We start from the raw sequence: 115343 nt of genomic DNA, 5'->3' as shown, positions 1-115343 counted from the left end.
TCTGGCCTTCCGTCATGGGTGCCTGCTGTATTGCTCGTCACTCTCTCGCTCGCACTGGGTTTTCTGGCGCGATTTACACTTTTAAGATTCATCCGCTACTGGCAAAATCGTGACAGAAAGCTTTTCAAATCACTTGAAAAACACCTTCGTGGATCAATGTTTCTTTTTATTCCCTTACTGTTAATAAGTATAGGCGTTAATCATGTAAATATTGAACCAGAATCTCTTAATTTTATTATATCAACCACGCATGTCTTTATTATATTATCATTTTGCTCAGTTCTGATTCGATTAATTAATGTTGCTCAGGACATGCTATTTATACGCTATGACATTAATCTTTCGAATAATCTTCGTGCCCGCAAAATTCGCACGCAGATAATGTATGTTAAAAAAGTCGCTATCGTCATACTTGTGACGTTCTGTCTTTCTCTGATTTTACTCAGTTTCCCTGGCGTGCGAAAATTCGGTACAACAATACTGGCAGGTGCTGGCGTTGCCGGAATAATAATTGGCTTTGCCCTACAGAAGTCGCTTGTTAACTTGTTTGCCGGAATTCAGATAGCCTTTACACAACCGATAAAAATTGATGACGCTGTGGTCGTTGAAAAAGAATGGGGCTGGATTGAAGAGATAAACCTGACCTATGTTGTGGTGCGTCTCTGGGACCTGCGCCGACTGGTATTGCCCATTACTTACTTTACAGAAAATCCGTTCCAAAACTGGACACGTAATAATGCACAAATTTTAGGCTCTGTCTTCCTTTACCTTGATTACTCCATGCCATTAGAACCTCTCCGCAAGCACTTTGAAAAAGTACTCAGTGAAACAAAACTCTGGGATCAGCAAACTCAGGTGCTTCAGGTTACCGACACGAATGACAAAACTATGACGATCAGGATGTTGATGACGGCGCAGAATTCCCCTACCGCCTGGGATTTACGCTGTCACGTGCGGGAAAAAATGATTGAGTTTATCCAGCAAAATTATCCGCAGAGTCTTCCTCATCTGAGGGCTACACTGACCGATTCCAGTGATTTATAGTCCGGGCGCTCAGTCACTGGGCGCACTCGTTTTTCAGGGCGGAACGTACAGAAGCTGTGCTTCCGCTCTTCGCTCATAGCGAACTTTGCCCTGCGCAAATGTCTGCTCTGTGCCATAAGCGGAAGTTGCCTATGAATCCAATCCTTCAGGCCGCCCCGCGTTTTCAGTCATGAGTTTCCTGTTCATCGCTTACCCATGTAGATGGTTTCACTAATGCAAATGCACACTTCGGCATCGGCCGAAGCAACATGCCTCCGTCATCATTAAACTTTCTGAAAATCATCGATGGAGTGGACCATGATTGCAGTACTTTTTGAGGCAGATGTTCTGCCAGAAGCTCAGGAAAGATATCTTCAGCTTGCTTCGGAGCTGAAGCCTCTTTTATCTCACACGCCCGGGTTTATTTCGATTGAGCGTTATCAGAGCCTGACTACACCAGGAAAGATTCTTTCTCTTTCCTGGTGGGAGGATGAGGAGTCTGTAGCCGGATGGAAGCAAAATGTGATGCATCAGGCCGCTCAGAAAGAAGGCAGGCAGTCTATTTTTTCATTCTACAGAATACGAGTAGCCAGCGTATTCCGTGATTACTCTTCTGATAAGGGAACAAATCAGCATGTATGACATTCACGTTATTCTGAAAAATAGCCCGGGTTCACTTGGTTTACTGGGTGGTGTACTGGGTGAAAACGGAGTGGGACTTGAAGGCGGTGGCGTATTTACAACACCTGAGGCAGGACATGCACACTTCCTGGTGGAAGACGGTGAAAAAGCTAGCAGGGTGCTGGCTGAGGCCGGTTTTGAAGTCTGCAACGTGTGTCGACCTCTGGTAAGAAAATTACCACAGGAACGACCCGGTGAACTGGGAGAAATAGCTGACACAATTGCCCGGAACGGAATCAACATTCTGGTACAGTACAGCGACCACAGCAACCGGCTCATTCTCATTACGGATGATGATATCAGGGCAGCTGAAGTCACCCAAAAATGGGCAATACCTTCTGAATGAACCCCTTTAGAACACAGTGCGACAATGAGCCGGATGATGTTCTTGAAACATCAATGGCAATGGTAGCTTCTGCTCTGTCTGACCCGTCAAGGGTCAGTATTCTATGCGCTCTGATGGACGGGCGCGCGTGGACTGCCACCGAACTCAGCGTAGTGGCTGACATAGCAGCCTCGACTGCCAGCGGGCATCTGAACCGGCTTCTCAGTAACGGTCTGGTCATTTGCCTGACGCAGGGGCGCCATCGGTATTACAGCCTTGCGGGCCATCATATCGCCGAACTGCTCGAGAACCTGATGGGCGTTTCCATGCGCACTCATAAGCATCCTGTCTCCAGTACGCCGGTCTCTCTTCGTTATGCACGCACCTGCTATGACCATCTGGCAGGCGAGCTAGCTGTCAATATTTATGAATTTTTGCTGCGGGAAAAATGGCTTGAAGCAGAGGGAACGAAGCTGACATCAGACGGAAAAATACATTTTGAGAAAATGGGCGTCATGCTTAATTCACGCACGCGCCGTAAGCCATGCTGCCCCTGTCTGGACTGGAGTGAGCGACGTTATCACCTTGGCGGTGACGCTGGCTCAGCCCTGTTTACGCTATTCCTGCAAAAAGAATGGGTAACGCGTATAGAGGGATATCGTGAAGTGAACGTGACCGATGCTGGGCGGATTGCAATCTATCGGCTGTTCAATCTGAAAATTACCTGATCTTGAGTCTTGTAACGATTGCTTTGATCAAGAGACTTAAGATGCTCTCGTTTTAAATACTCATTTAACGCAAAAGGTCCGTTTTTCGCTCAAAGCGCACTGACATGCCTCAACAGCTTACCACTGCTTTTACCAGGCTGGACGACGTTGCCTGAACTCGTTTCGAGTAACGTCGTCAGCAGGCAAGCCGCGCAGCAGTACGACAGCAGAATTTAATGGTTAAAATATACTAATGCGATTTAATAACAGGCGCAGGATTAGGCCGGCGAACCGGCCTGAGGCACTATCAGATGGCGCAATAAACGCGCGCTTCACGTGGCGTGTAGATACCAAACGTCACCACGCTCAGTAAGCCATTAACAAACGTCTGCTGCACTTCAACCCGACTGACTTTTTCCTGGCCGCCGCACACCTGCGCCGCATCAATGCTCTTACGCTGACCGATACCTGAAACAAAGAACGGCTGGCTGGTGGTTTTCGTCGCCGCGCCAACTTGATTCTGTTTCATTACGAAAGTCTGCTGCGCACAGCCGGTTAAACTCAGAGCCAACAACGCCGCAACACAAAGCTTGTTCATAAATATCCTTATCGCCTGAAATGAAAAAATAAATGCTGAGTGAAATCATCACTCAGCCAGCAATCATGTTATCGACAACGAAAGCGGAAACATGAGAAAGATTTTTAAGTACGCCTGACGGATACGTTTTGCTGAATAGTACAGCATTAAAAAAAGCCCCTGCACAGCAGGGGCTTTGTATGTTTACCGCAGCGTTTCCGCTTAGCGAGTCAAATCGTAGAAGAACTTTTTGACGCCATCGAGAAAGCTTTTTGAATGCGGACTGTTCTTCTCACCCGCCGCACCACCAAAGCTCTATTCCAGCTCACGCAGCAGCAACTTATGCTTCTCGCTCATAGCGGACCCTGGCCTGCCGTTAGTCCGCTTTGTGCCAGAAGCGGACGTTGTCGTTTTAGGTCATTTTGATGAATGTGCTTTATGAAGTTAAGTAGCTCAGACAACCGATCGATGCTGTAGCTCTCAAATCCGATGCTGTTCTGGCTGACTGCTTCCAGTGACGGCGCGGTTCCTTCCGTTTCGCTTGGCACGATAAAGCGCGTTATCCGCCAGCTCTTTGAGCCCTGCCGCTTCACCGGCATCGCCTCTGGCGGTTATCGTCCCACAACCAGCGCTGATGGTCACCGCTCCGCCAGGAACAGACGTTGCTTTATGCGCCAGACCGGCGTCCGACACGGTCTGCACCGCCCGCTGCGCTACTTTCAGGGCGTCAGTCGGACCGGTGTTCGGAAGAATGATAGCGAATTCCTCTCCCCCGTAGCGGGCCACAATATCGTCGCTGCGATGGATATTGCTCTTTAGGGCAATACCTACGTTTCTCAGGCACTGGTCCCCCGTCACATGCCCGTACGTATCGTTGTAACGCTTGAAGTAGTCAATATCCACCATAATCAGCGACAGCGGTTCGCCTGTCTTCGCTGATCGCTCCAGATTTTTCTCTAGCAGCGCGTCAAACTGCCTGCGGTTGGCAAGCCCCGTCAGGCCGTCTACCAGCGCCAGCGACTGAAGCGTATGGTTAATGCTGGTCAGCTCATCCCTGACCAGCGTCAGCTCCAGCTGATTTTTAACATTGACCCTTACCTGCCTCAGCATAAAGAAGCCCATCCCGGTAATGATAAACAACAGTGCGATGTTGAGCGCCAGGTCCACCAGGTTTTCAGATATCCACTCTGCGCGCGCCGCGTCCCGGTCATAGCCGGCCGTCACAATCAGCGGGTAGCGTTCAAGTCGGGCGTAGCCAAACACACGCTCTACACCGTCAAGCGCCGAGCGCCACGTTGCGCTGCCGCTGTCCGAGGCTTTAAGCGCCGTTTTGAACAGCGGGCTGGCAGAAAGGCTGCGATTGATAAATGACTCAGGCAGGGGGCGAATATACAGCACGGATGTGTCGGCAAGGATAAGTGCCAGCACGTCCTTTTCGCCCAGACTGTAGTAGCTGTAAAACTGCCTGAAATAGTCCACCTTCACAGTCGCAAGCGCTACGCCGGCAAAGTTGCCGGTTGCATCGTTCAGCCGGACTGATACCGGTATGACCAGGTCACCCGTCGAGCGGCTACGTATCACGCGGCTGATAAGAATGCCTGAATCGTCATGCGTGCGGTGCCAGATAAAATAGTCCCGGTCCGCGTTGCTGGCCTTTGCCGGCACATAGCTGCCCGAGGTCGCGACCCAGTTACCCCGGCTGTCATAGATAAACAGGCCGTGCAGCTGGGGAAGCTTTCCCTGCTGCGCACGGATTTGTGTTTTAAATGCTGACGTGGCGGCATACTCTGGCCCGTGCTGCATAAGCTGCCTGACTGCATCGGCGAGAGTGATGTCCACCTGCAGGAATGCATCTTCCGCCTGCCTGGCCAGCGACACAGAAAGGTTACGGGCTTCGTTCTCCCGCTGCGCCAGTTTGAGCTGCCAGTCATGCCAGAGTGACCAGGCGTTGATGCCCGCGACCGTCAATGCGATGACAAGCATAAATACCGCCAGGCTCCGGCCCAGCGATGTCCGCATAAGCGGTGAAGACAGGGTGTCTGATGTTTTTTTCAAGAAACCGCCGTTCCGGATACGCATAAGTTTTGATTAAGAATATAGCATCCATCAGGATTAGGCCTGATATCCCCGCCATCCTGGCAGGGCTATTATCAGATCCTGAATGTTTCCACCATACCCCTGAGCGAATGCACCTGCTCAGCCAGCGACTGCGAAGCCGTAGAGGACTCCTCCACTAACGCGGCGTTGCTCTGCGTTACGCCGTCCATCTGACCAACGGCCACGGTAACCTGAGAAATCCCCTGCATCTGTTCGTTTGAAGCTAATGCGATTTCATCCATGGCCCCTGCCAGTTCGCTGACTCGCGCATTAACGCTCATGATATTTTCTGCCGTACTGTCGGCAACCGAAACACCCTGCCTGACCAGCGCAGAGGCGTTTTCAATAAGGGCCTTGATATCCCGGGCGGCAGTGGCGCTGCGTTGCGCAAGATTGCGCACCTCACTTGCAACCACTGCAAAGCCACGTCCATGCTCGCCGGCGCGCGCAGCTTCAACCGCGGCGTTAAGGGCAAGAATATTGGTCTGGAAGGCAATACCTTCGATGGTGCCGGTGATCTCTCCGACCCTGGCCGCGCTGGTTGATATATCGGCCATGGTCTTCGTCATCGTGCGGACGTTGTCTTCACCACTCTTGACCAGGGCGACAGTCTCTCGCGCCGCCCCTGCCGTATGGGTTGCACCAGATGTGTTACTGCGCACCGTGGCGGTCAGCTGCTCCATGCTGGCCGCGGTTTCCTGTAGCGCCGCCGCCTGCTGCTCGGTCCGCGCGGAAAGCTCAGTGTTTCCGCGGGCAATTTCGTCAGACGCCAGCGCAACCGACGCGGAGGCATCTTTAATCTGTGAAACCATGTCGCTGAGGCCCTTCTGCATGCGGGCAAGCGATGCCAGCATGCTGGCGCTGTCGCCCTGACGAAGGGTAACCTGCGTGGTGAGATCGCCCCCGCTATGGCGGCCGCCAGTGCCTGCGCCTGCGCCGGTTCACCACCCAGCTGGCGCGTCAGCACCCGTACGGTCAGGTAACCGATAGCTGCGGCCAGCAGGAATGAAACGGCCAGGAGAATAAAGAGCGTTACCGATGCCTGCCGACTTTCCTCACTGCTGTCCGCCACGGCACCGCTGGCGTTCTGCATCTGAATATCAGTCATAGTGCCCAGCGCATCCAGCAGCGCGCGCTGCGCTGGCCGCGTCACGTTCATTAAATAAGGAACGACTTCAGCTTGCATATTCTGCAGCCCAAGCTGAGCAGCCTTATCAAACGCGGGCATAGCCACTTTCTCGCGCTCAATTATCAGCTTCATGACGTCGCGGCCGGCAGGGGTAGAATCAAGCTGCATAATGCGCACCAGCTCATCCCGGCTGCTGGCAAACTGCGCCTTTTGCTTCTGCACGCGCTCCCATTCAGGCTGCATCTCTTTAGGGTCTGTCAGCAGTGCCAGGTTACGCACCGCAATGGCCAGATCGCGAACATTACCGCGCATATCAAGCGCAAGCTTGTACTTCTTCATTTTGACGTTAACCACGTCATTCATACCTTCGCGGGCGTGGCCTAAGGCATTAATCGCAACGCCGGTACAGACGGCTAACAACAGCACCATCAGGCTGAAGCCGATGGCAATACGGACAGATACTTTCATAGCAATTTACCGGTGTGATTGAGATTCTCCGTTACTATCGGCGTTTTTAAAGTTTCATTTAGAATGCTTATATTGTTTTTTCCAGGAAAGTATTAAGCAGATGGCTTTAACAGGCAGGTGTGTCCGGCATCGCTACTGTTTGTTTACTGCCCGGCGCGCTCGCCCAGGCAAGCTGTATGAAAGGTATTTTCAGAGGAAACGGACGTGTTTCCCTTCGTTCACTGATGACGTCCTTTCAGTCATTGTCTGACCAAAGGGTAATTCTCAGGATGCCTGTTAGATACGGTTATATGGAAGAATAAGCCGGAAATTCAGACAATACGATCATACCGCTTCGCTTGCGCGACGGAGCGTTTATTCTCAAACTTTAAAGGTGACGGTTCCTGCTGGTTCCGGTCACAGTGAGGAGTTCTGAATCTTATCTCTGGTTCACCCCGCTGTAGATGGCGGGGTTTTTTGATTCTGAAAAGAACTGGCGGTTGCGGAATTGCCGTAGCTGTACTGTATAAAAAAATGCCGTACCGGCACTTTTTCCGGAAAAGTTACAGGCAGGCTCCGGATTTTTTTCTACACTTTCTTTTTGGCGGACGGAGCTGCCGGACCACTTACACTATAAAAACCTAAAATTTTATCTCCCCGCTGCTACGGCGATTTTTTGCCTTTTTTGCGGTCTGCCGCTTGCCTGCTCTTTTACCTTTTACCAGACTTAAATTTCTGACAGCGATGCCGGATAATGAAAACCATGGCAGTCTGGAACTCCTGAATTGTCTTACCCGCCCCTGGCGCGGTTTTTTTTAACCTGGTCGGGAATTATAAAAAATTCTCTCCACGCACTAAGACATTCCGGAACATGGCCGATAACTGTTATGCCCTGCACCAGGGGAACCTGATGAGATTATCGATTATTGATCTGAGGCATCCTTTCCGGATGCTTTTTTTTGCATGTGGTTCTGTTGGCAGTACGGGGAATCTTTGTCTCAGGCACAACTGGAGGCAAGACCAGAATCTGCGGTTTTGAAAGATGATAATTTTGTGGCGTATGGCTTTCTACAGTTCGTCGGCGGGATGTTATGTTTAATGTGGCATAACTACCCTATCGCCATGATTTTGACGTCCGCTTTTCGCTCATAGCTGTCCTTCTGCATCAGCACGCTTGCAGCTTCTCGTCAGAAGCTGACATTACAAAACTTACGCAGCATCATCGGTCATTCCGATAAGGTGTTTGTTGGTAGTAATAAGTAAATGTTTATGGCAGCGTCAGTTGATCTTTATATTCATCAAATACTGCAATTAAATGGTCGGCGATTGCTCTTACTCGCCGTGAACCCGCCAGGTCTGAATGCATCACCAGCCATAATGTCTGATCCACACCGATATCAGGATTAACGCAATGCAGGCCATTTTTCCTCGCCATAAAGTGCGGCAAAACCCCTAAACCCAGGCCTGCTGAAACTGCGGATACCTGAGCCACGAGTGTGTTTGCTTCCACCCGGCATGGCCTGCCGCGAAGCATTCGCGTTACCCATCTCGCAGCAGGCAGGTGTTGATGTGACTCCGGCCAGCCCACATACTGAGCGTTATTCAAAGATAAACCAGCGGGTTCACCAGCCAGTATTTTTAGATATGCATCATCACCGTATAATCCAAATCCTACTGTTCCGAGACGCTTTAACGTCAGATTCCCGCTGTCAGGCTTGACCATACGTATTGCTAAATCGGCGTCTCTGCGATGCAGATTGACTGATTGCACGCCGCTGAGCACTTCCACCCTCAGGTCGGGATATTTTTCAAGAAGCCCTTTCAGCGAAGGCAGAATAAAATGCGTAGCCAGATTGTCCGATGTTGCCAGCCGGACAAGCCCGGCAACATTACCTTGCAATTTCGCCGTCTCGCCGAAAGCGAGCCCTGCATATTCCAGCACCTCAGCCCGTTCCAGCAGGGCTTCACCATCGTCCGTCAGACGATATCCGCTCTGATGCCTGCTGAAAAGCGGCACTGCCAGAGACTGTTCAAGCCGGTCAAGCCTTCTTGAAATCGTAGCAATGCCCATTTCCATCGCTTCTGCTGCGCCACTCAGCGTACCTGCGCGGGCGATCGCCAGGAAAACCCGCGTATCGTCCCAGTTGAAATCTGCTTTCATGTTTTTTCCGGTTATGGAAAACGGCTCTCCGTTTTCAGGTCTGTTTTATCACTTTCAGCAGGATGATACTGCAGTCCTCACAAGGAGATAAACATGCAAAAACGTAATCTGACGTCATCCTTCAACGTATCCGCGATCGGCCTGGGCTGTATGGGTATGAGTGAATTCTATGGACCACGCGACGATGAAACATCAATGGCGGTGCTGGATAAGGCTTTAGCGCTGGGTATCAATTTCCTGGACACGTCTGATACCTACGGACCCTGGCACAATGAGGAATTACTGGGGAAATTCATTAAATCCCGTAAGCCCGCGCTAAAGCTGGCTACAAAATTTGGCATTGTGCGCCAGCCCGGCGAATACAGAAGAAGCCTCTGTAACACCCCGGACTATGCCCGCCAGAGTTGCGAAGCGTCTCTCAAACGCCTGGGCGTGGATCGTATTGATCTCTACTACGTACACCGCATTGATGCCAGTACTCCCATTGAAGATACGATGTCCGGACTCGCGAAGCTGGTTCAGGAAGGAAAGATCGGGCACATCGGTTTATGCGAGGTCGGCGCTGAAACGCTCAGACGCGCTCATGCGATCCATCCAGTGGCAGCAGTACAAACCGAATATTCCCTCTGGAGTCGTGAAGCAGAGGCGAGCGTACTCCCGCTGTGTAAGGCTCTGGGCATCGGGTTCGTGGCGTATTCGCCACTGGGACGTGGCTTTCTGACGGGCAGATTTCAGCATGAACCGATTCCGGCAAAGGAAGATTTCCGCAGCACGCTTCCCCGCTTCCAGCCGGAGAATCTTGCCATAAACCACTCCCTGGTTGATCTGATAAAAGCTCTGGCGGTGAGCAAGGGCTGTAAACCTTCACAGATAGCGCTGGCCTGGTTACTTGCCCAGGGCGAAAACATAGTGCCGATACCCGGCACATGCAATCTCAACCATCTGAGCGAAAACGCCGGTGCACTGGATGTTCAGCTCAGTTGCGCTGAGCTGAGAGGGCTGCGTGCCGCCGTATCCGCCATTCCCGTTGCCGGAGAACGATACACGCCAGAAGGAATGAAAGGTGTGGGTGTCTGAACCCGGCCGGTCCGAAAGCTCCTCCAAACTTCTCCCGGTATCTTTGAAGAGACTTTATTACATGAACGACACCGTTTTACATATAAGCCCGGTGCCTGCACGCATCTGGGTAGCAGTAACAGCACTCGGGATCAGTGCATTTTCGATTGTGACCAGCGAGCTTGCGCCGGTTGGCATGCTCAGCACGTTAGCAAAGGATCTGAATCAGACTGAATCGGGTGCAGGTCTTGTCGTGACCGCATACGGCTGGGTTGGCGCTCTGGCAGCTTTCTGTCCGGATTGATACCAGCGAGGATTTCACGTAAGTCTTTATTAGTTACTCTTATGCTGGTCCTTGCTCTGTCCGGTATAGCGGCGACACAGTCTCACTCGATGACTGCATTTATGAGTGCGCGTATGGCAGGAGCTTTGGCACATGGTGCTTTCTGGGCTTTGATTGGGGCAGTGGCTTCACAACTTGTTCCGGCTGAAAAACTTGGGCTGGCTACATCAGTCATTTTTGACGGATTGACTGTCAAAACGCGACGCCTGAATGGTACCTGGATTATATAAGGTAACCTGACCACTTTTAACATACGCGGTTTTCCCTGCCAGCCAGATTTCCTCCACCCCCGTCAGGTTTGCGCTGATGACATATTCATCATGAAGATGTTTCGGAAAGCCAGAATTACGAGCTATGACCCGGGAGCACTCCATGCCATTCCGGCTAAACCACTCTGCAGACTGTAGTGACCACGCATCTGACCTTATGCATAAATGGTGAATAATTATTCATGCGTTACAAAACCATTTGCTGAACACTTTTTCAACTGGTGGTTTTAGGGCTGCAGCGAATAAATTATCCTTCGGGCGCAGTCTGCCAGTAATCAGACATGCCCCTTCCTGACCAGACCGTGCCTTCGCGGCCTGGAAAATCTTGCTGGCTTTGTCGGTTAGCTCACCAGGACACATGGTCTGGCAATGCAGGAAAGGAATAGAAGGACGTTGTTCTTTGTGTCCGCATTGTGCCAGAAGCTTACATGCATTAAGTTCGATTTTGCTGATTTTATAAGCCAATACATTATTGTTTAGTAAACAACAGAAGCGACTCATACCTCTCATTTTGTGAGAGCCAGTTTTAATCATCAATAAGAGAGTCAGGAACATGGAACATCAATATACATCGCGCATATTCTGGACCGGAAATCTGGGCACTGGCACATCGGGCTATAAAGCATATGAAAGGACATGGGACATCGCTATAACCGGCAAAGAAATCATCCATTGTTCCAATGATCCGTTACTGGGTGGCGACTCCAGTAAAATGAATCCTGAAGACCTCTTGATATCATCTCTTTCTGCATGCCACATGCTCTGGTATCTGCATCTTGCCTCAGATGCCGGGATCACCGTTCTGGAATATGAAGATTCACCGATAGCCACGGGTGAAATTTTAAAAGGCGGCGCGGGTAGATTTATCTCGGCTACACTGAGACCTAAAATCACGGTAGCAAATGGTGCTAATCTTGACTCAGCAATGGCTATTCATCATGAAATTCATAAAGTCTGTTTTATAGCAAGATCGGTAAATTTCCCTGTTTTTTATGAGCCTGAATTTGTAATCAGTCACCTGTAAGAAATCAATCTGGCTTTTTTGCAATACTGGATTCAGAAGGGCCATCTGCGGCAATGTCCGCTTCTCGCTCATAGCGGACATCAGCCTGCGAGTCAGTCCGCGCTGTACCAGACGCCGTCACCGACCTTTTCATGATGGCTCGCCGGGATCATCCTTTGAAGCCTGAGTGCGTTTAACTACGATTTGGGCGCGTGGCGAAGAAGACCACTGCTGCACCGATAGCGACGATGAGCGTATCTTCGATCAGGCCACTCTTGGTCTGCCCCATCCCTGCCATGGCCTTTTTGCGTGCCGCAAGCGTGGCATAGGCAAGTGGCACAGCGGCAGAGATAGCGATCGCTGCCCCGGTTTTTTCTTCTCCGCTGGGTGCCAACGCGGCGCCCGCAATCCCTGCGCTGGCCACGCGTGCTGATAAGCCCAACAACACGGTGCGGTCTGGCGCGGATTTCATCTTGTCGCCAAATAGTTCACCTACACCTATCGCTAACGCGCCGTATTTGAATAGCGGACGGTCCAGCAGCAGAAGACTGCCCGATGTGTCGCGCCCGGCAATACGTGCTGCAGCGAGAGCCGCCATCGGCGTCATGGAACGGCAGCTGGCGACAAGTCCAATTAAGGCGGAACAGACAAATTCGGTTATTTTCATTAGTTATCTCCCGCATAAATAAAACTTTTTATTCTTTAGGCTTTATTGGGGTATAAACCAGGAACACTCTGTTTAATTAATGCATTTACACGGTCATGTCATTTAAACGCTTTTCCTTTACGCTGGGTTGCCTCTTGCAATGCCATAAGGATTTTTGCAGCCGGTACGCGTCTGACTGTGTCAGCAGAATGAAAATGTTGACTGCGGCGCGGCCTCCTATGCAAATGACCACGGAAAGAGTCAGTATAGATGAACGGCCTGAGACAGCAGAAATGACGGAAATGGGAGGCTGAAGAACGCGGACCGCACTTAATTGCCGGGCCAAACCTCAGCGATAATCATCTGGGAGTAGGGCCGACAAGACGAGCGGCTACCATGAATTGGCATTACTGTTCACCAGGCAGAACGCATGCCGAACGCCGTTTCCCGATCGACCAGCACCTGTCTGCTTTGTGCCAGAAGCGATCGTAGAGTAAAGGCCCTGGATATCCACGACTTCCGGAGATGGTGATCGTGCTGAATCATATTCTGAGGGAATATCATTGACGAACTGAGGTGCTTTACAGTCAGCAGCATTTCCGGTGCTGCAGCCCGTTATTTCACCGGTATTGTAGGTGTAACCGGTCATCTGGAATATCCGGAAACCGGCAGGTTCGAAGCCCAAATAGCTCAGCGGAACAAAGGTTCCAGGGAAATAGTTGGTCTGAGTTGCACCATTGGTATATTCGTTTTCACCAAAGTTAACGTTGCCCACCGGAAAGAGCCATGATCCGCCCACGCGCCGTTCGCTGGTATCGCTGTTGACACGTGCGTTAAGTTTTTTATCTGATCCAGTGCGACCAAGCCGGAGAAAGAAAGATTGCGGTCGTCCATGTCATAAGTGTCTGACCACGAAACGCTCGCCTTGGTCGTCACCTTTATCGGATCAGCATCAAGCTTGTCATTAATTTCAGTGCCAAAGGCCGCCTGACGGGATATCAGAAGCCCTACATACCTGATCCATGCATTCCCAACCTGTCGTAACATAGTCATTCTCCGGCCGGAGTGCATTCATCCGCGTGACAACATGTTTGCCCCCGGGTACTGGTAATTATTCTGGGCATTTGATCTGGCTCAGGGAGGTTTGATAAAGCTGCTGCATTTTCACGGCTGACAACACAGCAGCGTTATTATAAGTGCTGTCAAGAAAGCGCGTCCGTAACTGTTCATCAGTTACAGTTATGGGTATCTGGCATTTGTGTCGCAGGTCATGAGTAATCTTTTGCTGCCATTTTTAAACGCTGCATTAGCCAGTGAGGTCGTTTGTGGCAGCAGTAGCGCCAATACGATCGGTATCAGCTGTTTCATTTTGACCTCCCCGCTTCTTTTGGCCCTGTTGAGAAACCTGGATAAACCATTCACTTAACGCTTTGCTCAGCGGTGCATTGCGCAGGGTCAAAAACCGTTTTCCACTCTTTCTTCATGTCGACGATAACCCAACCCTTTTGGGGAGCCAGTTTGAGCCCGCTGATAAGCTTTCCACTTGCAGGTGGATGCGCGTCGTAAGCATATTCCCGTGCTCCGTCGGTGTGATGAATCAGTAAACCAAAGGCCTTATAAGCGGGATTGGCTGAGGTGTACTGGAGCATCGGCACATCACCATCGCTGTTACCAAAGGCGCCGACCGGGCGCCGTCCCATAAACAAATGAATGGCGACCGGCTTCATCGCTTCGTCATCGTAAAAGGCTCCGTTCATCGTTTTACGTAATTGCGTACCATTGTCTGTAAGAGAGAACTCGCTCAGCGAAAAGGAGCCGACAACCTGTTCGGGCGGAATGCCATACATTTTCTCGGCCAGTACGCGCATAAAATCGATGCCGCCTCCGGACACAATCCAGGTTTTGAAGCCGTTATCCCGCAGATAGCCCAGCAACTGACGCATCGGCTGATAGCCAAGCTGGTCATAACGGCAGCCGAAACGCGCATGCCTGTGACTATCGAGCCAGTTGCTGACGCGCTGGCTAAATTCTTCTGTATTCATGCCACTGTGCGTGAGAGTCATCAACTGCATCAGCCCCTTTTTGCCGGCCTGCGCCACCCCGCTCATATCGTTGTTGATTACCGCCTGTACTAACCCATCGTGATTCCATTCCGGGTGTTGTGGCGCGAGGCGTTTGATTTCATCAATCACAAACTGCAACTGAAACGTCAGCGGCGCTTCCGGCCATAACGTGCCATCATTATCAAACACCACATAACGCTGGCTGACAGGGATGAAATTTTTGCTGTTAGATGTTGTGGTGTCACTAACCCACGCCTCAATAGCCTGTTTCGAATGACCGTCATTCCAGGCACTGAGTGGATCGTCTGTTGCAAAAGCCGAACCGGGATGAGCCGTAATCAGAAACGCCAGAAGATGTTTTAATTTCATCATTTTTTCCTTTTGGGCGGAATAAGATCGGGTAGCGGGATGATCCGCCAGTATTCACGCGTGCGCTGTACCAGCCTTTTCATGCTCAGGCTAAGGGGTGCCGGAAAAAGAAGCCCAGAAGTAGCAGCGCCAGCACGATCGTCGTTCCCATCAGCAACGGCCTCCAGTCGGTCCGGGCGCGTGCTCTCAGCACCTGCTCACTGCCAGCCGGACGCGCTGCGGAAATGGTGTAATGTGCACCGGGTAATTCGGCCAGTTGCCACTGATGCTGACGTGTATCCCACCAACGTAAACGCAACGGTGGAATCACCAGTTCGCCGGACTGAGAAGGCAGATAACGCAGCCGCTCTTCACGCTGAGCGCCGACGATCTCATCCCGCCCTTGCGTCAGGTTGCTGTTTACCGGCGGCAAGCGTTGCGCACTGGAACCGGGAATGGCATACAGCAGTTGCGGAATTTGCACGGCAATGACATCGGTGGCGCGCAATGTCACGACGCGCTCAATGACGTCACCGACATGTAACTGCTTATCTTCAGTTGCGCGGTAAAGTTGCCATTGCTGCGAGAGTTCAAGACTGCTGGCTGGTAAGAAACGATCCGGCTGACGCACATCCGCGGGCCAGCTGACCGATTTCTGCAGCACTGGCAGTGACACCGTTTTTGGCGGCTGATTCGCGGAACGCATCACCACATCTGTAGCAGGAAAACGCAGTTCGCCCTGATCCCACGCCATCACCTGACGCGCCATGCGGATACCGCTCCAGCTGATACCGTTGCTATTACGTGTAACCAGCTGGTTGGGCAGCGGCGTGTTAAGCAGGTTACCGTTTTCAATCACCATTTCCGGCCATTGCGGCGGTGGATTGAACCAGCTGTCCGTCCAGAAGGTCACAGCAATCGTTACTGGCTGTCCCGGCACCAGTTGTTCGGGCGCAACCAGCTCACGCGTCATGGCCATTTCTGCCCGCACCGGCAGGCTAAGCACTAACAGCAGACAACCGAGAAGTCGCTTCATGGTGCCTCCGCTGGCGCTGAGCGGTAGAAATTTTCCAGCAAACCGCCGGGTGAAAGGGTGAGATTGCTGTACCACTGTTCAGCCGAGGGTACCGCGCCCGCGACGGGCTTCATATCCAGCTGGTTCACGCCCTGATCGGGTTTCAGGTCATGCTTAATGGCGTCAGGATCTTCATCTTTCTGCTTATGCTGATCGGCCTGACGGTCGCGTTCTTTTTGTCGTAGCTGCATGATGATATGTGCAATCTTTGCCCTGTTTTGCTGCGCCATTGCCCATTCAGGTCGTAAACTCAGCGCCTGATCGTAGCTGTTCAGCGCCTGCTGCCAGGATTTCTGTTGTGCATAGCAGTTGCCAATCCACAACAGGCTTTCCGGGGTAGCCGGAACCTGACGAAAAGCACCCAGCGCCGAGACGTAATCCTGCGCGTAATAAAAGGCGATACCCCGCCGCAATGGATCCTGAAAATGTTGAGCAGCGGCCTCATAGTGCCCCTGATTAAAGGCAAATTGTCCCTGCACATCGGGGCGTATCCAGGCGTCCAGAAGTGCTGCTGAACTGCCGGGAGACCAGATAAGTAAAGGCAGCATCACGACAGCAAGGCAGAGCAGTCGCTGTCGCCAGAGCAGCAAAAGCATCAGCACAGGGATAACCAACAGATAGCCGCTGTTCTTCCACTGCAGATCCTGTCGGCTGTTCTGCTGCGCCGTCACGCTCTGCTGGATATGACCGCTGACCGCGCGCAGGTCTTCATCTTCGGCAGAAACCAGCGTGACCGGAATTCCGCCCTCACGAATTTGCTCGAAACGCGCGACATTAAGACGGGTATCAATGCCCTGCGCCGCCTGCGCTTCCGGCAATCTGCCGCCGTTTGCCGTGCCCGCCACCCAGATCTGCAGCGGCAGATTTTGCTGCCGTAGCCAGTCAACATCCTGCTGCGCCACATTATCAGTGACCAGTATCAACGCACGTGAGGCTTCAGGCGAAGAGGGGAAATTTTTCAGTGCCAGTCCAATTGCCTGCCGCAGTCCGGAACCCTCTCCCTGCGGTACCAGTGTCGGCTGCTGGGCCGTCAGGAACAGACTATAAAAATCGGCATCGCTGGTCAGCGGCGTAGTAAGCCAGGCATTCGCGCTGTAAACCACTAAACCAAAGTGGCTGCCGGGCATTTGCGCCATCAGCGCGGCGATTTTCTGCTGCATGCGCTGATGGCGGTCAGGCGGGACATCCTGCGCCAGCATGCTGAGATCCTGCTGCATTATCACCATCACATTGTTTTCAGGTGTGAAGGCGGCGGGCAAGTCGCGCTGCCAGCTCGGACCGGCTAAAGCCAATACACCCAGACAAAAGAGCCACGGCAGTACCTGTCGCGCCCGCACGCGCTGTCCTTTAATCAACGCGTCCGCAAAAGGCTTGTCCATGACACGATGCCAGGCACTTCCTGAGCCCTGAGCCAAAAAATAGAGCAGCGGACAGAGCAGCAAACCCAGTAATCGCCAGGGATAGAGGAAGTGGAAATCGCTCATGCGTGTCGTCTCATCATTGTGTTGCTGATGGCAAACAGCAGTAACAGCAGTAGCGCAAGAGCTAACGGCCAGACAAACAGCGGACGATGCCAGGACAAACCCAGCGTTTTAACCTGTTCCGGCGTCTGGGCATCAATTTGCTGCCAGACTTGCGCCAGCGCATCGCGGTTGGCAGCGGCGCGCCAGGCGTTACCGCCGGTGATACTGGCAATGTTATCCAGCAGCGCCGTATCGACTTTATCCTCGCTGCTGCTGTTTACATCGCCAAAGGCAATGGTGTGCACCATAACATGATGCGCAGCAGCGAGCTGGGCGGCGAGCGTGGGTTGCAGTTGTGAGGCGGTGTCATTGCCATCTGTCAGCAGAATCGCCATTTTTGACGCATCGGCTTCGAGGCTGTGATCCAGCAGTTTCACCGCCACGCCCAGCGCATCCCCTACCGCAGTTTGCTGACCAATCATGCCCGGAGCGAGCTGGTTGATGCGCGATTGCAGCGCCTGTTTATCCTCGCTGATCGGCGCAAAAGGCCATGCCTGGCTGGCAAAAATGACGAGACCAATGCGATCATTTTTACGCTGGCTGATAAAGGTGCGCACTGTTTGCTGTACCGCCTGTAAACGCGTCTGACCCTTCTGGCCGTCGTTTTTCTCCATCGAGCCGGAAACATCCAGAATCAGCACAATATTGCGCATGGGTTTTATCACCGTTTTCGGCGGCATCAGATATTCTGGCCGGGCCAGCGCAGCAACCATTAAGATCCATACTGCCCAGAACAGCAGCCGATGGCGCCAGCTGGCTTGCGGTGCTGGCGCCGAGAGTTGCAGGGCGTCAGCCAGTTCAGGCAAAAAAGGCACCCGAACCTGTTCACTTACCGGCTGCTTTGCAGGGAGCAGATAGTGAGTAACCAGCGGTAAAAAAGCAGCACGCCCGCCCACGGCCAGGCGAAATCTATCCGCGAGAAAAACTCAGACATACGGCAGTGACTCCAGCCAGTGGCGTAACTGCTGCGCAATACGCCGGTTGATGCCGGGTTCAAGTTGATTGTCAGGCTGACAATAGCGACGGCACAACAGCGCGCGCAGCTCCTCGTCCAGCGATGTCTGCGCCAGAAGTTGTTCCGGCGCTTGCCACTGGCTGACCCGGGCGCGCGGGTGTTGTACCAGAAGCACCCGCTTAACCCATGCTACCCAGCCATCCACATGCTGTTGGGAAAGTTGCTTGCGCGCTTCGCGCCGCCAGCGATTGCGGCGAAAGCGCGCAAGCAATATCAGCAGAGCAATAATCATTGCCAGCATCAGCATCAAGCCGAGCACCGTCCAGCCTGGCGGTAGCGGGAACCATGAGGCGTCAGGTGGCAAAGCAGGATGCGCCAGTTCCGGCGTGCTAAAACCTTTTGCCAGCATGCGCATCCTCCTGCTGTAGCTGCGGCAGAATCGCCTCACCGGTCACGATGGTTTTTACTCTGATCCCGGTGCGCTGTAACCGGCGCTGCTGCTGCGACAGACGCTCGGTTACGCTTTGCTGAATGCGATCGCTGAGGTGCGATGAGAGATTGAGTGCGGTGCTTACGTCATGGTAATAAGCCGCCAGTTGGCCGCGCGGCGGCAGGCGGCGATGAAGATCATCAAGCGTGACATAAGCGGTAATTTCGCAGCGGCGGCGCAGGTGAGCCAGCACCGCATCGCAGCGAGTATCCAGATCGTGAAAATCACTGATGATCCCCAGCCAGCTACCGGAGGGCAGCAGCCGGACGATGCGTTGCAGCGCATCTGACAGGGAGATGTTTTGTCGATGGTTTTGCGCATAATGCGCGGGAAGCTGAGCATTCATACGCTGAACGTCAGTGATAATCGGCATCAGGTTGCGTTTCGGCGCACGGCAGGGATGCAGAGCCAGTTCATCATCGCCCAATATCCCGCAGCCCAGCCGATCACCGTCATGCCAGCTTCGCCATGCCAGCAATCCGGCAATGTTCCCAGCGGCTACCGATTTCATCTGCAGCCGGGTACCGAAGTACATGTCCAGCCTCTGATCCACAAGGATGAATACCGGGCGTTCGCGCTCCTCATTGTAGAGGCGGATCCATGGCGAGCGAAGGCGGGCTGTAGCTTTCCAGTCGATCAGCCTGACGTCATCACCCGGCTGATAGCGGCGTAGGCTATCGAAATTCAGGCCACGTCCCTGCTGGCGTGATACACGCTCACCGGTTAACGCACCGGGTGGGATTTGCCCCGGCGGATTATCGAGTCGCTGAGCATCACCAGCCAGCGCCATCAGGTCAGCCAGTTCAAGTGTCAGCGGCTGCGGCATCACGCCACCACTGCATCAAGAAGCATGGCGATCGCCTGATCGGGTGTGCAGTTATCGGCGTTTGCCTGATAGCTCAGCAGCAGGCGATGGCGCAGCACAGCCGGTGCAATGCGTTGAATATCTTCGGGCAACACCGCATCACGACCATCCAGCCACGCGCAGGCGCGACCACAGCGATCCAGGGCAAGCGTGCCGCGCGGGCTGATGCCGAGGCTGATATAACTCGCAAAGGCATCGCTGACCTGATCAGGATGACGAGTCATTTCCACCAGATTAACGATGTACTGCTCTACCGTTGGCGCCACATAAACTGCGGCAATTTCACGCCAGCAATCGGCGATTTCCTGTTGGCTTATGAGCAACGGGCCGGATTCTGAAGGGCGAGTTTCATGCTGCGCCGCCTGATATTTTGCCTGCTGTTCAGCGCGCACCAGTTGCATGACCAGCTGCTCATTTTCTTTCGACGGGTAATCGACAATCACCTTCATCAGAAAACGGTCAAGCTGGGCTTCAGGTAAAGGCCAGGTGCCTTCCTGATCGACCGGGTTTTGTGTCGCCAGCACCATGAATATCCCCGGCAGCGGCCATGTTTTACCCGCAACGGTAACGTGTCGCTCTTCCATGGCCTCCAGCAGCGCCGACTGCACGCGGGCTGAGGCGCGATTGATCTCATCGGCGAGGATAATGTTGCCGAACACCGGGCCGGGGCGGAAACGAAACTGATCCTCTTCCCGCGTGGCATTCTGCTGGTAAATTTCGCTGCCGGTGATGTCTGAGGGCAGCAGGTCAGGTGTGAACTGAATGCGGCGGAATTCGCCTTCGATATGGCGAGCCAGTTCGCGCACTGCGCGTGTTTTCGCCAGGCCTGGTAATCCTTCCAGCAGCACATGACCGTCACACAACAGGGCCACGATCAGCATTCGCACCAGCTCCTGCTGTCCAATCACCTGTTGATTCATACTGGCTTCCAGCGCCAGCACCTTTTCACGATTATTCATTATGCAGGTTCCACCGTCTGGCGTTCCAGCAACGTGGCGATGCCAACCAGGATCGGCTGGGCATAGTCAAAAAAGGCTTTGATACCGGGACAGAGATAATTCATTCCCAGCTCGCCTTCTTCGCTCCTGACGATGCGGTTTTTCGGGCATTCGCCATAACAGAGTTTCAGGTAAGGACAGCGTTTGCAGGCAGCTGGCAGCGTATCGCGCTTACCTAAACCAAAGGCTTTTTGTCGCCCGGAAAAGGCCATGTGCGCCAGTTTGGTGCTCTGTACGTTGCCTAATTTGTATTCGGGATAGACGTAGTGATCGCAGGAAAAGATGTCGCCATTTTTCTCAATTGCCAGACCTTTGCCGCAAAACTCTGAGGTGATGCATATCTGCGCGGGCATGCCCATGGTCTGCGCCACAGCGGTTTCAAACAGATTGACCTGCACCCGGCCTAAGTCGTTGTTCACCCACTCTTCGAACACTGCAATCAGAAAGCGCCCCCAGTCATCCGGATCGACAGACCAGTCGGTGACGATTGAGTCGAGGTCACCGGGACGGGCGCGGCGTGAGCCGGTAACCGGAATAGTATCGTCGTGCCAGAATTGTGGTGCAGTTTGCCTGAAATCAACCGGCTCAACGCAGGGATTAAACTGTATATAAGTGGCACCCAGTTCACGTGTCAGAAAACGGTAGACCTCCAGCGGGAAGCGCGCATTGGTGCGGTTGACGGTGACCAGGGCGTTAAAGGGAACATGATGACGTTGCAAAGCGGCAACACCCGCCATCACTTTTTCAAAAGTGGGTTTACCGCTGCGCGTCACGCGGTAGCGATCGTGCAATTCCGCCGGGCCATCGATTGAAATGCCGACAAGGAAATTGTGCTGACGCAGAAAGCGCGCCCAGTTGTCATTAATAAGAATGCCGTTAGTCTGCAGATCGTTTTCAATGCGCTGACCCGGTTTTTGATACTTCTTTTGCAGTACCACTATTTTTTCGAAGTAATCCAGTCCCATCAGCGTGGGTTCGCCGCCTTGCCAGGAGAAAACCACCTGCTCGCCATCCTGACTGTCGATGTATTGCCGAATGAAGGTTTCCAGCACCTCATCGCTCATACCGCTGTGTCTGTCCTGTTCCAGAAGCTGTTCTTTATGCAGGTAAAAGCAGTAGTTGCAGTCGATATTGCATCGAGACCCTGTCGGCTTTGCCATTACGTGAAAACGGCGTGTGTAAGCCGGTCCTGTGCCGCTGAATTTTTCCGCCGTAGGAAGAGGTTTAACCGGCAACGTTGTGCTGTATTTCATGAACGCCTCCTGAATACCGGGTGAAGTATTTCACCCGGTGTTGTGGTCAGAGCATCAGTTGGTAGCCGGACTGCCTTCCTCAATGAGTTTCGAAACATCAGAGACGGTGAATGAACCCGGTTTCTGACGCGGCGGGAACTCCTTGAAGCTTTGCAGCATTTCAGTGGCATATTTCTGCGCACCGCCCAGCAGGAACAAGCGGTCGTAGAACCAATGGTTGTAATCCATGCCATCGGTGCCTTTTTCCAGTGGGTCGATTTTCAGATCGAAAATTAGCGGTACACGTAGTTTGACGAAGGGGTATTTCCACACATCCATGCCTGAACGCTCCTGAATCATGAAGTGGGCTTTCCAGCGACCGTAGCGCATCGCCAGCAGATCACCGTCATCACTCCAGTAGAAGAATTCTTTACGCGGATCCTCCTGAGTTTTACCCGTGATGAAATCAAGTTGGTTATAACCATCGAGGTGCACTTTGTAGGTCATAGCACTGGTTTTATAGCCCTTCAGTAACTGCTGTTTAATGTCCGGGACCCCCGCTGCAGCAACCAGCGTAGGGAACCAGTCATTACTGCCGAAAATGTCGTTAATCAGGGTGCCCGGCTTAATATGACCCGGCCATTTGACCATCGCCGGCACACGGAACCCGCCTTCCCAGCCGGTGTTTTTCTCCCCACGGAACGGCGTGATACCTGCATCAGGCCAGGTGGCCGTCATCGGGCCGTTATCGGTGGTGTAAACAACAATCGTGTTATCTTCAATGCCGAGATCTTTGATTTTCTTTAGCACTTCACCGACGATTCTGTCGTGTTCCACCATGCCGTCAGCATAGTCACCCAGTCCGGTCACGCCTTTACTGGCCGGTTTAATATGGGTTTTGTTATGCATACGCGTGGTGTTGTACCAGGTGAAGAATGGCTTGTTGGCTTTGACCTGCCGCTCCATAAAGTCGTTGTTTGCCGCCAGCGTCTCTTCATCTACAGTTTCCATACGTTTGATGTTGAGTGGACCCGTATCTTCCACTCTGCCGTCAGCGGTGGATTTGATCACACCACGCGGGCCGAACTGTTTTTTGTATTCAGGATCTTGCGGATAATCCGGGTTCTCTGGTTCCTCTTCCGCATTCAGATGGTAAAGGTTGCCCATAAACTCATCGAAACCATGCGCGGTAGGCAGAAATTCGTTGCGATCGCCAAGGTGGTTCTTACCGAATTGGCCGGTAGCATATCCAAGCTGCTTGAGTATGCTGGCAATGGTAGGATCTTCTTTCTGCAGTCCTTGCGGTGCGCCGGGCATGCCAACCTTACTCATCCCGGTACGGAACGGCATCTGTCCGGTAATGAAGGATGAGCGGCCGGCGGTGGAGCTTTGCTCCGCATAGTAAGAGGTGAACTTGGCACCTTCAGCCGCAATGCTGTCGATATTGGGCGTTTGGTATCCCAGCATTCCCTGATTATAGGTACTGACGTTCCAGTACCCGATGTCATCACCGAATATCACTACAATGTTGGGCTTCTGATTGTTTTGCTCCGGCGCCGTCATGGTATTACTTGCCGGGGCTGCATAAGCACTGGTCGCACAGCTGGCGACAGACAACATCGAGGCGAGCAGCGTTTTGCAAAATGGCACTTTTGACATTTCTGTGCTCCAGATAAGTGGACTCTCGTAGGAAAGGCATAGGTTTCGCCCGCCCCGTCAAATCGTTCGACAGTAAATTATGTGATGCGCCTCCTGAGTTGGCCGGGTCAGAATGTCCGGCTGTAGTTGATGCCAAAGAAGTAGAGAACAGGGTTATCGTAGCGCCCTTCAACCAGCGGCGATGCGACCTGTGACGAGTCTATGTGCGCGTATTCGAAGGCGGCGCCGATGCTGCTGTCAGGATCGAGTTGGTAACGCGCGCCCACGCCCCAGCGCCAGGTATCGCCGGAGGGCATCGTCAGAGAGGTATCTTGTTGGTTGCGGTAAAAGCTGCTGTCAAAGGCAAGGCCGGTATTCAGCGTCCAGTCAGCTGAGAGTTTGAACTGAGTGCCGAGTGCGAGGTGCCAGGTATCACGCAGCCTTCCGTTGTCGCCTACCTGATTGCCTGCCACGGTTATTTCACTGTTGCTGTAATCGCTCCAGTCCTGCCATCCCACATCTCCCATAACAGCCCAGCGGTCGTTCAGCTGATGGAAGAGACTGAGCATGATCTGCTGAGGGGCATTGACGGTGGCCGCGATGGGCAATGTCCAGGACGGGGAATTATTCAGCTGGTCAAGCCGGAGAGTGTTGTTAACGTTGAAGTGATAATTTGTACGGCTGGTATAAGTTAATCCGGCACGCGTCTGCGGAGTAAACTGCCACAGCGCACCTATCTTGCCGTTGAGCGCCCAGTCATGATCGGATAGCTCATTGCCGCGGGCGCGCTTGATCTTCAGCAGGCCATAATTAATCCCGACCCCCGCACCCAGCGAAAAGGCATCATTGATTTGCCAGGCCAGAGCGGGCATCAGCGTTACCCCAGGAGCGTACTGTCCTTGATGAGGTTCTCCCCGGCCCAGTCGCCGAAATGCAGAGCGAGGCCGTAGTTACCGTAAAATCCCAATCCAGCACTGACGGTTTGAGTGATCCGCTGCGTATAAAAAACGCTGCCGCCGGGGAACCAGCCAATGACGTTGCCGGGGCTGTTACCGCTGAGTCGCGCATCATTGTCAAGATGATAAGGGGCATCGCCATACAGTGCCTGCCCACCCACCGTGAGCATTTTATAAGGCAACGTTGTCATGCCCGCAGGATTAGTGAACAGCGTTGAGGCGTCCTGCGCGCGTGCCGCCTGACCTGCACCAGCCAGACCTGTATCATCAGTGCCAATTTCATAAAGATACAGCCCGCTTGCCGAGGCTGAAAAAACAGGGAATAAAAATGCCAGAGTTATGATTTTAAACATGGGCCTCTCTCTTAAAACTTTTAAGAACAAGCGGTCACATTAAATTAATTCTTTTTAAATTATTCAGCGGTGAGTCTAAAGGCTATGATCCTCATCTGAGGAAGTCTAATTATCGCTGGCTTCAATAATAAAATATTGAAAGGAGGTAGATGTTAATTCAATAAAAGCATCAGACTGATTTTTTACTCTTTGACACCTAATTTAGCTGAATTTAACTTTTCGGCAAGGGAGAGGGCAAGGATAAAGTTAAAATTCAATGGGCATTTATGATTGCGGTCAAACTCACAAGACTGACAAGTATAAAAAGCAAGGTTATATACATGATAAATAATTAATTTAAAAAATGCTTAGCAAAGAAATTATATTAATCTGATTCGACTGTGTTTCATTCAAGGATTAGTGCACTTCATGAGTTTCATTCAGCAAACTGAGTTGGCAGGGTTAATACAGATATATTCAAATAATTGATTACCTGACATCTTGCTTGCGCTCAGGGCAGTTCAGGTCTATCTCTGGGCCGGGCTGCCCGGCTTTTGAAATGGGTACTTAGCATTCGCATGAAAATCCATCGACAGGGGCGGGAATATTTTCTCCCTGCAGAGGAAGCCCTTCATCAATCCAGCCGGTAAGACCGCCAATCATTTCTTTTACCAGGAAGCCCAGCCCCGCCAGACGGACGGCTGCACGATGTACACCGTTGCAGTGAGGGCCGGCACAGTAAACGACAAACAAAGTATTGATGGGATAATCAGCCATCCGCTCCTGAGTAATGGTGCGCGTCGGGATATTAATTGCCCCTGGAACATGCGCTTTTAAAAATGCTTCATCGCTCCTGACATCAACCAGCACATAGTCTACATTGCCGGTTTTCTGGCTCTGATGAACATCAGAGCAGTCAGTCTCAAAGGCTAAACGACGGCTAAAATGCTGCAAAGATTCGGAAGGTGTCGCTGGTGGAACTTCGCTGATTAAACCAGGCATAATTAGTATCTCTTGTCTGAATGTGAGTTGATTGTATAAAGCGGCATCAGACTGATAAAGTGGCGGTTCTGACAATAACCGGTAGTTTTCCGCCAATGTTGAGTAAAGCTGGTTTAGTGGCAATTCTGGCCTATGACGGACTTTGTACCTTTGAGTTTGGTATCGCTGTAGAGTTATTTGGGCTTCCCCGACCTGAATTTGATTTTCCCTGGTATCAACATCGTATCGTCTCCGTCGATCCTTCCCCAATAAAGGCATCAGAAGGGGTGCAGATTGTGTCCGGTTTTGGGCTGGAGTCGCTCAGCGAAGCTCAAACCATCATTATCCCCGGCTGGCGTAATTGCGACGAAAGGCCACCACAGGAATTACTGGACGCTTTATGCGATGCCCATCAGCGAGGCGCCCGCCTTCTGTCTATCTGTTCTGGCGTCTTTGTTATAGCTGCTGCTGGCTTACTGAGCGGAAAACGCGCTACAACTCACTGGCGTTATACCGATGAACTTGTAAACCGTTATCCTGATATTTCAGTTGACCCAAATGTGCTTTATGTTGATAGCGGACAAATCATTACATCAGCGGGGAGTGCTGCGGGTATAGATGCCTGTTTGTATCTGATTAATCAGGATTATGGAACGCATATCGCCAATACAGTGGCGAGACGTTTAGTCATGGCACCACAACGGTCTGGAGGGCAAATCCAGTTTATTCCCTCTCCTGTCGCGCAAAAGCCACGGAATGAAATTGCCCCCGTACTTGACTGGGCACTTCAAAATTTACACTGCAATTTATCTGTCGGGCAAATGGCACAGCAAGCGTTAATGTCAGAGCGGACTTTTTTGAGACGATTCAGAGAGGCTTTGGGGATGACGCCTAAGGCGTGGTTGCTTCAGGCAAGGATGAATCTTGCACGCGAGCTGCTGGAAAATAACTCCCTTACTAATGAACAAATAATGGGATCTTGTGGTTTCGGATCTATGGAGAGCTTTCGTACAGCATTTCGTAAGTCTGCTGGCATCTCACTCTCATCTTATCGTAAGACATTTGGGGGCTTAAGTAAGGAAGACCTGCCCGGCTAAACCACAAGAATGAATACGTTAACATCGCAGCCTGTTTAGCTCTGACCGCTCTGTGCCAGAGGCAGAGCTTAATATTCATATTGACCTCAATAGTGAGGTTTCAGTCAAGCACACAGTTTACCGAATTACCTGTAATGAGATTTAACCGCAGGCTTCTTCTTTGTCGGGACGCGTTCAGAAAAATGCCAGTCCGGCCGAAAAGATGGCAATGCAGGTTATCTCTGTAGTTGCTGAGTTTGAGCGTGGTCTGCTGCTTGAGCTTACTCATGCTGGTATTGCGCAGACTAAAGCACCTGGAAAGCGTTTTGTTCGTTTGCCCGCTCTTGATGAAGAACAAAAAAATGGTGTATCTGCATGTTAATGATGGAAAAAGCATCATCGCGTTTACCTGAGAATTTAACACTACCCGTCAGACCATTCTCAGAGTAAAAACGACAATGGAAGTCGCTGATGTTCGCGCGTGAGCTACTCTTTCAGGGCCTGGCCGCTTAGTGCCAGAAGCGGACGTGGAAACTGCAATTCTGATCGACAGCAATTGTCCCGTTTTACACAATGACTCTGCGATGTGAGTAATTCTAAGGATTTTAACATGACCACTTTTCATCAACTTACTGCCACCAGTCTGAGTGGCCAGATCATCCCTATGTCCGACTACGCTGGCAAGCTGGTTCTCGTGGTCAATACCGCCAGTCATTGTGGATTTACGCCACAATACGCAGGCCTTGAATCGCTCTACAAGAAGTACGCTGCCCAGGGTCTGGTGGTGCTTGGTTTTCCCTGCAACCAGTTCGGTAAGCAGGAACCCGGCGGTGCTGACGAAATCGCGCAGACCTGCCACATCAACTATGGTGTGAGCTTCCCGATGTTCGGGAAAGTGGAGGTCAACGGTGCCTTAACGCACCCGGTGTTTCGTTACCTGAAAGACGAATTGCCCGGCGTGCTGGGCGGGCGGATCAAATGGAATTTTACTAAGTTCCTGATCGGACGCGACGGCAAACCACTCAGGCGTTTTGCACCGATCTCCACCCCAGAGAAGATGGAAGCCGACATCGTTGCTGCACTTAAAATCTAATCGCTTCTGTCATTTTACCCATTCATCTTTAGCGCGTTTCTGACAAAGTGGTTATATCCGTGTGAAATTAACGCCTGCTTTTCGCTGTGAGTTCCACTGATGGATACAACAAACTGGTTAAACCGCTCTGCGAATGACTCATAACCCAGCGTTTTTCTGCGCTAAACCCGCCCAGCAAAGTAAGTTCTTTTACTCATCATTTTGCATTGGGGCAAACAAACCTGCCGCGCCAGTCAGTGACGCAGCAGAAAATTTACCCAGCCATTAGAAAGTTTGCAGATACCCTCATAAAGCGCGACGCTCTCGCCCGGTTGCAGATAAGGCGGTGGTGACACGTTCATCCTCTTCATTGCTTTCGTTCAGAGGAAAGGTGTATCCCGTAGCCGTGAGTTGGTGACGTAACCATTTAACAGCGCGCAGATGATCGGCTTCCTGCGTGCCTACGCGGAGCAGCGGCCCGAGCGCCATCGGCTGGGCCTGCTCTGCCAGTCGCCGTAGCTCCGGTAAATATTCCGCGCCTGGATGCCCCGGCATGCGTTGTGATAATCGGGACTGATAACGTGCCACCGCTTCGTCAGGGGTAATTTGCAGCCACAATTCCAGAACTTCACTGACGCCAGCCTGCTGCAACCCCTGCTCCAGCACGCTTTGCGGCTGAAAGCCAAACCAGGCATCGATCAGATAAATGCACTCTGCGGGTGCCTGACCGACGATTTTCCAAATCGCCTGATAGGCGGCACACCCGAGTTGACGATTGCGCTGGCGGTCCACTGGCGCAAAGCTCGCCATAAACGGCTCTTTAACGCTGTCGAGTGTCAGCACCGGAAAACCAAACTGCTGCGACAGCAGCCGGGTTAAGGTGCTTTTACCCGAAGCGGGAATGCCGTTAACCAGCACCACGCGTTTAAGGGAATTTTCTCGCATCATAAGATCTCAATGACCTCCGCGACGCTGCTGGCCTGACGTAAGCGAACCAGCGTATTTTCATCCTCGAGCAGCGAAACGATAGCGCGAATGCCCTCTTCGATGTGCGCGTTGCTGTCGCGCGCGCCAAACATGATGACAATATCCGCCTTGTCGCTGCCTTCAAATGAAATCGGCTCAGAGAGCAAAATCATGCTGAAACAGTCACGGATCACGCCGGTTTCAGGTCGCGCATGGGGAATCGCAATGCCCTCTTCAAAAACATAATAGGCACCATGCGTCAGGGTGTTAGCAATCACCGCTTCCGGATAGGAGGCTTTAACATAGCCGCCACTGACCAGCGGTTGCGCCGCCATGGCGATAACCTGACGCCAGTCCGTGGCATCAATTCCAACCTGAATCGCGTCTGCCTCTTGCAATAACTGTTTAATCGTCATTACGGCTCCTTAAATCGATTTGCGAACGACATTGCGCAATTCATCGATTTTGACAAACAGCGGATCGATTTCATTACGATAACGTCGGCTTTTTGCAAATACCGTTAACGCGCGATTATATTCCAGCATTAATTTTTTCTGCGTTTCGCCATCGCGTGGATTAATAGCCAGCTTGCTTTCTAATTCGGCTATTTTTTTACTGCTTAACTCCGCCAGGCGATCCTGTTCTTCCTCTTGCTGGCTGTTATTTGCCGCACTCTTTTTCATGAATCCAAACATAGCGTCTCCCGCCCCGAATGGTGCCAGGGCACCTCAGGTTAATGCATCATTAGGATTAAAAAATTAACGGAATAACTGCATTTTCTCGACTAACACATCGGTGACGGCATCGTTGGCCGGAACGAGAAAATTACGTACGCTGTCGTTCACTTTGCCCTTTTCGAATGTATTTTTGCACTGACTCACCCATTGCACATTCATTTCTGTGCCGACATTCACTTTTTCGATACCGCTGCGTACGGCTAAACGCATATCTTCATCACTGACGCCGGTACCGCCATGCAACACCAGCGGCGTGCGCGTCGCCTCGGTTATTTCGGCTAAACGCTGATGCTGAATATGCGCCTTGCCTGTATATAAGCCGTGTACCGTGCCGATGGAGATAGCCAACATATCCACACCCGTTTCATCCACAAAGCGTTTGGCATCATCGACAGTCGTAAACGCGATCTCTTCCATTGCGACCACTTTGCCATCTTCTGAACCGCCAATTGCGCCCAGTTCAGCTTCAACGGAAACATTTAACGGGCGCGCCATATCTATCACCCGACGGGTATTGGCAATATTCTCTTCGATAGGTAAATGCGAGCCGTCATACATCACAGAACTGAAGCCAGTATCAATCGCCAGTTTAATTGCCTCAAGGTCTGAACAGTGATCCAGATGCAAACAGGTTGGCACATTTTTACTTTCTGCCAGGGATTTAATCGCATCGACTAACAATCTGTGCCCGAGATATTTCGCGGTGCCGGTAGAGATCTGAATCATTAATGGACTATTAGTTTTTTCAGCGGCTTTAAAATAAGCCGGGAGCATCTCGAGACAGTGTAAATTAAAGGAACCAACAGCTTTAAATTCACGGTCTTTAGCAACCTGTAACAGCTCGGCGAAATTATAGAGTTTCATGGATTTTTTCCTCTTGTGGCTTAGTGGATTTTCCGTTAACAAACCAGGAAATAGCGGTAACAAAGGCAATAAACAGGGCCACGAACAGCCAGTTGTTTTGGAACGCATGTCCCAGAACCAAACCGGTGCTGATGACGTCGGAGTCGCTGAAGGTGACGCCGGTAAAACCGTAGCTTTCCAACATCGGTACCAGAATCGCGGGCAGAACGGTGATAAACAGGCCGTGAACGAAGCCGCCAATCATCGCTCCACGACGGCCGCCCAACGCATTACCAAACACCCCAGCGGTACCGCCTGCGAAGAAGTTAGTCAGCAGCCCAGGCAGGATCATCGCCAGTCCAAACATCGGGAAGACGATCATGCCCACAACCGAACCGAGCGTGGTGGCCAGGAAGCCGACAATCACAGCATTCGGGGCATACGGAAACATCACCGGACAATCAAGCGCAGGTTTGGCATCTGGTACCAGACGCATCGCGATACCGCGGAAGGCAGGTACCAGCTCGTTAAGTAGCAGACGCACACCGCTGTACAACACAAAGACCCCGGCAACGAACTGGACAGACTGCATAAAGGCATACATCAGGTAGTTCATGCCATTACTGTACTGAGCGATAAAGGCCGGGCCCGCCGCGAGCGCAGGGATTAGGTACATCGGCACCATCACCACCGCCATCGACAGATAAGTGTCTTGCAGGAACTTAAAGTTATCCGGTAATTTCAGATCTTCCGTAGATCGCGACCCCTTACCAACAACTTTCGCCACCGCCGCCGTCACCAGATAACCAATGGTGCAGAAATGGCCGAGCGCGACATCGTCTGAATCAGTGATGCGCCGCACCACCGGTTGCGCCAGTGCTGGCATCACCACCGCCATAATGCCGCCGAAAATACCGCCCGTAAGGATCAGAGTTAAGCCTGTCAGCCCCGCTTTATAACCGATGACCGCGCCAATAGTGGCCATCCACAACAACGCCTGACCGGTCAGGAAGATATATTTGAACGGGGTAATGCGCGCAATGATGATATTGACGATGAAAATCACCAGTAACGTCAACGCCACTTCAGAACCCAGTTCACGGTTCGCTAACCCTGCAATGGCAGCCACATCAGTTATATAACCCTGCATGCCAAAGCCGTGAGTAAATATGGTGTTCAGGAAGGTTAACGTGCCGACAATGATATTGATCCCGGCCATCATAATTAAGAAACCCAGCAGGGTTTTAAAGGTGCCTTCCACCACCTTCCCTGCTGATTTTTTTGTAGTAGCAGACCAATCAGAGCAATAAAGGCAATCAAAATAGATGCCTGCCCTAATAAGTCTTTTACCAGAAAGTCAATCACGCTATTCATGGCTGGGAACCTTCATGTTGTGTTGTTTTAAAAACGCGACAAGTTTCTCCTCAATTTCTGTTTTATCGGTGAGCTTATTGAGAATAATGACACGTTTAATCTGTTCCGGGCTGGCGTCAGCATTTAATACATCAGCAAAGGCTTTTTGCGTCAGGATAATGTCAGATTTAAAAGCATTAGCTTCAGATATTGTGGTGTGATCAATATCTGCTTCTATCTCCAGCTTCTTTAATACCGATTTGGCACTCATTTCAATAGCAAAACTGGATCCCAGACCGCAGCCACAGACACACAGAATTTTCAGCATGGTGTTCTCCTCACAAGATATTTAGTTGTTTAGCGAGTTTGTAATGATGCCCTTCAATATCAACCAGACGTTTTTTCATGCTTATTAAATCAATTGGAATGGGCTTATTGCTGCCGTTAATAATGACCGCTTTGTTTCGCATTCCAGATTGAATACACCGAACCACTTCAGTGGCCATAATGGTGCCCTGATAAATTTCTTCACAAGTTGGATCACCATTGCGCAGACCATATCCGATAATTGTTTTACGAATACGCACACCGATCATCGGTTCAAGCTGTTTAATCAGCGTGTCGATTGCCCCTTGAAAACCGGGAGAATATTCTCGGGTATACCCTTCTGAACAGAGGATTACCACGCTGTTTTGTTGCGCCAGTCGCTGGGTGATGCGCTCAGCCAGCAGCGGCGTGGGGATTTGGCATTCCGGGATCAACGCGAAATCGGCATTGGATTTAATTGCTGACTGCAACGTTAATTCTCCGCAATAGCCACCTAACAGTTCCACCATAAATACCCTACCGGTCAGCGCCCGGCCGGTATTACGCAATTTCACCACTTCTTTTAAAACCTGTTCGCAGGCCGTGGAAAACCCGATGGTGTAATCACTGCCGAACACGTCGTTATCAATAGTCATACCGACGCCGAAACAGTTAACGCCAAATTCACTCAGCGTGTGCAGAAATTGCAATGATCCGTCGCCTCCCGCCATTACTAATACATCAATACGCAGCGACTTAAGCTGTCGCGTAATTAATTCATATTCACTGCGCACTAGCTTTTTATCGGTCCTGCCCGATTGCATCACCGGAATAGATGCAATAGAAAAATCCGTTAATTCTCGTTGAGAAACTTCCTGATGGCGATTCGCTAACAAACCAGGAATGCCGCCGTTAAATAAAACCATTTCCGCCTGCGCCATCCGGCCCATCTGGAAAATAAAATTATTAATGCCGGTGACATCACCGCCGCTGATCACCATTCCAATTCTCATTGCGAAAACTCCCTTGGCTGTTTTGCGTCTGGGAAGCATTGTTGCGAGATAAAGGCTTTATATTTGCAATAAAGATCACATTTACGAGACTAATCTGTCAGGAGAGAGTATTGACACTGGGCTAATCAGGCTTATTTTTGTGATTAAAATCACAATGTAAACATCAAGTTAAATATTATAAATCCTATATTTATCAGTTAATTAACCTCACCCAGATTAATTATCCATTAACGTGTTATTGCCTCTGTTTTTCGCATTATTAGCACAGTTCAAATTTGTGATTTTCACCTCATTTTTGTCGGTTCTGACGCTTATTAATCAGGTTTAAGGTTGAATTCAATATTCGAAACTATCGACAGCTTATGATGTTTAAAAACTCATTCAGTGCCGATCAATGACTGAATTCCGTTACGTTCAATCTATCCGGTAAGGCAGTTTTGATTCTCTTCATAAGGGGAAGCAGCACCTTTCGTAGGAAATACTATGCAAAATGCATGATGGAATGGGTGCCAGGCAATTAATCCATCATCTGATATATCAACGAATATCGGGCGTGACGAAGCCTTTGCCACAGTGCTGTCGCAAACTTTCGGCAACGGTGGCAAACACTACAGGTGTGAGTTGCTCAAGATGTATTACCAGAGAGCCGGTGAACCATTCAACGCGACCGGGCTGTTCTGATTTTAAATGACTCGCCAGCGCATCCGAACGCTTGATCAGCCTCAGTCCTGAGATCTATGGGTGGGATAACACCCTGACCCTCGGCACAGGGTTCGCCTGCAGGCTATGCTGAATATCGCCGATAATTTTCTGGATCCCGTACGATAATACAGCGAGTGGGTCCTTTGAGCCTGCTTATATAACTTCGCGTTTCTTTCAGTTGCGCAGCGTGCATATGCGTTGGGCTATGAGAACATGCAACAGCTCATTCGCAGGTGACTGGCCCGTTCCAGGAAAGAACAAAACGGCGTTCAGGCGCATTAAGAATGCCGTCATTTCAGAGTCATCGAAGCATTGTTCCTAAAATTTCATCACCACGCTTTGGTGTTATATCTGCCGCCGGACAATCCTCATTTTTCCCAAATACTCTCCCCTGCTCTATTAAACCTTACGCTCAGAGAAACAAAGGGTGCAGAGGTCTGTTTACTGTGCGCCTGTAGTGACCAAATTCAGTGTGCAACTACATTTTGACCAGGTTAACAAACTCTCTTAAAAATCCTCTCTTAACCATCAGCATTAAGGAGAACCGCCATAATTAACAGGGATACACAAAGGTAAGAGGCAATCATGAACGAGTTAATAAAGGTACATATCGACGAGTTCAAAGCGCACTTCTCGGGGGCGGTAATTCTTCCTGGCGATTCAGATTATGACGAGGTACGCCAGATCTGGAATGCCATGATCGACCGCAAACCCATGCTGATCGTCCGCTGCTCGTCGCCTGAAGATGTCGTCCAGGCCATTAAATTTGGGCGCACGCAAAATCTTCTCATTTCGATTCGAGGAGGTGGACACAACATTGCAGGTAATGCTGTATGCGATAAGGGTCTGATGATCGATCTCTCGCTGATGAAAAATGTGCAAGTGGACCTGACCACATGCAGGGCCAGCGTCGAGCCAGGCTGCACCCTTGCCGAGTTTGATGAGGTTGTGCAGGCTCATGGTCTTGCTACGCCCCTGGGCATCAATTCAACCACAGGCGTGGCCGGCCTGACGCTCGGGGGCGGGTTCGGTTGGCTGAGCCGGAAATACGGTATGACCATAGACAATCTGCTCTCTGCAGAGGTCGTTACGGCAGAGGGTCGTCAGCTGCACGCCAGCGGATCAGAAAACGCAGATCTCTTTTGGGGACTTCGGGGTGGTGGTGGCAACTTCGGTGTTATTACTCGCTTCGAATTCCAGCTTCATCCCGTTGGGCCGGACGTGCTGAGTGGACTCATGGTCTTTCCGTTTGATCAGGCGAAGCACGTAATCTCACAGTTCGCCCGATTCACCGAGACAATGCCAGAAGAGCTCAATGTCTGGATGGTCACGCGTAAAGCGCCACCGCTGCCTTTTCTGCCCGGGGAGGCTCATGGCAAAGAGATGGTCGCGCTCGCTCTGTGCTATGCGGGAGACCCTTCAGAAGGAGAGAAGCTTATTGAACCGCTGCGCGGGTTCGGCACGGTGCTCGGCGAGCACATCGGCGTGCAGCCCTATATCGCCTGGCAGCAGGCCTTCGATCCGCTATTGGCAAAAGGGTCGCGCAACTACTGGAAATCACACAACTTCTCGCAAATCAGTGACGGCGTAATCGATACTATCATTGAATACGCGGCCAGATTACCGTCACCTCAGTGTGAGATCTTCATCGGGACGATTGGAGGCCAGACGGCCAGCATAGCCCCCGAGGCAATGGCCTACTCAAGCCGGGATGCCAATTACGTGATGAATGTGCATGGTCGCTGGGAAACAGCCGCTGAGGATGAACACTGCATCGCCTGGGCACGCGAATTCTTCGCTAAATCACAACCGTTTGCCAGCAGCGGTGCATACATCAACTTCCTTACCCAGGAGGAGACCGACCGCATTGCCTTCGCTTACGGCGCGACCTATGATCGACTGGTGCAACTCAAGAATAAGTACGACCCCACGAACCTTTTCCGGATGAATCAGAACATCAAGCCGGCATGAGGTCATATATTGCGCCTGACAACAGTATGTAGCCAGCACGCTGTGCAGACTACGGATGTTCAACGTCAGGCGCAGTGACCATGCACTGTTGTTGACCACACCTATTCCCGTCGGCACCGGTTTGGGCGCGAGGTGAATCCCGACTTCATCCTTATCCGGCACAGCAATCGCCGTTCCACACTATAGGTTTACAGCTTTGTACCCTGAGCGGGTTGTTCTGACCCTATTTTTTCTTATTGAGCATCGACTTTAAATCGGCAAAGGGATTATAGGTTGCTGCCTTAACATCTTTTTGCGCGTCCTCCCCTGCTACAACGGTTGTGCCGTACTGCTCAGCTTCAGTGTACTTCGCGTGTTCATGGTCATGACAATACAGACACAACAGCTCCCAGTTACTGCCGTCTTCCGGGTTATTGGTATGGTCGTGATCGATATGGTGAACGGTTAATTCGCGTAAGTTCGAGTAAACAAACTCGCGCGAGCAGCGTCCACATACCCACGGATAGATTTTTAATGCCTTCTCACGATAGCCACTTTCCAGTCGTGAGTAATTTTTTGGGATGAAAGCCATAGCCGGTGTTACCTGTTAAAAAGAGATATTTTTACCTGTGATTAAAGCAGATCAGCCTGCTTAACCGGGTACTTTATTTTGCATACTACGCCCGCTTCTCGTTCATGGCTGACTCAGGCCGTGGCGGTGAACGGAGATGTGCCCGAAGCAGAGGTTAAGTCTCTGAACTAAATTTCCGGTGACATCTGAGTCACCACACAAGATTTGGGATCGGCAATAGCGTTTAACTGCCCCGGTAGTTGTGACTGCATATTCAACAGGCCAGGAGCCATTAAAAAAGAGCTTTTTAGATCCTTTGCCTGCAGGTGTCTGTAAAATCGCTGTCGGCATAACGGGAAAGTTTGGCGCGGCTGTTGTCCTTTTACTTCACTAACGCTTTGTTCGCTGCGGTTCGATGTCCAGAAGCAGCCATTAACTTATTAAGATAACAGCATAATTTTTTATTAAAATATTAACTTATTATCTGAGACAGAGATGTTCAAAACCAGATACTGAAGCCGTTCCCGCGTAACAGGTTAATAAACCGCCAAGAGAGCGTTCTTTATAAAGCGCGATGCGGGCCGCTACTCGTTGCAACATAGCGCACACTGGTAATGATCATAAGATCATATGTTATTAAGTTAATATCATAATAGTTTATTATCTTTATCCCTGCGTGTGAAAAATGGCGATGTTCAGGGTAAGCCGTGCGAGCCGAATAGCTACATAAAACAGCTGTTCATACTGGCGCTGGCAGCTGACAGTTATTACAAAACTAACATCTGTATGGGATTTATCGCTCTTTTCACGCCGGTCATGAATCGTTTGCACTGGCCAAATTCCGCTTTGCTCCCTGCTGACTAAGCGCGGTCAGTAAGCCGCTTTGCTTCAATCCCTTCAAAAATGCCATATAAAATCACACGGCCAACCGAAAATATTAAGTTATTAAGATGTTATGTTAATAATGAATTATCTTGTTAGCATTGCCACAGGTGAGCAGTAGCATAACAGTGATGACTGATTGCCAGAGGCGAAATGTTAAGTTGCCGGGTTACTAAGATGGCAAGTTAGCAGGTTAACAAGCTAACAAGCTAACAAGCTAACAAGCTAACAAGCTAACAAGCTAACAAGTTAGTAATCCAAAGGGTTACTGAGCGGTAAACATGTTCCGGTAACTCGGGGGCAAATTATAGCGGCGAAACAGACATTGTTAAGTTAACAACTTAGATAAAGAGCAGCCTGCTTATTGTCAGTTCTGCAAGCAGGTTAGTAAGATAACAACTTAACAAAAAAATATCTTATCAAAGCTGATATATGCGGCATAAATTAAGCCCGTATTTTTTACATCCCCGCGACGCTGAGTGGCAACATAAGCGCCGGACAGACTCAGCAGGACACAGATTGATGTCGACAAACAGAGCATCACTTCGCGCGGGATTAGAGCTCGTAACACAACGCTAAATCTATCCGCGGGACGTTCAGGGAATACGAATACAACGAACCGGACGAACTCTGCAAAAAGCATAACCGTTCAAAGCTGAATATGATCCGCCATGCAGCTTAGCTATTGGCACAGCAAGGAAACAAAAGTAATACCCTGTGTAATTAAAAAGAACAGCGTCAACTTATTAACTTAACAACCTGTTAAGATAACATTTTATTAAGATAATAACTTAATTAGCCGCTTGATTGCCGGATAGTACGGTGTCTGCTTAAGTGGAAGTATCGTAAAATTTTCAATAACAAACACCGGGACTAAAGTAGTTACTCGATATGCGCTTATCTTTAAAACGGTTGCACTCGAAAAATCAGTTTAAGTAAGGTTATCTCAGTAATCCTTTGCCGTTTGCTAAAGACGCCTGAAGGGCTGAAGGGCTGAAGGGCTGAAGGGCTGAAGGGTGAATTAATCCAGAGTTGCTTTCAATCTCCGCGTCTTCTGTTTGTCTCTCTGCTATCTCGTTCTTATAAATGTTACCGCTTAAACCTTAAACCCTCCGCTGAAAACATCTACCTGTCCGTGATGAAATTACCGCTAACGGGCTAACGGAGTTGCTGTAACTTAACAGGTTATTAAGTTAATAACATAACAATAACATCGCTCCGTATTCATAAAACATAAAACCAGATTAAAAGTAATTAATTGATAAACATGGTTATTATCATGAAACTGTGGGTGCGCAAAAGTTGTTATGATAACATTGTGTTATCTTGTTAAGATGCTAAGATAGTCGCCTGATAGTGTACTGTTGAAGAGAGAAATGGATGATTATCGTTTTGGGAAGCCAGAAAGGTGGTGTCGGTAAAAGCACACTTGCTGTTTCAATTGCCTCATTCCTTATGAGCCTGAATAAAAGGGTTCTGATTGTGGATGCTGATGATCAAAAATCAGTTCTGACCTGGTATAACAACAGACCAGAGAGCCTTCCTCATATTCCAGTAACAGGTGCTTCAGGCAACATTAAAGCCATGTTGAAAGAGCACGCGTCATCTTATGATTATGTCATTGCTGATTGTGCCGGGCGTGACAGTGCGGAAATGCGAAGCGGATTAATGGCAGCAGATGTGTTCATTTCTCCCTTACGTCCGTCACAAATGGACCTGGATGTTGTTCCTCATACATGTTCTGTTTTCACCGCAGCAAAAGATTTCAATGAAGCGGTTCGTGGTTATCTTGTCCTCAACATGACGCCCACCAACATGTTCGTCAATGAAGGCAATGAAGCCGCTAAAGTACTGGAAGACTTTCCCGAGATGAATCTCGCACAGGCACGTATTTGTGACAGAAAAGCGCACAGAGATGCATGGGCAGAATCAATGACTATCTTTGAAACAGATAATGTCAAAGCGAAGGAAGAAGTGGAAAGGCTTGTAAGAGAGGTGATCTTATGAGGAACAGGGCAGGTATTGTTAAAGAAAGAGAAGATGCATTCATTAATGGTGGGTCTGCAGAACTCAAGCAGCCAATCTCAGAGCCGAAACCCGTGCCGGAATCTGCCAAAAAGGTGAAAGCCAGGCCTGTCAGTATCTCGTTTACAGACAGTAATCTGGAGGCGATCGATACGCATCTCAGAAATGAAATTATGTCAGGCAATGCCAGGGTTAATCGTTCGGACATCGTGCGGGCCGCTATTTTGTCACTGGAAAACCTCTCCAGCGATGAGATCTCTAAACTCATTGCAAGCGCCAAACTTCAGTAAAATCATTAATTAGCAACTTAACGGGATAATAACTTATTTTGTTATTAAATTATTATCTTGTTAAGTTGTTATTTCCTTTCGGCCCATACGTCTTGTTAAGTCTTTTGTTTTTTTGTACAGCTACCTCCTTTCTTCCACTCTTAAGTACTCAACCTAAGCAGAACGTCGATTCCTCACATTATCATCGGCAGGACATTCACGAAACGTCAGTAGAGTCGTTGCTCGTGTCTGACAGTACAAACGTGATTCGGCCTGCCAGAGACGCTTCTGGCCTCTCTGCTGTGCGCCTTGTCCTCCTGGGACAATGACGATCAGTTATGGGCTCTGATGATCATTTCCGGACTGGAAACTGAATTTTTAGGGTCTTCTGCAGAGACAACTTGAATATGTTTCTTCCTGTTTGAAAAGCGGTGTCGTTCAGTAAAATAAAACAGAGCTGAACTAACAGCTTCATCTTTAAAGGTTAGGCTGCAAAAGTGAAAAGTCCGGTTCGTCGTTGAGGTTTGGTATGTGTTTGGATGGCGAAGTTTTCTGACAATCAGGCGGTTCAAAAACCTCATGTGATCCTGTTACGCCTTGAAGATCATGGGTTCGTAATACCAAGAAAACGGTGGCGCTGTTTTGTTTGTTTCAGTGACTTATCCACTTATCCACCGTTCAGATCCCAATAATAATGATCCAATAGAGATCCCTATTAGATCCTAAAGAGATCCCCGATCGCTGTAGCCCGCGCCAGTACTGGGCTGAGCGGGGTATCACATAAGCTGTAGTGAGGCGTTTATAAGCTATAGTTAGTAATCCATAAGCTGCAGTCAGTAAAATATAAGCTGTAGTTAGGGAAGTACATAAGCTATAGTGAGTCATCTTCAAGAAATTCCTAAAGAGCGGTGAATAACTTTTAGCATCCGGTTCAATAAGATACGTGACCATGCTGTAAATCATCCCTCTGTTACTCACAATTCCGGCAACACTGATCAGTCGGCCAACTAAAGATTGGGAAGGCGTAGTGGACAGCGATAACATTGACTTAAATAAAATCTTTGAAGAAACAGACAAGTCTTCTGGAGACGTAGTCACGCTGACGCCGAACGCGAATAATACCGTTCAGCCTGTTGCACTTATGCGGCTCGGTGTATTTGTTCCCACCCTTAAGTCCCTGAAAAACGCTAAGAAAAATACTTTCTCTACAACAGACGCCACGGAAGAGCTTACCAGGCTAACGCTTGCTAAGGCAGAAGGCTTTGATAAGGTCGAAATCGTAGGGCCGCGTCTGGATATGGATAATGACTTTAAAACATGGGTCGGGATCATTCATTCTTTTGCTAAACACAAAGTCATTGGAGACAAGGTACAGCTGCCGTTCGTTGAGTTCGCGAAGCTTTGCGGTATACCCTCAAGTCGTTCATCTAAAAAGCTCAGAGAGAGAATTAGCCCTTCTCTGAAGCGTATTGCGGGTACGGTTATCTCCTTTACCAGCAATAACGGCGAAGACAGTAAAGAATACGTTACCCATCTCGTTCAGTCTGCTTATTATGATACGAAAAAAGACATAGTAATCATTCAGGCTGACCCAAAATTATATGAGCTGTATCAGTTTGATCGCAAAGTGCTTTTGCAGCTTAAGGCTATCAATGCGCTTAAACGTCGCGAGTCTGCGCAGGCGCTTTACACCTACATTGAGAGCTTACCCAAGAATCCTGCGCCAATCTCACTTGCCAGAATGAGAACCCGGCTTAACCTCAAATCGCCTGTTTTCTCTCAGAATCAGACGGTGCGCCGTGCAATGGAGCAGCTCAAGGAGATCGGTTACCTGGACTACACCGAAGTGCAGCGTGGGCGGGCGGTCTATTTTAACGTGCATTATCGCAGACCCAAGCTTAAAGCACCTAAGAACGAAAGCGATGAAGATCCTCAACTGACTACTATGCCAGCCGAAAAGCCTGATACCGAACTGCAGGAGAAGCTTAAGTTGCTGGATAAATTAGGCATAAGCATGGACGACCTTGAAAGGCTCTTCAAAAACAAATAACACCTTTTATAAGCTGTAGTGAGTACCAACTTCTTCCGCTTAGCCATATCTACTCACTACAGCTTATGTCATAAAGAGCAGTGTGTTTACTTACTCCCTATAGCTTATAGAAGAGGTCAGGATTGTACTGATGTACTCACTATAGCTTATCACTGCTTCTGTTAAGCGTACTTTTACTCACCATAGCTTATATGACAAAGTAACCCTCTCTCTGTTACTCACTACAGTTTATAGATAGGGTCTGTTCTTTAGTTTACTCACTACAGCTTATATAGGCTGAGAAGAGTAGCTGTTACTCACTACAGCTTATGTTATTGCCTCCCTGGTGAGTGCTAACCTGCCGGGGCTTATTCTATCTGTGTTTGTGAGTGCTAACTTTTGTTAGTTGTACGGCCTGAATGTCACAGTTACTCACCATAGCTTAGGTTTGCTTCCTATAGCTTATAAGCAACTTTGTTACTCCCTATAGCTTATTTATAAACTATAGGGAGTAAGCCTGTCTGCCGCCTGACCCGCCTCGTCGGCATGAGTCGGGACTGAAAGACCAGACACACAGGCGCGTCCAGATCGGGTCGATATGCTGTCCCGACACAATCAAACCCATCCTCTGTTTGCCATTCATTTTCATCACCTGCGATAAATCCGTTTACCCATTTACCCTCTGGCGTTGTGACAATCAGCGTTTTCCCAGGTGTTAGCATAGCGATCACCGTTATTGTCATGGGCAAAGAGAATCGGGAAACAATGATGGCTCGAGGAAAAGCGATGCTGAACCGGAGGGTAACACAGACAAAAAAGCCGAAAAATGGATCGCTGCTGTTCTGGATACGCCCGATGTAGCCAGACAGAAACGCTTGCAGAGTAAACGGGCGGAGTACGGAGAAAAACGGTAACCCCAGAATTCAGCAAGCAGCAAAATACTGAATTGACTATCGGCTTGCTGCGCCAGATCAATACAGTAGTTGTAGGTTACGATGTGAATCTGGGACGAAAAGAGCAGGGGCTGAAACAGCCCCTGTAAGCTTACCAGGAATTACGTTTAGACATTCTGCTCGTCACTATATGAGGCTTTGGACTTTCCTGATCCAGCGATGCTGCATCCTCAAGGTTGCGTGAAGCCGTTTCCGGTGCCAGGAACCAGGAGACCAGCAGGCCAAAGAAGGTAATACCTGCAGCAACATACATGGTTGAACCAATGCCGATAGTTTGCAGGGAGATCGGTACCAGGTAGGTACCTACCGCTGCGCCAATACGTGACATTGATGTGCCCATTCCCACCGCACCGGCGCGAATTTCGGTCGGGAAAATCTCGTTCGGATAGACCAACTGGAGCACCTGCGCACCGCCGATAAACAGGGCATAAGCACCAAATGCGATCAGGATAAGCATTGACGGTCCGTCACGCAGAAAGCCTAACAGCAACAACGCCAGACCTGACCATAAAAACTGTGCAGCAACAATTTACGGCGACCCAGAGAGTTAACCAGGCGCGTGGCAACGATGCAGCCGATCACAAACAGCAGGGTAATAGCGATTGAGCCATATGAAGCCCAGTTACCGCTGAGATGCAGTGCTTCTAACACCTTCGGTGCGAAAGCGTAAACGGCGAACACCGGGATCACTGAGCAGGTCCAGAAAATAGTGACAAATGCCATGCGCCTGCCGTAGCCAGAATGCAGGAGGCTTCCGAATGACAGGTTTTTGCAGTCAGCCTGTTCCGGCAGGTTCTTCAGGCTGAAGCCGGCACCGTATACGCGGCGAATAATGGCTTCAGCTTCCTGATGGCGTCCTTTGCTGATCAACCAGCGTGGTGATTCCGGCGTGCCGAGACGCACCAGGAAAAGCAATGCACCAATCACGGCGGTACTGGCCAGGGTAAACCGCCAGGCTTCCGGACCAGCAAAATTCAAAATAGCTTCCCCGGTCAGGTAAGCGGCAGCAGCACCAGCGAACCAGAGAATGGTGAGCGTTGCGAGACAGGGCCACGGTGCTTCTTCGGTAAAAATTCCACCAGAAAGGCTGTCGCCACCGGATATTCAATGCCGACAGCGACGCCATTAAGGAAGCGTAAAGCAAATAGCATCTCGCCGCTTTGTACCCAGTACTGCGCCAGTGAGCAGACAATAAACAGTACAGGACCGACAAAATAAAGTACCCGCCGGCCGAGCCGGTCAGTGAGGGCACCACCAATAAATCCACCGAAGAATATGCCAATCAACGCCGAAGCAGCGATGAGTCCTTCCCAAAAGGCGCTCAGTCCTAAAGCGGGTGACACCTTCGTCATAGCTATGCCAATAATGCTCAGCACATAACCATCAACGAAGGAGCCACCCCGGAACGTACCGTAAGCAGGCGGTGAAAACGGTTAAGCGGTACATCTTCAACAGAAATGTTATTTGACATCATATGCTCCTGTCTTTTCACCGACACGCTGAATAAAAGGCAGAACAGGCAGAATAAGCACTATAAGCGATGGATGCTTAAAACGGCCGAGGGCGCTCTGACACCTTATATTCGTAAGAATGGTGAAATTAATATAAGCCTGTAAAGATCATTAAAACGTTATCCGGAAGAGATAAAAAGATCTTGTCGGGAAAGTCAGTAAGTTTGTTTATATAAAGCGTTTCATAATAAGTACTCCTCCGGTGCAGGATGGTCGGATAAAATATTGGTTTGCTGTTTTTTTATTTTTTAATTTAAAGTCATGTCAGGGAGGAGAAATTCCCTCCCGGTAAAATTAATCAGAGACTTTTAGCGCCAGCTTTTTAGTCACTACGTTGCGGGTTGACCACCAGCACACCAGCGAACCGAGACTGACCATGGCAGTCCCTTGCCAGAACGATATCGTCAGTTGCGAATCCAGAATGAAAGCTGCTAAAACCGACGAAATGATCGGAATAAAGTATGATGCAGCCGCTAAAACGGTAACGTTGCCGTGCAGAATACCAACATTCCAGGCGGCATAGCCAAATCCCATCGCCATCGCGGCCAGCGCCAGACTGATCCACACTTGCGCAGATAATACGAAAGGGGGTTGGGGCGACCAGAGAAACTTAATCCATAACGTTAATGCCGTCAGAATAAAGAAAAGCGTGATGCCGTTACTGCCTCTGGCAATCTTCTTTGTCACTACGCAATATACAGACCATATGACCGCGCCGCTAAATGCCAGGCCATAACTGAGCGGATTATCCATGACGTTACGCGTTATTTCAGTTAATGAAAAACCGTGCTCACCGCCTAGAACGCGACAAATACCGGCGATCGCCAGAATAACGCCTGGAATAATAAACAGACTGGTTTTAAGCCGGTTAACAATTACCGCCAGAATAATGGTCATACTCGGCCACAGATAATTCACCATGCCTACTTCAATTGCCTGACGACTGTTATGGGTGAAACCAAGTGAAAGTGACAGGCAAAGCTCATAACAAACAAACAGCACGCTGCCAGCTATTAAATAACTGCGTGGAAATGTACGCAGACTGGGAAAACCGACCGTGAACAGCAGCAGTACCGTACTGCAGCTGTAAATCAACGCTGCACCGCCTACCGGGCCGAAGCCTTCACTGACGCTTTTGATTAATCCAACGATTGCACTCCATAACAGAATGGCAATCAAACCTGTGAGCGTCGCTTTCTTTGGGGACATAACCCGCTACCTCTGTCTGCTTAACGTTAACCCGTATCGCTGGCCAAGATCCTGTCTGTTAAATGCAGGTTAAAACCAGACTCAAAACTATGCCTCATGTACGCCGGTGTAAATACGTCAGAACAGGCAATAATGCGGTATTGTGATCGTTATCTGAATTTATTTAGAAAAATAATACTTTAATAAAATGCAATTAATTATATGATTTTAAATAATTTTTTATTTTTGTGTTGTAAAAATTTCCTGTTTTTTAGTATTTATTTTGTATTTTTTAAGTATACAAAAAACTTTGCCTGATTGACCTTGCTCACCTTGGTATGCAAATTGTTAACAAACGCAACCTTAGGCGGTTGCATTTGGTCCTGTATTCCACCCTGGAGGTCTCGTGTTTACATTTGAAGGTATTTATACCCCGGCAATTACCCCTTATGCGGCTGATGGCCGTATTGATTTTGCTGCCTTTGCCGATGTGCTGGAATCACTGACTGAAGCGCAGGTGCACGGCATCATCATCGGGGGTCAACCGGTGAGTATTATGCACAAAGCGTGGAAGAGCGTCTGGCGCTGGTGGAATATGCGCGCAAAGTAATTGATAACCGCCTGCCGCTGATTGTCGGCACCGGCGCGATCCGTACCGAAGATGCGGTTGCTTTTGCCACACATGCGCGTGACCACAAAGCCGATGCCATTCTGGTGACGTCACCACCCTATGCGCTGCCTACGGAGCTGGAAAATGCGCACCATGCGCTGACGATCGACAAGGCTGCTCAGTTACCGATCATGCTCTACAACTATCCGGGCCGCATGGGTATCTCCATGGGGGAATCCTACTTCCGCGAAGTTAGCCGCTCTTCCAACGTCATCGCCATCAAAGAAAGCTCAGGTGACTTCAACAATTTACATCTGCTGGCCTGCAAATTCCCTGATATCGCACTCTCCTGTGGCTGGGACGATCAGGCACTGGAATTCTTTGCCTGGGGCGCACGCAGCTGGGTATGCGCCGGTTCTAACTTCATTCCTCGTGAACACGTTGCGCTTTACAACGCCTGCGTTGTTGAAAAAGACTTCGATAAAGGCCGTAAAATCATGGCGGCAATGATGCCGCTGATGAACTTCCTTGATGGCGGTAAGTTTGTGCAGTCGATTAAATACGGTTCTGAACTGGCAGGTCTTAAAGCTGGCCCGGTGAGGGCACCGTTGCAGGCGCTGGATGAGGAAGAGAAAGCGCAGCTGCAGGCCGTAATTGAAGGCGTGCGACGCAACGTGGCTGCGATTGCAGTGCTGTAAGGAGCCGGTATGAAACAGATACACACACTGAGCGACGTTGCCTGCGTCGTTCAGGGACTGACGCTACCCAATAAAGCCTTTATAAACGGACGTTTTACCGCGGCGGCAACGGGGAAAACGCTGCCAGCCACTAATCCGGCGACGGGCGAGCACCTGACGGATATCGCCGCCTGTGACATAGCAGATGTCAACATGACCGTTGACAGCGCACGCGCAGCTTTTGAAGCGGGTAGCTGGAGCCAGCTGCATCCGGGCGAACGCAAAGCGGTGCTGCTGAAACTGGCTGAGCTGATGGAAAAAGAGGTGGTGTCACTGGCGGTGCTGGAAAGCCTCGACAGCGGTAAACCGGTCAGTGAATGTCTGGCTGTTGACGTGCCGGAAACCATTCATGTCCTGAAGTGGCACGCGGAAGCGATCGACAAGCTTTACGATCATAGCGCCCCGGTGGGGAATGGCGCGATGGCCCTGGTGGTACGAGAGCCGATCGGCGTGGTTGGCTGCGTGCTGCCATGGAATTTCCCTTTGCTGATGCTGGCGTGGAAAATCGCTCCGGCGCTGGCGTCCGGATGTTCAGTTATTGTGAAACCGGCAGAGCAAACATCGCTGACGGCGCTGCGCGTGGCAGAGCTGGCATATGAAGCGGGCGTACCGGCAGGTGTGCTGAATATTGTTACCGGCACGGGCAAAGAGGTTGGAGAGCCGATTGGCCTGCATGCTGATATCGATATGGTGAGCTTCACCGGCTCCACCGCGACCGGGCGTCGCTTTTTACACTATGCTGCCGAATCCAACCTTAAAAAGGTGGTACTGGAGTGCGGCGGCAAGAATCCGGCCATTGTTTTTGACGATGCAGATGATTTGCAAAGCGTTGCTGCCCATGTGCTGAACGGCGCATTCTGGAACATGGGTGAAAACTGTTCGGCCACTTCACGCCTGCTGGTGCAGGAGGGGATAAAAGATAAACTGCTGGGATTGATCGCAGAGCAGATTGGCGAATGGCGCATGGGCAATCCACTCGATCCCAAAAACCGTCTTGGCACGATGATCTCGGCCGATCATTTCAGTAAGGTAAGTCGTTATCTCGACATCGCGCGAAAAGAAGGGCTGCGCATTGTGCAAGGCGGCAATACCGAAGCGGGCATTTATGTGCAGCCGACGGTGATTGATGGCGTGACGCCAGAAAGTGCCCTGTTCCGTGAAGAAATTTTCGGGCCGGTTCTGTGTGTCACGGCGTTTAAAACCGAAGCGGAAGCCATCGCGCTGGCGAATGATACGGATTACGGTCTGGCGGCTTCGGTGTACAGCGGTAAGCTGAATCGCGCAATCCGGGTTTCACGCGCGGTGCGTGCCGGAACGGTAACGGTGAACTGTTTTGGTGAAGGCGATGCGACGACGCCATTCGGAGGTTACAAGCAGTCCGGTTTTGGCGGCCGTGATAAATCCGTGTTCGCGCTCGATCAATACACTGAACTGAAAACCATCTGGATTGATGTACCGGCGCAAGACGCCTGACTAATGTAAAACCATGCTGCCTGCCGTATGCGGTGGGCAGCGCAGAGTGATGTGAAAGATCATGCCAGCATTAAAAATGATATTTTTGCCGCGGTTAATCAGGGTTTTGATACCCGCGTTCACTTCTATTTTTGTATTCTGGTGGCGGTTGGCCTGTCAAAAAAGCAGGGGCGAATTACCTCTAACCGGCAGAAAAACGCCTTTATTATGAAGTGGCTGAAAAACGCCCGTCGTGTTGTGACATTCAACCCGGTCGCCAGCAGTGAGATTGACTGGCTGCGGGCGGAAATTTTACGTAATCCTCCCGATCGCGATCCCGAGCCGGTATTACAGCTGATTTATCAGACCGCCAGCGAAATGAAAGCGCAATAACCATACCGGGCGATCTTCTCCTTGAAGTTTGTCTGAGCAGTGTCATGTATAAACGCTCTGACTGACTGATATCACCTTTCTCATCATATAGCTGTGCTGTGCCTGATGATCTCGCAATTATTTTTGCTGTAAACCTGCTTTTTCTATAGGTTAACAACGTGATGCCATTCTTTTACGTCGTGGCATCCTGTCATCAGGCATTATTAAACAGGAGGCTACACATTGAGATCGGGTAAAGCTGCGCTTTATGAGGATTTAAAACGCCTTATCTTAACGATGGAACTGGATCCTGATGAAGTGCTGGATGAGGCGAGTCTGACGGCGCAGTATGGATTATCGCGTACGCCGGTACGTGAAGTTTTTCAGCGTCTGGCCGGTGAAGGTTATCTGGAAATCGTTGAAAAGCGCGGTGTGCGCGTGATCCCGATGAGCCATTCCACGTTGCGTAATTTCTTTCTCGTGGCGCCGATGATCTATGCCGCCATTGGCCGCCTTGCTGTGCAGCACTTCAGGCCCGCGCAACTCAAAGCATTAAAGGAGACGCAAAAGCGTTTTCGCAAAGCGGTGCAAAGCCGTGATGCTGACGCCATGGCTCTGGAAAACAACCGGTTCCATGAAATTATGGGTGAGATGGCAGCTAATCCTTATCTGCAACCCAGCCTTGGCCGCTTGCTAATTGATCATTGTCGTATCGGCCATACCTTTTACCGCCCGCAGAATGTGGACATGGAGCGGCGTTTACAACTGGCCTCAGACCATCACGATGCATTTATCGCCGCCATTGAAGCGCGCAACGAACAGGCCGTCGTCGATCTGGTTTCTGAACACTGGGAGCTGTCACGCGAAAACATGGAAATCTTCATTGCGCCGCAGGGCCTCAAAACCGATCATTTATCCCAGTCAACGCAAGGCAACAGGCTTTAATTCATTTTTCTGCTAAACCGGCTGATTTCTTCTGGCAGGTTGTCACCTTTTGTTTCATCAATGCCGGTGTTACCAGGCTCTCATCCTCACACGTCATAACTAGGCGCTGTGGTCATCGCGCACGCTTTGCGTTAATCCGTTTGTCAGTTAACTGAACCGTTCTCTCTGTATTGACCTGCCCAAATCGTCATTTTTTTGCGATCTCCAGCACACTCAACTGCGAAGAGCGTTGACAACATTTCGGCAGAATCCGTAATGTTTATACATGACGTATACAATAAGTATACATTTTTGAGGCTGTTATTACTGCTTTTTACGCGGCCTGATGGCTGGGCCGCAGCGCGTTAGCCGGACAACAGCAGGCAACCACCCATTCATAATAAATCAGGTGCCCGCGCCGTCTGAAAACCAGCTATGACGTACCGACGCCCTGTAAATGACATATATTTTTGCCGCGCCGTTACGCAGATACATCTCAATAACTGTACAGGTTCATTCGCACCGGCTGAACGAGCCTGTCAGGGAAAACTGTTCATCAGTTGATTATTAACAACTGAATAAACCTTACAGCGCCATTGCCTGGTGATGGCGATTAAATAACGAGAGTACTGGAGTAACGGAATTGCAAAAGATAACCTCTTTGCCCGCCGATGATTCGATGCCGGGCTGGTTTCATACAAGTCAGGCGCGCACGCCGCGTCCGGCGCATATCGGCCAGAAAAAAGCGCGCTGGGCTGTCGTGGGGGCGGGTTTAACCGGCCTGGCTGCGGCGCGCCAGCTGGCACTCAACTTCCCTGATGATGAAGTGGTGCTGATTGAAGCGCAGGAAGTGGGTTACGGCTCTGCCGGGCGCAACGCCGGCTTCGCTATCGACGTGCCGCATGATATTGGCGCGAAGGATTATATTGGCGACATAACCACTGCTAACTTAATCCTCAAACTGAATACCCCGGGGCAGAACTATTTACGTCAGATCGTGAAGGAAAATAATATTCAGTGCCAGATGTCAGAGGCCGGTAAGTATCAGGCTGCGGTAGGCGATCAGGGGTTGCCATACTGGAAGCCTACCGCAGCGGCCTGGCGAAAATTGGCCGCGATTCAGAGATGATCTCAGGCAAAGATTTGCCGGATCATATCGGCACTTCCTATTACAAGCAGGCGTTGTATATACCCGGCACCATTCTGCTACAGCCGTCGGCGCTGGTAAAAGGTCTGGCAGAAAGCCTGCCTGCTAATGTGACTCTTTATGAATACACGCCTGTCACCTCAGTAGATTACGGCGATAAAGTCACGCTGGTGCATGAGAAAGGCAGCATTACGGCCGAGACGCTGATTCTTGCCAATAACGGCTTTGCTTCGCACTTCGGTTTCCTGCAACAGCGTCTGCTACCGACTTTTCTGTATGGCAGCCTGTCGCGCCAGCTCACTGATGAAGAACAGGCGCGCCTTGGCGGTAAACCTGTCTGGGGCGTGATCCCGGCGCATCCGTTTGGCAGCACCGTGCGACGCACTGCTGATAACCGCATTTTGGTGCGCAACAGTTTCAGCTTTCATCCTGACGGTCGTCCACGTGAAAAACATCTGAAGCAGTACCTCGAAAATCATCGCAAATCGTTTGAGCGCCGTTTCCCGATGCTGCCACAGGTCAATTTTGACTACTCCTGGAGTGGAGCAATATGCCTGTCAGACAACCATGAAGGCTTTTTCGGCAAGCTGGCACCCAATGTCTATGGTGCCCTGTGCTGTAATGGTCTGGGGATCACGCGCGGAACCGCGACCGGCAAGCTGATTGCCGACATGATTGCAGGTGAGCGTAACGAATTAATCGATTTCCTCACCGCATCGCCAGGCCCGAATAAAACCCCGCCCGAACCTTTCCTGTCTGTCGGCGTAAACTCCGTGCTGAAGTGGGGACAGTTTCGTGCAGGGCTGGAAGTATAACTTCCAGGTTTACAGGCTGCTGTAACCCCCAAATTGCAAGATGTAAGATACAGAGCCAGATGATAAATCAGGCCAGGCAGCGGGCGTTGCTATTACTTCTTTATTCGCTCAGTTTAGGCTGAGCGGCTTCTGCTTTAAAAATGGCGTTTACCCTTTTACGTCAGGTAAACGCTTCACTGCCTGCCCTGCACAAAACAAAGGCATTGTCATTGAGGTGGTGCCCTTATTCGGGGCATGACGCTGTGTCGTTGTATCAATTTGTTGATGTTAAGCGTTTTTATTTTTGGCATGGCGCTTGCTTTGTTATTCCTACAGAGCAGCGTTTAGTGGATCATTGTCAATAGCTGGCTAGGGTTCCGGTCCATGCAAATGGATGGCAGGTCCGAGAGCTGGCGACCTCAACAGGGGTTACACGGCGGGATAAAAGCCCGGGAGAGAGCACACCACTGGTGTCGCGCTGCTCCTTTTATCCGCCTAACTCGAGGTCATCAATGAACATTCTACGCACCCTGGTCGCAGGTATTCTCTTTCTGACCCCTGGTTTGCTCAACCTGCTTATGCCGCCGCAAAAAAAGAATTCAACGTCTGCTGGACCATCTACGCTGGCTGGATGCCGTGGGGCACCCTTGCCACTGACGGCATCATCGATAAGTGGGCGGCAAAATACGGCATAAAAATTCATATCACTCAACTTAACGATTACATCGAGTCGATTAATCAATATACCGCCGGTCAGTTTGATGGCTGCACGATGACGAATATGGATGCGCTGACTATCCCGGCAGCCGGGGGAGTGGATACAACCCTATTGATTCCAGGCAGTTATTCAGAAGGGAACGATGGCATTGTAGTAAAAGGAAAGGGAAAAACCCTGAACGACCTCAAAGGCATGCACATCTATTTGCCTGAACTTTCTGTTTCACATTATCTGTTGGTACGTGGCCTGGAAAAAGCAGGCTTACAGGAACGCGACGTCACCGTTGTTAATACGTCAGATGCTGACATCGTCTCGGCTTTCGCTACGGATGATGTGAAAGCAACAGTTGCCTGGAATCCTCAACTCTCCGCTATTAAAAGAACGCCTGATACCACCGAAGTTTTCGACTCTTCCAGCGTACCCGGTGAGCTGATTGACGCTATGGTGGTCAATACTCAGGTGTTGCAGGACAACCCTGCACTGGGTAAAGCCCTTACCGGTGCCTGGTTCGAAATGATGTCACTGATGAAGGCCGGAAATACTGACGCACTCAATGCCATGGCTGCAGCATCCGGAACGGATATCACCAGCTATCAGGCTCAGCTGAAAACCACCCATCTTTTTTATACCCCTGCTGATGATTTGAAATTTGTTACCGATCCCGCTCTGGTCACAACGATGCGGCACGTTGCGCAATTTTCTTTTGAAAAAGGATTGTTGGGCGAGGGTGCGCATAGTGCAGATTTTCTCGGAATGCGTTTTCCTGGCAACGTCACGCTCGGTGATGAATCAAATATCAAACTCCGTTTTGATGACACCTATCTGAAGATGGCTGCCGCAGGCACGCTTTAATCCCTGGTGCAGGAGTCATGTCTATGCGGCAAATTAACCGACACCCTGAAAAAGGCGTGCGTCTGATGCTGGTGTTGCTGCCGTTCGTGCTTATCGTTGCGGCTTATTTTATGGGCTCGGCGATCAGACTGGAAAATAATCCTCAGGACAAATTGCTGCCAGGTCTGGCGCAAATGGTTGAGGCGATATCCCGGATGGCTTTCACGCCTGACAAACGGAGCGGAGAATACCTGCTGTGGATGGATACTGCCGTCAGCCTTGCCCGCCTGTTAACCGGCCTGGGTATTGCTGCCCTCCTGGGGCTGGTTTTTGGTATCGCGTCTGGCGTATTTCCAATGTGGCGCGCACCGCTGTCCACGTTTATGACGGTTTTGTCCATGGTTCCTCCTCTGGCCATATTGCCCGTACTGTTTATTGTGTTTGGGCTGGATGAGTTATCCAAAATCATGCTGATAGTGATTGGCGTTACGCCCATGCTGGCGCGGGATCTGGAGCATCGGGCACGAGAAATTCCGGCTGAAATTTTAATCAAAGCACAGACGCTGGGCGCGAACAGTTGGGTTGTAGTGGTACGGGTGGTATTGCCACAGCTGCTTTCCCGGTTGATCACATCCCTGCGCCTGCTTCTTGGCTCAGCCTGGCTGTTTTTGATTTCAGCAGAAGCGATTTCTTCTACAGCAGGACTCGGCTATCGCATCTTTCTGGTTCGGCGTTATATGGCGATGGATGTCATTTTGCCCTATGTCTTCTGGATCACGCTGCTGGCCTGGTTGATGGATCTGGCGCTCCGCCATTTTCATCGCGTCTGTTTCCCCTGGGCAGAAGGAGTGAAATCGTGAGCTATCTTGAAATTAAGCATATCTGGCAGGAATACGGCGCGCATGTGGTGCTGGAGAATCTGAACCTGCAGGTCAATGAAAGTGAATTTTGCACAATGGTGGGGGCGTCAGGCTGTGGCAAATCAACGTTTCTCCGCCTGCTTCTGGGCCAGGAGAAGCCCAGCCGCGGAACGATCAGCCTTGACGGCGCCATGCTGCCTGCTGAACCGGATGCCAGTCGAGGCGTGGTGTTTCAGCGTTATTCTGTCTTCCCTCATCTCAACGTACTGGACAACGTGACTGCCGGGCTGGAGTTTTCTTGTTCGCCCTTAACCGGCCGGCTATTCGGCAGGAATAAGAAAGCCGCACGCAGCAGGGCGGCCGAAATGCTGACGAAAGTCGGGTTGGACCACGCCTTCAAAAAATATCCTTCACAGCTTTCTGGCGGTATGCAGCAGCGCCTGGCTATTGCACAGGCCTTTATTATGCAGCCACGCATTTTATTGCTCGACGAACCCTTTGGTGCGCTTGATCCCGGCACACGTAAGGATATGCACCAGTTATTACTTGAGCTATGGCGCGAAACAAAGCTGACCGTGTTTATGGTGACCCACGATCTTTCAGAAGGATTTCATCTGGGCACTCGCCTGTTGGTTTTTGACAAGGTGCGTATTGATCCTCATCAGCCCGAAGCCTATGGCGCTCGGGTCACTTATGACATTCCCTGAATGAATCCCGGTTAAACAATGGGGTTAACCCTGTTGTGTCAGACGGGCTGCAGGAAGCAACACATTATCCACTGTTAAAGGAGATTATCTCATGACCCAGTTACCGGAAGTTCAGGCCCTCCTCTGTGAAGAAACCGTCCCCGGTGGAGGGCATACATCCTTTGTGCTTAAGCGTGGGCAGGTATTGCGTTTCACAGACATCCTGGGCGGAGCCAACATAAGCCTGATGCTGTTTAATGCGCATGAAAAAAGCGAGCGTCTGAATTTGCCAGACACGTTAAAAGGGCAACATACGGCCAAACTGACGGCGGGACACTGCCTTTACTCTGATATGGGACGTGTACTGGCGGCCATCGTCGCTGACACCTGCGGCTGGCATGACAGCTTTGGTGGTGTGCTGAATGCCAGCGAAACCGCGGAAAAATATGGGCAGGGGCGTTATCAGGAATTACGCAACGGGTTTCACCGCAATGGCACGGATAATCTGCTGGTGGAGATGGGCAAGTGGAACCTGAGTATTGAGGATTTATTGATGGTGCTTAACCTGTTCAGCAAAGTGACGGTAGACAGCGACGGCAACTTCAGTTTTCACGCAGGCCATGCAAAAGCAGGGGATTATGTGGAGTTTTATGCCCCGATGGATGTGCTGGTCGTGCTCACCGCGATACAACATCCCATGGATCCTAACCCGGAGTATGCTCCCCGACCGGTTCAGCTTACCTGGCGTACGGCGAATGAAGACGAACTTCTGATTTGCAAAACATCACGCCCGGAAAATCTGCGTGCTTTTCAGAATACCGAACGACTTTATATTTAAGGAAAAAGGCAATGACGCTTATTACCAGTAACAAACGCGCCAGTGAAGCTGCATTTCGTCACACTATTCCAGCTGGCGAGCCTTATTTATTTGAAGTCAAACGTGGCCAGACCTTACGGCTACACGATCTGGAGGGCAACCAGGCGGTTGATACCCTTTTTTACAGCGCAGCAGATCCGCGTGAACGCTATGACGCCCAGCGTACGTTACGTCGTCAGAATAATGCTTATCTGACCTGTGGCAGCGTGCTCTATTCCAGTTTCGGTAATCCCCTGATGACTATCGTCGCGGATACCTGCGGGCGGCATGACACCCTGGGCGGAGCCTGTGCCCAGGAAAGCAATACCGTACGCTATGCGGCGGATAAGCGTTATATGCACAGTTGCAGGGATAATTTTCTTTGTGCATGTCTGCATGATGGCCGCCTGGATAAAGGCAATATCGCCGCCAATGTGAATTTTTTCATGAATGTTCCTGTTACGCCTGAGGGCGGGCTGACGTTTGAAGACGGAATTTCTGCGGCCGGAAAGTACGTAGAACTCCTCGCCGAGTGTGACGTCATCGTTCTGATATCAAACTGTCCGCAACTCAACAATCCCTGCAATGGATGGAATCCTACGGCGGCGGAGGTACTGGTATGGAATTAATCAACGGCAAAGCGCGCGCCGATAAAAGAGCCCGCTTCTGGCACAGGTTAAAAAGAGTGTGCGTTGAAATACTGGAGATGCGAGTAAACCACTATTCACAATTTTTAGGTCGTGACGACGCTTCAGCAAAGCGCAAACACTGAACTTATTCCAGGCCTGATTTCCCCCATGGACGACCATGGGCGGCCCTGATCCTGGCGGGACGACCCGCCTCTGTGTGAGTCTGTAGCATGTTTACAAAACTTCTGATCGCTAACCGTGGCGCAATTGCCTGCCGTATTCTTCGCACCCTGCGTGATATGAATGTAAAAAGTGTGGCGCTGTTTTCTGATGCGGATGCCAGCAGCCTGCATATTCAGGCCGCAGACGAGAGCGTGAGTTTAGGGGAAGGGCCTGCTGCACAAACCTATCTTGATATTCATAAAGTTATTGAGGCAGCCCGCAAAAGCGAAGCGCAGGCCATCCATCCGGGATACGGTTTTTTATCAGAAAACGCCAATTTTGCAGAGGCGTGTGAAGCCGAAGGCATTGCTTTTGTCGGACCGACGCCAGAACAACTGCGCGTGTTCGGTTTAAAGCATACCGCACGCGCCCTGGCTCAGGAAAACAGTATTCCTGTGCTGCCGGGTACCGCGTTACTGGAAAGCATTGAAGACGCTTTACGCGCCGCAAGTGAAACAGGCTATCCGGTCATGCTAAAGAGTACCGCCGGAGGCGGGGGATTGGCATGCGTGTCTGTTATACCGCTGATGAACTGGCGGAGGCTTTTGATGCCGTAAAACGGTTAGGACAGAATAATTTCAGTGACGCCGGTGTTTTCATCGAAAAATACATCGAACGTGCTCGTCACCTTGAAGTGCAGCTATTCGGCGACGGGCGGGGTGAGGTTATCGCACTGGGCGTGCGGGACTGCTCTGTACAGCGACGCAATCAGAAAGTTATTGAAGAGACCCCTGCGCCTAATCTGCCGCAGGGTATGGCTGAGGCGCTATGCTCTGCCGCTATTCAACTGGCGAAAGCAGTGAATTATCGCAGCGCCGGAACGGTAGAGTTTGTCTATGACAGCCAGACTGAACGGTTCTATTTTTTAGAAGTTAATACCCGCCTGCAAGTAGAACACGGCGTTACAGAACAGGTGTGGGGCGTGGATCTGGTTCGCTGGATGGTCATGCTGGCAGCCGGAGAACTGCCTCCGCTGCATGAAATCGCAGCGTCACTTGTGCCGCAGGGGCATGCTATTCAGGCACGTATCTATGCTGAAGATCCAGGACGACACTTCCAGCCCTCGCCAGGCCTGCTGACGGATGTTTTTTTCCCCGCAGCCGACGGTAAAGCTGTGCGCATTGATACCTGGGTTGAATCTGGCTGCGAAGTGCCGCCTTTCTTCGATCCGCTGTTGGCTAAGGTTATTACCTGCTGCGATACGCGTGACGACGCGGTCATGAAACTGGACAGCGTGTTGCAGGCTACGCGCTTGTATGGTGTGGAAACAAATCGTCAGTACTTACAACAGATTCTCACTTATCCACCGTTTGCCAGCGGTTTTCCCTGGACCCGTTGCCTGGAGGGCCTGGCTTATAACGTGCCGACAGTGGAGGTATTGAGTGCAGGAACACAAACGACGGTTCAGGATTTTCCCGGTCGACAGGGCTACTGGGCCGTTGGTGTTCCACCTTCAGGAGCCATGGACGCTCATGCTTTGCGTCTCGGAAATCGCCTGCTGGGTAATGACAGTCGCGCGGCGGCGCTGGAAATCACCATGACCGGACCAGCGTTGCGCTTCAATACCGACGCGGTGGCCGTTGTCACGGGTGCCGCTGTTTCTGTTGAGCTTGATGGTAACGCGCAGGCGATGAATCAGACATTTTTAATTTCGGCGGGAATGATCCTCAAAACAGGTGATATCACAGGACCCGGCGCACGTAGTTACCTTTGCTTACGCGGGGGAATTTCCGTACCTGAATATCTGGGCAGTAAAAGTACGTTTACGCTTGGGCAGTTTGGTGGTCATGGCGGCAGAGCGTTAAGGGCTGGCGATATATTGCATCTGCATCCCCTGACGGATCGCCAGGCTGGTGAACATCTGCCTGATGGATTGCAGCAGGCATTGCCAGATGTCAGGGTATTGCGAGTTATTTACGGGCCGCACGGCGCGCCAGAGTATTTTACGCCTGCCTATATGGAACGCTTCTTTGCAACGGAATGGGAAGTGCATTTTAACTCCAGTCGTACCGGTGTTCGCCTTATTGGACCCAAACCTGAATGGGTAAGAGAAAGTGGAGGAGAGGCCGGGCTGCATCCTTCGAACATACATGATAATCCTTATGCCATTGGTGCTGTCGACTTCACGGGTGATATGCCGGTTATTCTGGGACCGGACGGGCCGAGTCTGGGCGGTTTCGTTTGCCCGGTTACGGTGATTGAGGCTGATCTCTGTCAGCTCGGCCAGTTAAAAGCCGGCGATCGCTTACGTTTTGTGCCGGTCGATGTCGCTGTCGCACGGCATTTAATGCAAGATCGGGAAAAAGAACTGAAGGCATTGCAGCCAGTGAGATCGGTATTTGAGCCAGCTGCAATCTCTTCTCCCGTCGTGCTGGACAGAGGAACAGCGGACAAACGACTGGTCGCCCGTCTTGCGGGAGACACACATCTGTTGCTGGAAATCGGCGCGCCCGAACTCAATCTGGTTTTACGTTTTCGTGGACATGCGCTGATGCAGGCATTAGCCGCGAAAGCGCACCCTGCCATTATTGATCTGACGCCAGGCATTCGTTCATTACAAATCCATTATCAGCCTGAAGCGTTGCCGCTGCACACCCTGCTGCCAGTGATTGAATCACTCTGGGATGAGGTTTGTGCGCAGGAGGATTTGCGGGTTTCATCCAGAATCGTTTATCTGCCCTTATCCTGGGATGATCCAGCCTGTCAGTTAGCGATTGATAAATATATGACCACCGTACGCCGCGATGCGCCATGGTGTCCGAGTAATCTGGAATTCATTCGACGTATTAACGACCTGCCTGATATTGACGAAGTTTACCGCACGGTTTTTGCCGCCAGTTATCTGGTCATGGGATTAGGTGATGTTTATCTTGGCGCACCGGTTGCCACGCCGCTCGATCCCCGTCACCGACTGGTCACCACTAAATACAATCCAGCACGCACCTGGACGGCAGAAAATTCGGTGGGTATCGGAGGAGCCTATTTATGCGTATATGGCATGGAAGGGCCAGGAGGCTATCAGTTTGTTGGACGAACGTTACAAATGTGGAATCGCTATCGCAATGTGGCTGATTTCGGAGGTAAGCCGTGGTTGTTGCGTTTCTTCGATCAGATCAGGTTCTATCCCGTTTCAGCGGACGAACTGACCACCCTGCGCCGAGATTTTCCCCTGGGACGCTACCCGTTACGTATTGAGCACACTGAACTGGCACTGGCTGATTATCAGCGTTTTCTCGAAAAAGAAGCGCAGACGATTGCTGATTTTCGTTCACATCAGCAGTCAGCTTTCAATGCAGAACGGGAACGCTGGATCGCTTCCGGACAAGCACACTTTGACAGTCAGGAAGAGGGCACCGGATTACCCGAAGAGAGCCGGCTACAACCTGGTGAACTTGGCATTGAAAGCACGATTGCTGGCAATCTCTGGCAGTTAAAAACGCAGCCCGGCGAAAGGGTAAAAAAGGCGATGTTCTGGCAATTATTGAAGCCATGAAGATGGAAATACCGCTGCTCGCTCCTGCGACGGGGTCGTTGCTGAGGTCAGAGCGCAGCCGGGTAATACGCTGCGCGCCGGACAATGTGTGGTGGTGATGAACAAGGTTTCATCGAGAGAAGCCGTTAAGTAATTACGGGCTGATATTGTGGGTTTCAAAGGGCTTTTGTTTATAAAGCCCTTTATAGTGATTTTTTCACGCGCGTAACTCAAAGGAAATATCAGCTTCTGAGCCTGTAAATATCCGCGAAATATAAATAACCTTTTTATCGTATTGTAGTTTAAGCCGTGCTTTTTCAGCATCCGTCAAGACATGTCCAGCGAACAGTTTTTCGATGAACGCTTCACGCACATGCACTTCCATGTACCAGTCGCCTGTATAGCAGTTTTTCCAGGCACCTTTGTCAATATCATTAACTTTGTAAGAAGGATTAATATGGAAAAAGAAAAAGAAATTACAAACAGCAAAGATAGCGCAGCATACAATGTATTCAGTTTTTCCAAATGAATCCGAATACATTAGAAGGCCCATGGTTAAAACGAACAGGAAACACATTAAACCATACAGCCCCGGATATTGCCTGATGAAAGAGATATCAAAATAAGGCCGGTCATTGCGATTTTCTTCTGTGTTTATTTTGTTTAACTCTTCCTGCAAAAGCGTATTAAGTTCATTTTTCATTGCTTAAACCTTATCGGCATGTTCATATTTAAAATATATTTATCAGTAAGTTGCGCAAAGCCCGGCGTGAAGCGGCGACATGCGCTATGTCAGGAAGTTTATTGGAAAAATCATGTTCATTTTAAATGGCCATACTGGAAAAATGGAAAGGATCCGAAAGCATTTCGGCCAGGGTTTTCAGGTTGTCTTCACATTGCTGGCGTGTTTTAGCGCCTCCAAGACATAAACGCAGTGCTTCAGGCGGATTATTATCCGTACAAAAAGCCACACCTGAAACCACGCTGATCCCTTGCTCGCGTAATTTAGCGGCGACATCTGAAGAGTTGGAATTAAGCATTTTCGGAAGAGGAAGCCATAAATGGTAGCCATTCATGTCGGCACGAAAATCCAGTCCCGCAAGATAAACAGAAGCCATTTTTTGGCGCACTTTCGCTTCCTGACGTATCGCCGCTAACATACGATCGGCGGTACCGTCACTAATCCACTGGCGTGCCAGCGCATTTGTCACTGGACTCGACATCACCGTTAAGGCCCGCAAGACGCCGGAAAGCAACTGTGTCGATTGCTTATCAGGTCCTTTCAGGAATGCAATGCGTAATCCGGGACCAAAACATTTAGACATGCCCGTGATATACCATGTTAATTCGGGGATCAGCTCTGCAAATGCTGGGATGTGGACTTCCGTCAACGCGGCATAGGCGTCGTCCTCAATAACTGAAATAGTGTAACGTCGACAGATTTCAGCAAGAGAATGTCTTCGCTGAAGAGGAACCGTTAATGTTGTAGGATTCTGAAGCACCGGGTTGATATAAAGCGCACTGATCCCGCCCGATTTGCACAGTTCTTCAAAAGCGCAAGGGAGGGGGCCTTCATCATCACAGGCTACGGTTTTGAGTTTGACGTTGAGCTGACTTGCAATCGCTTTTATGCCGGGATAAACCAGGTTGCTGACACACACAGCGCCACGCTTACGATTAATCAGCGTGAGCAGTGCCACCAGCGCACTGTGAATACCGGGGCAAACCAGTATTTCCGCTTCATTTTTAACCTTTAGCTTATGGCCTGTCCAGTGCATGGCGACGGCTTTATCTTCAGCCGTACCGCCAAAATCCTGATAACGCATCAGGCTCAGCATATCGCTGCTACTGAACAGATTCATTGCGCCATTGCGTATCGCCTCTTCAACCGCGGGGCCTTCTGGCTCTACAGGCGCATTCATCGTCATTTCGTAACTGCTGACGGCTATCACGGACGTGCCTGAAGCTTTACTGCGAATAAAACTTCCTAAGCCAGGGCGGGAATCAATCAGTCCTCTGCGGCGCGCCTCTGCATAGCCGCGCGTCACGGTTGTATAATTCAGGCCCAGCGTAAGCGCCATTTCGCGTATCGGAGGCAGCCGGTAGCGGGACTGTAAATCGCCACTGTTAATACCCTCCGCAATAAAATCTGCAATGAGCAAATAAGCCGGGCGCTGAGACTGTTGCTGTAACTGTGTTGCCCAGCGAGTAAAAAGTGAGGTAACCATCTTTCCGCTCGTGTGAATAGTGAGTGCAGGCGTATACATACCATAAAGAAAATCAATATAAAACTTGATTGCATCATTGATTGCATCTGGAAGCGATCATGTAAAGGAGCGTATAACAGGGAAGAGAGGGGTTGATGACGCTTAATTAGATGAATAGAAAGTATTTATCAGGTGTTTATATTTTTTTACAGGGATGATTGGGGGGACATAAATCAGGCAGGTGAACGGATACTTGATTGCATCAATGGTGGGCTGGGCTACTGCTGTGTCTCGGATATTTTAAACGTGGCAAATGCCGCTTACACATCCTGCCCGGACGCCCGATGCAAACTCTCTTCGGATACCTGTTCAGTGAACGGCAAAGAGGCAGGGGCAGGTCAGAAGATGCAATGCCCGGCATTAAACCGGACGAGTGAGAACGACGCTGGTGTCATCTCTTGCTGCGTCGTCTTATTTTTTACTGGCGGAGCCTGGTTCGGAAAGGATGCGATGGCGCTGTGCTTTCTGTGATTCACTCTGTATCCGGTTAAGCACATCACCCTCATATTCTGTTGCTTCATCACCATAAACATATTCATGACCGCTCATCAGCGCATACCAGGCGCGCTCAGCGACCTCTTCCGGTTTCGTGGGCTGTGAGGCCCCGACGCGCGTGTCTGACTGACCGGCATTTTTGAAGAAGTTTGTCTCAGTGGCTCCCGGCATTAACAGCGTCATATTAAGATTGCTGCCTTTCAGTTCGTTCCGGATGGCCCAGAAGAAGGAGTTAACGAAGGCTTTGGATGCGCCATAGACAGCCTCAAATGGAATCGGTGCAGTTCCCGAGACAGAAGAGGTCATCAGCACGTGACCACCGCCGCGTTTGATCATATCTGGCAGGAAAATTTTTGATATATGGACATAAGATTCAACATTAAGACGGATCAGCTGCAACTCTTTATCCAGCGCCGTTCCGTCAATAAATGGTCCCCCAGCCCCTGTCCCGCATTGATAATCAACGCATCAATGTCATAACCAGCAGCATCGACTGTCTTTTTAATCTGTTGAATTTCATTATATTCACTGAGATCGGCTGAAAGGGGATAAACGTTGCCACCGCTTTTACGCAGCTCATCGCAGGCAGCATTCAGCTTTTGTTCATCTCGGGCAATCGCAATAACGTCATAATCATTTTTGGCAAACAGCTTTGCAATTTCAAACCCAATTCCGTTTGAAGCCCCGGTAATTAAAGCGATTTTTCTGCTCATTAATCTTTTCCTGTGAAGTTGGTCTCCTTTTAACCGTAGCACGTCACATTATTACTGGCGGTGATGAATGGGCCAGAATCACTGGCTGTGGAAAAAGCCGCCCTGCGGGCGGCATGAGCGTAACGGGCACTATTCCGGGCAAACAATTTTTTGTCTTTGCTCGCTTAATTCCGGGCCAGCCAGGGTCAGTCGCCTGCCAGCCTCCGTATCACTGTACTGCTTGAAGTTATCAACAAAGAGCTGTGCCAGCCTGGATGCGGCTTCTGACCATTCCTCTTCCGAATCCCAGCTGTTACGGGGGTCAGGCAGGTGACCGTCAACGCCCGGTATGCTGTCTGGCACTGAGAGGCCAAAGACCGGAAGCCGGGTAAAAGAGGCATCACTGAGCGAACCGTTGAGAATGGCGCTGATTATTTTACGGGTGTTGCTGAGAGATAAACGCTCACCTTTGCTGTTCCATCCCGTGTTCACAAGCCAGGCCTGGGCATGGGTGTCAGCCATTCTGGTTTCCAGCACGCTGGCATACTGCGTCGGGTGAAGCAGCAGAAATGCTGCGCCATAGCAGGCTGAGAATGTGGGTGTAGGATGCGTGATACCTCTTTCCGTGCCCGCCAGTTTTGAGGTGAAGCCGGAAAGAAAATGATACTGCATCTGTTCGCGAGTCAGGCGCGAAACCGGAGGCAACACACCAAAGGCATCGGCGGTCAGAAATATAATGTGTGCCGGGTGGCCCGCGCGTGAGATCGGACGGACAATATTGTCTATGTGCGAAAGCGGATAAGAGACGCGCGTATTTTCAGTTTTGCTTCCGTCACTGTAATCTACGCTTCCGTCTTCTCTTACGGCAACATTTTCCAGTAATGCCTCACGACGAATGGCTTTATAAATTTCAGGCTCGGCTTGCTCGCTGAGGTTAATCGTTTTTGCATAGCAGCCACCTTCAAAATTGAAGATCCCCTCATCATCCCAGCCATGTTCATCATCACCAATTAGCTGGCGTTCCGGGTCAGTAGAGAGCGTGGTTTTCCCTGTTCCTGACAGCCCAAAGAAGAGCGCCACATCACCGTTGGCGCCCCGGTTGGCAGAACAGTGCATTGAGGCAATGCCACGCTGAGGCAGCAGGTAATTCATCACGGAGAACAGGCCCTTTTTCATCTCTCCGCCGTACCAGGTTCCACCGATCAACTGGATATTTTCAGACAGGTTAAAGGCAACAAAGTTTTCGGAATTAAGTCCCTGTGCCTGCCAGTTTGCATTGGTGCATTTTGAACCGTTTATTACCATAAAATCGGGCGTAAACTGTTCGAGTTCTTCTACATCAGGAGTAATAAACATATTTTTTACGAAGTGAGCCTGCCAGGCGACTTCCGTAACAAAGCGGACGGCCAGCCGCGTGGCAGCACTCGCTCCGCACCAGGCATCAATAATGTACAACTTCTTACCCGATAGCTGCGAGGCGACCAGCGATTTGAGTTCTGTCCAGACGGCGGGTGACAGTGGCTTATTATCGTTTCGCCCGGTGCCGGAATCAGCCCACCACAGACTTTCACGGGTAGTATCATCCAGTACTATGTACTTATCTTTAGGCGAGCGTCCGGTGAATTCGCCAGTATCGACAGCAACCGCACCGGAAATGGTCATCACGCCACGTTCATATCCCTCCAGGTCTTCAGCGGTTTCATGTTTAATAAGCAGATCATAATCGGGATTATAAATGATGTCTGCTGTCTCTTTTATCCCGACAGATAAAAGTGATTGTTTAATGCTCTCTTGAATGTGCATGTTATTCCTGAAATTTTGTAAGGGGACGGGGGCGAAATCTGTTATTTCATCTTCGAATAAAAAATTTATAAATCCATTTTTTTAGCGGTGTTAATTCTGAATCTGACGCAGCAAGAGAACATGCTGTTTTTATTTAAAGACAGCAGTACCCTGGCCTATCCAGATAAGATAGGATGCAAACGTAAATCAGTATTCGAACAAACCGCTGCTTGCAATCGATATTAGCACCGGTGTTGCGCATCGATAATTGCGTATTTTCTATGCGCTATGTAAAAACTGCATAGTAGTAATAAATCTGGTGAGGTTGGTCTATTGTGGTCAATAATCTTGAGGTAAAGTGGTTTTACGATATCATTGCGCTTGAGGAGTGCCGGAGCTTCACGCTTGCTGCTGAAAAAGAAACATTTCTCAGTCATCTTTTAGCCGAAGAATACAGTCACTTGAGTCTGCCCTGGGATTCAGTATTTTCGATCGCGGGGCTAACCCCTTCAGCTTACCAGACAGGGCAAGATATTTGTCAGCTATGCCAGGAATATGCTGGATGATATGGATTTCCAGCTTAACCGGATAAAAGGATTAGATAATGCTAAACAAAGCATAAAAATTGATGCTGCACCCTCGCTTTCGGTACTCCTTCTTCCCGATTTGATTGCCGGTTACAGTGATAACCCCGACAAAATTTTTTTTGTAGAATCCATTAATGTTAACGAAGCCGTTTTTAATCTCAAAGAAGGTAAAAGTGATTTTATCCTGAGTTTCTATAATGAAGAATTAATGAATTATCCCTTTGTTAATCACAAAATATTTGATTCATTTCTGCACCTGGTTTCCCCCTGTGACAGTAACGGCAAACCTCTTTTCACGCTGGAAAATAAAAGACTGCCGTTAATGAGGTACGCCAACGACAGCTATATGGGACGCCAGGTAAATCAGGTCATTGATGGAAAGCCCGAAATACCTTTTATGCTGAGTTTTGTGTCGTCCATGAGTGAACTCCTCAAGCGCATGATCGTTAATGGGCAAGGTGTCGGCTGGTTACCCGGCTACTCTATTGAGCAAGAACTGGCGGCGGGGAAGGTCGCTATTATGGATGAAAGTCTCTCCTTGCCTGTTAGTGCGTATATTTATCGTTCGGGAAACAGGCTGAACATTTCAGCTGAGAAATTCTGGCAATATGTCAAAAATCGCACCAAAGGAAGCGGACTGCTATCGGTCTGAGCGGTCCGTCAGAAGAGCCACAGAACATGACATCATTGAACTGACGATCCGATGCCTTCCGTGAGGATAGCCGGGGTAAATTTTGAGAGTGCCGGTGGTTAACAGCTTATTCTGCAGAATATAGACACTTTTGCCGGAAATAACCTGCTCATTGCCCTGTGAGATGGGCGTCGGCACCGTAATAGCCTTCAAATACAGCGAAACCCAGAAAGATCATTAATCCGTGGCAGAACGTGCGTAATGCAGCAAAATCGCTGACGGATAACACCTGATGATCGGCGGCCTCTGCTCGTGAGATTTTAACCTTCATAGCCAGCCTGGATCGTATCTGTTTAAGCGCCGCTAACCCTGAGCACGCTGCCGTTGTGATCAGTAAGACGCTCTCAACGGGCAGCGGTTTTCCTGCCGCGGCTTATAGTTAAAAGCAAGGCAAACAGATTACGGGCACAGGAGAAGATCATGGCAAGCGATAAAAAAAGCGTGGCAGATACCACCATTGTGATGGTTGGCGCATCCAGCGGATTTGGTCGTGGTGCGGCACTGGAACTGGCGAAGCGGGGAGCGAAGGTGGTGCTGGCGGCACGGCGTGAAGCTGCACTGGATGCTCTGGCTGCGGAAATCAATGCAGCAGGGGGGCAGGCGCTGGCTGTTGCTACTGATGTCAGCAGTGCCGCAGAGGTGGCGCGCCTCGCCGAGAGCAGCCAACAGCGTTTCGGCCAAATCGACATCTGGATTAATAATGTCGGCGTTGGGGCGCTCGGTTTCTTCTGGGATATTCCGGCAGAAGATCATGCCCGCCTTATCGATGTTAATTTAAAAGGGCTGATTTATGGTGCGCATGAGGCGCTGCGTCGCTTTATTCACCAGGGTTTTGGCACCCTGATTAACGTTGGCTCCGTCGACAGTAAGGTTCCGCTGGCTTTTCAATCCTCTTATGCCGCTTCGAAAGCGGCGGTGCTCAGCCTGGGCCGCAGCCTGAATGAAGAATTACGGCTGAGCGGGCATCACGACAAGATAAAAGTCGCCACAGTCATGCCCTGGGCGGTAGATACGCCCTGGTGGACGCATGCGGCCAACCATACCGGTCAGGCACCCCGCATGGCGGCCATGGACGATCCGGCGAAAGTTGTCGAGGCGTTAATAGAGGCCTGTATTCACCCGGAAGAGGAGATCCCGGTCGGCTGGAAAGCCCATGCTGCAAAAATTTCCCATAATCTTTTTCCCGATCTGACCGAGAGAATGTCAGCCAATATTGCCGGACGTGAAATTGATAAAGCATCAGCGGTTGCGCCCAACAGCGGAGCCATCTATCAACCCATGTCAGCTACCACAACCATTGATGGCGGCATTCGGGCACGCATGAAGCAGGAAGACAGCGGCAAAAAATAACTGATGCGCGCTGCACCCGGCGCGTGATTAGTTTTGTAGTAGTCGTGTTTTAAATAAGATAACCGCGCCTCAGGTTACAGCCTGTTTCCGGGCGCGGTTTTTTGCGCTATTTAAAGCCGTGTACCGCTTGCCTGATCGAACAAATGTAAATAACGCGGATCAATATTTAATCGCAATGACTCTTCACTTTTTGTCATTATTCGACCCGTCAACTGGACATGCAGCGGAAAACCATTCCAGTCCAGATGGAGCAAACTTGATTCACCCGTGACTTCTACCACCCGAACAACACCTTCAATACCCTCATCACTCAGGAAGAAATTGTGCGGTCTTACGCCAAGAATCACTGACCGATTTCCCTGGCGAAGGGCAGCAGCGTGCCACTCGTCAGGTAACGGCAGCCAGGACTCACCACAGACGACGCCGGGTTGTGCGTCACGCATCTCCAGCTTGCCTTCAAGCAAATTCATCGGCGGTGAGCCGATAAAGCGTGCGACAAACGTATTTACCGGCCGATCATAAATCTCCAGCGGGCTACCTTGCTGAACTATCACGCCGTCACGCATGACCACGATCTGATCAGCCAGCGTCATCGCTTCAACCTGATCGTGCGTTACGTAGACCATGGTAGTCTTAAATCGCTGATGTAAAGATTTTATTTCGGCGCGCAATTCCATCCGTAGCTGTGCATCAAGGTTCGACAGCGGTTCATCAAACAGAAACACCTGGGGATTTCGTACCATGGCCCGCCCCATCGCAACGCGCTGACGCTGACCGCCAGAAAGCGCGCGTGGATAGCGTCCCAGCAGTTTATCAATGCCAAGGATAGCGGCAATGCGGGCTATCTTGCTCTGCTGCTCTTCACGGTTTACCTTTTTAACCTGCATATGAAACGCCAGGTTTTCAGCCACGGTAAGATGTGGATAGAGCGCGTAACTCTGAAATACCATGGCAATATCACGGTCGGCTGGATCGAGATCGTTAATTTGTTGACCATTCATCAAAATATCGCCCTCTGACACGCTATCCAGCCCAGCGAGCAGGCGCAGTAGCGTTGACTTGCCGCACCCTGAAGGCCCTACCAATACGGTAAAGCTCCCGTCGGGAATGGTGAGGTCAAGAGGTTGTAATACCGTATTTTTGCCATAGCGGCGGCTGCGTCTTTATCCCCTGCTGTTATCGCTACAGGAAAAATATCCGGGCCTGGCTATCCGGCATCGGTTTGCCCCTGATTCCGAAGTCATGGATGCCGTACTTCATAATCGTTATGAAATAGGACTCATAACGCAGAAGCCGGATGACAGACGTCTGGTGGCGGAAACCTTTGCACATGAGCCGCTTGAGCTGATTTTGCCTGCCGGGCGTGAAGTCGAAAGATGGGAAGATCTGGAGCAGATTGGTTTTATCGATCATCCCGACGGACAGGCCATGGCGACCCGGTTACTCAGCAGAAACTTTCCAGGCAATGCCGGTGTGCGTAATCTTCCGCAACGCGGGTTCAGCAATCAGATTAGTTTAATTCTTGAGCCTGTTGCCCGTGGATTGGGCTTCACAGTATTACCACAATTTGCGCGCCTTGCCTGGCCCGCTCAAAATGCTATTACGGCAATGACCTGCCAGGTGCCGGTCACTGATACTATCTGGTTAATTCACCGTGCCGAATGGCCACTTTCCAGACGTAGCGAAGAAGTGGTCATCCATTTAAAACAGCACTTTGGATAAATGCCTGGTCGTGTCTTACATAAAAACACATCATGACACGACGCTTTTCCTGATTCCTCTCCATTTTTTCTCCTTAAAGAAAAACTCCTTAATGTTTTTACGCGCCTTTTGTTGTGACATGTATCTGATTGCGTTTATATGTAACATTATGTTTCTAGTTTACATCAAATGAGAATGATTATGATAATTATTACGGCGCATTTTTTTGCCGATAAAAATAACCAGGTATAATCATATGTCTTATTTTTTTAATGCACGGAAAACCGCCTTGTCTATACTGGCAGGCAGCATAATTCATAGCGGATACTCTCTGGCTGAGAATTCAATACCTTCAGTACTGTCATTACAAAATACCGAAGAAATAAACAGCACTTCATTACCAAATAAAGTCACAACGAACAGTCATTCAGAAAATGTTACCGGGAAAAAAGCTACTAACGATGACATCATGATTGTCACGGCGAAGCCGGAGGAGAGGCTGAAACAACAACCTGGCGCTTCTTTGATTACACAAAAGGATATTGAACGTGACCCACCCGTAAATGATTTATCAGAAATTATTCGCAAAATGCCTGGTGTGAACTTAACCGGTAACAGTGCAACCGGTAGCCGCGGAAATAACCGACAAATCGATATCCGGGGAATGGGGCCTGAAAATACACTTATATTGATCGACGGTGTACCGGTTTCATCGCGGAGCTCAGTTCGTTACAGCCGAACAGGTGAACGCGATACCCGTGGCGACAGTAACTGGATCCCGCCAGAAATGGTTGATCACATTGATGTTTTGCGTGGTCCAGCCGCTGCACATTATGGTTCAGGCGCAATGGGGGCGTTGTCAATATTGTTACCAAACGCCCCACCAGTGACTGGCATGGTTCTCTGTCATTTTTTACCAATCAGCCTGAAGATAAAGATGAAGGCGCAACGAAGCGCATGAATTTTAGTTTAAGTGGCCCCCTGATTGATGATGTTTTAACCATGCGGCTGTTTGGCAATATTAATAAAACTGACGCTGATGCATATAATATTAATACCAGCGAAAATGGATCATACGCAGCCGGGCGTGAAGGAGTACGCAACCGCGATATTAATACCCAGCTTCAGTGGAAGATTAATCCGCAGCAGTATCTGGATTTTAATTATTCCTATAGCCGGCAGGGTAATATTTATGCCGGTGATACGCAGTACAGCAACAGCAATTTAAGTACACTCGTCCCTGATTTATATGGTTCTGAAACCAACCGAATGTATCGTCAGGCTTATAGCCTGATACATAATGGCATCTGGGACTGGGGACAGTCGAAGCTGACGCTGAGCTATGAGGATACGCACAATACCCGTCTGGCAGAAGGTTCAACCGGCAAAGTTGAAGGTATGATTAACAGCGATACCTACAATACCAGTCGTTATAAAACCTGGCGGATTAATAACGAATTCACTATTCCCTTTACGCTGTGGGTAGACAATACCTTAACGCTGGGTGCTGAGTGGAATAAAGAACAACTCAACGATCCCGCTTCAATGCAGGAAACTGATGCCACAGGTATCGACATTAATGGCGTCTCCGGTGATCCAACGCAGCGAGCGAGTAAAAACAGCCAGGAGCTCAGTGCTGTTTACCTGGAAGATACCATTGATGCTTTCGACGGTACGACACTGATCCCAGGTGTGCGATTTGATTACAGCGATCGCTTTGGCAGTAACTGGAGCCCAAGCCTTAACCTGCAGCAGGCGTTAGGCGACAATATCACGCTGAAAGCCGGTATCGCACGCGTCTTCAAAGCGCCGAATCTCTATCAGTCGAGTGAAGGTTATCTGCTGGCAAGTAGCGGAAACGGCTGTAACATTGGTGGCAGTACCGGTTGTTATCTCATGGGGAACAGCGATCTCAAACCTGAAATCAGCATTAATAAAGAAATCGGGCTGCAATGGAACGATGAAGGCTACAGTGCGGGCATAACCTATTTCCGCAATGATTATCAGAATAAAATTGTCGCGGATAACAGTACTTCCCTGGGTACCGTTGAAGTCGCCAGTGCACGTTACTCATCCACTTATGATATCTATCAGTGGCAGAACGGGGGCAAAGCTCTTACTCAGGGAATGGAAGCGAACCTGACTATTCCCTTGGTCGCAGACGCCCTGAACTGGCGAACCAATGCGACCTACATGTTTACCTCAAAATATAAAGAGACAGGTAATCCCCTGTCTCTGATCCCTAAATATACCGTAAACAGCTGGCTGGAGTGGCAGATGACTGACGCCTTGTCGACGACCCTTAGCTGGACTATGTATGGGCGCCAGCATCCACGTACCACAGCGGAAATTCGTAAGGAAGCCAGCGGACTGGCGGAAAACGAAGTGGGCGCTTATGCCATCTGGGGCGTAGGAGTAAACTATCAGTTTAATAAGAACCTTCGTTTCAATGCTGGTATCAGTAACTTACTTGATAAACGTATCTATCGGGAAAATGAGGGAGCCTCTACCTATAACGAACCCGGCCGGGCTTACTATGCGGGTGTAACGACGTCGTTCTGACAGAAAGTATCGGATGAGTAAAACGTGCTGTAATTAAGGTACAGATATCAAAGCTGATCATTTTATATGGTCAGCTTTTCATTACTTCCCCCCTGTCAAGAAAGCAATTAATTATTTTTAAATCAGTAGCTTTCTAGCCAAAGGCATAAATTTTTGCGCTGTCGGTTTGCTCATTTCTCATCTTTACTCACCAAAAATCTCGTTGCATCCTTCTATCGTAAGATATATAAGCATTATTGTCTTACGATACAGTCGTAAGACATTCTTAATCAGGAGAAAGCTATGTTCAGAAATATGTTCAATGAACGCCGGGGAGGCCGTGGTCGAAAACATGCGAGCCCCAATGCCAGTGCCGCTCAGGCTGAAAACCGTGAAGAGCAGCCAGAAATGAATATGCGCCCGTGGCGTCAGGCGATGCGTGATGTACATCATCACAGACGTTTTGCCGGGCCTCATGGCGGGCGTCACGATGGCCATCGCGGACATCGCCGAGGGGGGATGATTCCGGGCATCGCGATCGCCCCTCTTTTCTTCGTGGCCGTAAATTTGGTGCGGATGAGCTACAGATTTTATTACTGACGCTGTTGAAAGAGCAGGCCAGTTACGGTTATGAGCTGATCAAAACACTGTCAGAGAAAAGCGGTGGTTTTTATAAGCCAAGCCCTGGCGTGATTTATCCGGCGCTGACTTACCTTGAGGATGTGGGGCATGTGACTGTGCAGCAGGAGGGCAATCGCAAACGCTATGCGATTAATGAGCAGGGTGAAAGCTGGCTGAGTGAGAATCAGGCTCTGGCTGAAGCCTTGCTCGCCAAACTGGCGTTATTTGCCCGGCAGAGTGAAACCGTGAACCAGGCGATGTCTGAGCAGCGCCAGCCGTTTGAACCCTCGCTTATGCAGGCGCTCCACGAACTGCGTAGCCAGCTGCATACTTATCATGGTAGCGATGCAGAGACGCAGCAACAGATTGCCGCCATTTTGCAGCAAACGCTCGCCCAGCTTAAATCTGTTGGATCGTGATTTGCGCTAAAAGCGTACGCATGTGTGACATCCGCACGGGTCGTTTTGCTACAGGCTATTCCTGCCCGGCCAGCAGGAATAGCGGTAAATGACTCCTCACTGAATACCGCCATTCCCTCAATAAACGCCCCTTTAAAGCTTTTTCAGCCTTCGTCGTGAACTGTGCGCTTGATCTCCAATTCGCCGTAAATAATAAGATATATCTATTAATACGATATATCTAAATTTCCCTGTTATCGATGTCAGTTGTGGTGACCAGGGCAATAAAGCGGGCCGGTTAAGTTGTCGCTGGCTCAAACAACAATACTGACAATCGCTTCGTCTGAAAGAGAGAACGTGCCCATGCCACAGATCGATGAGTTGGTTTTGGATCCCCCTTTAACGTGACGCGTGCCAGCCACGTCGTGCTTAACGTCCGTGACCTCAATGCCAGTCGACAGTTTTATACTGAGCTGCTCGGGTTAGTTGTGAGTGATGAAGATCATTCAGCGGTCTATTTACGCGGTCTTGAAGAGCGGGGTCACCACAGTTTAGTGCTGCGTAAATCCGCTGAAGCAACATGCGCATGTATTGGAATGCGAGTACGAAATGAAGACGATATTTATAAAGCACAGGACTATTTTGCTGAACTGGGCAAAACGGTGACGCTGGCAGAGGTGCCTTATCAGGGACTCACGCTGCACGTCAGCGATGATGCTGGTGTGCCACTCGAATTTTGTGCATCAATGGCGCCGCGTGAACGAATGATGAAACAGTATCAGCATTATCGTGGAGCCAGCGCACAACGCCTTGATCACTACCAGCTACAGGTCAGCGATGTGCGCCAGGCGTGGGGCTTCTATCAGGCGCTTGGATTTCGCGTCAGTGAATATACCTATTCAACGATCGGTAACAGGCAGCATTTATGGGGGTCTGGCTGCAACGAAAAGGTAACCCGCACGATATCGTCTTCACCCAGGGGCTGGGGCCACGGCTGCATCACTTTGCCTACACCCTGCCGGATTCCAATGACATGATCCGCGCCTGTGACGTTGCCGGTGCGTTAGGGTATGCGCCGTGCCTGGAGCGTGGTCCTGGCCGACACGGTATCAGCGGTGCACTGTTTACCTACTTCCGCGATCCTGACGGACATCGCATCGAATTATTCAATACCCATTATCAGCACATCGACCTGGAACCGGCACTCGGCTGGGATTTAGCCGATCCTAAACGCGCCGACCAGTGGGGGCTTCCTGCTCAGAACAAGTGGTTTACCGAAGCCACGCCTTTTACTGATGTCGATCTTACTCAACCCGAAATCCGTGTCGATCCTCCCACGCTGGAACGCTTTCTTGCTCTGGCGAATGATGGTTAACCGTTCTGCAGTAACGCTGTCATACGCGTGGCGCTTAGCCGCTACTCCACTGTTTCTGCTTCAGCAGACTGTGATATCAGCTATCGGGAGAAAGGATCGTGAGTACATTCATTCAAAATCCGCTGGTCAGAATTCTCGTTGCCTACGCCCTCGGCGTGATGGCCGCCATGACCGTCAGCGAAGCCGTGACTGAATTAGGTTCTATCGCTAAAGAGTTTCGTGTATTCGACCACAGCCAAATCGGCCTCATCATGTCGCTGCCATCGCTGATGGTTGCGCTGGGTGCCCTGCTGGCAGGTTATATTGTGGATCGTGCTGGTGACCGTATTGTGCTGTTAGTGGGTGCTGTTGTTATCGTCATTGGCGATGTCTGTGTGGTTGCTGCTCCCGCATTCAACCTGCTGTTGATGGGACGTATCGTCACGGGCATAGGCTATGTCATGACTGCGGTGGCTGCGGTAACGCTGTTAATTCGTATTACAACCGGAAAACAGCGCAACATGGCGATGGCGTTATGGTCAACTTTCGTTCCTGCCAGTTTTCTGCTGCCCTTTCTTTCTGCTGGTCTTGCTGATCACTTCAGTAACTGGCGCGCCGCATTTATTGCGCATTCGCTCCTGACGCTGCTGCTGGCTTTTATTGCCATGATTAGCCTGCCACGCCGGACGGCGCAGGAAAAAGCACAGTTTTCCCGTACACGTGGTCTGCGCGCGGTATTAAGAAGCCCAATGATCTATCTGCTCGGTATTTCATTTGGTGCCGACGCCTTTTTACAAACCGGGATTATTTCCACGCTTGCACCCTACTTATCAAAACGCTACAGCGTACCGCTGGTGGAAGTCGCGCACTGGAATGTGGTGGCAATGGTGTGTAACGGCATCGGCTGTCTGATGGTAGGCGCAATGCTTAACCGGGGCATAAAAGCTGCCGCGATTGGCTTCACCGGACTCATTCTTACAGGCATTCCGGCACTAGCCATTTACCTGTTGCCGCTCGGATTCATGCTTTCGGTGGGGGCGTCATGGCTGTTTATGTTTGGCAGCGGCCTGCTGGTAGGGATGTGGGCGCTGGCGCCGGTCGTTGCGCCGTCGCGTGAAAGCATCGGTGCCACCAGCGGACTGATCACACAACTGACGCTGGTTGGCGTGTTTTTAGGCCCTCCCTGTTTATTGCAGCACAGCACAGCGGCAGCATTCAGTCACTGGCGATACTGGTGACTGGCGGCCTGGTTGTCTGTCTGGCGGGCGTGCCGATCTGGTTGCGTGATGTCACTCATCATCCGGGACGCGATGCTCCTGCGGCAGACCGCAGCACCCTGAAAAGTCATATCTGAAATTCCCTGAACGCTGAGCTTAAAAATTCATAACAAGAGGAAGTCACTATGTTGGATATCGTCATCATCGGCGCAGGTCCGGCTGGCCTTGCCACAGCCCTGCGCCTGCATCAACAGGGTTTTCGCCCGCGCCTGTTTGAAGCCGTTGCAGAAATAAAACCGCTGGGTGTCGGCGTTGATATCAAACCCTATGCCGTCAGGGAAATTACCGAGCTGGGGTTATACGACGCGTTTGTCGACATTTCTGTTGAAGCAAAAGAATCGATTTTTTACACCGGCTACGGGCAGCAAATTTTTGCAGAACAATGTGGTCGCTATATGGGCTATGACCATGACCAGCGATTTGTTCATCGCGGACGTCTGCAAATGATGCTCTATAAAGCCGTACAGGAAAGGTTAGGCAATGATGCCATTACGCTCGGCTGTCGCTGTGACGGATTTGAACAGGATGAAAATGGCGTCACCGTGCATTTTGATAATCATCTGAATCCTGATGCGCCGCAGAGCGTGCGCGCCGATGTGGTGATTGGCGTTGACGGGATTCGTTCGGTTGTGCGCAGCAAGCTGCTGCCCGAATCTGCGCGCAGCCATTTCTCTGGTTTAACGCTGTATCGGGGTGTCACCGTGATGCCGCCTTTCAAAACCGGCGGCAGCATTTTCACATCGGCGATCCGGTTCGTCAGGGGACGCTGATTGTCTATCCGATACAGGACAACGTGGATGGCAAGGGTAACCAACTGGTCAACTGGGTGATTGAGCAGAACGAAAAGCCACAAAGCGAAGAAGACTGGAATCAGGAAACCGGCGTGAAAGAGATTGAGCATGTATTTGATGACTGCAGACTCGATTTTCTTGATGTCGGTGAAATGATCCGCCATGCCCGCGAATGCTACCTGTTTCCGCTTATTGACCACGATCCGCTACCGCAATGGTCGTTTAACCGTATCACTCTGTTGGGTGATGCCGCACATGCCATGTATCCACGCGGCGGCAACAGCGTGTGTCAGGCATTTGTGGATGCGCGCGTCATTGCCGAAAAACTGGCCTCTGTTACCGATCCCGTTGAAGCCCTCAGAGCTTATGAAAATGAACGTCGCGAGAAGGTGAACTGGCTGGTTCTTGCCTCACGGGGCGAAGGCCCGGAAGTGGTGCGCCGTATTGTTGAAGAGCGCAGTGGTGGCAAACCGTTTGAAGATATAGAAGCCATTTTTCCCCACGAAGAAGCCTTGTCAATTTTCAGCGAATACCACGCCAAAGCCGGCATGCGTATTCCGACCGAAAAAGAGACGGACCAGCCGGCTAAATACAAGTCGGTTTTTGCCACACAAAAATAAAGTGAAGCAATCTTAACTTAGACAGAAAGGAACGGATTATGAGCAAGATTATTGATTCCAATATGCACTGGTTGCCGGGTGAACTTTTTTCAGACAAGAAACTGCTTAACGCTTTCCTCGACTGCGTGCCTAAACAGTACGGTGTGCATACGCGGGTGGAAAAAATCGAAGGAACGGAACTAAGCCAGTTGATTATTGAACAACCCAAAGGCTATGTGAATCTTAACTATGCAGAAGGGCAGTACACGCTGGAAAGCCAGCTTGCTGACATGGAAAAAGCCGGGGTTGATCACGCTATCTTTCGCCTGCCGGTGTGGCAGGAATGGCTCGATTTAGAGACCTGTAAAGAGGTCAACACCCGCATGGCGGATTATGTAAACCGCAGCGAAGGCCGGATGTCGGCGCTGGCTGTAGTGCCGCCGTGGGGAACCGATGATTGTCTGCGTGAAGTGGATCGCTGTCTGAATCAGCTCGGTTTTCGTGGGGCACAAATTGTGGCGCATTACGGTCAGATCTATCTTGATGATGCGGCGTTTCGTCCGTACCTGAAATTCCTCAATGACCTGAACGTGCCGGTTGTGGTGCATCACACACCGCTGCCGGTCGATTTTAATTCGGTCCTGCCTTATACCAACCAGCGGCGCCAGTTTGGACGCTGCGTCGATCAGGCCACGGCGGTAGGACGTGAACTGTTTAGTGGTATGTTCGATGAACTGCCAAATCTGCGTTTTATCCATTCAATGCTGGGTGGGGCATTTTATGCATTTGCCGACATGCTGGTGCCACCACAACATCAGTTTAACGATGCGGTAGACCGTTTCCAGACCGGAACCGGAAACCTGCGCGCGCAACTGAGCAATAACATTTTCTTCGACACGTCAGGCGCACCGCAGTGGGGTAAAGCGCAGCTCGAAGCGGCAGTTAGCGTGATTGGCGGTAAAAATATTCTCTACGGCAGCTCCTATCCAATCCGTAAAGACTGGTTCTTCAAGGGCATTGAAACCATCCAGAGTCTGGACATCAGCGAAGAGGATAAAGCCAGTATCCTGGGCGGCAATGCCGCGCGAATCTTTAAACTGGAGTAACGCGTTTCGGCGCGACCTCATGCTGTAAAACCCTCGGTGTTTTATTTACTGCCCAGTCACCATGCCGGGAGCGGCGGGCTTCTGTTCGCCGCATTTTTGCCTGGCAGGGTGAAATGAAGGAGATCTACATTGGAACAGAACCGGTTTGTCAGTTTCTCCACGCTTGATGGATGCACTAAAGGATATGGCCTGATAAACGTACGGGGTGTGGTTGATCTCAGCAAACGCTTTGGCGATCGCTGGCCAACTCTTGATGCGGTCGTTGCCGGTAATGCTTTACAGGTATTGGCTGTCGATGCGAAAAACCTGCACGCTGACTATGCGCTGAGCGATATTCAGTTTGAGGTGCCACTCTCTCATCCCGGTAAGATTTTATGTGTGGGCGTTAATTATCCCAACCGTAATGCCGAGTACAAAGATGGCCAGACCGCCCCTGATTACCCTTCTCTGTTTATCCGTTTTCCCGAATCCCTCACCGGGCATCTGCAACCGTTACTGCGTCCTGCCGAAAGTGAACAGCTTGATTATGAAGGTGAAATTGTCATTGTTATCGGTAAGGCGGGACGCCGCATTGCTCAGCACAAGGCAATGGATCATATTGCAGCCATTACGCTTGGTAACGAAGGCACGGTACGCGACTGGGTTCGCCACAGCAAATTCAACGTTACTCAGGGTAAAAATTTCTACCATTCCGGCGCGATTGGTCCGTGGCTGGTGCCCTTTACAGATAAAGCTCAACTACATGATATCCGTCTGACGACTTATGTGAACGGTGAGCTTCGCCAGAACGATCGTACCAGCAATATGACGTTCTCTTTCGCCTGGATCATCGCGTATGTTTCGACTTTTATCCCGCTTAACCCCGGCGACATTATTTTTACCGGTACGCCTACCGGCGCGGGAGCGCGTTTTGATCCTCCGGTGTGGCTCAGGCCCGGCGATGTGGTTGAGGTACAGGCGGAAGGGCTTGGGGCGCTGCGCAATGTTGTCCACGATGAGGTATGACCATGCTTAGTCAGTCAGAAATTTTGCGTGTAGCAGAGGCCCTCGATAACGCTGAAAAAACAGGTCAGCAAACTGGATTAGTTTCTCTTTTACATCCAGCAATGACGCTGGATGATGCCTATGCGGTTCAGCGTGCCTGGGTGAAGCAAAAGCAAGAGGCAGGACGTAAGGTTATCGGCTGGAAAATAGGTCTGACATCAAAAGCGATGCAGTATGCGCTCAATATTTCCACGCCAGATTCGGGCGTGCTGTTTGATGACATGCTGTTTGAAGATGGCGCCAGCATCGCGGCGGATCGCTTTATTCAGCCGCGTATTGAAGCTGAGCTCGCGTTTATTATGAAAGCGCCGCTCAGTGGCGGGAATGTCAGCATCAGCGATGTGTTAACTGCCACCGCTTATGTCGTGCCTGCGCTGGAAATCCTGGATACACGTATTGTCCGGGCCGATCGCACCAGCGGAAAATCACGCACTATCATTGATACCGTTTCCGATAATGCCGCTAATGCCGGCATTATTCTGGGCAGCCAGCTTTTTACGCCTGAGCAGATTGATATGCGCTGGACAGGTGCCATCGTGTCGCGCAATGCAACGGTGGAAGAAACCGGTTTAGGCGCGGGGGTGCTTAATCATCCGGCACGTGGCATCGCCTGGCTGGCGCAACGGCTGTCACAGTACGGCGATTATATTGATGCCGGGCAGATCGTGCTGGCGGGATCTTTTATTCGTCCGGTTGAAGCCCGACACGGTGACACAATTCATGCTGATTTTGGGCCACAGGGCTCAGTCAGTTGTTATTTTGAGTGAGGTCAGAATGCCTGCACCAGTAAATCGCTTTAAACAGGCGCTGCGGGAAAAGCAGCCGCAAATTGGACTCTGGCTGGCGCTCGCCAGTCCCTATACAGCAGAGATATGCGCGGGCGCCGGGTTTGACTGGTTACTGCTTGATGGCGAACATGCGCCGAATGATGTGCCGCTGCTGATGAGTCAGCTTCAGGCGCTCTCTGCCGCATCGGGACACGCCGTCGTGCGCGCACCGATGGACGCGCCCTGGCTGATAAAGCAACTGTTAGACATTGGCGCTCAGACACTGCTGATCCCCATGGTCGAGAGCGCAGAACAGGCAGAGGCGCTTGTGAAAGCCGTTCGCTATCCACCGCAGGGTATTCGTGGGGTCGGCGCAGCACTGGCCCGCGCCTCCGCATTTAATCGTACCGCAGATTATCTGACCTCCGCGAATGAGCAGATCTGCCTGCTGGTGCAGGTTGAGAGCCGTGCCGGTCTGGAGCAGCTTGATGCTATTGCCGCCACTGAAGGTGTGGACGGGGTGTTTATTGGCCCGGCCGATTTAGCTGCAGATATGGGATATCCTGGCCAGCCAGCTGTGGCAGAGGTACAGCATGCTGTCGAACAGGCATTAATACGCATTCAGTCTCATGGCAAAGCGGCAGGCATCTTAAGCACCGATGCCTTACTCTGCGCCCGGTATATTGAGCTGGGCGCGACCTTTGTTGCGGTGGGCAGTGATGTCGGACTGCTGGTGAAATCCACCAGCGCGCTGGCAGCCGATTTCCACGCCAGGCTAAAAAAGTAAGCGATAAAATGCAGACGGGCCAGATGGCGTCTGCATTTCACTTCACGCCATTAGGCAGAGTGCCAGGTTACATTGAGCTTCTCACGCACTGCGGCTTCTTCAAGATGGCGCACTAAAATATGCTGCATCTCATGCAGTTTTTCTGCGTTGAGTGCGGTTAAGCTCACCCGGAAAATGCCTTCCAGTGCCTCCATACGCACTTCGCCCATACTCATGCGAAAATGACCGCTGTTCTCATCAGTCACAACGGGGGTTCGGTGCTGAAAATGGCTACACAGGCGGCGTAAAAAGCGTTCGCCATTCGGGGTGACGATATCGGCAACACATTTTACTGCACCTTCGCTTAATACTGGCGCGTTGAGCAACGCTTCGATTTGATTCGCTGCCACATGAATAATGTCGCCTATACGCGCGATCGCTTCATCAGCAACCGGTTCCATCTTAACGCGCAAACTCAGCGCACGCTTCAGGTGATCCATTGCCTCTACGATTGCCTGGGGGATTTGCCCTGCGCTTTTGGCACGACACGCGCTAAAAGCATATCGGTCACGCTTTTATTCGCACTGAGAAAAGCTTTACCTTCATCGGTAATGCTGTAGCGTTTACGGCCCCCTTTTTCTAAATCGATTTCAGTGTAGCCGCGATCATAAAGCCAGGTTAAAGCCGGATAGATAACACCAGGGCTGGGCTTATAAGTCCCTCCCAGACGCTCTTTCACTTCATGAATCAGTTCGTAGCCGTGGCTGGATTGTTTGGCGATGATTGCCAGTAACAGCAGGCGCAGCTCACCATAATCAAAAGCGCGCGTGCGTCGGCCTGGTTTACCGCTGGCGTGCGCTGCCGCACTGTCAGCTTGCCCGGTGCTGAGATTATCTGCAATCTCATCCGAACGGCGTTTCTGCACCATTATTACCCCGTACAATAGCCACACAATATAACTGGATTTTAAATATATCGGAAATTTCGTTACTGACCAACCCGGCACGTTGCCTCAGGCAATTTTTTAATCATATTCACGGCGCGGAGTCGCAAAAATGCTGTTAATACATCATCGTCAAGTGCCCGGCAATACAGATAAACAGGCGGGCAGACACCAAGGCTGCCCGCCATTCTCACCTATCCAGCACCGCTATGAAGTCGCACTGGATGAGCGTATTCCCGGTAAAATTACCCTCTAAAGCATGACGGGCGGGACGGGCACTGGCATCCGGAAATGCTTTCTCCCAGTGACGGTTCACCGTTTCGCGTTGAGATTTATCCTGCATCCACAGCGTCATTTTGATCACATCCTCAAGCGTTCCCCCTGCGGCTTCTAAAATGCTGCGGACATGCATAAACATCAGTTCACACTGCCGCTCTAAATCTGCAGGCACCTGCTGCGTATGCGGATCGCGGCCATAGATCACGCCGGAACAGAGCATCGGTCCGATGCGGCAGGCAGCCGGAATGGGATTAGCATGAGGAAAACCGTCACTATAAATGCTTTGCCGTTTAGCCATAATTTTCTCCTGAGAGCCGTCAGAATTAATAGTCGTCATCTGCCATCTTCGCGCCAAAGCGGTAGACCAGGCGCAAACGCTCGGCGTGATAGTTGCCGGTAACGTCTGAAGGGGAATGCACGTAGTCGAACTCAAATTCCAGATGCAGACGCGGCGTGACGTTGTAACCAAGAATCATAAAAGCCGCATTAATATTTTCGGCAGGCAGCGGGTAGTAAATCCCCGTAGAGTCCTTGAGTTCCAGGCGTGTCACGCCAAGTACGCCTAACCAGGTTTCATCATGATAGGCATAGCGCAGAGCAAAAGCGTTGCCGGGCTGGTTAGTGGTGACCATGGACACCAGCGGCTGCCCGCTCTCCAGCGGCGTGTGGTCATAAATGCCATAACTGTAAGGTGCAAAGAATCCACCGCTCAGGAAAGCATCCTCTTTTGATGGCACATGGGTCGCAGCAAAATAGATGTCGTGATTACGCGAGCGCATACCGATGCGTCCTGAATAGAGATCGGTATCGACATTGCGATACGGAGAAGCCTGATCGCTGGCATCCCACTCATGCAGATATTGCGCCCCCAGTATGGCGTCCAGTTGCCAAATTTCAGGCCAGGAACGGGGATCTCCCGCGCCGCCGTACGCAAGCTGAGCGCGCTTATCGAAGTTGTAATACCAGGCTTCCGCCGTGGTGTTCCAGCGTTGACCATAACGCAGACCCAGCGTAGTGAAGCCATCGCTGTCAACCGAGGGTACGCTGGTGTCTTCGATTTCCGGGCTGCCAGCGTCCCCCTTTTCAAAATGCTCAGAACTCAGTGGTTTAAAACGATAGATGCGGTAAGCGTTGAGTTTAAAATTACCTCTTTCATTGAGGGCATAGGTTCCGCCAAATCCCTGATAAAGGGCAGGAACCATGGTCCAGCCCTCGCCTTCATTGGCAAAAGGGGTATCCAGACCAAAGCGCCCGGCCTGAAGATCGAGCCCGTAACCGCGGTAGCGCAAAAAGGCTTTGCCGAGCACTGTGGTGTTATCGGACGGCAGGTAAATCTCGGTCTTTTCCACATCGGAAGGATTCAGCCCCAGGTTATAAGCCCCGTAAGCGCCCAGTCCCACGCTGAATCCTTCCAGTTCCGGGCTGCGATACTGAATATCACCGCCCAGCGAACTGGTGCGTTTATTCGGTAACGTACCGGTGAACTCTTTGAAAAACGTCATGGTTTTTAGCTCGCCAGAGATATTTCCCTGAGCAAGCCAGTCATTAAAGCTGTCTGAATCAGACGCCGGTAATGCTTCGGCGTAACACGCACCGCAAAACAATGCCAGAGGCATGACGGTTAAAGCAGTCTTTTTAAATTTTTGGACACGCATTGCCTGGTAACCTCGTTTTATAAATATGTAGGGTTAATTTCTTTCAGGGTTTTAGGCGCAGCGAAGCCTTCCGCTTCTTCATGAAGCAGTCAACAAACGCTGAGGGTTACCCGGGCAAAACGTCGTCACCCGGTACGACGGGAATGCAGGCGTTTTAGCCTGTTGTTACTTCTGATACTGCATCAGCAAGGCTTTTCCGTAATCGTTACCGTTCGGAATGCGGGTAATGGTATGAATATGGAAGCGCGCCGGTTCTTCATTGGTGAGCCACATGCCGCTGTGATGATCAAATTCCAGTAACACCACCGGACTTTGAATGCGGTAATAAAACACGTCATCCTTGCCACAACCGCCGATCCAGCTCCACCATGTTGATTCAAGGTGCTGCTCAATCTGTTTCAGACGTGCCTGGCGCGGCCCGTCAGGTAAAAAATCGAGAAAAGCGGCGATGGTTTGCATCAGTCTGGCGCGCTGCGGTGCGTCAAATTCTGCTGCGCAAATGCCTTCCAGCGGTATAACGCGATTATCCTGAAATGCGCCAGCAAGGTGTCGCTGATCGGCAAAGTTAAAACGCTCCGGAGGCATTAGCGGATCTTCCATCTGCTGATAAACGGTTGCCCGCGCCTGTTGTTCCGGGCTGAGAGACTGCATCAGCGCCAGACCAGACTGTTCTTCTTCGGTGAACAGCACGCAGTCACTCTCATCGCCGCGCGCAATGACATTAGGCTCTACGCCCATAAATGTGGGTGCAATAACCAGCTGCCGGCCTGTGATAAAACAGCAAAACGCCACATGATGGCCATAAATATTCCAGCCCCAGGGCTGCGTAGCTGACGGCTCCCCGAACAGCATGAAGTGAAAACTCCAGCGGTTCATGATATTGGTGAGATCGTAGAGTTCGCCAAGAAACTGGTTAGCATCCATCAGCTGCTGCACTTTGGTAAAACCCCGCGCACTGGTGCAGCTGCGCAACAGCGCCAGAAAGGTTTCACGGGTGGCTGGTGACGTTTCTTCAAGCCGTATGCCGTAATCATTAAACGGGATTTCAGGGTTATACCAGGCACGCCACTGTTTAGCCTCAATGGGGTAACACACCTCTTTTTTGCGCTTCAGGATCAAGGGTTTGTAAAAGAGCCTGAGCAACGGTAACAGCATTTTCAACGGCAAAGCCCTCATCCTGCAGGGGGTAGAGATCGGGCTGAATTTCGCCGTTGCTGGTAATACCGCGAAAGTTTTCATCCAGCATTGCCTGCCAGTGTGCTTTTAATTTTGCGCTTTCGCGGTGGCAAGCATGCGCTCGCCATAAGTATGCACGTCGACGCCACGCGCAAGACCAATACGGTGCGCATCGGCTGGCATTAAATAATCACGAAAATTTTGGCTGGCCATAACGTCCTCCGCTGATTAAGAGTGGGCGGCTTCTGCCACCACACGATTTTCTATGTGGCCTAAGCCTTCTATCTCCAGTCGCATGACATCACCGGGTTGCAGGAAGCGACCTGTTGGTGCACCAATGCCCGAGGGAGTACCGGTGGCAAGAATATCGCCCGGCTCAAGGGTCATCACCGTTGAGAGGTATTCTATTTGCGCATAGATGTCATAAATCATGTCGCCGCTGCCGGAATGCTGACGCAGCTCTCCGTTGACATACAGCTTCATATCCAGATTCAGCGGATCGGGAATTTCATCTGCGGTTGTGAGCCACGGGCCAGTAGGACCATGAGTATCGAAAGATTTACCCAGGGTAAAGGTCGGGGATTTGTGTAACCAGTCACGGGCTGAGACATCATTCACAATCAGGTAGCCCGCGATAACGGCAGCCGCATCGCTGGCTTTGACGTGACGGCAGCGTTTACCAATCACGACGCCCAGTTCAATTTCGTAATCCATTTTATCGCTGGCATCAGGCTTCACGACTGGCGAGAACGGACCGTTTATGCAGGATACCTGCTTGTTGAACCACATCTGGCTTTCAGGGATCGGAATGCCAGCCAGTCGGGCTTCATCAGCATGTTTACGGTAATTCATGCCAATACCAAGAAATTTCTGCGCATCCGGCACTGGCGCTTCAAGCTGCACATTCGACAGGGAAAAAGCCGGCCCGCTGGCTTCTTCAAGCGCCATCCGCAGCTGTGGCAAATCAGTAATTACCTGGCGCATCGATGCAGACACACCCGGTACAGGGGAGAGATCGATGACCTGATCGTTAACGACTTTGCCAATGCGTGTATGTCCCTGCTCAGTAAAACGTACTATTTTCATGGCGTTCTCCTTTACTTAATGAGGCGTCTTTACGTCTTATAAGGGGTCAGTTGAGACAATACGATTTGCCAGCTCTGCGACGTACGTCGCAGCACCAGCGTGGAGAAACCAGACCGCACTTTTTCTTCTCCCGTTTCCAGCAGCCGGACGGTGTTACACGTATTACCGGTCAGAAGGGCAATATCGCCCGCCAGGCGAATGTCGGGCGTCTCGCGGCAAATTGCGGTAAAGCCCCCCATGCGTTCTACGTGCCGCAGAAACTGTGGTTTGTTATGCACCATGCCAGTGCTGTGAATGTGGATCAGATCTTCTGCCAGCAATTTCTCCAGCAAAATCAGGTCAGGTTGCGTTAAGGCCCGCTGGCGCTGCTGTTCGAACTCAAGCAGCTCGATTAAGTGCGCTTCCATTATCTGTCTCACCGCTGTTAAACCAGACCGTCGTAAGAACCACCGTCGAGTTGCAGGTTCTGACCTGAAATAAAAGAGGCTTGCTGACTGCACAGAAAAGCGCAGGCAGCCCCAAATTCCTGTGGCGTGCCGTAACGTCTGGCGGCAATGGATTGCACATTGCGTAAGCGGGCTTCTTCGCGGCTGATACTCTCTTTCGCGATTAAACGCTGAAGCATAAATTCCTGCCGGGGCGTATCAATCCGCTCAGGTAACAGGTTATTAATCGTGACATTGTCTTTCGCCACGTCCTGACTGATTGCTTTACATATCGCTGTCAGTGCGGTACGGGCTGAGGTTGATAACCCCATCATATAATGTGGCGATTTCACCATGGCGGAGGTGATGTTCACGATGCGGCCAAAGCCTCTGGCCTGCATGCCAGGAAGCCAGCTGCGGATCAGCTGAACGGCGGGAATAAAGTTTGCTTCCATTGCATTGCGTAAGGCATCCTCGTGCCAGTCAGACAGCGCCCAGGCTGGGGCCCGGCATTATTGGTGACCAGAATGTCTACCTGCTGAAGCGAAGAGAGGATTTTTTCCCGTCCTGCCGAGGTCGTCAGATCCGCTGCGATAAAACTGATATCTGTTTCGGGATGATCGAGACGAAGTCGCTGCGCAACACTTTGCAATTTACTTTCATCACGTCCGTTCAAAATGATCTGTACGCCTTCTGCTGCCAGTGCCTGAGCACAGGCTAATCCCAGCCCCTGCGATGAAGCACAGATAAACGCAATCCTGTTTTGTATGCCTAAATCCATGATTTCTCCGCTTTTTAACCGATATTTTTTGAGAGGCGTAGCAAAGATATATTTCTGGTTTGCGCCAGCCGTTACCTGACTTGCTTAAGATTAGATATATCTGTTGTTACGATATGTCTAGATATTGCTCTTCTCTCAGAATGAAAACTCAGAAGTCGGTCACGGATCGTCAACGCCATAAATTGGGTTTGGCTGATAAAAGTGTTGAACGGTTGTGCGCCGTTATCAGGAATCAAAAGGCTGAATAACCTAAAGCAGAAATCTATAAGGGGATGTTGAAGCTTTTAACGTTGTGGAAGGGGCACGGTAATTAACCTCACGGCCATAGCAGGGGTCTGTTGTAAAATTTTCGAGAAGGGGAATGCAGTGTGCAATGAAAAGATCAACGAGACACAAAGAAGAAATTTTTACGTGATTGATAGTTATATTAAATGACGCGTTTTCTTCCCTTAAAATGAACCTCGTTAGTCAGTGAGGTTGCGAGACGTCTGTTAGGCAATTAAGTACAGGCTCTCAGGCGCTTTGATGCAACGAGTTACATCTCTCCCGCCCGCGCTTCCTCACTTTGCATTAAAGCAAAAAATGACTCAAGTTCATGCAGCATCATTGAGGCGGCCACCGACAGCTGACGCTGTGGCGCTACGCAGAGCGATAGCGTAAAGGGTTTCAATATGCTGTCTATCAACGGAATAAATTTCAGTTCTCCGCGTCGATACTCATCAATGATATCCAGCCAGCACATCAGGCTGATGCCTACATTGTCACGCACCAGTGAACGCAGCATATGTATGTTGTTGGTGCGTCCGACTTCATTAAGCGTAATGCCTGAATTATTCACCAGCGCCTCCAGCGGATCGGCCAGCATGAGTGGTGAAGCCGGCACGATAAAGGGCCAGGATTCGCAGTGGCTGAAACGGATGGATTCCAGCTGCGCCAGCGGGTGCTGGCTGCTTACCACAATACCTAAACGCAGATCGGAAAAGGACTTCACCAGCAATTCACGTGAACTTTGCGGATTGAGCATAATGCCAAAATCCGCATCACCTGCTATCAAAGCTTTTCCGATGTGAATATTGCTCATGGTGGTAAGCGTAAAAGAGATCCCCGGATACTCTTGTCGGATACGCTGCAAAACCGATGAAAAAAACTGCGGTTGATGGCGTCAATAGTGGCGATGTGCACATGGCCGTGGCGCAAACCACGCAAATCATCCAGTTGTGTGCATACCCGCCCAAACTCACGCTGCCAGTTTTTGGCTGAATTCAACAAGATTTCCCCCGCCGCGGTCATACGTAATCCTGATGGATGGCGCTCAAACAACGGCATATCCAGTTGCTGCTCGACGCGCAATATCTGTCGATCAATAGACGATGCGGAGACATGCAATACCTCAGATGCCTTGCGCAGTGAGCCCTGGCGAGCCACTTCAGTGAAATAAATGAGAAATCGTGAAAAGGCGAACATAACGGGTGCTCTCTTTTTTGCAACGCATCATGCGAATTAAACAGATGGACGCTTACACATAGCCAAAATAATAATCGCAGCCAGGATAAAAACAAGGGTTTGCATGGCGTTGTGGCTGATGACATCCCTGTAAAAGCAGGCAGATTATGAAGCAGACAGAGAACCTGACTGTTACCGTCATCGCGAAACAATCCAACGGTGCAGGCAATATGTTACTGACGCTGGTCAGTGCCAGCGTACAACCGCTGCCGGATTTCACTCCGGGTGCGCATATCGATGTTGTCATTCCCGGCTGTGGCAAAGGCAATACTCGCTGTGCTCAGACAGGAAGGATGCTCAGCGTTACGAAATCTGCGTGCGCCTGGATCAGGACTCAGCGGGTGGATCGCGCTGGTTGCATCAAAATCTTGAGGCGGGTGATCAACTGCTGATTTCTGCGCCGCGCAATCATTTTCCGCTGCCAGACGCGCCACGTACTTTGCTGTTTGCCGCCGGTATTGGCCTGACGCCGCTGTTAATGATGGCCGAAACGCTGGCGGATCGTCAGGCTGACTTCACCCTGCATCTTTATTTGAAACATTGTGATGAGCTGGCCTTCGCCAGGCGTCTGGAGCAGCTCGGTGACCGCGTTGTGATCCACTACAGTAGCGAAGGAGACAGCCTGCGCCAGCGCGTGCCGACAGATCTCACTCAACCGCATAACAGCGTGCTGGTTTCATGTGGACCGGCCGGTTTCATGGAGCATCTGCATCAGCTGGCAGTAGAGAATGGCTGGAATATCAGCCAACTATACAGTGAGCGTTTCAAGCCAGTATTAGCAGCGCAATCGCTCTCTGGCGGTGCATTTGAAGTAGAGATTGCTTCCTCCGGTGCGCGTTACGCCATCGCTGCCAGTCAGACTATCGCTGAAGTGCTGGAAGAGGCAGGCATCGGTATCGACCTCTCCTGTGAGCAAGGCATGTGCGGCGCCTGCATTACTGGCGTGCTAACGGGCGTGCCGGATCATCGCGATCAAGTGCTGAGTCAAAAGAACGCGCCGCCAACGACTGTATCGTGCTGTGCTGCTCGCGTGCCCATTCTCCTCTGCTGGTGCTGAATCTATGAACGTTTATTCGGGTGCGACAGGTGCACGGTTACCGCGCTGGCTGCTGCCAGATAACTGGCCGTTAAAGGACAACCAGCCACAGCAAGCGACTTTACATTTTCATGCCGAGGGTTTGCAGTTTGAACCCGACAGCGGCAGTTCATACGTTAATTATCTTGCGCTGAATGGCGCGCTGGTACTGCCTGCTCTGATCGAGCCGCACGCCCATCTGGATAAAACCTTCACTGTACAGCGTAGCCCGGCGCAGCAGGCGGGTTTGCTGGCGGCAATTGCTGCTATGCACCAGGACCGTGAAAACTGGAACGCTGATGATTTACGCCAGCGTGCCACGCGGGCGCTGCACTGGGCTGTGGAAGGCGGCGTCGGTGTGCTGCGTACTCATATCGACTGGTTTTCTGCTGACGCGCCGCTGGCCTGGCAAGTCATCGGTGAGCTGAGTCATCCGCTGTGCGATATCGAACGTGTGGCGCTGGCACCGCTGAATTTTTTCGCTAATGCCACTGATGCGCAACATATTGCGGCGCAGGTGGCGCTAAGTGGTCAGGGTGCGTTGCTGGGGGGTTTCATTCACAGCAGCAACTGGGATGCGCAGGCATTTGAAAACCTGTTACAGGCAGCCAGCCAGTATCAGCTGGATATCGATCTGCATATTGACGAAGAGTTGAATTCCAGCGCACAAGGCATGCGCTGGCTGGCGCGCTATTTGCAGGAATCTCCGTTTAAAGGGCAGATCACCTGCAGCCACAGCTGTGCGCTTTCTTTGCAGGATGATGCGCAACAGATCCTTGATGTGCTGGCACAGCAGCGCGTCACGTTGATTGCACTGCCGCTGACCAACTTGCTGTTACAGGACGCAGTGCAAGGCCGCACGCCACGTCTGCGAGGATTGACGCTGATAAAAGAGGCGCAGGCGCGCGGGATCCCATTGCTGCTCGGAGCAGACAACGTGCAGGACGCATTCTGTCCATTGGGTAGCTACGACCCGCTCGATACGCTGTTCAGTGGATTACTGAGTCTGCAACTCGGTGCGGCTTTTGATGAAGCATCTGCTTTGATTTGTCAGCGCAGTGCGTTACATGCCGGTGCTGTGCAGTTCAGCAACGATTTAGTGGTCTTTCCCGATGCAGATATTACGAGCTGGCCGTTACGCCAGCGGCAGCGTTATCGGCTGAAAAATGGTGTGTGTTATGCCCTGAAGGCAGGAGAACAAACTGATGGCGCTTGATGAGGGAGCGGGCAAACCGCTGGCAAAATATGCTGCGTGGCGACGCGCGGGCGACTTTATTTTTCTGTCCGGCATTATTCCGGTGAATCCGCAAACCGCCACCATTGTCCGCGGCTACGCTGACATTCCGGAAAGCGCGCAGCAACTGCTTGGCCGCACCGGCGAGTTCTCTACTGATATTAAAGAAGGGCCCATTCTGGCGCAAAGCTGGTACGTGCTGGAGAGCATTCGCACCACCATCGAGAGCGCAGGCGGCCAGATGAGCGATGTGTTCAAGCTGGTGCAGTACTTTCGTAATCTCGACCACTTTCCCCATTACAGCCGGGTGCGCAAGCACTTTTTCCCTGATGCGCCGCCGATATCGACCGTCGTACAGGTGAGTGAAATGCTGCCGAGCCAGGATGTGTTAATCGAAGTTGAAGCCACGGCGTGGTTGCCAAAATAACACGAGGAATCAAAATGTTGCATGGTTACATTCCGGCAAACCGCTTTTTGCCGTATCTGAGCTGGACTGATATTGCCACGCTGGACAATAAAGCCAACACGGTAATTGTGCTGCCAACCGGCGCGATTGAGCAACACGGCCCGCATCTGCCATGCGCAGTGGATAGCGTGATTTCCTCAGGCGTGGTCGGGCATGCTCTGGCCCGCTTACCGGCTGAAATTCCGGCCTATGCTATTCCCCTGTTACTTACGGTAAATCGGACGAGCATTTGCACTTTCCCGGCACGCTGACGCTGACTGGTGAAACCCTGCTGCACACCCTTCTGGAGATTGGCGAATCACTCTATCGCGCTGGTTTCCGCAAATTTTTAATGGTTAACGGACACGGTGGACAGCCGCAGCCGTTGCAGATGGCTGCGCGTGAACTCCGGCTGCGCCATGGTGACATGATCATCATCATGCAGGACACTTTTAAAGTGCCGAACTGCGCCGAAAGCTTTATGGATGATAAAGAGCGCCAGATGGCGATGCATGCCGGCCATGCAGAAACCGCGCTGATGATGGCGCTGGCTCCGGATACCGTGCAGATGGATAAAGCTGTCGCCAACTATCCGCCAGCATTCCCCTGCCCGACGCTTTCTACTAACAAGCCGTTAGCCGCCTGGGCGTCTTATGACTTTGGTCCAAGCGGTGTTATTGGCAACCCGTTGCCCTCCACACCAGAGCAAGGCGCAGCCATTCTTGACTCTCTGGCCGAAAGCTGGGCGCAAGTCATTACGGAGGTGCATCAGATGACCTGGGTGACGCGTCCTGAACCGGCATGGGGCAAAGGGCAGTGGCAGGGAAAAGTATTAGACCAAAACGACGCAGCATCTTTTATACAACCGCGCTAACCGGAGATCGGCCATGAAAAAAACATTGAGCATTGTTGCCGCACTTTCGCTGGCGCTATCAGCCCAGAGCATGGCGGCTGAGAAATTTACTTTTATGACCAACTGGTACGCCCAGGCCGAGCACGGCGGTTTTTATCAGGCGCTGGCGCAGAATCTGTATCGCGATGCCGGTCTCGACGTCACCCTTAAAATGGGCGGCCCGCAGGTACACACCATGCAATTGATGGCGGCTGGCCAGGCAGACTGCATTATCAGTGACAATATGCAGGCACTGGAATCCTGGCAGCAAGGCGTCGAAGCCGTGCCGGTTGCCACAACATTCCAGCACTCGGCGATTGCGTTTCTGACGCATCCGGATGTGAAAAGTCAGGCCGATTTGCAGGGAAAAACGTTTCTGCTGGCGGCTGAAGCTTATACCTCGTACTGGCCATGGGCGCAGAACGTGCTTAACCTGAAAAATGCTCGCGTTCGTCCTTATACTTTCAGCATCCAGCCCTTCCTGGCGGACAAAAATCTGGTACAGCAAGGCTATATCACTTCAGAACCCTTTGCCGTACAGAAAGCCAATGCTCAGGCCAGCGTTTATCCGATCAGCGACTGGGGCTATCCGCCATATGGCAACAGCATTGTGTGTATGAAATCCACCCTTGAAAAGCGTCCGCAGGTGATTGCGGCCTTCGTTAAAGCCTCAATGCAGGGCTGGAAGAACTATCTGGAAGATCCGGCCGCCGGCAATGTGCTCATCAAGAAAGAGAACCCGCAGATGAGCGATGAACAGATCGCTTTCGGCATTGCGCAGATGAAGAAATATCAGATGGTGACCGGTGGCGATGCGCAAACCGCAGGCATTGGCATCATTACCGAACCGCGCCTGAAGCAGACCTGGCAATTGCTGGTGGATAACAAGCTAATCGATCCGGCCAAAGTGCCGTTCGAAGGCAGCTATAACCTTAAATTTATTCAAGATGTTAAGGTTATGCCATGAACACCGCCAACCGCATATCATTGATCAGCCACGATACGCAACCGGTGCCGCTGCCTGCGGCGCCACCGGCGATTGAGGTGCTGTCAGCTGAGAAAATCTACCCGAATGGCACGCGCGCCCTGTTGCCAGTCGATCTCACCATCGGACAGGGTGAATTTGTGTCGCTGCTTGGCCCATCAGGGTGCGGCAAAAGCACCCTGCTGAAAATGATTGCCGGGTTGATTGAGGCAAGTGATGGCAAATTAATGCTATTCCGCCGCGATCGTCGCGAAAATCAACGCGATTTGCCGCTGTCCTTCGTTTTTCAGGAGGCGACACTTATGCCGTGGAGTAACGTGCATAAGAATGTACGTTTACCGCTGGATCTCGCTGGCGTACCGCGTGCAGAAGCTGACACGCGCGTGCATGAAATCCTTGAACTGGTCGGCCTTAAAAAGTTTGGTCACGTGCTGCCCCGCGAACTTTCTGGTGGTATGCAGATGCGCGTTTCTATTGCACGTGGGCTGGTAACGAGGCCGAAAGTGCTGTTGATGGATGAGCCGTTTGGTGCGCTGGACGAAATTACCCGCAACAAACTGGACAGCGATTTGCTGGATTTATGGCAAGAGCAGAAGCTCACCGTCGTGTTTGTCACCCATTCAATTCAGGAAGCGGTGTTTTTGTCGCAACGCGTCATCATGATGGCGGCGCGTCCAGGCCGCGTAGTGGATGACATGCGTATTGAGACTCATATGGCGCGCGATGATGAATTCCGCGTAAGCCAGGCGTTTACTCAATATGCGCAACAGCTTCAACGCGGTCTGTTAGCGGCCAGCCAGGAGAGTAAATGATGAAACCTTTAGCAGCAAATCGTCAATTTCAGCAGTGGCTGTTTCCGGCGCTGGTCGCCATTGTCATGTTATTGCTGTGGCAGTTTTTGGTCACTATCTTCAACGTGCCTGCTTTTCTGGTGCCGTCACCGCTGGTGGTCGCGCAGAGTCTGGCGCAAAACTTTCCTTCGTTGTTTATGTCGTTGCTTTACACCATGAAAATAACCGTGATCTCTTTTGCAGTGGCAATTGTCATTGGTTCCGTTATCGCCTTTCTGCTGGTGCAAAATCGTTTTATTGAAACCGCCCTGTTTCCCTATATCGTTTTTTTACAGGTGACACCTATCGTCGCCATCGCGCCGCTGATTATCATCTGGGTGAAAGACACAACGCTGTCACTGGTCGTATGCGCCACGCTGATGGCGGTGTTTCCCATTATTTCCAATACCACGCAAGGTCTGCGCAGCGTATCGCCTGGACTGCTGAGCTATTTCCGCCTCAATCATGCTTCACGCACGCAAATCCTGTTGAGGCTGCGTGTTCCTTCGGCATTGCCCTATTTCTTTGGTGCGCTACGCATTTCCAGCGGTTTGTCACTGATAGGCGCGGTGGTAGCGGAATTTGTCGCTGGCACCGGTGGTGCAGATACCGGCCTTGCCTACCAGATTTTGCAGGCTGGCTATCAGTTGAATATTCCACTGATGTTTGCCGCCCTCCTGCTGATTTCACTGGCAGGATTTCTGCTGTTTGCACTGATGTCGTGGCTAACGCGCCGCATGCTGGCTGCCTGGCATGAGAGCGAGCTCAGTCCAACCTGATCTTTTTTAATTACAGGAAAACAACATGTCTGATACTGATCGCCAGTCGGCACTGGCGGCGCTGGTTGCGGCGTTGCCTGAACTCGACTGGATTAAAGAGGCACCGAAGGTGAAACGACTGTCGCGTGATTTTCACTGGTTCAGTCCGGTATTAAAACCGCAGCTGGAAGAGAAATTTGCCGAACTTGCCGTTCGTCCGCGTGACGAACAGGAGCTGAAGTCCATTGTTGCGGCCTGTGCGAGACAGCGTGTTCCGCTTAATTTGCGCGGCGGCGGCACCGGCAATTATGGTCAGTTGATCCCACTTAATGGTGGATTGATGGTGGACATGACCCGACTAAACTCGGTAACCGCTATGGGGCAAGGTTCGGTGCGTGCGCAAGCCGGTATTCGCCTGGGCGATTTAGAAGCACATACACGGCCGTTTGGCTGGGAGCTGCGCTGCATGCCATCCACCTGGAAGCTGGCAACGCTCGGTGGTTTGTTTGGCGGCGGCTTTGGTGGCGTAGGCTCTGTCAATTACGGCCCACTGGCTGCACCGGGCAATGTGTTATCGGTGCGTATGATGACCATGGAAGAAACACCGCGTATTTTAACGCTGCAGGCACCGGATGCGCTGTTGCTGCATCACGCCTATGGCAGCAACGGCATCGTGACAGAGATCGAACTGGCGCTGGCTCCCCGTCACGCCTGGATTGAGCGTCTTGATACCTTTACTGATTTTGCTGCGGCAATGGCATTTGCCGATGCGCTGGCACGATCGCCAGGTCTGGTGAAACGTCAGATTGCTGTGTTCGCTGCGCCGGTACTGGACTATTTTACCGATCTGGCGGATGCAAATGTGGTTGGCAAGCACGGCGTCATTTCCGTGGTCGGCAGCGAAAGCGATCCCTGATACCTTCCCTTCTGGCGCAGCACGCCGGCTGTAATGCGCTCTATTTTGCCGAGGGTGAAAACACCGGGCATTCGCTGATCGAATATTGCTGGAACCACACCACGCTTCAGGCGCTAAAAACCGACAAAACCCTGACTTATTTGCAAACCGCCTATTCGCCAGATGACTACTTTCAGCAGGTGCTGCAAATGGAAGCGCAGTTGTCAGATGAAGTTATGTCGCATATTGAATTCCTGCGTGATACGAACGGCAATCTCACTTGCAGTGGATTACCGCTGGTGCGCTATAGCACGGAAGATCGTTTGAATGACATTATGGATATTTATCGCAGCAATGGAGTAAAAATAAATAACCCGCATGTGATTCATATTGAAGACGGCAAACAAGGCATGGTACGCGCTGATGTGGTTGCCATGAAACGCGCCTGCGATCCTTATAATTTACTCAATCCCGGCAAATTACGCGGCTGGGAAGTGCGTGACACCTTACCGAATGTGCATATTTCGGGCGTGAATTAATTCTTCAGAATTTATTAAGGCAAAAGCTGGCTGCCGGATGATCACGTATCCGGCATGCCGCGCGTTGCTCTCTTAAGACGGGTGTATTTATTCAGGAAATATTTAAAATGAAAACACTGAAAAGTGTGGGGCTGGTTGCGCTGTTTTTTTCTTTGTCTCCGGCTGCGTTGGCAGCAACACAGAGTAACATCAGTTCTTGTCAGTATGATGCAGGGGAGTGGACAACTTTACTGATATTTTTACCTGCGGTACGGTGAGTGGCAGTTTACGTACGCTCTATTACTCCACTCATAATGCCTATTTCTCTAAAGGCTTTAATCAGGATACAGCCAGCTACGGTGGCAGCCTGAAATATGAAACGGCATCTGTATATGGTTTTCGCGCAGGCGTAAGCGCAATTTTCCTGCGCGGTATTGATCATCCTGATGAAGCACATACCATCAGCGATATCGGCGATAATCAAACTAATATTGGAGAAGCATATTTAAGCTGGCAGCGAAATAATTTCAAAATTACTGCGGGCGATCAGCGAATTAATATTCCCTTCGTTGGAGATTATGACTGGCGTATTACGCCGATACTCTTTCGTGGTGTAGATACTCATTATGGTGACAGCGCCAATTATTTGCATGCTACCAAAGTCTGGCGCTATAAACCCTGGGGTGACGATCAGTTCCTGAACACCACGGCGTATACCGATATTGATGAGCGCACGAATGGTATGTGGGCCATCGGCGGTGGGCGCGGTACGCACTGGGACGGTAAAACACTCACCGGACAACTGTGGTATGAAGAGTACGCTGATTATTCCCGCGTTGTGTATGGCGAGAGCCATTTGCAATGGCAGGATGCACTGTTCCGGCCGGATGTCGCGCTGCAATTTATTCGCGGTACCAGTGACGGCAAAGCATTGGCAGGTGAAGTAGATAGTACCTCATATGGTGCCCAACTGGCGCTGAGCTTTACGCCCGCTCTGAACTGGAAGCTGAGCTATGACCATATAGCCGCCAGCGCCAACAGTTGGAACAATGGCTCGCTGGTAGTGCCTTACGCGCACAATTCGTCTTCTGGCCCCTATTTTGCTCAGCCGTTCTTTACCAGTACACAAGATTTGGGCAGCGGTAATGCTTATTCAACCAACCTGAATTACGTAATGAATGAAAACCTGTCGTTAGGTACGCAATATTCGTTCATGGACCTCAAACCCTCAGTGTCATCCGCCAGCATCAATCAGTCTGAATATCTGATCTATTTCACCTGGGCATTTAGCGGCGTGTTAAAAGGTTTGAGCCTGTCTGATTTTGCCGGAGTGCAAACTTCGCCACTGTATGATTCAAGTTTCTGGCAAAATCGTTTGAGTCTGCAATACGATTTTTAAAAGATAAACAGGCGTAAGAAGTCCTTACTATAGGTTGAACTTAAACCGCTTTATTATATCCGTTCGGCCTGTACGGTGGTTTAAATAGTAAGGGATGCGCGATAATGATCATCGTGCATCCCTGATTTGCCAAACGTTGGCTGCTCTGATAAGTGAATCGCCATATTTATGGCTTTTTTAAAAGCGGACAATAAAATTTTAGGGTGCCGCACTGGCATTTCCCCTGTGCTAAAATTCCGGCAATGGAATAACCACAGCGAAGCCATCAGGATGAAGAAAAAAAGCACGCCAACGCCGCACGACGCGGTGTTCAAAACCTTTCTTTCGCACCCGGACACCGCGCGGGATTTTATATCGCTGCACCTGCCGCCGGCACTGCTTAAAATCTGTGACCTGACGACGCTGAAGCTGGAATCCGGCAGCTTTGTTGAGGATGATTTGCGGCCCTACTACAGCGACGTGCTTTATTCGCTGAAGACCGGCCGGGGCGACGGCTATGTGCACGTTCTGATTGAACATCAGAGCTCGCCGGACAGGCTGATGGCGTTCCGGCTGATGCGCTATGCAGTGGCCGCCATGCAGCGTCACCTGGATGCGGGACATAAAACTCTGCCGTTAGTAATACCGATACTGTTCTACCAGGGAAACGTAGTCCGTATCCGCACACGATGAACTGGCTGCAGCTGTTCAGCGAACCTGAGCGGGCAGAGGAACTCTACAGCGGTTATTTTCCGCTGGTTGACGTCACCGTCATCCCGGATGAAGAGATCATGAATCACCGCAGCATGGCAGCCCTGACGCTGCTGCAAAAACATATCCGCCAGCGCGACCTGAACGAATTTCTCGACCAGCTGGTCACGCTGATGCTGACCGAATTTATGACCGGACAGCAGGTGCTGGCGCTGGTAAACTACATGATTCAGGCGGGTGAAACGCCGGATGCGGAAGCCATTATTCGTGAACTGGCACAGCGTGTGCCGCAGCATGAGGACAAACTGATGACTATTGCACAACAGCTTGAGCAGAAAGGTCTGGAAAAAGGTCTCGAAAAAGGCCGGCAGGAAGGCCGACAGGAAGGCATGCTGCTGGGCGTTCGTGAAGCCAGTCTGCAAATAGCCCGCAATTTGCTGGATAACGGTATGGACAGAATGTCAGTCATGCAGATGACCGGTCTGTCTGAAGACGATTTAAAGCAAATACACCACTGAGATCCGACAACATATCTGCTCAGTTCGGCGCAGGTAATACATACCGGCCGAGTGACCAGACTTATCCACAGAAAAAGTGGAAAGCCTGTGTGCAAACAGGTACAGATGCCTGTAAATAATGACTGATTATTCCTGCTTCCCGAATACGGCTTTATCTCTGGCTGGCAAGCGGCCACAGCTTTGATACCGTTTCCGGCAACAGCTGAGGTAACAGACAATTCAGTTATGTATCGGCGGCAACGAGTTCTGTCTCTGATTCGTAGCGGTTTTTTTAATAAAGATATTTATTCGAAACTGCCGCAAAGGGGTGTGTTTTGTGCAAACCCTGTCTGGCATCGCAAAGATTTACTTTCTCCGGGTACCGGCGGGCTGAGCCAGGCGCAAGCGAAGCATCAAAAATTCAACTTGTCAGCTGCCCTGCGCAAACGCTCATCACCCCGGCGGTCGTACTTCTGCGTGGTGGTAACGCTTGCGTGGCCCATCGCATCGCGGACGGTTATCAGGTCTTCCCCGTTATCCAGCATCATGGAAGCGAACGTGCGGCGTAAATCGTGCGGGGCGCATTCATCGATCCCACTTTGCGTACGCCGCTCACTGAGAATGTGATAAACCGCCTGCGGCGTCATGCGTTCGTAAGTGACACTGTCACCTGCGCGTATACGGGTAAACAGCGGCCCGTCCTGCTCGCCGCGAATCGTCGCCGTCCAGATATGGATGCGCCGCCAGACCGACTCCGGCATAAAGGCCAGTCGTTCTTTGTTCCCTTTTCCGCGTACCAGCAGCGCCTGCTCCTGAAGCAGAATGCTGGCGTAGTCGAGGTCAGTCACTTCTGAACGGCGCAGGCCGCAGCCGAGCATGACCGCCAGCATGGCCGCATCACGCGGGCCTCTGCAGGCGGAGTCTTCTTCACAGCAGCGGAACAGCGCATGAATTTCGCCGACGGCCAGCGCACGGCCGCGGGCCAGCCGGCTTCCCCTTACTGCGCGTACCGCCTGAATTCGCTGATAACTTTCCGTATCCATCAGCTTCATCATCCATGCCTCGCGGGCGGTGCCTTTCAGCGCAGAGAGATAGGTATTGATGGTCGCAGGCGCCCGGCCGCTGGCCGAGAGCATTTCCAGCAGCCCGCGGATGTGGTGGCGACGCAGGCTGCCCCAGGCGCAACTCTGCAGGGCGCTGAAGCCGAGCATTTTTGCCACGATATTGAGAAAAGAGCTCATCGTCTTTCTGCTGGCGGCGGATGACAGTCCGATAAGGTAAGACTGCGCCGGGTTCAGCGGCTGGCTGTTATTAATCGCGGCCAGCGCCGACGTATCCTGCCCTTCAAAAGAAGAAAGCTGTAGCCTGTGCGGCAAAAATGGTCATCAGCCGGGTCAGTCATGTGGTTCCTTGTCGCCGTAAGTGAAGCCGCCGTGCCGGCGCGCTGTGCTGAAATCTGGCGGGATTATCCCCTGACGATGCACTTTGCGTAAAGCTACTTTTTCAAATAGATATTTTAATAAGTAAAAAGCAACGTAGAGTGTTTAACTATCTTGTGCTTTATAAGCCAGACTGCAATCTCTATGAAGGCGTTACTACATGAAGTCCGCATGATTTCACTGGGATAAGGCGTTAAGGTTTACTTATGGTTGTCTGTTCTTCGTTTAAATTACATCTAACACATGTAAAAACAAGTTAGTCAGACTTTCATCGTCAACTATTCTTCAGTATATAATGAGCAACCATAAGAAATATGGAATGAAAGGAAGCGATTAACGTAAATTGAAATTTTTAATATAAATAACGGTTGTTTGCAGGAATATTTTATAAAATGGTTTGTCGTAGTAGGCTATTAAGCAGTTTATAATATTCTCTTGATGAAAATATAACCTTCTAAGAAGGCTTGGGCATTTTTTTCGTTGTGTAAAGATCGATATAAAAGGGAGTTAACCTGACTAGAAATATGTTCATTAAACTAACTGGGTAATTTCAAAGACATGTAAAGATGGCTCGTCATCCAGTCTTCAGTCACTATACGCAATGTTAAACGCTGCTGCCTCAAATTTCTGATTGTTGCAGAGCGACTAGTTATGAGATAACGGTTGTTACGAATGGTTTAGAAATGACTGAGACTTAATTTCCTCGCTAAACCCGTCACAGTTCAGTTGTATAAAGCTTGTAATCTACAGAAGATGTTATAAGGTTTCATGTTAGGATTGTTACTGCTTCTTGGCAGGCAAAACCTGGCTTCCGCCTCGCGGAGGGCCGGGTTTTTTTCATTTCAGGGGCTTCTATGAAAATCATCAAAATCTTAAACAATAACGTTGCCGTTGTACTGAATGATTCAGGCAAAGAAGAAGTCATCATGGGCAAGGGGATTTGCTTTCAGAAACGTACAGGTGATGAGATTGATCCTTCCTGCACTGAAAAATCATACTCTATACGCACTCAAGGGATTGTAGCGCAACTAAGCGATATGGTTTCCATTATCCCTGAAGAAGTTGTGACCACTTGCGTACTGATTATAGAACGAGCACGTAAAACGCTGGGCTGTAGCCTCCAGGATACTTTAATAATAGCTCTTAGCGATCATTGTCACTTTGCGATTGAACGCAGCCGGCAGGGCATCCCGCTGAAAAACAATCTTAAGTGGGAAATCAAAATGCTTTATCCAAGAGAATACGCCCCGGGATTAGTGGCATTGGATCTTATTAACAGCCGATTAGGGGTCAAACTTACTGACGATGAGGCTGGCTTTATAGCTTTTCATTTTGTAAATGCTCAATTAAACAGTGGTATGCCTGAAGTCGGGCACGTTTCACAGTTTATGCAAGAAGTACTAAACATCGTAAAATATACCCTCCGCATAGATTACGACACCGAGTCATTAAGCTATAACCGGTTTGTAAGTCACCTTAAATTTTTTGCACAGCGTATGCTAGGTAAAAAAGGGATACAGAATGATGATAACTCCTTGCATGATGCAGTTATGCAAAAGTATCCTAATGCCTACCAGTGTGCACAAAAATTAGTTTACATGTTCAGAGCCGTTACGGCTATGATTTGGCTAATGAAGAGAGAATGTTTCTCACTATCCATATAGAACGAGTAAGGCGCGATTTTGCTGGAACTCCTGTTCATGTCGACGATGTATGAAATCAATCGGCGTTAGGGTGACAAAGACGCGGACCTGAAAAGATCCGCGCGTATATATCAGAATCTGACTACGGTTTTGAGCCCAATAACCCATGCATCCTGTGTTTCACTTAATCCGCCCGGACGATGCCAGTATTGCAGACCAGGCTGCAAATCAAGCCATTCAATGGGCTTGAAACGATAATATAATTCTGCGTTCACCGAATGACCCGGTACTGGGCTATAAAGAGCATTACCATAATCGCTGACTCCTGCAATTTCGTTACGCATCTCTTGATTACGGGCATAGTGATTACTCATGTCAATGTAAGAAACACCAAATCCAATCCAGTCTTCCGGACGCACATCGAACATGCCACGATATCTTGCTGAAGCCGTAGTTACAATGTTATAAGGATTAGTGCGTTGGTCTGAATAACTCATACTCCATGAAATACTTAATCCTCTGTTTGAATTATCCAGATGGCGCGTTATTTGCTGGTTCATCCCTGCCCATAAAAAACCAGGTCCGATTGTAGCTTTTATATCCTTGAGGATCATTTAAGCCACTTTCTTGGGATTTGCCGCTGGAGAGATCAAACTGGTGAGCATTGGTGAACAAAACACCAACGTTATAAACCCCAGGAAGATTATTGACAAAGGTTTTGGCCTCTAATTCAACAGGAAGCAGGAAACCTTTACTGCCTTTTGTTGACCAGCTCCAGGCATGACTGCGTGAACTAGCATCAGGATTTTGTTCCATTATTCCTGTTTTCAGAGTAAGTTCATCCGTCAGTTTATAAGCAAAAGAAGTTCCCCAAGTATGAACGTTCCAGTTACTCCATAATAGTGAATTAGCCGACTGCCCACCACATTGAGAGAGCAGTTGGAAATCACAGGGAATTGACTGATCGAAAGTTTGTACTTTGTTCATTAGGCCGACCCGCCACAGTAGTCGCTGGTCATTGAAAGTCCGGCTAAACGTCAGCCATCCTAGGCGCGTTATCGACTGACCACCCCAACTTTCCTGAGAAAGATCATTAAACTGCACGCGCGGATCCTGAAGCCTTTTAGTTGTCAGCAAATCATTATGGTTGCGATTGACGATATTTCCTTCAATTGTGGCATCCGGAATGCCCGTAAATCGTTGCAAATCCTGAGTAAACGTTAGCGAGACTTGATCAATATATGCAGTATGTGAGTCGTGGTCATAACCGCCTCCAGCGTTGTTTGCCATTTGGCTTAAATAATTCAGATCGAAGTTAAATCCGTTACTATTTAATACAGGGCGAATACCCATCATATCGCCCAATAGTCCTTTTGAGGTGACTCAAAGCCCAGCACTGTACCATTCCACTGTAGCTCCTGAGCCTGAGTGTTACAGGACATTGTTAATATGCTAATACAAACTATTAGATATAAAAGAAACTTTTTATTCATTATTTCTTTCTCTTTATTTCAGGTAGGGTGTAACTCAGCCCGAATTAACGGGCTGTTTTATAGGGCAATAAAAGATTTGTATTTATGGATGTCTGAAAAAAATTATTTCAAAGACTCTCCGTGACTACGAATAACATCCTGGTACCAGTAAAAGCTCTTTTTCTGGTACGCGCGAGAGTGCCGTTACCATTGTTGTCTCGGTCGACGTAAATAAATCCATAGCGTTTGGAGATATCAGCCAGGGAGGCGCTGACCATATCTATAGGCCCCCAGCTGGTATAGCCCATTATTTCAACACCGTCTCTGATAGCTTCATATACCTGAATAAGATGGTCATTAAGATACTGAATACGGTAAACGTCATTGATATTGCCGCTCTCGTCGACAACATCTTTTGCCCCCAGTCCATTCTCTACGATGAATAAAGGTTTCTGATATCGGTCATAGAGCATATTGAGCAGGATTCGCATGCCCACTGGATCAATTTGCCAACCCCATTCTGACGCTGTTAAATGAGGGTTTTTAACCATTGAAAGAATGTTACCGCGTGCCTTTTCATTAAGTTCTTCATCAGAGGTCACACAGCCGGTCATATAATAGCTGAAGGAAATAAAATCTACGGTGTGTTTAAGGTCCTGTTTATCTTCTTCGGAAACATCAAGTACTACGTTACGCTCTTCAAAAAAACGTTCCATATATGATGGATAATAGCCACGAGACTGCACGTCACCAAAGAACAGCCATTCTTGTTTCTGGCGCTCGGTTTCCAGCACATCTTCTGGCCGGCAGGTCAAGGGATACATCAGCCCGCCGAGTAGCATATTCCCTATCTGCGCATCAGGAATAATTTCATGACATGCTTTAACCGCACGGGCGCTTGCAACCAGTTGGTGATGGATCGCCTGATAAATTGCCTGCTTACTGCTGTCCTCTGGGAGGCCAACCCCGGTGAAAGGAGCATGAAGTGACATATTAATTTCATTAAATGTCAGCCATAATTTCACTTTGTCTTTATAGCGGGTAAACACGGTTTTGGCATATCGTTCGAAAAATGCAATTAGTCGACGATCTGACCATCCATTATAATTCTCAACCAGTGAAAAGGGCATTTCATAGTGTGATAAAGTCACCATTGGCCGGATGTTATAGCGAGCCATTTCATCAAAAACGCGATCATAAAATGCCAGTCCTGCCTCGTTCGGTTCTTTGTCATCTCCGTTTGGGAAAATTCGCGTCCATGCAATCGAAATGCGCAGTACAGTGAATCCAAGTTCAGCAAAGAGTGCAATGTCTTCGGCATAGCGATGATAAAAATCAATCGCTATATCTTTAATGTTAAAATCTCCCACTGTACGCGGTGTCACTTCGCCGAAGATCCCTTTTGGCTGCATATCTGAAGTTGAAACACCTTTGCCATCTTCTAGCCATGCACCTTCAATTTGGTTAGCAGCGGTAGCACCGCCCCATAAAAAATTCTCTGGAAAACGAGTGTTCATTTTTTTCCTTTTACCTTGACATTTATTTGATAACGGTTAGTAACTTGCCACACTCAGAAACTGTTTGATTTGCCTGAACGATAACATCAGCCATTTCATCACTATTGGTTACGAGCACTGGGGTTGTAAGGTCGAATCCAGCAGCCTGAATAGCGGGAATATCGAATTCAAGCAGCAATTCACCCTCTTTAATTGGCTGGTCAGTTTTTACATGTGCAGTAAAATGAAGACCATCTAGTTTTACTGTGTCAATGCCTACATGGATTAGAATTTCAGTGCCGTTTTCAGCAGTTATCCCAATAGCGTGATTAGTTCGGAAAAGAGAGGAGACGACCCCTTTAACTGGCGACACGACCTGACCTCTTGTCGGCACTATGCCCACACCCTTGCCCAGGAGGCCACTTGCGAATGTCGGATCTTTGATATCCTCCAACCCGACTATAGTGCCTGTCATTGGACTCATAACCTGTAACTTTGAGAGACCCGAAAATGATTCAACCTCACTGGCTGTATCCGTTTTAGAGATGAGACTTTGGGCTGGTTCAGTAGTTGTCCGAGCTGGTAATCCAAACAGCCAGGTCACCAATGTTGAAAATACCAATGCAATTGCAGCCCCCGCAAAAGCTGCGGTTACTGAAGTGTCAGGACCTGTTAGCGGAATAACCTGGAAGAACGTAAATACGCTGGCGAAACCGAAAGAATAGGCAGTGGTTTGCCAGAACCCAAGCACGGCCGCGCCAAGAGCACCGCCAATACAGCCGATGATAAAAGGTCGACGGTGAGGTAATGTTACGCCGTAAACCGCTGGTTCGGTTATACCAAAGAGACTGGCTGTGAAGGCCGAACCTGAAAGCGCCTTAAGCTTTGTATCTCTTGACTTAAGGAATACGCCAAGCGTAGCGCCTGCCTGCCCCATGACTGCCGGCACTAATAAAGGCATCAGTGTGTCATGACCAAAATTTGCGAAATTGTTGATCATGACGGGTACCAGTCCCCAGTGAAGACCAAATATTACGCATACCTGCCAAAATGCACCCACAATGGCTCCGGCAATCATTGGGCTCATACCATATAGGCTAAGATAGCCTTCTGCGATAATTTTACTCATCCAAATTGAAGCTGGTCCGATGGCGAGAAAGGTCAACGGCGCAGTAATGACCAGACTTACGAAGGCTACGGAAAATGACCGAATGGCCGCTGGTATGAGCGGTTGACTATAACGCTCAATCAGGCTTGCAACCCATGCGGCAAATACAATGGGAATTACCGATGAGCTGTAATTCATTAATTCTAACGGCAGCCCAAGAAAACTCATTGATGTAGCTTCATCGGGCACTTTCAAAGCATTAGTAATAATTGGATGTACCAGCGCTGCGGCAATCGCCATGCTGACGGCCGGGTTCCCACCGAACTTTTTGGCTGCACTGAAGCCAAGAATAATTGGGAGAAAATAAAACAGTCCATCACTGGTGGCGTAAAATATTTTGTACGTACCATGACTTTGGTCGAGAAGGCCACAAACTACCGCGAGCGCCAGTAATCCCTTTAGCAGCCCTGTTGCGATGAGCGCACTAATTACCGGTGTGAATATTGCCGAAATGAGGTCAATAAACTTTGCAAACAAATTTTCTTTTTTACCCGAGGCATTTGAATCGATGTGTGAAGAGTGCTCGCGATTGGGTACCGCAATCAGTTTGTAGATTTCAGCAACCTGTCCACCTACAACAACCTGATACTGGCCGCCACTTTCAACAACCATAATCACACCGGGATTAGATTTCAGCTCTTCTGTATGGGTTTTTGAACTATCTTTGAGCTTAAAGCGAAGGCGCGTGGCACAATGCATAACACTCAGAATATTTTTTTCCCCTCCGACACACCTGATAATATCGTCAGCAAGCGATTGATATTTCATTATAAAACTCCCATATGATGCATCTTTTAAGGTGAACGCTGAATTTAGGCCAAAAAAACCTAAACCACACCCGTCGGCATTGAAAACGGGTGTGGTTTAGGTTTTGCCTGCACTGCAGTAACAATCCTGAACGGCGTTAACTATTCATACTCTGACTTCTGGTTACAAGTAGTTTCATAACTTAATTGCTTTTATGTGAACCTGATCATATCTGACACCAGCATACTGATAGTTAAAAGACATAGGCATCCGATCCTTTGTCTTTCTATTGACAATTTTACTGGCTACATATCATGGCGCTTTTATTCTAAAGACTCTTCGTTCAGTTGGTCCATGTCAGAAATCGGCTAACGCCGGAACGGCTTACGTGTTACCTGTTTTAATGGCTTTCCCGTCTGGGAGCCTTGAACACAGCTTTAAATGTATTGAAAATGCTTATCTTTAAAGGAATATTTATTTAATTTTCAATGTTAATGTTGAAACGATAAAGAAATAAAACATTATTCTCAATCCTGACAACATTATCATCCCTCAGACTTCATCTTCGAGACTTTAAGTAGAATATTATGCGTTTAAGTCACTAACTGATGACCAGCGTTTTTATGCCAGCATTGCTTCAATTTCTGCCTTGCATTGCATTAGCGAACCGAGCAAGTGATCAAATTTCTCATCAAACCGGAGTGCAGGTACCGCAATGGAAATGGCGTAATGCTCGCTAAGGCTGGCATCAATATAGACTCCAACTCCACAAACGCCACGCGCATGTTCTTCTCTATCAATAGCATAGTGCCGGGTACGAATTTCGCGAACGTCTTCGAGCACAGATGAAAGTGTTCGCAGAGTGTTATCAGTGCGGACATCAGGATGGTTGCCCAAGAGAGCTTTAATTTTTTCATCTGTCAGCATTGCCAGCATCGCCTTACCGTGAGCTGTGCAGTGACAGGGATAAGCAGTGCCGATTGGAGAGACGACGCGCAATTCTTGGTCAGACACAAACTGGTTGACTGATACCGCATAATTTCCTCGATATACACATAAATCAACGGTTTCTCGCGTGCGGCGACCGAGCGTTTCCATAGCGGGTCGGGAAAGTGTTATGACATCGGTATGTGCTGAAGCGGCAAGACGCGCAAGAGCGGGACCAAGCTGAACTCCTTCCAGACCAGAAATCAAAAGCTGCTGAGTTTCAAGCGAACTGACCAGACGATGCACTGTGGTTCGCGGTAAGCCTGTTTCTCGGGACAGTTGTGAGATTGTCATCCCTTTAGGCTGTGTTTCGAGGGCACGAAGAATAGTAGCCGCCCTGGCAATTACCTGAGATCCGTTATTATCTGCTTCGTTACTCATATCAAAATTCCAGGCTTACAAAGGAGTATCAGCATATCACTTTTATCCACATAGTGGATATGTTGAACAAGCATTCTAGTATGCTTTTTACCTATCTCCCGACTTTTATTTAACTACAAGTCGCTAAATACGGCGTTTCCCTGACAATAGGTTTACAGTCGAAAATTTGACATATACTCGGTAAGACTTGAGAATGTCATCCGTATATTGGTCATGTGTTCTAATTATTGGACGGTTGCTGGAGAGAAAATATGCAAGATTTAAAAAAGCCTGGGGCATTTACGCTTCTTGCTGTTGCCTGCCTCACTATTATGGTGGGATGCGTCATCGTTCCCGGATTGACTGAAGTCGCTGATAACCTGGGTACCCCATCGGCTGCAAGCTGGCTTGTAACCGTACCCTCCTTAGGAGTAGTCATTTTCGGGCCGCTAGCGGGACGCTTCATTGACAAGGCGGGCGCATACAGGGCTTTAAGCTGGGGGCTCTTCATGTATGGGCTGCTTGGAAGCGGAGGGGTATTTTTGAATGGACTGGTGCCCGTTATGCTTGACAGATTGCTGCTTGGCGGTGCCACGGCAGTCGTCATGTCAGCAGGCACAACCCTAATATCAACCTTTTACAGTGGTCATGCTCGTCTGAAAATGATTGCTTCGCAAGGAATGTCCATTGAACTGGGGGAGTGATTTTCTTGTTTATAGGTGGGCTGCTTGCAACACTTGGCTGGGGCTGGCCTTTTTATACTTTATCTGGTAGCCTGGCTTCTTCTGGCAATGCAGATTTTATTTATACCTGAGCCTTCGGCAGAACATAGTAAACCAGCAAGCGTTCAAGGCGAAAATATAGCGATAGAAGGTGCTGGTAAGCTTAAAATTGTGTATTTTGCAGCTGCTTTTTCAATGATATGTTTTTTTACTGGCGTTATCATTATTCCGCAGCATTTTCATAAAATGAGTATTGGAGCAGCTGAAACCGGTTATTTTCTGTCTTTTATCTCATTAGTCGCAGTGTTCGCCGCAGCGCTCATGCCTCGAATTGTTGCACGCATAGGTGAATACAGTACGCTTTATGCAGCTTTCATTTGCTACACCTGCGCCCACCTTCTCTTTTCTGCAGCCTCTGGCATCCCCCTTTTGTTACAGGTGGGGTACTGATGGGATGCGGTTTCGGGCTCTCTGTTCCGCTGGTTAACCATATGACCGTGGAGCAAAGCCATGCTCAAGTACGAGGCCGAAACCTTGCTTACCTTTCAATGGCTATCTTTTCAGGCCAATTTATGTCTTCATTCATGGAATTTATTCCCGGGAGTTCCTCAGTAGTATTTATAGGCGCAGGCCTGATAGGGATTATTGTGATCATTGCACTAATGTTTTTTCGCCGTAAGCACCGCGGCGCAATAGTCTGAAAGAAATTTTAGTGCTAAAAACTGAAAGGAGAGGAGGATTTTATAGTACTTACTCTTCCTTCAGTAAAGTAAAGGTAAAATGGATACCACTTCCTTTGTTATGTATCGCACTCCCTGTTTAACAGGTCGCTAATTACTCCATATAGCTGCATGTAGTTGGATTTTGGGGAGCCGGGATTGAACAAAAGGAAATAAATGAAATGCCCACGAGCCTTTTTAACGTATGTCATCAGTAACGACCAGGTCGCGTCGATGCCGCTCTAGCTATGGCTACTCGAGCAATTTGTAAAGTGGGTCATTTTGAACAATCGGAAAACTATGATGCGCTATATCCGGCATGTCGATGTACATGCCGGTGACGGATGACATTATATCGGGAAGCTATTCTCTGCGCCTTTACCAGTAATTGGGTGGCTCAACCGTTGCCGCATTTTCCCCGTAATATAGAGAAGGCAGTAAGCGGGACAGTGAAGTAAATTCACAATGTGCGTGCTGCATGAGACCTAGCCCAATTTCATCTGCAACTGGATTTGCGTCCGTGTTCGTTGTTTCTCCCAGAATAAAGCGTGACCGGAGTACACATCCCCAACCGGTATCACGTATTAGATGGATCATTCTTCCGTCTATCGGATCGCCTTTTCCGTCAAGAGTGATGCTTTGCCCAAAACCAATGCAGCCACATACGGCTGTAGATATCCATCGCTGCTCCCTGGCATACATCAGACGCTCAGTGCTGAAAAAATCTTCAGCGGCATGAAAGCGGATTTTTGCTGGTATCGGAGCTATTTTCGTTCCCAACCCTTCCTCAGCGTAAATCGTCGCGCCAATGTAATTCTGGCCTTTCTTCCAGTGGCTGTCCCAGCCGTAATGTGCTTTATGCTCACTCGGATGCCACCACTTCAAATGCTCGGTTGTGCTGAAAAATTTAAACCACCAGTCAAACATATCACCAGTGCATCCTGTCATGTCTGTTCTGGCTGCCACGACCAGACGACCATCTTTCAAACGTGAAATACCCATTTCAAGCGGTAAGGGGCCGGATTGAGTAGATCATCTATGGAAGGCAGATCCCAGTTTTGGTGTGTATCTTTCATGACGAATAACTCCAGATAAGCCATTATTAATCAAATCGCCGTTCAAGCCTGATGCTTGCGGGGAATTGCAGTAAACAGGTGTTGAATAAAGGGTGCGATGGTTTCTGTCTGGTCGAGATTGTCGGTGAGCAGGTGGAACCAGCTGAAACCGAAGGTGATTACCAGCATCAGCTCAATATCGGTATCGGCTGGCAACTCCTGTCTCCTGACGGCGGTCGCCAGAATTTGTCTGGGTAGAGCAAATCGGCGTGCCATAAACTGATCACGCAACAGTTCCATGTTTTCTTTTACGTTCTGTGATTCAGCAATAAAACTCGAAACGCGACCCCGCAGGAGGTGTTATGCCACAACTCCCAGAGCGTGCTGAGCATTAGAGAAATCGCTGACTGACCTCCAAATCCTCTGGAATGTGAATCGCACATGCGCTCTCAACCTCATAGACCTCTGCAATAAGCTGTGCCTTATTGGCCCACCACCGGTAAATGGTTGGCTTACTTGCTCCAGCCAGTCTGGCCACACCATCGATTGAAAAGCCGACATAGCCTTTTTCCGAAAGTAATGTTTTTGCTGCATCGATAATTGCCTGATGCGATGCCTCACTACGTACTGCTCCCGCTGAACGGCGAGATTTCGGGTTTTCATCACTCATAAATAATTCACGCTACTGGTTTTACACAGAATCAGGTCTGGCTTATTAATAAATGAAACGATACGGTTAGTATTGTTTTACTATAAATCATAATCCACAGAGATACCAGCCTAAGGAACATAAGCTGGCTCGCCGAACGCATTACCTGCGTACGCTCATTTCATCTTTTTTAAATGAAATAACAGTATGCAATTTAAACCAGGCATTACAAGCTATGGCACCAGCATTCCTCTCTGCCGATTGAATGTAGAGGACGTGGTCAGTGTCTGGAAGAACACTGAACTTTCCATCATTGGGTGTAAAATCACGTACCGTTTTACAATCAGATGAAAATACAATCACTCTGAGCACAGACGCCAGTCGACATGCGATGCGTCGGGCTGGTACAGATAAACTGGATGCAATCTATCTCGGTACCTGGACGAATCCTTATGATTCCCGCAGTTCTGCAGCAATCGTTCTGGAAATTCCTGGCACTGGACAACAGGCTTATGTGCGGACATCCAGTTTTCCGGCAAGTCAGGAACGTCAGCTATGCAGCTGAGTTTTGCCATGGTGAAAGCCGGTATGGCTCAGCACTCTTTGGCTATAGGCGCTGATACTATCAGCCGTCACACCGCGCCAGGTGACCTTACAGAGGCGTATACGGGTGCCGGCGCAGTAGTAGTGCTGTTTGACACAGACAAAGTGATAGCTGAAGTAGATGAAACGTTTTCGCTGCGGAAGATCCGGCCGCAAGGAAACTGCTATATCCGCTCTGGCATGAGCCTCGGATCCGATAAAACAATCCTGGCATCCATCGGCATCTAGAGCTGGCTTTTAAAGGCATGCTTGAAAAACAGGGCTAACAGCTGCTGACTTTCACCACGTCATTTTACAACAACCGACTATTGCCACACTACGTTCAACGTCTCACAGACTGGGCTCGGAAGGCTGGTGCACAATTAGCTTATTCCCGTTACGCATCCACTACGGTGACATCGGAGCTGCAAGCCGTTGCTGGGGCTGGCCAGAGTGCTGGAATAATGCAAAACCCGATGAGCGTATTTAATCGTTTCATATGGCTTCGGAGCAGGTATAGCGATGCTATCGCGTTAACAGTGACCGAAGAAATTCGATCTACCCCGACATCAGCACAGCGATGAACAGCAGCTGTCTACTATCCAATTTAGATTACGGCACCGCTGCAAATATGAGTTCAAATTTCTGCGCCCTGATTACGCCCTTACCGCTTACCCGCAAAAAAGGTTTTGCCATGACAGCTTCACGCCGCGTTGCGATAGTTGCTGCTGATCACACCCTGCCCGGGACCCGTCACCTGACGAAAACATTTAAAGAACCGGTTGTTAAGTCCGCCTACCGCGCCATTGCCCAGATCGACATCGAGCCCGTAAATTCAGAGATGCATTTGGCTATCGCGGAGAAGGTATTTCAGAATACGGCGGACTCAGCCCAACTCTTCAGATACCCCGGGCTGAGCCCGGTACCTTGCCTTATTACTGCGTCGAACTGTAACAGCAGTTCTGTTTCCTTCCAGACTGGCTGTCAAATGATTGAATCAGGCTATTTTGACATCGTTCTGGTGGGGGACGACAAAATGACTGACCACCTAATTATGCGGAATATATTGGCTCCAGTACTGAGTACGAATACGGCTATTTTTTGGTATTTTCTCATACGGGTGCCTTTGAGCCTGAACACAAATGAGTATTTCCGACTAATTAATTTTTTTTGATTTTAGAATGCGAACACCCTCATATTTTCTTAAATTGTAATAAGGAGACTATTTTATCCACTTATACGGATGATCCTAGTAATAGCTAATCCCGTTAAACATTGATCGCGGTTGCTTGCCTAACCTTCTTACATAATCAGCCTTTGTATAAAGCCAAAAGGCATGCCTGTACCTAATGTGAATCTTGTCAGACAAACCTTAGCCATAAATGACAACGCTACGTAAATTATGCTGGGCTGGGATCTCTGTCTCTTCAGAATTCACGTAGCGATCAGCTATGACAGAGTTCATTCATGAGCAGGGTGACATGGCACGAATCTGTTCTTTCGCATGGTCTCTGAACTGACGCTCAAATCCCAGCTGGAACCGACCTTAACATTTCCTGAGCCCGTCGTACTTCAGCAGCCGCAGTCTGCCTGTAGTGGCTTAAAATTCGACAACGTAACAAATACTCTGGGGTAGGGAATGTTATAGAAGAAGGACTTTCGCGCCGAAAGTTATTCTGAAGAAAAGATTGAGCCAGTGCGGTCTACAATAATGACTTTTTGAAAGTGCTGAATATCACATCATTTTATCAAGCCAGTTATCAAGCCAGCGCAACGCTTTCAGCGGCACGCCTTTTATATTGTCAGGTTCGTCAATAATCCTGAAAAAGCTACGCCATGTATTCTGCCCTGTCATCACTACGCACGTTGAGTGTATCTAATCTGCTGCGGGCGTTTACGCCGTTTCCAGACTGACGTGCTGAAAAACGCTGGCGCTGGCAGCTATGCTGGCCGATCACGTCAATACAGTACTTCTGCACGGCAGTCATTCATTGCTCTATGCCGCCGGGCGAATGGCTTTCCCGCTTTTCACTTGGTCTGGGCCGCTAATCTTCCGGCAGCGGGCACTATGCTGCAGCGGCAGGCGATGCGTTTATGGCTGGGGCTTTATCACCCAACCGGTGTTCTGCTCGATTTCTGCGGCAGCGGCTGGGTCGTGGCTGGCGCGAATATTCTGTTCCTGTTTGCTACGTGCACGCAGCTTTTATCCCGCAAGCCCGTTATGGCAATAAATGGCATTATGGCGGGTATTGCTCTGTTCTTTGCTTTGCCTGGCCTCTGACGCCCTTTTTGGGCTGTGGTCCAACAGTATGCTTTTGCTGGATGCGTGTGGCTGGATTTCGCTTCGCACCGCTTTCTGATTGTCGCTTTTCATGGCTTCGCCTGCTGCTGGCGCTGGTGGCTCAGCAGATTTACAGCACACCTTCATCAATGACTGATATCAAAACATCAATGTCGGTCTGGCGCGGCGCTGCTGTTTTTACCGGCTGCGATCGGTTTTGTCTCGGCAAATCCCAGAGTGCCGCGCCCGGCGCGTTCGGGCCAGCCGCTTTTTTATCATGCAGACGTCGGTCATTTATTGTTAATCGGCGTGCTGGCACTGCATCACTAACACTGCGTCAAACCTCTTTATTCCTCCGCCAGATCCACGCCGCCAGCCAATACGCTCCTCAGATAGCATTGAAAAGGTTATAAAATTTTTAGAGCAGAGGTCAAAATGGTATATTGCCAGCTTACAGTGAATCTAAGCTGTATGTAGGTTCGAGTGCATATTTGAGGAAGTTTTTTAATGAGTAAAACCGGAGCGAACTGAATAACGTTCGTACCTTACGTGCTCAGGCGCGCAATACGACACTAAGTATTTTGGAAGATAAGCAGTGCTGAGCATCGCGGTCAGTGAGCAGCGTGAAGTTGGCAGGCGACTGAAGCTGAAGCGCGAAAAGCTGAAAAACTCGCCCTGTATCGAGCTACTCGAAGATAACATTCTCCGGAAGAGTTGGTCAACGGAACACAATCAGTCGGGCCCTGTAAAATAAGCGCGCCCCGCCTGCAAAATACAAATACAGTGATGAAAACGGCACGCCAGACACTGGACCGGTCAGGGCTGAACCCCTCACCGATCAAAAGCAGCCTCCGAAAATGGCCAGTCACTGGACAGATTTTTGCGAAACTGAGCTGATATCGCCGGAATCGCTTAGCTCTCTGCATCTGGTTTCCGGTTTTATATTCGTTTTGCGCCTGGATCCTGCCTGCCAGTAGTCCGGAAATGCTCCTGTTCTAAAAAAAGCGGACAATAGGGGTCAGGATGCCTCGCCTGCTGCCAGCAATTCACATATTTCGGCGCAACTTTTTCAGGTTATTACAGTTCGCCAGCAGTGTGCAGTCTTGAAACTTTTATCTGAGATGCTGAAATTTCTCGCCTGTTGTGTTGGCAGAACTTATCCACAGAAAAAGTGGACAGCCTGTGTAAAAAGGGGCAATGCTCGTAGCAAAGGTAGCCAGATTCCCCCACAAAATCATTGCCTCCTGTAAGAGCTTTACAGGATCGGGTTGATTTTTAAAGATACTGGCTGAGCAGTGCATGCTTTGATCCGTCAGTGGTAAAATGGGTTAAGCATGTGTCCTGGATTATGTCAGCGATCATATGTTTCCTGTCTGATTCCGCTAATGACGCGAATAAAGCCTCGCGGTACAGCGCAATTTGCCGCTTTTCTGCTGTAAGCGTTAACATAAT

Annotated in this window: 93 protein-coding genes, 22 pseudogenes and 1 riboswitch (1 of these 116 running past the window's edge); of the genes and pseudogenes, 57 read left to right on the top strand and 58 right to left on the bottom strand. The window is 50.1% G+C overall.

Annotation, left to right across the window (positions count from 1 at the left end; genetic code table 11):
* The 4 genes from O3W44_RS24265 to O3W44_RS24250 form a co-directional block, all read left to right on the top strand.
* A protein-coding gene (locus O3W44_RS24265; RefSeq protein ID WP_269295193.1) for a mechanosensitive ion channel family protein crosses the window boundary here: on the top strand, positions 1-1044 show its 3' portion. It extends 24 nt beyond the left edge of the window; 1044 of the gene's 1068 nt are visible here — the last part of the coding sequence; its start codon lies off the left edge, out of view; it ends in the stop codon at positions 1042-1044.
* Positions 1045-1341: 297 nt separating this feature from the next.
* On the top strand, positions 1342-1665 hold the full coding sequence (locus tag O3W44_RS24260; protein ID WP_269295192.1) for an antibiotic biosynthesis monooxygenase family protein: 324 nt from the start codon (positions 1342-1344) through the stop codon (positions 1663-1665).
* Entirely contained in the window at positions 1658-2050 is a 393-nt protein-coding gene (locus O3W44_RS24255) for an amino acid-binding protein (protein WP_269295191.1), read from the top strand. The genes O3W44_RS24260 and O3W44_RS24255 overlap by 8 nt, the downstream gene beginning before the upstream one ends.
* A complete protein-coding gene (locus O3W44_RS24250; RefSeq protein WP_269295190.1) occupies positions 2047-2757 on the top strand; it encodes an ArsR/SmtB family transcription factor in 711 nt (236 codons plus the stop codon). The genes O3W44_RS24255 and O3W44_RS24250 overlap by 4 nt, the downstream gene beginning before the upstream one ends.
* A gap of 286 nt (positions 2758-3043) precedes the next feature.
* On the opposite strand, the gene O3W44_RS24245 is transcribed toward O3W44_RS24250, so the two are convergent.
* The 5 genes and pseudogenes from O3W44_RS24245 to O3W44_RS24225 form a co-directional block, all read right to left on the bottom strand.
* Positions 3044-3334, bottom strand: a complete 291-nt coding sequence (locus O3W44_RS24245; protein WP_009089453.1) for a Bor family protein — start codon at positions 3332-3334, stop codon at positions 3044-3046.
* A gap of 201 nt (positions 3335-3535) precedes the next feature.
* Positions 3536-3670, bottom strand: a pseudogene (locus O3W44_RS24240) (molecular chaperone DnaJ); the annotation flags it as partial.
* 123 nt (positions 3671-3793) lie between these two features.
* Entirely contained in the window at positions 3794-5368 is a 1575-nt protein-coding gene (locus tag O3W44_RS24235) for a sensor domain-containing diguanylate cyclase (protein ID WP_331283477.1), read from the bottom strand.
* Between the two features lie 95 nt (positions 5369-5463).
* Positions 5464-7007: pseudogene (locus O3W44_RS24230) on the bottom strand (methyl-accepting chemotaxis protein).
* Positions 7008-8253: 1246 nt separating this feature from the next.
* Positions 8254-9147, bottom strand: coding sequence for a LysR family transcriptional regulator (locus tag O3W44_RS24225; RefSeq protein ID WP_269295189.1), 894 nt, complete (start codon positions 9145-9147; stop codon positions 8254-8256).
* 93 nt (positions 9148-9240) lie between these two features.
* Between O3W44_RS24225 and O3W44_RS24220 the strand changes: the two genes are divergently transcribed.
* Together O3W44_RS24220 and O3W44_RS24215 are read left to right on the top strand one after the other, a co-directional pair.
* The gene (locus O3W44_RS24220; protein ID WP_269295188.1) at positions 9241-10224 is read left to right on the top strand and encodes an aldo/keto reductase; all 984 of its coding nucleotides are present in this window, start codon (positions 9241-9243) and stop codon (positions 10222-10224) included.
* A 61-nt stretch (positions 10225-10285) separates the two neighbouring features.
* A pseudogene (locus tag O3W44_RS24215) lies at positions 10286-10737 on the top strand (MFS transporter); the annotation flags it as partial.
* Here the strand turns inward: O3W44_RS24215 and O3W44_RS24210 are convergent.
* Together O3W44_RS24210 and O3W44_RS24205 are read right to left on the bottom strand one after the other, a co-directional pair.
* On the bottom strand, positions 10714-10920 hold the full coding sequence (locus tag O3W44_RS24210) for an AraC family ligand binding domain-containing protein (RefSeq protein ID WP_269295187.1): 207 nt from the start codon (positions 10918-10920) through the stop codon (positions 10714-10716). The pseudogene O3W44_RS24215 and the gene O3W44_RS24210 overlap by 24 nt on opposite strands.
* Before the next feature lie 75 nt (positions 10921-10995).
* Complete coding sequence (locus O3W44_RS24205) at positions 10996-11370, bottom strand: hypothetical protein (RefSeq protein ID WP_269295186.1); 375 nt, start codon at positions 11368-11370, stop codon at positions 10996-10998.
* On the opposite strand from O3W44_RS24205, the gene O3W44_RS24200 reads away from it, so the two are divergent.
* The gene (locus O3W44_RS24200; protein WP_269295185.1) at positions 11369-11839 is read left to right on the top strand and encodes an OsmC family protein; all 471 of its coding nucleotides are present in this window, start codon (positions 11369-11371) and stop codon (positions 11837-11839) included. The genes O3W44_RS24205 and O3W44_RS24200 overlap by 2 nt on opposite strands.
* 172 nt (positions 11840-12011) lie before the next feature.
* Here O3W44_RS24200 and O3W44_RS24195 read toward each other — a convergent pair whose 3' ends face one another.
* From O3W44_RS24195 to O3W44_RS24135, 14 genes and pseudogenes are all read right to left on the bottom strand, one after another.
* Complete coding sequence (locus O3W44_RS24195) at positions 12012-12485, bottom strand: hypothetical protein (RefSeq protein WP_269295184.1); 474 nt, start codon at positions 12483-12485, stop codon at positions 12012-12014.
* Positions 12486-12855: 370 nt separating this feature from the next.
* Positions 12856-13239, bottom strand: coding sequence for a hypothetical protein (locus O3W44_RS24190; protein ID WP_269295183.1), 384 nt, complete (start codon positions 13237-13239; stop codon positions 12856-12858).
* A gap of 336 nt (positions 13240-13575) precedes the next feature.
* Positions 13576-13743 carry a hypothetical protein gene (locus tag O3W44_RS25260; protein WP_442954702.1) on the bottom strand — a complete coding sequence of 56 codons (168 nt, stop codon included), beginning with the start codon at positions 13741-13743 and terminating at the stop codon, positions 13576-13578.
* Positions 13744-13882: 139 nt separating this feature from the next.
* Positions 13883-14896: an HAD family hydrolase gene (locus O3W44_RS24185; RefSeq protein ID WP_269295246.1), complete on the bottom strand. Its 1014-nt coding sequence runs from the start codon at positions 14894-14896 to the stop codon at positions 13883-13885.
* Between the two features lie 85 nt (positions 14897-14981).
* On the bottom strand, positions 14982-15911 hold the full coding sequence (locus O3W44_RS24180; RefSeq protein WP_269295182.1) for an oxygen tolerance domain protein: 930 nt from the start codon (positions 15909-15911) through the stop codon (positions 14982-14984).
* Positions 15908-17434 (bottom strand): VWA domain-containing protein, encoded by a 1527-nt coding sequence (locus O3W44_RS24175; protein ID WP_269295181.1) that lies wholly within the window; start codon positions 17432-17434, stop codon positions 15908-15910. The genes O3W44_RS24180 and O3W44_RS24175 overlap by 4 nt, the downstream gene beginning before the upstream one ends.
* Positions 17431-18407 (bottom strand): annotated as a pseudogene (locus O3W44_RS24170) (VWA domain-containing protein). The gene O3W44_RS24175 and the pseudogene O3W44_RS24170 overlap by 4 nt, the downstream one beginning before the upstream one ends.
* Entirely contained in the window at positions 18400-18837 is a 438-nt protein-coding gene (locus tag O3W44_RS24165) for a DUF4381 family protein (protein ID WP_269295180.1), read from the bottom strand. Before O3W44_RS24165 ends, O3W44_RS24170 begins: the two are co-directional and overlap by 8 nt.
* Positions 18818-19744, bottom strand: a complete 927-nt coding sequence (locus O3W44_RS24160) for a DUF58 domain-containing protein (protein WP_269295179.1) — start codon at positions 19742-19744, stop codon at positions 18818-18820. The genes O3W44_RS24165 and O3W44_RS24160 overlap by 20 nt, the downstream gene beginning before the upstream one ends.
* Positions 19744-20742 (bottom strand): AAA family ATPase, encoded by a 999-nt coding sequence (locus O3W44_RS24155; protein ID WP_269295178.1) that lies wholly within the window; start codon positions 20740-20742, stop codon positions 19744-19746. Before O3W44_RS24155 ends, O3W44_RS24160 begins: the two co-directional genes overlap by 1 nt.
* On the bottom strand, positions 20742-22034 hold the full coding sequence (locus O3W44_RS24150) for an anaerobic sulfatase maturase (RefSeq protein ID WP_269295177.1): 1293 nt from the start codon (positions 22032-22034) through the stop codon (positions 20742-20744). Before O3W44_RS24150 ends, O3W44_RS24155 begins: the two co-directional genes overlap by 1 nt.
* Positions 22035-22088: 54 nt before the next feature.
* Complete coding sequence (locus O3W44_RS24145) at positions 22089-23672, bottom strand: arylsulfatase (protein ID WP_269295176.1); 1584 nt, start codon at positions 23670-23672, stop codon at positions 22089-22091.
* A 107-nt stretch (positions 23673-23779) separates the two neighbouring features.
* A pseudogene (locus tag O3W44_RS24140) lies at positions 23780-24960 on the bottom strand (OmpP1/FadL family transporter).
* A 546-nt stretch (positions 24961-25506) separates the two neighbouring features.
* Positions 25507-25941 carry a rhodanese-like domain-containing protein gene (locus tag O3W44_RS24135; RefSeq protein ID WP_269295175.1) on the bottom strand — a complete coding sequence of 145 codons (435 nt, stop codon included), beginning with the start codon at positions 25939-25941 and terminating at the stop codon, positions 25507-25509.
* A 95-nt stretch (positions 25942-26036) separates the two neighbouring features.
* On the opposite strand from O3W44_RS24135, the gene ftrA reads away from it, so the two are divergent.
* The 3 genes from ftrA (at position 26037) to O3W44_RS24120 (ending at position 28089) form a co-directional block, all read left to right on the top strand.
* Entirely contained in the window at positions 26037-27017 is a 981-nt protein-coding gene (gene ftrA / locus O3W44_RS24130) for a transcriptional regulator FtrA (RefSeq protein ID WP_269295174.1), read from the top strand.
* A 202-nt stretch (positions 27018-27219) separates the two neighbouring features.
* Positions 27220-27378 carry a hypothetical protein gene (locus O3W44_RS24125; protein ID WP_331283476.1) on the top strand — a complete coding sequence of 53 codons (159 nt, stop codon included), beginning with the start codon at positions 27220-27222 and terminating at the stop codon, positions 27376-27378.
* Positions 27379-27606: 228 nt separating this feature from the next.
* Complete coding sequence (locus O3W44_RS24120) at positions 27607-28089, top strand: glutathione peroxidase (protein WP_269295173.1); 483 nt, start codon at positions 27607-27609, stop codon at positions 28087-28089.
* Between the two features lie 285 nt (positions 28090-28374).
* Here the strand turns inward: O3W44_RS24120 and O3W44_RS24115 are convergent, their stop codons facing one another.
* From O3W44_RS24115 to O3W44_RS24085, 7 genes and pseudogenes are all read right to left on the bottom strand, one after another.
* Positions 28375-29016 (bottom strand): AAA family ATPase, encoded by a 642-nt coding sequence (locus tag O3W44_RS24115; protein WP_269295172.1) that lies wholly within the window; start codon positions 29014-29016, stop codon positions 28375-28377.
* Positions 29013-29450, bottom strand: a complete 438-nt coding sequence (locus O3W44_RS24110) for a PTS sugar transporter subunit IIA (protein WP_269295171.1) — start codon at positions 29448-29450, stop codon at positions 29013-29015. The genes O3W44_RS24115 and O3W44_RS24110 overlap by 4 nt, the downstream gene beginning before the upstream one ends.
* A gap of 9 nt (positions 29451-29459) precedes the next feature.
* Positions 29460-29729: a hypothetical protein gene (locus O3W44_RS24105; RefSeq protein WP_269295170.1), complete on the bottom strand. Its 270-nt coding sequence runs from the start codon at positions 29727-29729 to the stop codon at positions 29460-29462.
* 63 nt (positions 29730-29792) lie between these two features.
* Positions 29793-30635, bottom strand: coding sequence for a class II fructose-bisphosphate aldolase (locus O3W44_RS24100; protein WP_269295169.1), 843 nt, complete (start codon positions 30633-30635; stop codon positions 29793-29795).
* Positions 30622-31988, bottom strand: a pseudogene (locus O3W44_RS24095) (PTS sugar transporter subunit IIC). The gene O3W44_RS24100 and the pseudogene O3W44_RS24095 overlap by 14 nt, the downstream one beginning before the upstream one ends.
* Positions 31981-32295, bottom strand: a complete 315-nt coding sequence (locus O3W44_RS24090; protein ID WP_269295168.1) for a PTS sugar transporter subunit IIB — start codon at positions 32293-32295, stop codon at positions 31981-31983. Before O3W44_RS24090 ends, O3W44_RS24095 begins: the two are co-directional and overlap by 8 nt.
* 10 nt (positions 32296-32305) lie before the next feature.
* On the bottom strand, positions 32306-33286 hold the full coding sequence (locus tag O3W44_RS24085) for a 6-phosphofructokinase (protein WP_269295167.1): 981 nt from the start codon (positions 33284-33286) through the stop codon (positions 32306-32308).
* Between the two features lie 1287 nt (positions 33287-34573).
* Here O3W44_RS24085 and O3W44_RS24080 point away from each other — a divergent pair.
* Positions 34574-35959, top strand: a complete 1386-nt coding sequence (locus O3W44_RS24080; protein ID WP_269295166.1) for an FAD-binding oxidoreductase — start codon at positions 34574-34576, stop codon at positions 35957-35959.
* A gap of 223 nt (positions 35960-36182) precedes the next feature.
* Here O3W44_RS24080 and yajD read toward each other — a convergent pair whose 3' ends face one another.
* Positions 36183-36530: an HNH nuclease YajD gene (gene yajD, locus O3W44_RS24075; RefSeq protein ID WP_269295165.1), complete on the bottom strand. Its 348-nt coding sequence runs from the start codon at positions 36528-36530 to the stop codon at positions 36183-36185.
* A 2241-nt stretch (positions 36531-38771) separates the two neighbouring features.
* Here yajD and O3W44_RS24070 point away from each other — a divergent pair.
* From O3W44_RS24070 to O3W44_RS24060, 3 genes are all read left to right on the top strand, one after another.
* A complete protein-coding gene (locus O3W44_RS24070) occupies positions 38772-39398 on the top strand; it encodes a ParA family plasmid-partitioning AAA ATPase (RefSeq protein WP_269295164.1) in 627 nt (208 codons plus the stop codon).
* Positions 39399-39511: 113 nt separating this feature from the next.
* Positions 39512-39706, top strand: coding sequence for a hypothetical protein (locus O3W44_RS24800; RefSeq protein WP_331283475.1), 195 nt, complete (start codon positions 39512-39514; stop codon positions 39704-39706).
* Positions 39707-40742: 1036 nt separating this feature from the next.
* Positions 40743-41735, top strand: a complete 993-nt coding sequence (locus O3W44_RS24060; RefSeq protein WP_269295245.1) for a RepB family plasmid replication initiator protein — start codon at positions 40743-40745, stop codon at positions 41733-41735.
* 1023 nt (positions 41736-42758) lie between these two features.
* Here the strand turns inward: O3W44_RS24060 and O3W44_RS24055 are convergent.
* Positions 42759-44138: pseudogene (locus O3W44_RS24055) on the bottom strand (MFS transporter).
* A 334-nt stretch (positions 44139-44472) separates the two neighbouring features.
* Positions 44473-45387, bottom strand: coding sequence for an aromatic amino acid DMT transporter YddG (gene yddG / locus O3W44_RS24050; protein WP_269295162.1), 915 nt, complete (start codon positions 45385-45387; stop codon positions 44473-44475).
* A 385-nt stretch (positions 45388-45772) separates the two neighbouring features.
* On the opposite strand from yddG, the gene O3W44_RS24045 reads away from it, so the two are divergent.
* From O3W44_RS24045 to uca, 12 genes and pseudogenes are all read left to right on the top strand, one after another.
* On the top strand, positions 45773-45976 hold the full coding sequence (locus tag O3W44_RS24045) for a hypothetical protein (RefSeq protein ID WP_269295161.1): 204 nt from the start codon (positions 45773-45775) through the stop codon (positions 45974-45976).
* On the top strand, positions 45934-46674 hold the full coding sequence (locus O3W44_RS24040) for a dihydrodipicolinate synthase family protein (RefSeq protein WP_269295160.1): 741 nt from the start codon (positions 45934-45936) through the stop codon (positions 46672-46674). Before O3W44_RS24045 ends, O3W44_RS24040 begins: the two co-directional genes overlap by 43 nt.
* 9 nt (positions 46675-46683) lie before the next feature.
* On the top strand, positions 46684-48186 hold the full coding sequence (locus O3W44_RS24035; RefSeq protein ID WP_269295159.1) for an aldehyde dehydrogenase: 1503 nt from the start codon (positions 46684-46686) through the stop codon (positions 48184-48186).
* 51 nt (positions 48187-48237) lie between these two features.
* A complete protein-coding gene (locus O3W44_RS24030) occupies positions 48238-48558 on the top strand; it encodes a hypothetical protein (protein ID WP_269295158.1) in 321 nt (106 codons plus the stop codon).
* Positions 48559-48780: 222 nt separating this feature from the next.
* Positions 48781-49482: a GntR family transcriptional regulator gene (locus O3W44_RS24025; RefSeq protein ID WP_269295157.1), complete on the top strand. Its 702-nt coding sequence runs from the start codon at positions 48781-48783 to the stop codon at positions 49480-49482.
* A 658-nt stretch (positions 49483-50140) separates the two neighbouring features.
* Positions 50141-51423: pseudogene (locus O3W44_RS24015) on the top strand (NAD(P)/FAD-dependent oxidoreductase).
* 337 nt (positions 51424-51760) lie between these two features.
* Positions 51761-51860, top strand: a riboswitch (guanidine-I (ykkC/yxkD leader).
* Positions 51861-51910: 50 nt separating this feature from the next.
* Positions 51911-52972 carry a putative urea ABC transporter substrate-binding protein gene (locus O3W44_RS24010; protein ID WP_442954701.1) on the top strand — a complete coding sequence of 354 codons (1062 nt, stop codon included), beginning with the start codon at positions 51911-51913 and terminating at the stop codon, positions 52970-52972.
* 23 nt (positions 52973-52995) lie between these two features.
* Positions 52996-53811 (top strand): ABC transporter permease, encoded by an 816-nt coding sequence (locus O3W44_RS24005; RefSeq protein ID WP_269295154.1) that lies wholly within the window; start codon positions 52996-52998, stop codon positions 53809-53811.
* Positions 53808-54515: pseudogene (locus O3W44_RS24000) on the top strand (ABC transporter ATP-binding protein); the annotation flags it as partial. The gene O3W44_RS24005 and the pseudogene O3W44_RS24000, both read left to right, overlap by 4 nt.
* A 94-nt stretch (positions 54516-54609) precedes the next feature.
* The gene (locus O3W44_RS23995) at positions 54610-55335 is read left to right on the top strand and encodes an urea amidolyase associated protein UAAP1 (protein WP_269295152.1); all 726 of its coding nucleotides are present in this window, start codon (positions 54610-54612) and stop codon (positions 55333-55335) included.
* 11 nt (positions 55336-55346) lie between these two features.
* Positions 55347-55982, top strand: coding sequence for an urea amidolyase associated protein UAAP2 (locus tag O3W44_RS23990; protein ID WP_269295151.1), 636 nt, complete (start codon positions 55347-55349; stop codon positions 55980-55982).
* A 230-nt stretch (positions 55983-56212) separates the two neighbouring features.
* A pseudogene (uca, locus tag O3W44_RS23985) lies at positions 56213-59830 on the top strand (urea carboxylase).
* Positions 59831-59893: 63 nt separating this feature from the next.
* Here the strand turns inward: uca and O3W44_RS23980 are convergent.
* The 5 genes from O3W44_RS23980 to pckA all read right to left on the bottom strand — a co-directional run bounded on the left by O3W44_RS23980 (position 59894) and on the right by pckA (position 64933).
* A complete protein-coding gene (locus O3W44_RS23980; RefSeq protein ID WP_269295150.1) occupies positions 59894-60379 on the bottom strand; it encodes a YlaC family protein in 486 nt (161 codons plus the stop codon).
* 121 nt (positions 60380-60500) lie between these two features.
* On the bottom strand, positions 60501-61904 hold the full coding sequence (locus O3W44_RS23975) for an aminotransferase-like domain-containing protein (protein ID WP_269295149.1): 1404 nt from the start codon (positions 61902-61904) through the stop codon (positions 60501-60503).
* Positions 61905-62354: 450 nt separating this feature from the next.
* Entirely contained in the window at positions 62355-62837 is a 483-nt protein-coding gene (locus tag O3W44_RS23970; RefSeq protein ID WP_269295148.1) for an SDR family NAD(P)-dependent oxidoreductase, read from the bottom strand.
* Positions 62828-63151 (bottom strand): SDR family NAD(P)-dependent oxidoreductase, encoded by a 324-nt coding sequence (locus O3W44_RS23965; protein WP_269295147.1) that lies wholly within the window; start codon positions 63149-63151, stop codon positions 62828-62830. The genes O3W44_RS23970 and O3W44_RS23965 overlap by 10 nt, the downstream gene beginning before the upstream one ends.
* A gap of 129 nt (positions 63152-63280) precedes the next feature.
* The gene (pckA, locus tag O3W44_RS23960; RefSeq protein ID WP_269295146.1) at positions 63281-64933 is read right to left on the bottom strand and encodes a phosphoenolpyruvate carboxykinase (ATP); all 1653 of its coding nucleotides are present in this window, start codon (positions 64931-64933) and stop codon (positions 63281-63283) included.
* 314 nt (positions 64934-65247) lie between these two features.
* On the opposite strand from pckA, the pseudogene O3W44_RS23955 reads away from it, so the two are divergent.
* Positions 65248-66151 (top strand): annotated as a pseudogene (locus O3W44_RS23955) (LysR family transcriptional regulator).
* A gap of 148 nt (positions 66152-66299) precedes the next feature.
* On the opposite strand, the gene O3W44_RS23950 reads toward O3W44_RS23955, so the two are convergent.
* Positions 66300-66461, bottom strand: coding sequence for a hypothetical protein (locus O3W44_RS23950; RefSeq protein ID WP_269295145.1), 162 nt, complete (start codon positions 66459-66461; stop codon positions 66300-66302).
* Positions 66462-66610: 149 nt separating this feature from the next.
* Between O3W44_RS23950 and O3W44_RS23945 the strand changes: the two genes are divergently transcribed.
* Positions 66611-67540, top strand: coding sequence for an SDR family NAD(P)-dependent oxidoreductase (locus tag O3W44_RS23945; protein ID WP_269295144.1), 930 nt, complete (start codon positions 66611-66613; stop codon positions 67538-67540).
* Between the two features lie 110 nt (positions 67541-67650).
* Here the strand turns inward: O3W44_RS23945 and O3W44_RS23940 are convergent.
* A pseudogene (locus O3W44_RS23940) lies at positions 67651-68697 on the bottom strand (ABC transporter ATP-binding protein); the annotation flags it as partial.
* Here O3W44_RS23940 and O3W44_RS23935 point away from each other — a divergent pair.
* The 13 genes and pseudogenes from O3W44_RS23935 to hpaI all read left to right on the top strand — a co-directional run bounded on the left by O3W44_RS23935 (position 68696) and on the right by hpaI (position 80526).
* Entirely contained in the window at positions 68696-69262 is a 567-nt protein-coding gene (locus O3W44_RS23935; protein WP_331283480.1) for a substrate-binding domain-containing protein, read from the top strand. The pseudogene O3W44_RS23940 and the gene O3W44_RS23935 overlap by 2 nt on opposite strands.
* 235 nt (positions 69263-69497) lie before the next feature.
* Positions 69498-71803: pseudogene (locus tag O3W44_RS23930) on the top strand (FepA family TonB-dependent siderophore receptor).
* Between the two features lie 282 nt (positions 71804-72085).
* The gene (locus O3W44_RS23925; protein WP_269295143.1) at positions 72086-72382 is read left to right on the top strand and encodes a hypothetical protein; all 297 of its coding nucleotides are present in this window, start codon (positions 72086-72088) and stop codon (positions 72380-72382) included.
* 5 nt (positions 72383-72387) lie between these two features.
* Positions 72388-72822 carry a PadR family transcriptional regulator gene (locus O3W44_RS23920; RefSeq protein WP_269295142.1) on the top strand — a complete coding sequence of 145 codons (435 nt, stop codon included), beginning with the start codon at positions 72388-72390 and terminating at the stop codon, positions 72820-72822.
* 383 nt (positions 72823-73205) lie between these two features.
* On the top strand, positions 73206-73838 hold the full coding sequence (locus O3W44_RS23915; RefSeq protein ID WP_269295141.1) for a VOC family protein: 633 nt from the start codon (positions 73206-73208) through the stop codon (positions 73836-73838).
* The gene (locus tag O3W44_RS23910; protein ID WP_269295140.1) at positions 73727-74176 is read left to right on the top strand and encodes a VOC family protein; all 450 of its coding nucleotides are present in this window, start codon (positions 73727-73729) and stop codon (positions 74174-74176) included. The genes O3W44_RS23915 and O3W44_RS23910 overlap by 112 nt, the downstream gene beginning before the upstream one ends.
* A 98-nt stretch (positions 74177-74274) precedes the next feature.
* Entirely contained in the window at positions 74275-75393 is a 1119-nt protein-coding gene (locus O3W44_RS23905) for an MFS transporter (RefSeq protein WP_269295139.1), read from the top strand.
* Between the two features lie 164 nt (positions 75394-75557).
* Positions 75558-76202 (top strand): FAD-dependent monooxygenase, encoded by a 645-nt coding sequence (locus tag O3W44_RS23900; RefSeq protein ID WP_269295138.1) that lies wholly within the window; start codon positions 75558-75560, stop codon positions 76200-76202.
* Positions 76203-76225: 23 nt separating this feature from the next.
* On the top strand, positions 76226-76843 hold the full coding sequence (locus tag O3W44_RS23895) for an FAD-dependent monooxygenase (RefSeq protein WP_269295137.1): 618 nt from the start codon (positions 76226-76228) through the stop codon (positions 76841-76843).
* A 38-nt stretch (positions 76844-76881) separates the two neighbouring features.
* Positions 76882-77928 carry an amidohydrolase family protein gene (locus O3W44_RS23890; RefSeq protein WP_269295136.1) on the top strand — a complete coding sequence of 349 codons (1047 nt, stop codon included), beginning with the start codon at positions 76882-76884 and terminating at the stop codon, positions 77926-77928.
* A 129-nt stretch (positions 77929-78057) separates the two neighbouring features.
* Positions 78058-78933: a fumarylacetoacetate hydrolase family protein gene (locus O3W44_RS23885; RefSeq protein WP_269295135.1), complete on the top strand. Its 876-nt coding sequence runs from the start codon at positions 78058-78060 to the stop codon at positions 78931-78933.
* A gap of 2 nt (positions 78934-78935) precedes the next feature.
* The gene (gene hpaH, locus O3W44_RS23880; RefSeq protein WP_269295243.1) at positions 78936-79739 is read left to right on the top strand and encodes a 2-oxo-hept-4-ene-1,7-dioate hydratase; all 804 of its coding nucleotides are present in this window, start codon (positions 78936-78938) and stop codon (positions 79737-79739) included.
* Positions 79740-79746: 7 nt separating this feature from the next.
* Positions 79747-80526 carry a 4-hydroxy-2-oxoheptanedioate aldolase gene (hpaI, locus tag O3W44_RS23875; protein ID WP_269295134.1) on the top strand — a complete coding sequence of 260 codons (780 nt, stop codon included), beginning with the start codon at positions 79747-79749 and terminating at the stop codon, positions 80524-80526.
* 50 nt (positions 80527-80576) lie between these two features.
* On the opposite strand, the gene O3W44_RS23870 is transcribed toward hpaI, so the two are convergent.
* From O3W44_RS23870 to O3W44_RS23820, 12 genes and pseudogenes are all read right to left on the bottom strand, one after another.
* Positions 80577-81005, bottom strand: coding sequence for a DUF2218 domain-containing protein (locus O3W44_RS23870; protein ID WP_269295133.1), 429 nt, complete (start codon positions 81003-81005; stop codon positions 80577-80579).
* A gap of 5 nt (positions 81006-81010) precedes the next feature.
* On the bottom strand, positions 81011-81433 hold the full coding sequence (locus tag O3W44_RS23865) for a PadR family transcriptional regulator (protein WP_269295132.1): 423 nt from the start codon (positions 81431-81433) through the stop codon (positions 81011-81013).
* 205 nt (positions 81434-81638) lie between these two features.
* The gene (locus O3W44_RS23860; RefSeq protein WP_269295131.1) at positions 81639-82025 is read right to left on the bottom strand and encodes a RidA family protein; all 387 of its coding nucleotides are present in this window, start codon (positions 82023-82025) and stop codon (positions 81639-81641) included.
* A 25-nt stretch (positions 82026-82050) separates the two neighbouring features.
* Positions 82051-83382 (bottom strand): hypothetical protein, encoded by a 1332-nt coding sequence (locus O3W44_RS23855; protein ID WP_269295130.1) that lies wholly within the window; start codon positions 83380-83382, stop codon positions 82051-82053.
* A 165-nt stretch (positions 83383-83547) separates the two neighbouring features.
* Positions 83548-84477: a DUF3500 domain-containing protein gene (locus O3W44_RS23850; protein ID WP_269295129.1), complete on the bottom strand. Its 930-nt coding sequence runs from the start codon at positions 84475-84477 to the stop codon at positions 83548-83550.
* Positions 84461-84628: a hypothetical protein gene (locus O3W44_RS23845; protein WP_269295128.1), complete on the bottom strand. Its 168-nt coding sequence runs from the start codon at positions 84626-84628 to the stop codon at positions 84461-84463. The genes O3W44_RS23850 and O3W44_RS23845 overlap by 17 nt, the downstream gene beginning before the upstream one ends.
* A gap of 17 nt (positions 84629-84645) precedes the next feature.
* A complete protein-coding gene (locus O3W44_RS23840; RefSeq protein ID WP_269295127.1) occupies positions 84646-84771 on the bottom strand; it encodes a hypothetical protein in 126 nt (41 codons plus the stop codon).
* Between the two features lie 15 nt (positions 84772-84786).
* Positions 84787-85644, bottom strand: coding sequence for a fumarylacetoacetate hydrolase family protein (locus tag O3W44_RS23835; protein ID WP_269295126.1), 858 nt, complete (start codon positions 85642-85644; stop codon positions 84787-84789).
* A 29-nt stretch (positions 85645-85673) separates the two neighbouring features.
* Positions 85674-86051, bottom strand: coding sequence for a nuclear transport factor 2 family protein (locus tag O3W44_RS23830; protein ID WP_269295124.1), 378 nt, complete (start codon positions 86049-86051; stop codon positions 85674-85676).
* Positions 86052-86068: 17 nt separating this feature from the next.
* Positions 86069-86524: an SDR family oxidoreductase gene (locus O3W44_RS24795; RefSeq protein WP_331283474.1), complete on the bottom strand. Its 456-nt coding sequence runs from the start codon at positions 86522-86524 to the stop codon at positions 86069-86071.
* Positions 86491-86850: an SDR family NAD(P)-dependent oxidoreductase gene (locus tag O3W44_RS24790; protein ID WP_331283473.1), complete on the bottom strand. Its 360-nt coding sequence runs from the start codon at positions 86848-86850 to the stop codon at positions 86491-86493. The genes O3W44_RS24795 and O3W44_RS24790 overlap by 34 nt, the downstream gene beginning before the upstream one ends.
* A gap of 535 nt (positions 86851-87385) precedes the next feature.
* Positions 87386-88314 (bottom strand): annotated as a pseudogene (locus O3W44_RS23820) (LysR family transcriptional regulator).
* Between the two features lie 146 nt (positions 88315-88460).
* Between O3W44_RS23820 and O3W44_RS23815 the strand changes: the two are divergent.
* The 10 genes and pseudogenes from O3W44_RS23815 (at position 88461) to O3W44_RS23770 (ending at position 98592) form a co-directional block, all read left to right on the top strand.
* Positions 88461-89418 (top strand): annotated as a pseudogene (locus O3W44_RS23815) (PDR/VanB family oxidoreductase).
* A complete protein-coding gene (locus O3W44_RS23810; protein ID WP_269295123.1) occupies positions 89415-90644 on the top strand; it encodes an amidohydrolase family protein in 1230 nt (409 codons plus the stop codon). Before O3W44_RS23815 ends, O3W44_RS23810 begins: the two are co-directional and overlap by 4 nt.
* Entirely contained in the window at positions 90634-91089 is a 456-nt protein-coding gene (locus O3W44_RS23805; protein WP_269295122.1) for a RidA family protein, read from the top strand. The genes O3W44_RS23810 and O3W44_RS23805 overlap by 11 nt, the downstream gene beginning before the upstream one ends.
* Before the next feature lie 14 nt (positions 91090-91103).
* Positions 91104-91981 (top strand): annotated as a pseudogene (locus tag O3W44_RS23800) (creatininase family protein).
* A gap of 13 nt (positions 91982-91994) precedes the next feature.
* Positions 91995-92966, top strand: coding sequence for an ABC transporter substrate-binding protein (locus O3W44_RS23795; RefSeq protein ID WP_269295121.1), 972 nt, complete (start codon positions 91995-91997; stop codon positions 92964-92966).
* Positions 92963-93796, top strand: coding sequence for an ABC transporter ATP-binding protein (locus O3W44_RS23790; protein ID WP_269295120.1), 834 nt, complete (start codon positions 92963-92965; stop codon positions 93794-93796). Before O3W44_RS23795 ends, O3W44_RS23790 begins: the two co-directional genes overlap by 4 nt.
* The gene (locus tag O3W44_RS23785) at positions 93793-94593 is read left to right on the top strand and encodes an ABC transporter permease (RefSeq protein ID WP_269295119.1); all 801 of its coding nucleotides are present in this window, start codon (positions 93793-93795) and stop codon (positions 94591-94593) included. Before O3W44_RS23790 ends, O3W44_RS23785 begins: the two co-directional genes overlap by 4 nt.
* Positions 94594-94618: 25 nt before the next feature.
* Positions 94619-96006 (top strand): annotated as a pseudogene (locus O3W44_RS23780) (FAD-binding oxidoreductase).
* Between the two features lie 107 nt (positions 96007-96113).
* Positions 96114-97384 (top strand): annotated as a pseudogene (locus O3W44_RS23775) (OprD family outer membrane porin).
* A 270-nt stretch (positions 97385-97654) separates the two neighbouring features.
* Positions 97655-98592 (top strand): annotated as a pseudogene (locus tag O3W44_RS23770) (Rpn family recombination-promoting nuclease/putative transposase).
* A gap of 392 nt (positions 98593-98984) precedes the next feature.
* Here O3W44_RS23770 and O3W44_RS23765 read toward each other — a convergent pair.
* The gene (locus O3W44_RS23765; RefSeq protein WP_269295242.1) at positions 98985-99896 is read right to left on the bottom strand and encodes a tyrosine-type recombinase/integrase; all 912 of its coding nucleotides are present in this window, start codon (positions 99894-99896) and stop codon (positions 98985-98987) included.
* A 968-nt stretch (positions 99897-100864) separates the two neighbouring features.
* On the opposite strand from O3W44_RS23765, the pseudogene licT reads away from it, so the two are divergent.
* Positions 100865-101727 (top strand): annotated as a pseudogene (gene licT / locus O3W44_RS23760) (BglG family transcription antiterminator LicT).
* A gap of 57 nt (positions 101728-101784) precedes the next feature.
* Here licT and O3W44_RS23755 read toward each other — a convergent pair.
* From O3W44_RS23755 to O3W44_RS23740, 4 genes and pseudogenes are all read right to left on the bottom strand, one after another.
* Positions 101785-103149 (bottom strand): annotated as a pseudogene (locus O3W44_RS23755) (carbohydrate porin).
* Between the two features lie 99 nt (positions 103150-103248).
* A pseudogene (locus tag O3W44_RS23750) lies at positions 103249-104642 on the bottom strand (glycoside hydrolase family 1 protein).
* A gap of 22 nt (positions 104643-104664) precedes the next feature.
* Positions 104665-106557 (bottom strand): PTS beta-glucoside transporter subunit IIABC, encoded by a 1893-nt coding sequence (gene bglF, locus O3W44_RS23745; RefSeq protein WP_269295118.1) that lies wholly within the window; start codon positions 106555-106557, stop codon positions 104665-104667.
* 600 nt (positions 106558-107157) lie between these two features.
* Complete coding sequence (locus O3W44_RS23740) at positions 107158-107904, bottom strand: IclR family transcriptional regulator (RefSeq protein WP_269295117.1); 747 nt, start codon at positions 107902-107904, stop codon at positions 107158-107160.
* Positions 107905-108155: 251 nt separating this feature from the next.
* On the opposite strand from O3W44_RS23740, the gene O3W44_RS23735 reads away from it, so the two are divergent.
* Positions 108156-108587, top strand: coding sequence for an MFS transporter (locus O3W44_RS23735; RefSeq protein WP_269295116.1), 432 nt, complete (start codon positions 108156-108158; stop codon positions 108585-108587).
* Positions 108588-108611: 24 nt separating this feature from the next.
* A complete protein-coding gene (locus O3W44_RS23730) occupies positions 108612-109055 on the top strand; it encodes a hypothetical protein (RefSeq protein ID WP_269295114.1) in 444 nt (147 codons plus the stop codon).
* Positions 109056-109702: 647 nt separating this feature from the next.
* Here the strand turns inward: O3W44_RS23730 and O3W44_RS23725 are convergent.
* The 3 genes from O3W44_RS23725 to O3W44_RS23715 all read right to left on the bottom strand — a co-directional run bounded on the left by O3W44_RS23725 (position 109703) and on the right by O3W44_RS23715 (position 111049).
* Positions 109703-110326: a DAPG hydrolase family protein gene (locus tag O3W44_RS23725; protein WP_269295113.1), complete on the bottom strand. Its 624-nt coding sequence runs from the start codon at positions 110324-110326 to the stop codon at positions 109703-109705.
* A gap of 116 nt (positions 110327-110442) precedes the next feature.
* Positions 110443-110709, bottom strand: coding sequence for a TetR-like C-terminal domain-containing protein (locus tag O3W44_RS23720; RefSeq protein WP_269295241.1), 267 nt, complete (start codon positions 110707-110709; stop codon positions 110443-110445).
* A 61-nt stretch (positions 110710-110770) separates the two neighbouring features.
* On the bottom strand, positions 110771-111049 hold the full coding sequence (locus O3W44_RS23715) for a TetR/AcrR family transcriptional regulator (protein WP_269295112.1): 279 nt from the start codon (positions 111047-111049) through the stop codon (positions 110771-110773).
* Between the two features lie 501 nt (positions 111050-111550).
* Between O3W44_RS23715 and O3W44_RS23710 the strand changes: the two genes are divergently transcribed.
* The 3 genes from O3W44_RS23710 to O3W44_RS25255 all read left to right on the top strand — a co-directional run bounded on the left by O3W44_RS23710 (position 111551) and on the right by O3W44_RS25255 (position 113841).
* Complete coding sequence (locus O3W44_RS23710) at positions 111551-111859, top strand: hypothetical protein (RefSeq protein WP_269295240.1); 309 nt, start codon at positions 111551-111553, stop codon at positions 111857-111859.
* A gap of 331 nt (positions 111860-112190) precedes the next feature.
* Complete coding sequence (locus tag O3W44_RS23705) at positions 112191-112784, top strand: hypothetical protein (protein ID WP_269295111.1); 594 nt, start codon at positions 112191-112193, stop codon at positions 112782-112784.
* Positions 112785-113553: 769 nt separating this feature from the next.
* Positions 113554-113841 carry a TraX family protein gene (locus O3W44_RS25255; RefSeq protein WP_442954699.1) on the top strand — a complete coding sequence of 96 codons (288 nt, stop codon included), beginning with the start codon at positions 113554-113556 and terminating at the stop codon, positions 113839-113841.
* Positions 113842-115343: the final 1502 nt, after the last annotated feature.

The sequence above is a fragment of the Pantoea sp. LMR881 genome (assembly GCF_027157825.1).
Classification (GTDB): Bacteria; Pseudomonadota; Gammaproteobacteria; order Enterobacterales; family Enterobacteriaceae; genus Pantoea; species Pantoea haifensis.
The sequence above is the reverse complement of the archived record's forward strand: the minus strand, read 5'-3'. Positions and strand labels throughout refer to the sequence as shown.

Bases quoted from the DNA above. Each gene is read 5' to 3' on its own strand.
- O3W44_RS24260 (WP_269295192.1), top strand. From the start codon at position 1,342: ATGATTGCAGTACTTTTTGAGGCAGATGTTCTGCCAGAAGCTCAGGAA.
- O3W44_RS24255 (WP_269295191.1), top strand. From the start codon at position 1,658: ATGTATGACATTCACGTTATTCTGAAAAATAGCCCGGGTTCACTTGGT.
- O3W44_RS24250 (WP_269295190.1), top strand. From the start codon at position 2,047: ATGAACCCCTTTAGAACACAGTGCGACAATGAGCCGGATGATGTTCTT.
- O3W44_RS24245 (WP_009089453.1), bottom strand. From the start codon at position 3,334: ATGAACAAGCTTTGTGTTGCGGCGTTGTTGGCTCTGAGTTTAACCGGC.
- O3W44_RS24225 (WP_269295189.1), bottom strand. From the start codon at position 9,147: ATGAAAGCAGATTTCAACTGGGACGATACGCGGGTTTTCCTGGCGATC.
- O3W44_RS24220 (WP_269295188.1), top strand. From the start codon at position 9,241: ATGCAAAAACGTAATCTGACGTCATCCTTCAACGTATCCGCGATCGGC.
- O3W44_RS24210 (WP_269295187.1), bottom strand. From the start codon at position 10,920: ATGGAGTGCTCCCGGGTCATAGCTCGTAATTCTGGCTTTCCGAAACAT.
- O3W44_RS24200 (WP_269295185.1), top strand. From the start codon at position 11,369: ATGGAACATCAATATACATCGCGCATATTCTGGACCGGAAATCTGGGC.
- O3W44_RS24205 (WP_269295186.1), bottom strand. From the start codon at position 11,370: ATGTTCCTGACTCTCTTATTGATGATTAAAACTGGCTCTCACAAAATG.
- O3W44_RS24195 (WP_269295184.1), bottom strand. From the start codon at position 12,485: ATGAAAATAACCGAATTTGTCTGTTCCGCCTTAATTGGACTTGTCGCC.
- O3W44_RS24185 (WP_269295246.1), bottom strand. From the start codon at position 14,896: ATGAAATTAAAACATCTTCTGGCGTTTCTGATTACGGCTCATCCCGGT.
- O3W44_RS24180 (WP_269295182.1), bottom strand. From the start codon at position 15,911: ATGAAGCGACTTCTCGGTTGTCTGCTGTTAGTGCTTAGCCTGCCGGTG.
- O3W44_RS24175 (WP_269295181.1), bottom strand. From the start codon at position 17,434: ATGAGCGATTTCCACTTCCTCTATCCCTGGCGATTACTGGGTTTGCTG.
- O3W44_RS24165 (WP_269295180.1), bottom strand. From the start codon at position 18,837: ATGCTGGCAAAAGGTTTTAGCACGCCGGAACTGGCGCATCCTGCTTTG.
- O3W44_RS24160 (WP_269295179.1), bottom strand. From the start codon at position 19,744: ATGCCGCAGCCGCTGACACTTGAACTGGCTGACCTGATGGCGCTGGCT.
- O3W44_RS24155 (WP_269295178.1), bottom strand. From the start codon at position 20,742: ATGAATAATCGTGAAAAGGTGCTGGCGCTGGAAGCCAGTATGAATCAA.
- O3W44_RS24150 (WP_269295177.1), bottom strand. From the start codon at position 22,034: ATGAAATACAGCACAACGTTGCCGGTTAAACCTCTTCCTACGGCGGAA.
- O3W44_RS24145 (WP_269295176.1), bottom strand. From the start codon at position 23,672: ATGTCAAAAGTGCCATTTTGCAAAACGCTGCTCGCCTCGATGTTGTCT.
- O3W44_RS24135 (WP_269295175.1), bottom strand. From the start codon at position 25,941: ATGCCTGGTTTAATCAGCGAAGTTCCACCAGCGACACCTTCCGAATCT.
- ftrA (WP_269295174.1), top strand. From the start codon at position 26,037: ATGTTGAGTAAAGCTGGTTTAGTGGCAATTCTGGCCTATGACGGACTT.
- O3W44_RS24125 (WP_331283476.1), top strand. From the start codon at position 27,220: ATGGCAATGCAGGTTATCTCTGTAGTTGCTGAGTTTGAGCGTGGTCTG.
- O3W44_RS24120 (WP_269295173.1), top strand. From the start codon at position 27,607: ATGACCACTTTTCATCAACTTACTGCCACCAGTCTGAGTGGCCAGATC.
- O3W44_RS24115 (WP_269295172.1), bottom strand. From the start codon at position 29,016: ATGATGCGAGAAAATTCCCTTAAACGCGTGGTGCTGGTTAACGGCATT.
- O3W44_RS24110 (WP_269295171.1), bottom strand. From the start codon at position 29,450: ATGACGATTAAACAGTTATTGCAAGAGGCAGACGCGATTCAGGTTGGA.
- O3W44_RS24105 (WP_269295170.1), bottom strand. From the start codon at position 29,729: ATGTTTGGATTCATGAAAAAGAGTGCGGCAAATAACAGCCAGCAAGAG.
- O3W44_RS24100 (WP_269295169.1), bottom strand. From the start codon at position 30,635: ATGAAACTCTATAATTTCGCCGAGCTGTTACAGGTTGCTAAAGACCGT.
- O3W44_RS24090 (WP_269295168.1), bottom strand. From the start codon at position 32,295: ATGCTGAAAATTCTGTGTGTCTGTGGCTGCGGTCTGGGATCCAGTTTT.
- O3W44_RS24085 (WP_269295167.1), bottom strand. From the start codon at position 33,286: ATGAGAATTGGAATGGTGATCAGCGGCGGTGATGTCACCGGCATTAAT.
- O3W44_RS24080 (WP_269295166.1), top strand. From the start codon at position 34,574: ATGAACGAGTTAATAAAGGTACATATCGACGAGTTCAAAGCGCACTTC.
- yajD (WP_269295165.1), bottom strand. From the start codon at position 36,530: ATGGCTTTCATCCCAAAAAATTACTCACGACTGGAAAGTGGCTATCGT.
- O3W44_RS24070 (WP_269295164.1), top strand. From the start codon at position 38,772: ATGATTATCGTTTTGGGAAGCCAGAAAGGTGGTGTCGGTAAAAGCACA.
- yddG (WP_269295162.1), bottom strand. From the start codon at position 45,387: ATGTCCCCAAAGAAAGCGACGCTCACAGGTTTGATTGCCATTCTGTTA.
- O3W44_RS24035 (WP_269295159.1), top strand. From the start codon at position 46,684: ATGAAACAGATACACACACTGAGCGACGTTGCCTGCGTCGTTCAGGGA.
- O3W44_RS24005 (WP_269295154.1), top strand. From the start codon at position 52,996: ATGCGGCAAATTAACCGACACCCTGAAAAAGGCGTGCGTCTGATGCTG.
- O3W44_RS23995 (WP_269295152.1), top strand. From the start codon at position 54,610: ATGACCCAGTTACCGGAAGTTCAGGCCCTCCTCTGTGAAGAAACCGTC.
- O3W44_RS23990 (WP_269295151.1), top strand. From the start codon at position 55,347: ATGACGCTTATTACCAGTAACAAACGCGCCAGTGAAGCTGCATTTCGT.
- O3W44_RS23980 (WP_269295150.1), bottom strand. From the start codon at position 60,379: ATGAAAAATGAACTTAATACGCTTTTGCAGGAAGAGTTAAACAAAATA.
- O3W44_RS23975 (WP_269295149.1), bottom strand. From the start codon at position 61,904: ATGGTTACCTCACTTTTTACTCGCTGGGCAACACAGTTACAGCAACAG.
- O3W44_RS23965 (WP_269295147.1), bottom strand. From the start codon at position 63,151: ATGAGCAGAAAAATCGCTTTAATTACCGGGGCTTCAAACGGAATTGGG.
- pckA (WP_269295146.1), bottom strand. From the start codon at position 64,933: ATGCACATTCAAGAGAGCATTAAACAATCACTTTTATCTGTCGGGATA.
- O3W44_RS23950 (WP_269295145.1), bottom strand. From the start codon at position 66,461: ATGAAGGTTAAAATCTCACGAGCAGAGGCCGCCGATCATCAGGTGTTA.
- O3W44_RS23945 (WP_269295144.1), top strand. From the start codon at position 66,611: ATGGCAAGCGATAAAAAAAGCGTGGCAGATACCACCATTGTGATGGTT.
- O3W44_RS23925 (WP_269295143.1), top strand. From the start codon at position 72,086: ATGTTCAGAAATATGTTCAATGAACGCCGGGGAGGCCGTGGTCGAAAA.
- O3W44_RS23910 (WP_269295140.1), top strand. From the start codon at position 73,727: ATGGGGGTCTGGCTGCAACGAAAAGGTAACCCGCACGATATCGTCTTC.
- O3W44_RS23900 (WP_269295138.1), top strand. From the start codon at position 75,558: ATGTTGGATATCGTCATCATCGGCGCAGGTCCGGCTGGCCTTGCCACA.
- O3W44_RS23890 (WP_269295136.1), top strand. From the start codon at position 76,882: ATGAGCAAGATTATTGATTCCAATATGCACTGGTTGCCGGGTGAACTT.
- hpaH (WP_269295243.1), top strand. From the start codon at position 78,936: ATGCTTAGTCAGTCAGAAATTTTGCGTGTAGCAGAGGCCCTCGATAAC.
- hpaI (WP_269295134.1), top strand. From the start codon at position 79,747: ATGCCTGCACCAGTAAATCGCTTTAAACAGGCGCTGCGGGAAAAGCAG.
- O3W44_RS23870 (WP_269295133.1), bottom strand. From the start codon at position 81,005: ATGGATCACCTGAAGCGTGCGCTGAGTTTGCGCGTTAAGATGGAACCG.
- O3W44_RS23865 (WP_269295132.1), bottom strand. From the start codon at position 81,433: ATGGTGCAGAAACGCCGTTCGGATGAGATTGCAGATAATCTCAGCACC.
- O3W44_RS23860 (WP_269295131.1), bottom strand. From the start codon at position 82,025: ATGGCTAAACGGCAAAGCATTTATAGTGACGGTTTTCCTCATGCTAAT.
- O3W44_RS23855 (WP_269295130.1), bottom strand. From the start codon at position 83,382: ATGCGTGTCCAAAAATTTAAAAAGACTGCTTTAACCGTCATGCCTCTG.
- O3W44_RS23845 (WP_269295128.1), bottom strand. From the start codon at position 84,628: ATGCTGGATGAAAACTTTCGCGGTATTACCAGCAACGGCGAAATTCAG.
- O3W44_RS23840 (WP_269295127.1), bottom strand. From the start codon at position 84,771: ATGGCCAGCCAAAATTTTCGTGATTATTTAATGCCAGCCGATGCGCAC.
- O3W44_RS23835 (WP_269295126.1), bottom strand. From the start codon at position 85,644: ATGAAAATAGTACGTTTTACTGAGCAGGGACATACACGCATTGGCAAA.
- O3W44_RS23830 (WP_269295124.1), bottom strand. From the start codon at position 86,051: ATGGAAGCGCACTTAATCGAGCTGCTTGAGTTCGAACAGCAGCGCCAG.
- O3W44_RS24795 (WP_331283474.1), bottom strand. From the start codon at position 86,524: ATGGAAGCAAACTTTATTCCCGCCGTTCAGCTGATCCGCAGCTGGCTT.
- O3W44_RS24790 (WP_331283473.1), bottom strand. From the start codon at position 86,850: ATGGATTTAGGCATACAAAACAGGATTGCGTTTATCTGTGCTTCATCG.
- O3W44_RS23810 (WP_269295123.1), top strand. From the start codon at position 89,415: ATGAACGTTTATTCGGGTGCGACAGGTGCACGGTTACCGCGCTGGCTG.
- O3W44_RS23805 (WP_269295122.1), top strand. From the start codon at position 90,634: ATGGCGCTTGATGAGGGAGCGGGCAAACCGCTGGCAAAATATGCTGCG.
- O3W44_RS23795 (WP_269295121.1), top strand. From the start codon at position 91,995: ATGAAAAAAACATTGAGCATTGTTGCCGCACTTTCGCTGGCGCTATCA.
- O3W44_RS23790 (WP_269295120.1), top strand. From the start codon at position 92,963: ATGAACACCGCCAACCGCATATCATTGATCAGCCACGATACGCAACCG.
- O3W44_RS23785 (WP_269295119.1), top strand. From the start codon at position 93,793: ATGATGAAACCTTTAGCAGCAAATCGTCAATTTCAGCAGTGGCTGTTT.
- bglF (WP_269295118.1), bottom strand. From the start codon at position 106,557: ATGAAATATCAATCGCTTGCTGACGATATTATCAGGTGTGTCGGAGGG.
- O3W44_RS23740 (WP_269295117.1), bottom strand. From the start codon at position 107,904: ATGAGTAACGAAGCAGATAATAACGGATCTCAGGTAATTGCCAGGGCG.
- O3W44_RS23735 (WP_269295116.1), top strand. From the start codon at position 108,156: ATGCAAGATTTAAAAAAGCCTGGGGCATTTACGCTTCTTGCTGTTGCC.
- O3W44_RS23725 (WP_269295113.1), bottom strand. From the start codon at position 110,326: ATGGGTATTTCACGTTTGAAAGATGGTCGTCTGGTCGTGGCAGCCAGA.
- O3W44_RS23715 (WP_269295112.1), bottom strand. From the start codon at position 111,049: ATGAGTGATGAAAACCCGAAATCTCGCCGTTCAGCGGGAGCAGTACGT.
- O3W44_RS23705 (WP_269295111.1), top strand. From the start codon at position 112,191: ATGAACAGCAGCTGTCTACTATCCAATTTAGATTACGGCACCGCTGCA.
- O3W44_RS25255 (WP_442954699.1), top strand. From the start codon at position 113,554: ATGCTGGCCGATCACGTCAATACAGTACTTCTGCACGGCAGTCATTCA.